The organism is Halosolutus amylolyticus (genome assembly GCF_023566055.1).
In the GTDB taxonomy this organism is placed as follows: Archaea; Halobacteriota; Halobacteria; order Halobacteriales; family Natrialbaceae; genus Halosolutus; species Halosolutus amylolyticus.
The window spans coordinates 108,649-218,576 of sequence record NZ_JALIQP010000004.1 but is presented as its reverse complement, the minus strand read 5'-3'; the positions used below and the strand labels follow the sequence as shown (position 1 = coordinate 218,576).

117 protein-coding genes and 1 tRNA gene (1 of these 118 running past the window's edge) are annotated in these 109,928 nt (G+C 66.2%); 63 read left to right on the top strand and 55 right to left on the bottom strand.

Features of this window, described 5'->3' with window-relative positions; translation table 11 throughout:
- Together MUN73_RS16395 and MUN73_RS16390 are read right to left on the bottom strand one after the other, a co-directional pair.
- On the bottom strand, positions 1-129 hold the 5' portion of the coding sequence (locus tag MUN73_RS16395; protein WP_250141588.1) for a DNA-methyltransferase. Its footprint begins 930 nt before the window's first position; 129 of the gene's 1,059 nt are visible here — the first part of the coding sequence; the start codon lies at positions 127-129; its stop codon lies beyond the left edge, outside the window.
- A gap of 132 nt (positions 130-261) precedes the next feature.
- Positions 262-822 (bottom strand): hypothetical protein, encoded by a 561-nt coding sequence (locus MUN73_RS16390; RefSeq protein WP_250141587.1) that lies wholly within the window; start codon positions 820-822, stop codon positions 262-264.
- Between the two features lie 405 nt (positions 823-1,227).
- On the opposite strand from MUN73_RS16390, the gene MUN73_RS16385 reads away from it, so the two are divergent.
- On the top strand, positions 1,228-1,872 hold the full coding sequence (locus tag MUN73_RS16385) for a hypothetical protein (protein ID WP_250141586.1): 645 nt from the start codon (positions 1,228-1,230) through the stop codon (positions 1,870-1,872).
- Between the two features lie 10 nt (positions 1,873-1,882).
- On the opposite strand, the gene MUN73_RS16380 is transcribed toward MUN73_RS16385, so the two are convergent.
- Positions 1,883-2,470, bottom strand: a complete 588-nt coding sequence (locus tag MUN73_RS16380) for an NADPH-dependent FMN reductase (protein ID WP_250141585.1) — start codon at positions 2,468-2,470, stop codon at positions 1,883-1,885.
- A 161-nt stretch (positions 2,471-2,631) separates the two neighbouring features.
- Between MUN73_RS16380 and MUN73_RS16375 the strand changes: the two genes are divergently transcribed.
- A complete protein-coding gene (locus tag MUN73_RS16375) occupies positions 2,632-3,603 on the top strand; it encodes a nucleoside recognition protein (RefSeq protein ID WP_250141887.1) in 972 nt (323 codons plus the stop codon).
- A gap of 100 nt (positions 3,604-3,703) precedes the next feature.
- On the opposite strand, the gene MUN73_RS16370 is transcribed toward MUN73_RS16375, so the two are convergent.
- The 3 genes from MUN73_RS16370 to MUN73_RS16360 all read right to left on the bottom strand — a co-directional run bounded on the left by MUN73_RS16370 (position 3,704) and on the right by MUN73_RS16360 (position 5,952).
- Entirely contained in the window at positions 3,704-4,612 is a 909-nt protein-coding gene (locus MUN73_RS16370; RefSeq protein ID WP_250141584.1) for an AEC family transporter, read from the bottom strand.
- Positions 4,613-4,690: 78 nt separating this feature from the next.
- Entirely contained in the window at positions 4,691-4,930 is a 240-nt protein-coding gene (locus MUN73_RS16365; RefSeq protein WP_250141583.1) for a glycine zipper domain-containing protein, read from the bottom strand.
- A 65-nt stretch (positions 4,931-4,995) separates the two neighbouring features.
- Positions 4,996-5,952, bottom strand: coding sequence for an HhH-GPD family protein (locus tag MUN73_RS16360; protein WP_250141582.1), 957 nt, complete (start codon positions 5,950-5,952; stop codon positions 4,996-4,998).
- A gap of 193 nt (positions 5,953-6,145) precedes the next feature.
- Between MUN73_RS16360 and MUN73_RS16355 the strand changes: the two genes are divergently transcribed.
- Both MUN73_RS16355 and MUN73_RS16350 read left to right on the top strand, forming a co-directional pair.
- Entirely contained in the window at positions 6,146-6,448 is a 303-nt protein-coding gene (locus MUN73_RS16355; RefSeq protein WP_265339276.1) for a HalOD1 output domain-containing protein, read from the top strand.
- Positions 6,449-6,581: 133 nt separating this feature from the next.
- The gene (locus MUN73_RS16350) at positions 6,582-6,905 is read left to right on the top strand and encodes a ribbon-helix-helix protein (protein ID WP_250141580.1); all 324 of its coding nucleotides are present in this window, start codon (positions 6,582-6,584) and stop codon (positions 6,903-6,905) included.
- Here MUN73_RS16350 and MUN73_RS16345 read toward each other — a convergent pair.
- Together MUN73_RS16345 and han are read right to left on the bottom strand one after the other, a co-directional pair.
- Positions 6,902-7,399: a response regulator gene (locus MUN73_RS16345; protein ID WP_250141579.1), complete on the bottom strand. Its 498-nt coding sequence runs from the start codon at positions 7,397-7,399 to the stop codon at positions 6,902-6,904. The genes MUN73_RS16350 and MUN73_RS16345 overlap by 4 nt on opposite strands.
- A gap of 121 nt (positions 7,400-7,520) precedes the next feature.
- On the bottom strand, positions 7,521-9,425 hold the full coding sequence (han, locus tag MUN73_RS16340; protein ID WP_250141578.1) for a Hef-associated nuclease: 1,905 nt from the start codon (positions 9,423-9,425) through the stop codon (positions 7,521-7,523).
- Positions 9,426-9,593: 168 nt separating this feature from the next.
- Between han and MUN73_RS16335 the strand changes: the two genes are divergently transcribed.
- The 3 genes from MUN73_RS16335 (at position 9,594) to MUN73_RS16325 (ending at position 11,055) form a co-directional block, all read left to right on the top strand.
- Positions 9,594-9,998 (top strand): hotdog family protein, encoded by a 405-nt coding sequence (locus tag MUN73_RS16335; RefSeq protein ID WP_250141577.1) that lies wholly within the window; start codon positions 9,594-9,596, stop codon positions 9,996-9,998.
- Between the two features lie 75 nt (positions 9,999-10,073).
- Complete coding sequence (locus MUN73_RS16330; protein WP_250141576.1) at positions 10,074-10,571, top strand: Mov34/MPN/PAD-1 family protein; 498 nt, start codon at positions 10,074-10,076, stop codon at positions 10,569-10,571.
- A 52-nt stretch (positions 10,572-10,623) separates the two neighbouring features.
- Entirely contained in the window at positions 10,624-11,055 is a 432-nt protein-coding gene (locus MUN73_RS16325) for an FAD synthase family protein (protein WP_250141575.1), read from the top strand.
- A gap of 139 nt (positions 11,056-11,194) precedes the next feature.
- On the opposite strand, the gene MUN73_RS16320 is transcribed toward MUN73_RS16325, so the two are convergent.
- A complete protein-coding gene (locus MUN73_RS16320) occupies positions 11,195-11,896 on the bottom strand; it encodes a cohesin domain-containing protein (RefSeq protein ID WP_250141574.1) in 702 nt (233 codons plus the stop codon).
- A 2-nt stretch (positions 11,897-11,898) separates the two neighbouring features.
- Positions 11,899-13,047 (bottom strand): DUF7350 domain-containing protein, encoded by a 1,149-nt coding sequence (locus MUN73_RS16315; RefSeq protein WP_250141573.1) that lies wholly within the window; start codon positions 13,045-13,047, stop codon positions 11,899-11,901.
- Between the two features lie 140 nt (positions 13,048-13,187).
- Here MUN73_RS16315 and MUN73_RS16310 point away from each other — a divergent pair, with 140 nt between their 5' ends.
- Complete coding sequence (locus MUN73_RS16310) at positions 13,188-14,393, top strand: YncE family protein (RefSeq protein ID WP_250141572.1); 1,206 nt, start codon at positions 13,188-13,190, stop codon at positions 14,391-14,393.
- Between the two features lie 42 nt (positions 14,394-14,435).
- On the opposite strand, the gene MUN73_RS16305 is transcribed toward MUN73_RS16310, so the two are convergent.
- Positions 14,436-14,591, bottom strand: a complete 156-nt coding sequence (locus tag MUN73_RS16305; protein WP_250141571.1) for a hypothetical protein — start codon at positions 14,589-14,591, stop codon at positions 14,436-14,438.
- A gap of 415 nt (positions 14,592-15,006) precedes the next feature.
- On the opposite strand from MUN73_RS16305, the gene ilvD reads away from it, so the two are divergent.
- Complete coding sequence (gene ilvD, locus MUN73_RS16300; protein WP_250141570.1) at positions 15,007-16,743, top strand: dihydroxy-acid dehydratase; 1,737 nt, start codon at positions 15,007-15,009, stop codon at positions 16,741-16,743.
- Positions 16,744-16,851: 108 nt separating this feature from the next.
- On the opposite strand, the gene mobA is transcribed toward ilvD, so the two are convergent.
- Entirely contained in the window at positions 16,852-17,490 is a 639-nt protein-coding gene (mobA, locus tag MUN73_RS16295; protein ID WP_250141569.1) for a molybdenum cofactor guanylyltransferase, read from the bottom strand.
- Positions 17,491-17,562: 72 nt separating this feature from the next.
- A complete protein-coding gene (gene yqeC / locus MUN73_RS16290; RefSeq protein WP_250141568.1) occupies positions 17,563-18,324 on the bottom strand; it encodes a selenium cofactor biosynthesis protein YqeC in 762 nt (253 codons plus the stop codon).
- A 170-nt stretch (positions 18,325-18,494) separates the two neighbouring features.
- Between yqeC and MUN73_RS16285 the strand changes: the two genes are divergently transcribed.
- Positions 18,495-19,655 carry a glutathione-independent formaldehyde dehydrogenase gene (locus MUN73_RS16285; protein WP_250141567.1) on the top strand — a complete coding sequence of 387 codons (1,161 nt, stop codon included), beginning with the start codon at positions 18,495-18,497 and terminating at the stop codon, positions 19,653-19,655.
- 117 nt (positions 19,656-19,772) lie between these two features.
- Positions 19,773-19,925 (top strand): hypothetical protein, encoded by a 153-nt coding sequence (locus MUN73_RS16280; protein WP_250141566.1) that lies wholly within the window; start codon positions 19,773-19,775, stop codon positions 19,923-19,925.
- Between the two features lie 26 nt (positions 19,926-19,951).
- Here the strand turns inward: MUN73_RS16280 and MUN73_RS16275 are convergent, their stop codons facing one another.
- Positions 19,952-20,119 (bottom strand): hypothetical protein, encoded by a 168-nt coding sequence (locus MUN73_RS16275; protein WP_250141565.1) that lies wholly within the window; start codon positions 20,117-20,119, stop codon positions 19,952-19,954.
- A 173-nt stretch (positions 20,120-20,292) separates the two neighbouring features.
- Here MUN73_RS16275 and MUN73_RS16270 point away from each other — a divergent pair, with 173 nt between their 5' ends.
- Positions 20,293-20,448 (top strand): hypothetical protein, encoded by a 156-nt coding sequence (locus MUN73_RS16270; RefSeq protein ID WP_250141564.1) that lies wholly within the window; start codon positions 20,293-20,295, stop codon positions 20,446-20,448.
- Here the strand turns inward: MUN73_RS16270 and MUN73_RS16265 are convergent.
- Both MUN73_RS16265 and MUN73_RS16260 read right to left on the bottom strand, forming a co-directional pair.
- Complete coding sequence (locus tag MUN73_RS16265) at positions 20,443-21,585, bottom strand: CobW family GTP-binding protein (protein WP_250141563.1); 1,143 nt, start codon at positions 21,583-21,585, stop codon at positions 20,443-20,445. The genes MUN73_RS16270 and MUN73_RS16265 overlap by 6 nt on opposite strands.
- A gap of 66 nt (positions 21,586-21,651) precedes the next feature.
- Positions 21,652-22,353 carry a glycosyltransferase gene (locus MUN73_RS16260; protein ID WP_250141562.1) on the bottom strand — a complete coding sequence of 234 codons (702 nt, stop codon included), beginning with the start codon at positions 22,351-22,353 and terminating at the stop codon, positions 21,652-21,654.
- Between the two features lie 158 nt (positions 22,354-22,511).
- On the opposite strand from MUN73_RS16260, the gene MUN73_RS16255 reads away from it, so the two are divergent.
- The 14 genes from MUN73_RS16255 to MUN73_RS16195 all read left to right on the top strand — a co-directional run bounded on the left by MUN73_RS16255 (position 22,512) and on the right by MUN73_RS16195 (position 33,812).
- Positions 22,512-23,501, top strand: a complete 990-nt coding sequence (locus tag MUN73_RS16255; protein WP_250141561.1) for a beta-ribofuranosylaminobenzene 5'-phosphate synthase family protein — start codon at positions 22,512-22,514, stop codon at positions 23,499-23,501.
- A gap of 250 nt (positions 23,502-23,751) precedes the next feature.
- Positions 23,752-24,159, top strand: a complete 408-nt coding sequence (locus tag MUN73_RS16250) for a DUF7475 family protein (protein ID WP_250141560.1) — start codon at positions 23,752-23,754, stop codon at positions 24,157-24,159.
- 297 nt (positions 24,160-24,456) lie between these two features.
- Entirely contained in the window at positions 24,457-25,551 is a 1,095-nt protein-coding gene (locus MUN73_RS16245; RefSeq protein WP_250141559.1) for a GNAT family N-acetyltransferase, read from the top strand.
- A 198-nt stretch (positions 25,552-25,749) separates the two neighbouring features.
- A complete protein-coding gene (locus MUN73_RS22785; RefSeq protein WP_425492734.1) occupies positions 25,750-26,250 on the top strand; it encodes a DUF7344 domain-containing protein in 501 nt (166 codons plus the stop codon).
- Between the two features lie 346 nt (positions 26,251-26,596).
- Positions 26,597-27,256, top strand: a complete 660-nt coding sequence (locus MUN73_RS16240) for a helix-turn-helix domain-containing protein (protein ID WP_250141558.1) — start codon at positions 26,597-26,599, stop codon at positions 27,254-27,256.
- A gap of 67 nt (positions 27,257-27,323) precedes the next feature.
- A complete protein-coding gene (locus tag MUN73_RS16235) occupies positions 27,324-27,683 on the top strand; it encodes a DUF7344 domain-containing protein (RefSeq protein ID WP_250141557.1) in 360 nt (119 codons plus the stop codon).
- 408 nt (positions 27,684-28,091) lie between these two features.
- Complete coding sequence (locus MUN73_RS16230) at positions 28,092-28,370, top strand: hypothetical protein (protein WP_250141556.1); 279 nt, start codon at positions 28,092-28,094, stop codon at positions 28,368-28,370.
- 86 nt (positions 28,371-28,456) lie between these two features.
- Positions 28,457-29,290 carry a phosphoenolpyruvate hydrolase family protein gene (locus MUN73_RS16225; RefSeq protein ID WP_250141555.1) on the top strand — a complete coding sequence of 278 codons (834 nt, stop codon included), beginning with the start codon at positions 28,457-28,459 and terminating at the stop codon, positions 29,288-29,290.
- A 2-nt stretch (positions 29,291-29,292) separates the two neighbouring features.
- A complete protein-coding gene (locus MUN73_RS16220) occupies positions 29,293-29,733 on the top strand; it encodes a cupin domain-containing protein (RefSeq protein WP_250141554.1) in 441 nt (146 codons plus the stop codon).
- Positions 29,730-30,965: a Tm-1-like ATP-binding domain-containing protein gene (locus MUN73_RS16215; protein WP_250141553.1), complete on the top strand. Its 1,236-nt coding sequence runs from the start codon at positions 29,730-29,732 to the stop codon at positions 30,963-30,965. The genes MUN73_RS16220 and MUN73_RS16215 overlap by 4 nt, the downstream gene beginning before the upstream one ends.
- 162 nt (positions 30,966-31,127) lie before the next feature.
- Positions 31,128-31,964, top strand: a complete 837-nt coding sequence (locus MUN73_RS16210) for an RAD55 family ATPase (RefSeq protein WP_250141552.1) — start codon at positions 31,128-31,130, stop codon at positions 31,962-31,964.
- A gap of 111 nt (positions 31,965-32,075) precedes the next feature.
- The gene (locus MUN73_RS16205; RefSeq protein WP_250141551.1) at positions 32,076-32,948 is read left to right on the top strand and encodes a hypothetical protein; all 873 of its coding nucleotides are present in this window, start codon (positions 32,076-32,078) and stop codon (positions 32,946-32,948) included.
- Complete coding sequence (locus MUN73_RS16200) at positions 32,945-33,454, top strand: DUF8135 domain-containing protein (RefSeq protein WP_250141550.1); 510 nt, start codon at positions 32,945-32,947, stop codon at positions 33,452-33,454. Before MUN73_RS16205 ends, MUN73_RS16200 begins: the two co-directional genes overlap by 4 nt.
- Before the next feature lie 34 nt (positions 33,455-33,488).
- Positions 33,489-33,812, top strand: a complete 324-nt coding sequence (locus tag MUN73_RS16195) for a transcription factor S (RefSeq protein ID WP_250141549.1) — start codon at positions 33,489-33,491, stop codon at positions 33,810-33,812.
- A 75-nt stretch (positions 33,813-33,887) separates the two neighbouring features.
- Here MUN73_RS16195 and MUN73_RS16190 read toward each other — a convergent pair whose 3' ends face one another.
- Entirely contained in the window at positions 33,888-34,430 is a 543-nt protein-coding gene (locus tag MUN73_RS16190) for a hypothetical protein (protein ID WP_250141548.1), read from the bottom strand.
- Positions 34,421-35,311: a hypothetical protein gene (locus MUN73_RS16185; RefSeq protein ID WP_250141547.1), complete on the bottom strand. Its 891-nt coding sequence runs from the start codon at positions 35,309-35,311 to the stop codon at positions 34,421-34,423. Before MUN73_RS16185 ends, MUN73_RS16190 begins: the two co-directional genes overlap by 10 nt.
- Before the next feature lie 172 nt (positions 35,312-35,483).
- Here MUN73_RS16185 and MUN73_RS16180 point away from each other — a divergent pair, with 172 nt between their 5' ends.
- Together MUN73_RS16180 and MUN73_RS16175 are read left to right on the top strand one after the other, a co-directional pair.
- Positions 35,484-36,899 (top strand): DNA polymerase Y family protein, encoded by a 1,416-nt coding sequence (locus MUN73_RS16180; protein WP_250141546.1) that lies wholly within the window; start codon positions 35,484-35,486, stop codon positions 36,897-36,899.
- Positions 36,900-37,060: 161 nt separating this feature from the next.
- Complete coding sequence (locus MUN73_RS16175; protein WP_250141545.1) at positions 37,061-38,323, top strand: J domain-containing protein; 1,263 nt, start codon at positions 37,061-37,063, stop codon at positions 38,321-38,323.
- Positions 38,324-38,327: 4 nt separating this feature from the next.
- Here the strand turns inward: MUN73_RS16175 and MUN73_RS16170 are convergent, their stop codons facing one another.
- From MUN73_RS16170 to MUN73_RS16160, 3 genes are all read right to left on the bottom strand, one after another.
- Positions 38,328-38,960 (bottom strand): uracil-DNA glycosylase family protein, encoded by a 633-nt coding sequence (locus MUN73_RS16170; RefSeq protein WP_250141544.1) that lies wholly within the window; start codon positions 38,958-38,960, stop codon positions 38,328-38,330.
- A gap of 120 nt (positions 38,961-39,080) precedes the next feature.
- Positions 39,081-39,785, bottom strand: coding sequence for a helix-turn-helix domain-containing protein (locus MUN73_RS16165; RefSeq protein WP_250141543.1), 705 nt, complete (start codon positions 39,783-39,785; stop codon positions 39,081-39,083).
- Between the two features lie 234 nt (positions 39,786-40,019).
- Complete coding sequence (locus tag MUN73_RS16160) at positions 40,020-40,427, bottom strand: CopG family ribbon-helix-helix protein (RefSeq protein ID WP_250141542.1); 408 nt, start codon at positions 40,425-40,427, stop codon at positions 40,020-40,022.
- A gap of 128 nt (positions 40,428-40,555) precedes the next feature.
- Here MUN73_RS16160 and MUN73_RS16155 point away from each other — a divergent pair, with 128 nt between their 5' ends.
- A complete protein-coding gene (locus tag MUN73_RS16155) occupies positions 40,556-41,047 on the top strand; it encodes a metal-dependent hydrolase (protein ID WP_250141541.1) in 492 nt (163 codons plus the stop codon).
- A gap of 40 nt (positions 41,048-41,087) precedes the next feature.
- Here the strand turns inward: MUN73_RS16155 and MUN73_RS16150 are convergent, their stop codons facing one another.
- On the bottom strand, positions 41,088-41,972 hold the full coding sequence (locus MUN73_RS16150) for a COX15/CtaA family protein (protein ID WP_250141540.1): 885 nt from the start codon (positions 41,970-41,972) through the stop codon (positions 41,088-41,090).
- 222 nt (positions 41,973-42,194) lie between these two features.
- Between MUN73_RS16150 and MUN73_RS16145 the strand changes: the two genes are divergently transcribed.
- Entirely contained in the window at positions 42,195-43,292 is a 1,098-nt protein-coding gene (locus MUN73_RS16145; RefSeq protein ID WP_250141539.1) for a M24 family metallopeptidase, read from the top strand.
- 12 nt (positions 43,293-43,304) lie between these two features.
- Here MUN73_RS16145 and MUN73_RS16140 read toward each other — a convergent pair whose 3' ends face one another.
- Positions 43,305-44,003 carry a helix-turn-helix domain-containing protein gene (locus MUN73_RS16140; RefSeq protein WP_250141538.1) on the bottom strand — a complete coding sequence of 233 codons (699 nt, stop codon included), beginning with the start codon at positions 44,001-44,003 and terminating at the stop codon, positions 43,305-43,307.
- 55 nt (positions 44,004-44,058) lie between these two features.
- On the bottom strand, positions 44,059-45,141 hold the full coding sequence (locus MUN73_RS16135; protein ID WP_250141537.1) for a glutamate--cysteine ligase: 1,083 nt from the start codon (positions 45,139-45,141) through the stop codon (positions 44,059-44,061).
- Between the two features lie 220 nt (positions 45,142-45,361).
- Here MUN73_RS16135 and MUN73_RS16130 point away from each other — a divergent pair, with 220 nt between their 5' ends.
- A complete protein-coding gene (locus tag MUN73_RS16130; RefSeq protein WP_097009945.1) occupies positions 45,362-45,556 on the top strand; it encodes a cold-shock protein in 195 nt (64 codons plus the stop codon).
- Between the two features lie 146 nt (positions 45,557-45,702).
- On the opposite strand, the gene MUN73_RS16125 is transcribed toward MUN73_RS16130, so the two are convergent.
- Complete coding sequence (locus tag MUN73_RS16125) at positions 45,703-47,286, bottom strand: fatty acid--CoA ligase (RefSeq protein ID WP_250141536.1); 1,584 nt, start codon at positions 47,284-47,286, stop codon at positions 45,703-45,705.
- A 131-nt stretch (positions 47,287-47,417) separates the two neighbouring features.
- Here MUN73_RS16125 and MUN73_RS16120 point away from each other — a divergent pair, with 131 nt between their 5' ends.
- The gene (locus MUN73_RS16120; RefSeq protein ID WP_250141535.1) at positions 47,418-47,945 is read left to right on the top strand and encodes a DUF8215 family protein; all 528 of its coding nucleotides are present in this window, start codon (positions 47,418-47,420) and stop codon (positions 47,943-47,945) included.
- Between the two features lie 62 nt (positions 47,946-48,007).
- On the opposite strand, the gene MUN73_RS16115 is transcribed toward MUN73_RS16120, so the two are convergent.
- The 6 genes from MUN73_RS16115 to MUN73_RS22615 form a co-directional block, all read right to left on the bottom strand.
- A complete protein-coding gene (locus MUN73_RS16115) occupies positions 48,008-48,646 on the bottom strand; it encodes a fibrillarin-like rRNA/tRNA 2'-O-methyltransferase (RefSeq protein WP_250141534.1) in 639 nt (212 codons plus the stop codon).
- The gene (locus MUN73_RS16110; protein ID WP_250141533.1) at positions 48,639-49,505 is read right to left on the bottom strand and encodes an NOP5/NOP56 family protein; all 867 of its coding nucleotides are present in this window, start codon (positions 49,503-49,505) and stop codon (positions 48,639-48,641) included. Before MUN73_RS16110 ends, MUN73_RS16115 begins: the two co-directional genes overlap by 8 nt.
- A gap of 81 nt (positions 49,506-49,586) precedes the next feature.
- Positions 49,587-50,672: a DUF63 family protein gene (locus MUN73_RS16105; RefSeq protein WP_250141532.1), complete on the bottom strand. Its 1,086-nt coding sequence runs from the start codon at positions 50,670-50,672 to the stop codon at positions 49,587-49,589.
- A 132-nt stretch (positions 50,673-50,804) separates the two neighbouring features.
- Entirely contained in the window at positions 50,805-51,614 is an 810-nt protein-coding gene (locus MUN73_RS16100; protein WP_250141531.1) for an inositol monophosphatase family protein, read from the bottom strand.
- Between the two features lie 321 nt (positions 51,615-51,935).
- A tRNA-Leu gene (locus MUN73_RS16095) sits at positions 51,936-52,018 on the bottom strand.
- A 109-nt stretch (positions 52,019-52,127) separates the two neighbouring features.
- Positions 52,128-52,256: a hypothetical protein gene (locus tag MUN73_RS22615; protein WP_265339275.1), complete on the bottom strand. Its 129-nt coding sequence runs from the start codon at positions 52,254-52,256 to the stop codon at positions 52,128-52,130.
- Positions 52,257-52,383: 127 nt separating this feature from the next.
- Between MUN73_RS22615 and MUN73_RS16090 the strand changes: the two genes are divergently transcribed.
- Positions 52,384-52,869: a DUF309 domain-containing protein gene (locus tag MUN73_RS16090; protein ID WP_250141530.1), complete on the top strand. Its 486-nt coding sequence runs from the start codon at positions 52,384-52,386 to the stop codon at positions 52,867-52,869.
- On the opposite strand, the gene MUN73_RS16085 is transcribed toward MUN73_RS16090, so the two are convergent.
- Positions 52,870-53,262, bottom strand: a complete 393-nt coding sequence (locus MUN73_RS16085; RefSeq protein ID WP_250141529.1) for an OsmC family protein — start codon at positions 53,260-53,262, stop codon at positions 52,870-52,872.
- Between the two features lie 79 nt (positions 53,263-53,341).
- Entirely contained in the window at positions 53,342-53,656 is a 315-nt protein-coding gene (locus MUN73_RS16080) for a hypothetical protein (RefSeq protein WP_250141528.1), read from the bottom strand.
- A 440-nt stretch (positions 53,657-54,096) separates the two neighbouring features.
- On the opposite strand from MUN73_RS16080, the gene MUN73_RS16075 reads away from it, so the two are divergent.
- The 3 genes from MUN73_RS16075 (at position 54,097) to MUN73_RS16065 (ending at position 56,929) form a co-directional block, all read left to right on the top strand.
- Positions 54,097-55,101 (top strand): arsenic resistance protein, encoded by a 1,005-nt coding sequence (locus MUN73_RS16075; RefSeq protein WP_250141527.1) that lies wholly within the window; start codon positions 54,097-54,099, stop codon positions 55,099-55,101.
- 141 nt (positions 55,102-55,242) lie between these two features.
- Complete coding sequence (locus MUN73_RS16070) at positions 55,243-56,040, top strand: M14 family metallopeptidase (RefSeq protein WP_250141526.1); 798 nt, start codon at positions 55,243-55,245, stop codon at positions 56,038-56,040.
- 205 nt (positions 56,041-56,245) lie between these two features.
- Complete coding sequence (locus MUN73_RS16065; RefSeq protein ID WP_250141525.1) at positions 56,246-56,929, top strand: DUF502 domain-containing protein; 684 nt, start codon at positions 56,246-56,248, stop codon at positions 56,927-56,929.
- A gap of 52 nt (positions 56,930-56,981) precedes the next feature.
- On the opposite strand, the gene MUN73_RS16060 is transcribed toward MUN73_RS16065, so the two are convergent.
- Positions 56,982-57,428, bottom strand: coding sequence for a universal stress protein (locus tag MUN73_RS16060; protein WP_250141524.1), 447 nt, complete (start codon positions 57,426-57,428; stop codon positions 56,982-56,984).
- 142 nt (positions 57,429-57,570) lie between these two features.
- On the opposite strand from MUN73_RS16060, the gene MUN73_RS16055 reads away from it, so the two are divergent.
- From MUN73_RS16055 to MUN73_RS16040, 4 genes are all read left to right on the top strand, one after another.
- On the top strand, positions 57,571-58,872 hold the full coding sequence (locus MUN73_RS16055; RefSeq protein WP_250141523.1) for a PQQ-dependent sugar dehydrogenase: 1,302 nt from the start codon (positions 57,571-57,573) through the stop codon (positions 58,870-58,872).
- Between the two features lie 94 nt (positions 58,873-58,966).
- Complete coding sequence (locus MUN73_RS16050) at positions 58,967-59,314, top strand: glutaredoxin family protein (protein ID WP_250141522.1); 348 nt, start codon at positions 58,967-58,969, stop codon at positions 59,312-59,314.
- Between the two features lie 119 nt (positions 59,315-59,433).
- A complete protein-coding gene (locus tag MUN73_RS16045; protein WP_250141521.1) occupies positions 59,434-60,015 on the top strand; it encodes a DUF7110 family protein in 582 nt (193 codons plus the stop codon).
- 221 nt (positions 60,016-60,236) lie between these two features.
- Positions 60,237-60,551, top strand: a complete 315-nt coding sequence (locus MUN73_RS16040) for a DUF7577 domain-containing protein (protein ID WP_250141520.1) — start codon at positions 60,237-60,239, stop codon at positions 60,549-60,551.
- 55 nt (positions 60,552-60,606) lie between these two features.
- Here MUN73_RS16040 and MUN73_RS16035 read toward each other — a convergent pair whose 3' ends face one another.
- Positions 60,607-61,359 carry a hypothetical protein gene (locus MUN73_RS16035; protein ID WP_250141519.1) on the bottom strand — a complete coding sequence of 251 codons (753 nt, stop codon included), beginning with the start codon at positions 61,357-61,359 and terminating at the stop codon, positions 60,607-60,609.
- 182 nt (positions 61,360-61,541) lie between these two features.
- Here MUN73_RS16035 and MUN73_RS16030 point away from each other — a divergent pair, with 182 nt between their 5' ends.
- Entirely contained in the window at positions 61,542-62,717 is a 1,176-nt protein-coding gene (locus MUN73_RS16030) for an SPFH domain-containing protein (RefSeq protein WP_250141518.1), read from the top strand.
- 137 nt (positions 62,718-62,854) lie between these two features.
- Here the strand turns inward: MUN73_RS16030 and MUN73_RS16025 are convergent, their stop codons facing one another.
- Together MUN73_RS16025 and MUN73_RS16020 are read right to left on the bottom strand one after the other, a co-directional pair.
- Complete coding sequence (locus MUN73_RS16025; RefSeq protein WP_250141517.1) at positions 62,855-63,184, bottom strand: cupin domain-containing protein; 330 nt, start codon at positions 63,182-63,184, stop codon at positions 62,855-62,857.
- Positions 63,185-63,352: 168 nt separating this feature from the next.
- On the bottom strand, positions 63,353-64,012 hold the full coding sequence (locus tag MUN73_RS16020; protein WP_250141516.1) for a phosphate ABC transporter permease: 660 nt from the start codon (positions 64,010-64,012) through the stop codon (positions 63,353-63,355).
- Positions 64,013-64,427: 415 nt separating this feature from the next.
- Here MUN73_RS16020 and wecB point away from each other — a divergent pair, with 415 nt between their 5' ends.
- From wecB to MUN73_RS16000, 4 genes are all read left to right on the top strand, one after another.
- Complete coding sequence (gene wecB / locus MUN73_RS16015) at positions 64,428-65,543, top strand: non-hydrolyzing UDP-N-acetylglucosamine 2-epimerase (protein ID WP_250141515.1); 1,116 nt, start codon at positions 64,428-64,430, stop codon at positions 65,541-65,543.
- Between the two features lie 205 nt (positions 65,544-65,748).
- The gene (locus MUN73_RS16010; protein WP_250141514.1) at positions 65,749-66,720 is read left to right on the top strand and encodes a phosphoadenosine phosphosulfate reductase family protein; all 972 of its coding nucleotides are present in this window, start codon (positions 65,749-65,751) and stop codon (positions 66,718-66,720) included.
- Positions 66,721-66,865: 145 nt separating this feature from the next.
- Positions 66,866-68,083 (top strand): AGE family epimerase/isomerase, encoded by a 1,218-nt coding sequence (locus MUN73_RS16005; RefSeq protein ID WP_250141513.1) that lies wholly within the window; start codon positions 66,866-66,868, stop codon positions 68,081-68,083.
- Positions 68,084-68,414: 331 nt separating this feature from the next.
- The gene (locus tag MUN73_RS16000; RefSeq protein WP_250141512.1) at positions 68,415-70,352 is read left to right on the top strand and encodes an MEDS domain-containing protein; all 1,938 of its coding nucleotides are present in this window, start codon (positions 68,415-68,417) and stop codon (positions 70,350-70,352) included.
- 78 nt (positions 70,353-70,430) lie between these two features.
- Here MUN73_RS16000 and MUN73_RS15995 read toward each other — a convergent pair whose 3' ends face one another.
- The 4 genes from MUN73_RS15995 to MUN73_RS15980 all read right to left on the bottom strand — a co-directional run bounded on the left by MUN73_RS15995 (position 70,431) and on the right by MUN73_RS15980 (position 73,194).
- Positions 70,431-70,622, bottom strand: coding sequence for a DUF7333 family protein (locus tag MUN73_RS15995; RefSeq protein WP_250141511.1), 192 nt, complete (start codon positions 70,620-70,622; stop codon positions 70,431-70,433).
- Positions 70,623-70,712: 90 nt separating this feature from the next.
- Positions 70,713-71,483, bottom strand: a complete 771-nt coding sequence (locus MUN73_RS15990) for a hypothetical protein (protein WP_250141510.1) — start codon at positions 71,481-71,483, stop codon at positions 70,713-70,715.
- 71 nt (positions 71,484-71,554) lie between these two features.
- Positions 71,555-72,385, bottom strand: a complete 831-nt coding sequence (locus MUN73_RS15985) for an aldo/keto reductase (RefSeq protein WP_250141509.1) — start codon at positions 72,383-72,385, stop codon at positions 71,555-71,557.
- A gap of 68 nt (positions 72,386-72,453) precedes the next feature.
- Positions 72,454-73,194, bottom strand: a complete 741-nt coding sequence (locus MUN73_RS15980) for a proteasome assembly chaperone family protein (RefSeq protein ID WP_250141508.1) — start codon at positions 73,192-73,194, stop codon at positions 72,454-72,456.
- 122 nt (positions 73,195-73,316) lie between these two features.
- Between MUN73_RS15980 and MUN73_RS15975 the strand changes: the two genes are divergently transcribed.
- Positions 73,317-74,225 carry an RsmB/NOP family class I SAM-dependent RNA methyltransferase gene (locus MUN73_RS15975; protein WP_250141507.1) on the top strand — a complete coding sequence of 303 codons (909 nt, stop codon included), beginning with the start codon at positions 73,317-73,319 and terminating at the stop codon, positions 74,223-74,225.
- Positions 74,225-74,758, top strand: a complete 534-nt coding sequence (locus MUN73_RS15970) for a DUF7122 family protein (protein WP_250141506.1) — start codon at positions 74,225-74,227, stop codon at positions 74,756-74,758. Before MUN73_RS15975 ends, MUN73_RS15970 begins: the two co-directional genes overlap by 1 nt.
- An 82-nt stretch (positions 74,759-74,840) precedes the next feature.
- On the opposite strand, the gene MUN73_RS15965 is transcribed toward MUN73_RS15970, so the two are convergent.
- Together MUN73_RS15965 and MUN73_RS15960 are read right to left on the bottom strand one after the other, a co-directional pair.
- The gene (locus tag MUN73_RS15965; RefSeq protein WP_250141505.1) at positions 74,841-76,052 is read right to left on the bottom strand and encodes a hypothetical protein; all 1,212 of its coding nucleotides are present in this window, start codon (positions 76,050-76,052) and stop codon (positions 74,841-74,843) included.
- A 147-nt stretch (positions 76,053-76,199) separates the two neighbouring features.
- Positions 76,200-77,720 (bottom strand): DUF790 family protein, encoded by a 1,521-nt coding sequence (locus tag MUN73_RS15960; protein WP_250141504.1) that lies wholly within the window; start codon positions 77,718-77,720, stop codon positions 76,200-76,202.
- Between the two features lie 317 nt (positions 77,721-78,037).
- Here MUN73_RS15960 and MUN73_RS15955 point away from each other — a divergent pair, with 317 nt between their 5' ends.
- Together MUN73_RS15955 and MUN73_RS15950 are read left to right on the top strand one after the other, a co-directional pair.
- Complete coding sequence (locus MUN73_RS15955; RefSeq protein WP_250141503.1) at positions 78,038-80,047, top strand: glycoside hydrolase family 15 protein; 2,010 nt, start codon at positions 78,038-78,040, stop codon at positions 80,045-80,047.
- Positions 80,048-80,255: 208 nt separating this feature from the next.
- Positions 80,256-81,215, top strand: coding sequence for a TIGR03885 family FMN-dependent LLM class oxidoreductase (locus MUN73_RS15950; RefSeq protein WP_250141502.1), 960 nt, complete (start codon positions 80,256-80,258; stop codon positions 81,213-81,215).
- Between the two features lie 295 nt (positions 81,216-81,510).
- Here MUN73_RS15950 and MUN73_RS15945 read toward each other — a convergent pair whose 3' ends face one another.
- On the bottom strand, positions 81,511-83,028 hold the full coding sequence (locus MUN73_RS15945; protein ID WP_250141501.1) for a DEAD/DEAH box helicase: 1,518 nt from the start codon (positions 83,026-83,028) through the stop codon (positions 81,511-81,513).
- Positions 83,029-83,193: 165 nt separating this feature from the next.
- Between MUN73_RS15945 and grpE the strand changes: the two genes are divergently transcribed.
- Complete coding sequence (gene grpE / locus MUN73_RS15940) at positions 83,194-84,348, top strand: nucleotide exchange factor GrpE (RefSeq protein WP_250141500.1); 1,155 nt, start codon at positions 83,194-83,196, stop codon at positions 84,346-84,348.
- A 203-nt stretch (positions 84,349-84,551) separates the two neighbouring features.
- Here grpE and MUN73_RS15935 read toward each other — a convergent pair whose 3' ends face one another.
- Both MUN73_RS15935 and MUN73_RS15930 read right to left on the bottom strand, forming a co-directional pair.
- Entirely contained in the window at positions 84,552-84,878 is a 327-nt protein-coding gene (locus MUN73_RS15935) for an AzlD family protein (RefSeq protein WP_250141499.1), read from the bottom strand.
- Positions 84,871-85,632 carry an AzlC family ABC transporter permease gene (locus MUN73_RS15930; RefSeq protein ID WP_250141498.1) on the bottom strand — a complete coding sequence of 254 codons (762 nt, stop codon included), beginning with the start codon at positions 85,630-85,632 and terminating at the stop codon, positions 84,871-84,873. Before MUN73_RS15930 ends, MUN73_RS15935 begins: the two co-directional genes overlap by 8 nt.
- Before the next feature lie 154 nt (positions 85,633-85,786).
- Between MUN73_RS15930 and dnaK the strand changes: the two genes are divergently transcribed.
- From dnaK to MUN73_RS15905, 5 genes are all read left to right on the top strand, one after another.
- Entirely contained in the window at positions 85,787-87,724 is a 1,938-nt protein-coding gene (gene dnaK, locus MUN73_RS15925) for a molecular chaperone DnaK (protein ID WP_250141497.1), read from the top strand.
- A gap of 298 nt (positions 87,725-88,022) precedes the next feature.
- Positions 88,023-89,180: a molecular chaperone DnaJ gene (gene dnaJ, locus MUN73_RS15920; protein WP_250141496.1), complete on the top strand. Its 1,158-nt coding sequence runs from the start codon at positions 88,023-88,025 to the stop codon at positions 89,178-89,180.
- Positions 89,181-89,329: 149 nt separating this feature from the next.
- A complete protein-coding gene (locus MUN73_RS15915; RefSeq protein ID WP_250141495.1) occupies positions 89,330-90,511 on the top strand; it encodes a sugar-transfer associated ATP-grasp domain-containing protein in 1,182 nt (393 codons plus the stop codon).
- 81 nt (positions 90,512-90,592) lie between these two features.
- Complete coding sequence (locus MUN73_RS15910; RefSeq protein WP_250141494.1) at positions 90,593-91,324, top strand: hypothetical protein; 732 nt, start codon at positions 90,593-90,595, stop codon at positions 91,322-91,324.
- Positions 91,325-91,403: 79 nt separating this feature from the next.
- A complete protein-coding gene (locus MUN73_RS15905) occupies positions 91,404-91,961 on the top strand; it encodes an NAD(P)/FAD-dependent oxidoreductase (protein ID WP_250141493.1) in 558 nt (185 codons plus the stop codon).
- A 305-nt stretch (positions 91,962-92,266) separates the two neighbouring features.
- Here MUN73_RS15905 and MUN73_RS15900 read toward each other — a convergent pair whose 3' ends face one another.
- The gene (locus MUN73_RS15900; RefSeq protein WP_250141492.1) at positions 92,267-93,700 is read right to left on the bottom strand and encodes an FAD-binding oxidoreductase; all 1,434 of its coding nucleotides are present in this window, start codon (positions 93,698-93,700) and stop codon (positions 92,267-92,269) included.
- Between the two features lie 149 nt (positions 93,701-93,849).
- Between MUN73_RS15900 and MUN73_RS15895 the strand changes: the two genes are divergently transcribed.
- Positions 93,850-94,761, top strand: coding sequence for a helix-turn-helix transcriptional regulator (locus tag MUN73_RS15895; RefSeq protein WP_250141491.1), 912 nt, complete (start codon positions 93,850-93,852; stop codon positions 94,759-94,761).
- A 310-nt stretch (positions 94,762-95,071) separates the two neighbouring features.
- On the opposite strand, the gene MUN73_RS15890 is transcribed toward MUN73_RS15895, so the two are convergent.
- Complete coding sequence (locus tag MUN73_RS15890) at positions 95,072-96,427, bottom strand: S8 family peptidase (protein ID WP_250141490.1); 1,356 nt, start codon at positions 96,425-96,427, stop codon at positions 95,072-95,074.
- 191 nt (positions 96,428-96,618) lie between these two features.
- Here MUN73_RS15890 and MUN73_RS15885 point away from each other — a divergent pair, with 191 nt between their 5' ends.
- The 3 genes from MUN73_RS15885 to MUN73_RS15875 all read left to right on the top strand — a co-directional run bounded on the left by MUN73_RS15885 (position 96,619) and on the right by MUN73_RS15875 (position 98,660).
- The gene (locus MUN73_RS15885; RefSeq protein WP_250141489.1) at positions 96,619-96,900 is read left to right on the top strand and encodes a MoaD/ThiS family protein; all 282 of its coding nucleotides are present in this window, start codon (positions 96,619-96,621) and stop codon (positions 96,898-96,900) included.
- Between the two features lie 69 nt (positions 96,901-96,969).
- Positions 96,970-97,629: an HAD family hydrolase gene (locus MUN73_RS15880; RefSeq protein ID WP_250141488.1), complete on the top strand. Its 660-nt coding sequence runs from the start codon at positions 96,970-96,972 to the stop codon at positions 97,627-97,629.
- Between the two features lie 98 nt (positions 97,630-97,727).
- The gene (locus tag MUN73_RS15875) at positions 97,728-98,660 is read left to right on the top strand and encodes a DUF7983 family protein (protein WP_250141487.1); all 933 of its coding nucleotides are present in this window, start codon (positions 97,728-97,730) and stop codon (positions 98,658-98,660) included.
- Positions 98,661-98,770: 110 nt separating this feature from the next.
- On the opposite strand, the gene MUN73_RS15870 is transcribed toward MUN73_RS15875, so the two are convergent.
- Together MUN73_RS15870 and MUN73_RS15865 are read right to left on the bottom strand one after the other, a co-directional pair.
- Positions 98,771-100,435 (bottom strand): aldehyde ferredoxin oxidoreductase C-terminal domain-containing protein, encoded by a 1,665-nt coding sequence (locus tag MUN73_RS15870; RefSeq protein ID WP_250141486.1) that lies wholly within the window; start codon positions 100,433-100,435, stop codon positions 98,771-98,773.
- Positions 100,436-100,568: 133 nt separating this feature from the next.
- Positions 100,569-102,464: a S9 family peptidase gene (locus MUN73_RS15865; protein WP_250141485.1), complete on the bottom strand. Its 1,896-nt coding sequence runs from the start codon at positions 102,462-102,464 to the stop codon at positions 100,569-100,571.
- Between the two features lie 167 nt (positions 102,465-102,631).
- Between MUN73_RS15865 and MUN73_RS15860 the strand changes: the two genes are divergently transcribed.
- Positions 102,632-103,246 carry a GNAT family N-acetyltransferase gene (locus MUN73_RS15860; RefSeq protein ID WP_250141484.1) on the top strand — a complete coding sequence of 205 codons (615 nt, stop codon included), beginning with the start codon at positions 102,632-102,634 and terminating at the stop codon, positions 103,244-103,246.
- An 80-nt stretch (positions 103,247-103,326) separates the two neighbouring features.
- Here the strand turns inward: MUN73_RS15860 and MUN73_RS15855 are convergent, their stop codons facing one another.
- A complete protein-coding gene (locus tag MUN73_RS15855) occupies positions 103,327-103,563 on the bottom strand; it encodes a DUF8142 family protein (RefSeq protein WP_250141483.1) in 237 nt (78 codons plus the stop codon).
- Between the two features lie 171 nt (positions 103,564-103,734).
- Here MUN73_RS15855 and MUN73_RS15850 point away from each other — a divergent pair, with 171 nt between their 5' ends.
- Complete coding sequence (locus MUN73_RS15850; RefSeq protein WP_250141482.1) at positions 103,735-105,417, top strand: acyl-CoA mutase large subunit family protein; 1,683 nt, start codon at positions 103,735-103,737, stop codon at positions 105,415-105,417.
- A 55-nt stretch (positions 105,418-105,472) separates the two neighbouring features.
- On the opposite strand, the gene MUN73_RS15845 is transcribed toward MUN73_RS15850, so the two are convergent.
- Both MUN73_RS15845 and MUN73_RS15840 read right to left on the bottom strand, forming a co-directional pair.
- On the bottom strand, positions 105,473-105,919 hold the full coding sequence (locus tag MUN73_RS15845; RefSeq protein ID WP_250141481.1) for an NUDIX hydrolase: 447 nt from the start codon (positions 105,917-105,919) through the stop codon (positions 105,473-105,475).
- A 64-nt stretch (positions 105,920-105,983) separates the two neighbouring features.
- Positions 105,984-107,066: a Vms1/Ankzf1 family peptidyl-tRNA hydrolase gene (locus MUN73_RS15840; protein ID WP_250141480.1), complete on the bottom strand. Its 1,083-nt coding sequence runs from the start codon at positions 107,064-107,066 to the stop codon at positions 105,984-105,986.
- Positions 107,067-107,378: 312 nt separating this feature from the next.
- On the opposite strand from MUN73_RS15840, the gene MUN73_RS15835 reads away from it, so the two are divergent.
- A complete protein-coding gene (locus MUN73_RS15835; protein WP_250141479.1) occupies positions 107,379-108,215 on the top strand; it encodes an aldo/keto reductase in 837 nt (278 codons plus the stop codon).
- A 78-nt stretch (positions 108,216-108,293) separates the two neighbouring features.
- Positions 108,294-108,677, top strand: coding sequence for a methylmalonyl-CoA epimerase (gene mce, locus MUN73_RS15830; RefSeq protein WP_250141478.1), 384 nt, complete (start codon positions 108,294-108,296; stop codon positions 108,675-108,677).
- A gap of 38 nt (positions 108,678-108,715) precedes the next feature.
- Here mce and MUN73_RS15825 read toward each other — a convergent pair whose 3' ends face one another.
- Complete coding sequence (locus MUN73_RS15825) at positions 108,716-109,090, bottom strand: hypothetical protein (RefSeq protein WP_250141886.1); 375 nt, start codon at positions 109,088-109,090, stop codon at positions 108,716-108,718.
- Between the two features lie 157 nt (positions 109,091-109,247).
- Positions 109,248-109,913 (bottom strand): FAD-dependent oxidoreductase, encoded by a 666-nt coding sequence (locus MUN73_RS15820; RefSeq protein ID WP_250141477.1) that lies wholly within the window; start codon positions 109,911-109,913, stop codon positions 109,248-109,250.
- Between the last annotated feature and the right edge of the window lie 15 nt (positions 109,914-109,928).

Sequence of the window (109,928 nt, the reverse complement as noted above, 5' to 3'; positions counted from 1 at the left end):
GGTAAAGAGGTCGTCCCACATCTCGATCATTGGGTACGGGGGCGAGGTGACGACGAGTTCGACGGCGTCGTCGGCGACTGCCGACAGGTCCCGGGCGTCACCGACGTACACGCGATGAGTCGTCTCCATTGGCACACAGTGTCGGCGTGGCCCTCTTAGTAGTCGTGGTGTCGGCCACGGCCCGATCGGTTCCGACGATGGTCGCGTCAGAAAAAATCGAGAATCGGCGACGCGTACGCGGGATTCGTGTCGCTCGGCAGTTTATTCCTCTTCTTCGTCCTCCTCGTCGGCTGTCTCCTCCCCTTCGTCCGCCTCGGCCGCTTCTTCCTCCTCGTCCACCCCGGCACTGGTCGCCGGTTCGAACTCCTCGATCGGTTCCCACTCCTCTTCCTCGCCGCCCCCGAGGCGACGCCGAAGGAGGACGGCACCGGCGATCACGCCGAGCGTGATGATGATCCGTGGGAGTCGCGAAGGCGATCCCTCGGCCTCGGATTCCCCATCCGCGGCCGAGACGTCCGCTTCCCCGGACTCGCCCGCGACGTCTTCGACGACGTCCTCGATGATCTCCGGCTCCTGGACGTCCTCCAGCGGCGTCTCCTCGAGTTCTGTCGACTGTCGTCCCGCGAGGAAGCCCACGGCCGCCCCCAGGCCGAACAGTGCCCCCGCGAGCGGCAGTCCTCGCCCGCCCGCCGGCCCGCCACCGCCGGATTCTTCGACGCCCTCGAGAATCGAGTCCCGGAGCGGCGTGTCCATCCCTTTTTCGACTGCCTCCTTTACGACGAGTTCGTACAACGTCCTGTCCTGTCCTTTCGTCTCGGGCATAATTCGCCCCGACCACACCGCCGTACATAGTTCTGTCCACCGTTTCGATCGATCGACCCAGCAGGCCGAACGTTACACGTCGGCTACCAGTTCCGTCCGTCGCCGGTCGTGCCGCCGCCGTCTGCCGGTTCGTCGGATCCGTTCACGGAACGGGGGGCTCGCGTACGGTCACCGATCGCCGACACGGGCCCGGTCGAATCCCGGGGGATTTTTTCGGCGACGGATGGGGGAGATCCTGAACGGTCGCCTCGGAGCCGCTACCGACGGATATTCCCCATCCCCTTTCGAGTAAATCCACTATTTCGGCCCGTGAAACACCCGGCAGAGAGCCGTTTCCGTCGTCTCTCGGTCGGGGGAATGGGAAAGCGTCGCATAACGAAACCGGTAGCCCCGAAGTATGCAGGTATGAGCGTCATTCGTCAGCCGGAGGTGCTCGGTCGCACGACCCGACGGCGGGTCGTTGGCGTGACCGCGGCGCTCTCGGCGACGGCGGTCGAGACCCTTGCCGTCGGGCTCTGGTTCGGCCTGGTCATCGGCCCTCGAACGACCTCGACGGCGCTCGCCGGTCTCGGGATTCTCTTCTGTGGCTCGTTGCTCAGGGCCGGCGTCTTCGGAATGACGGTCAGCGACGACGGCGATCTGATCCAGCCACGACGGCTGGGAGCGGCACTGTTGCTGACGACTGGCTGGGTCGTCTGGCTCTGGGTGGCGGAACTGATCGACGGGGTCCCCGGCCTCGTCGTCGCCACGGTCGTCCTCGTCTGGATCCTGGTCGTCCAGTTCAGCGTCGAGCGGCGCGTCTTCCGCTGCCGGATCACCCCGCAGGTCGCCGACGCGCCGATCGGACCCGCGCTGTTACTGGCAGCCGGCGCGGCGACGTTGCTGGTCTCGGCGTGGTTCGTCGAGTGGACGGCGACCTCGCCCGCGCTCTCGCTCGGCGTCACCTCCTTCGTCGTCTGGATCGACGCGCTCCACCTCGGCGTGTTCGTCTTCGTCTTGTTCTCATTTCTGGCCCACCAGCACCGGTTTCAGCGACTGCTGAACCCCTGAGTACCCCGTTTCACTTTCCTTCCGCACCCACGTTCTGATCGCCCTCGAACGACCCTGGATCCGGTTCGATGGTCGCGTACTGGACCGCACGCCGACCGAGCGTCGCGACCCGTTCCTCCAGTTTCGGGTCGACGAACTCAGCGTCCTCGAAGGCCGCGCTCCCGTTCGGGATCGCCGCCTCGTGGGGGATCACCCACGCGTTGAGCGCCCGACAGACCGATCGCATGTGGTCCAGGGCCGTCACGGGGAACGCACCGCCGGACACCGCCAGCAGGCCGACGGTCTTGTCCTCGAACTCGTCGAACCCGCAGTAATCGAGGGCGGACTTCAGCGGCGAGGAGTACGAGCCGTGGTACATCGGCGTCCCGAGCACGATCGCGTCCGCCTCCCGGACCCGTCTGGCGAGGACCTCTGCGTCCCCGGCGTCAGCCCTGTCGACGTCCGCGTCGAACAGCGGCAACTCGAACTCGCGGAGGTCGAGCAATTCCGTGCTGGCACCGGCCCGATCGGCCGCGGTGAGCACCCGTTCGAGGGCCCGTCTGGTGTAACTCGCGTCGCGCAGACTCCCACTGATAGCGACGACGTGGATATCGGACATGGCTGGTGTAACGAACGGGACCGGCAAATATGTACCCGATCTCGTGTCGACGTGACACGTCCGTCACGTCGCCGTTCGTCGGCCGCGAGAGACGATCGGTCGCGGTCGACACGATTGCCCGATCCGACGCCCCTTTGCTGTCGGCCTTCGAAGCGGGCGGTGTGCCGTCGATCGTCTCGATCCTGCTATCGGAGGCTCTCCCGCGGATCGCCACCATCACGCTCCTGATCGGTGCCGGCGTCGGACTCGCGAATCTCGCCGTCGCGTACGGGCTCGTCGACGTCGTCGCTCGCGTGGGCCGATACCTCACCGAACCCGCCAATCTTCCAGAGGAGGTCGGCGCGGCAGTCATCACCAACACCGTCTCGGTCACTGCGGGGTACGGCATGCTCGCCGAGTTTCGCGAGTCGGGCCTGCTGGACGATCGCGCGACGCTGATCGCCGTCGTCGTCAACACGTTCTTCGGCTTCCTCCAGCACATCGTCACCTACTATGGCCCCGTCCTCGTCCCCATTCTCGGCCTCCAGGTCGGGCTCATGTACGTCGGTGCGCGCGCCGGCATCTCGCTCGCGATCACGATCGTCGGCCTGCTCGCCGGGGCCGTCCTCCTGCGTGGCTACGAGTACGACAGCGGTTCGATCGATTCCGACGCTCCGGACGGAGACGGTGACGACGGACCCCGCACCCACCGCGAAACGGTTCGCCACGCCGCCGGCAAGACCGGCGACCGCCTCCGATCGATCGTCCCGCGGCTTGCGATCGTCTACTCGCTGGTCTTCGTCGGCCTCGAGTACGTCGACCTCGAGGCCATGACCGGGATCGCCGAACCGCTCACCGCACTGATCGGCCTCCCTGGCGCCGCGGTGCCCGTGATCCTCGTGTCGACCGTCGACCCGACCAGCGGCGCGATCGCGATCGCACCCCTGATCGGCGACGTCTTCACCCCCGAGGAGGCGGTCGTCACGCTGCTCGTCGGGAGTCTGGTCTCGCTCACTATCGGCACGGTCAAGCGATCGATCCCGTTCCAGTACGGCATCTGGGGCGCGGAGTTCGGGACGAAGGTGATCGCCGTCAACGTCGGCCTGAAAGCCGTCTTCATCGCCGTCTCGATCGTTGGCTTCCTGCTCCTGTAGGGTCCGATCGATCGGGCGACGGGCGGGCCGTTCGAAGATGGGCGAGTCGAGGGGAGTGGAGCCGCGGATTCGACCGCCAGGGGCCCGCCCGCTTACGCTCTCATCCGACGAGTTCGATCAGCACGAACAGCGTCCCGATCGAGGCGACGGTCGTGGCGAAGACGTTCAGCGAGGCGAAGGCCGTGTCGCCGCCGAGTTCGCTCGCGAAGACGTACGTCGAGACGGCGGTTGGCGTCCCGAGCATCACGACGCTGGCGGCGAACGTGGCCGGATCGACGGCGAGCGCGGAGAAGACGACCCACGCGAGCATCGGCATGCAACCGATCTTGAGCGCGACGACGGCCGCGGTCGCGCCGACGTCGATCGACGGGAGGTCGACGCGGAGCGAAGCCCCCACGCAGAGCAACGCGAGCGGGAGCGCGAGCGACCCGACCGCGTCGAGTCCGGCGACGACGGGGCCGGGAACCGCGAGGCCGACCGACCCGATGGAGAGGCCGACGAGCAACGACGCCAGCACGGGATTCGTCAGGAGCGATCGCAGTTCGTCGCCGACGGCGGCCTCGGCCCCGTTGAGGGAGGTCAGTACGAGGATCGTCAGGGGCACCTGCATCAGCGAGACGACGCCGAGGACGACGCTCGCGATCGCCGTCACCGCGCCGTCGAACGTCGCCGCCACGAGCGGCAATCCGAGATAGCCCAGGTTCGAGTGGTACGACTGGACGATCGCGACGCTCCGGCGACCGTTCGATTCCCGACCCCGGTGGACGACCCAGGCCAGCCCCGCCGTCCCGAACAGCACGACGAGAAGCCCCCCGAGCAGCGCCGGCGAGAGGAGGTCGTCGATCGCCCGGTCGTACGTCGAGACGACGATCAGCGCCGGGAGGGCGACGTAGTAGGCGACGGCGTTCAGCCGAGCGGTCCGGCCGGCGGTCAGGACGCCGATCGCCCGCAGTCCCGTGCCGAGCAACAGCACGACCAGCAAGGCGACCAGTCGAACAAGCACCTCCATACGCTTCGCCAGTCGACTGGCGGGTTTGACCGTTCGGATTCGAGTCGCGGACGAAAAGAGCGATATCGCGGCTACGAGTCAGTCCCGGACGTCCGACTCCGATCCGGACCGCAGGCCGCCGTTCAGGTCACCGACTCGCTCGATGGCCGCGTCGACGTCTCCTCGCTTCTCGCCGACCGTCGCGCCGACCAGCGCGCCGATCGCCGCACCCGTGCTGGCGCCGTTTCGACTGATCAATCCACCGACGAAGGCCCCGATCGCAGCACCGGTCGCCGCGTAGCGGGCGCGGTTCAGCGCGTGTGTTACACGTTCGAACATATGTTACTCTTCGTGACAGCCGCTGATAAAGATACGTCATTCGATCCGGCCGACGGCGCTCCCGGTTAGCGCTGGAGTCGGGCGATCGGCTCGTCGCCCGACCGATCGACGTCGACCAGTCCGTCGTCCGCGAGGTCCTCGAGCAGGCCGAGGAGCCACTCCCGACCGTACTCGCCGTCGGGGGCGTAGTCGACCCGGATGCGGTGGCCGAGCGCGTCGATTGCGAGTTCGTCGTACTCCCGCAGGGTGCCGATCACGCGGCCGCGGAACTGGCGACGGCTCCCTTCGAAGCTGGGCTGGGTGGGGACGTCGGGGGCGGTGAAGTCGCCGCTCTGGTAGGCGTGACACCACTCGCGCCACGGACAGCCGACCTCGTCGCAACGCGGCGTCTGCGTGCAGGCCACGCCACCGAGTTCCATGATCGCGTTGTTCCAGACGCGCGACTCGCCCGCGGGCATGAGGTCGTTCGCGGCCGTCTCGAAGGCCGCGTCGTCGTCCGGCACGTCGAAGGCCCGGTACGCGACCCGCTTGACGTTCGTGTCGACGACCGCGTCGCCGGCGTTGAACGCGAAACTCGCCACCGCGTTCGCGGTGTAGGGACCGACACCCATCAGGTCCTGCAGTCCGTCGGGATCGGTCGGAAACGCGCCGTCGTACTCCGTTTCCACCTGGGTAGCGGCCTCGTGGAGGTACTTCGCCCGGTTGTTGTAGCCGAGGCTGTGATCCGTCCAGAAGCCGACGACGTCGGCCCGATCGGCCGCCGCCAGGTCCGCGGTCGTCGGCCATCGATCGAGGAACGCCTCCCAGGCGTCGACGACCCGATCGAGCTGGGTCTGCTGGCTCATCACCTCGCTGACGAGGATCTCGTAGGGGTCGTCGGTCTCGCGCCACGGGAACGCGCGATGGTCGGCCTCGTACCACTCGATCAGCGCCTTCCGGGCCGCGGCGAGGTCGTCGGGAAGCGACCACTCCGGGTCGTCCTCGCCGGCGTCGGCGTCTTCCGCTGACTCGACGTCGCTCATCGATCGCCCTAGCGAGTGGCCCGTCTTACGTCTACTGATCGCGAACGTGAGCGCGGCGTCGATTGACCCCACGCCCGCCACGTACACGCTCCGCAGATCGAGCCGGCGATAACGTACACGTACTGTGACATACATACCTGTGTGGGTGTGCGGTTATATCGGTTCGCATGGTGCCTCGTGCACCGGAAATCACATGAGGACGAGTGACAGGACAGCAGGTCAGAGCGACCCACCGTTCACGGACGATCCGGATCCGAGTATTCGAGTGATCGGAGCCGTCGCGGACGCGCTGGGCATCGATCCGATCGAGTGCCCGCCCCTCTACGAGGTCACCGATCCGTCGGCACTGAACGAACTGTTTCGGGGCAAAGAGGACGCGAACGGGAGGGTTCGCTTCGAGTACGCCGGATACGTGGTCCTGGTGAACAGTGACGGGAGCGTCACGCTCCTCGAACTGGACGATTCCGACGAGTTCGAGCCGGACACGGACGGGTGAGATCACGGCCCGAATCGGGCGTGTACCGACTGCACGCCGTCGCCGGTCCCGGGATCGATCGGGCCGTCCTCCCGAACGCGAGACCCGCCGCGACCACGAAAAGGCTATCCGATCGGCTCGACTCCGCTTCCGTATGAGCCTCGACGATCTCACCGAGGACGTAGAACAGCGATACGCCGACATCGAGGCGGAACAGGCCGTCAGCCTCGATCGGGAGACGCGCAACGAACTCGCTCTCCTCGAAGCCGCGCTCGACCCCGAAGACACCGACGAACTCGTCCGCCGGGCGATCCACCTGCTGTTCCAGACGACCGTCGACAGCGGCAAACTCGACTTCCAGCTGCGATCGACCTACGACGTCACCTACGACGAGTACCTCTCCGGGATGACCTTCGAGGAGATGACCGGCGCGGACCAGTACCCGACGATGGACGACGAGCGACGCTACCAGTTCTAGCGGCGACGATCGTTCCGGTTCGGGAGCCGCGCCGTCGACACCCAGAACCTCGCGATTCGATCCATCACGTCCGCGAACGCGTCGCGATCCGGCGGGACCGGGACGTACGCGTTCGCGTAACGATCGTAGTACTGGCCCACGTCGAGTCCCGTCCCCTCCGGATCCGCGTCCGACGACGGCCGATCCGCTGGCGACTCGCCGAGGACGAGGACGGGAATCCGCCCGAGGGACGGCTCATCGGCGGTCGCCTCGAGAAATCCGATCTCGTCCACGCGTCCCCTGACGTCGAGCAGAACGAGACTCGCGAGCGGGGCGTCGGCGAACGGGTCGCGCCGATCGAGAAACGCGAGAGCTTCGTCGGCGGCGACGACGTGGAGGTCGATCGGACACCCGTCCGCGAGCCCCTCCCGCGTCCGCTGACGCATGTCCGGCGACTCCGAGACGAGGACGACGGTCGCGGGTTCGATACTGTCGCGTCGATCGGTCGGTGTCATCTGTACTATTGGTGTGTTCCGCCGGCCACGAAGCGATCGTTTCGTCCCGGTCCACCGGCTGGCCGTCGATCACGGAGAGGAGACGATGCTTTGCGGGCGGAGCGCGATCGATCGGCGACGATCAGTCGTCGATCGGGGCCGCACTCGAGAGTTCTTCGTCGATCTCGGCGTCCTCCATCTTCTCGACCAGCGCCTCGATGACCTCCTCGCGCTTGCCCTTGACGAACTTGATCGAACCGACGACGAGGTGGCCGCCGCCGGAGACGCCTCCGCCCGGAACCTCCTCCTCGAGTTCCGAGACCATCTGCGGGATGTCGAGTCGGACGCCGTCACTGCGCAGGACGGCGAAGTCCGGCCCGTAGCCGACCGTGATCACCGGGTCGCCGGTCTCCTCGATCTTGCGATCGTGGATCTCGCCGGTGGTCTTGCCCGGCGCGGGATAGGTAAAGCGGTGGGCGAAGTTCTCGACGTCGATCCGGTAGAGGTGCGCGCCGTTGTCGAGATCCTCGTGTTCGAGGTGGGCCATCGCGGCGTCTAGCTGGTCGTCGACTTCCGCGCGGGCGCGATCGGCGAAGAAGGAGACGAGTTCCCGGTGGCGTTCCTCGTCGCCGTTGTCGACGTGGAGCAGGTCCTCGATCAACTGGTCGCCGGAGTTGTATCGCAGCCAGAACGCGGCGTAGTCGAGCGCCTCACTGACGTCCTTCAGTCGCTCCTCGTCGAATCCCTCCTCGGCGGCGAGGTCGAGGTAGTCGTCCATCGCGTCGGCCTTCGACCGGTCCGCGAGGCCGGCGACGGCGGGGACGTGGCGGAGTTCGTCGGTCAGGTCGGGGTAGATCATCCGCGCGAGTTCGACACAGAGCATCCCCGTCGTGATCCGGTAGTCCTCGTCGTGGAGGTACGGGTTGACGTGGGCGTCGAGCAGGTCGCCGACCGCATCGGGGTCGGGATGGTGGTGGTCGACGACGGCGATCGGGATGTCGTAGTGAGCCAGCGTCTCGTAAGCCGGGACGTCCTCGGCGGTCGAGCCGTTGTCGAGCATGAGCAGGAGGGGAAGCTGCTGGCCGTGCTTCTCGCGGTCCTCGAGCGCGAAGTTGAGGTCCCGCGTCGCGTCCTCCATCTCGTAGAACGGCGCCTTCGCGGGCAGGCGCTTGATGAGGTGTCGTGGCGCGTCGTCGTCCTCGTGGACGTCGGCGATGAACCGCTGGAGGGCGATCTGGACCGGGACGGCGGCACACATGCCGTCGCCGTCGGCGTGGTGGCGCACGCGGATCGGGCGGCCCTCGAGCACCGTGCGCCGGAGCAGTTTCGCGACCTCGCGGAGGTTGGGTCGAAGCTTTTCGAACGCCGGCCAGTCGATCAGTGGTTCGACGTCGTGAGGCTCGGCGCGGGACTCGAGGGCCGTCTCTAGCCGTTCGCGGGCCTCCTCGGCGTCCTCGCCGTCGAGTTTCGAGAGGCCGTCGACCTCGACCTGCAGGGAGTTCTCGCGGTGTTCCGGGGTGCCGGTGACGCGGACGATGTCACCGACCTCGACTTTCGGGTAGGCACGGACGCCCGCTTCCTCGAACGCGGCACAGGGGACGACGCCGTACTCGTCGGCGACGTGGAAGATCGTCGGGCCGCCGGTCTGTTTGACCTGGACGACCTCTCCTTCGAGGTGGATCTGCTCGCCGACGTTGGCCTCGAGCCGATCGGTCCCGGTCAGGGAGTAGTCGTGGGCGACGCTCTGGAGCGTGTACTCCTCGACGTCGGCCGGCTGGAACGCCATGTCGCCGTTGTCGCGAACGCTCTCGAGTTCGACGACGAGTTCGTCGCCGACGGCGAAGGTGCCCTCGAGAACGGACTCGTGGACGAGTCCGGAGACGGATTCGGAGAGATCGACGAAGACGCCGTAGTCGACGATACCGTTGATTTCGGCGAGATAGGGTGTGTCCCCTTCGACGTCCTCTGCGGTACACTCTGCCGCGAGATCGTAAACGACGGAATCCCCGTCGTCTGCGCCGGCATTCCCGGCGGGCGTGGGTGTCATCTTGGCCCGTAATTTGAGACGGTCGCGTATAACCCTTGTCAAGAAGCGACGAGCGATCGATCGAGCCGGATTTCCGGGCGGAACCGCGATCGAATCGCGACGGACTGCCCAGATCTTGCGAGTTCCTCGCACGCCAGTTACAAGATCGACCGGCGAAACGCTTCCTGCATGCCCATCTCATCCCCGCCTGCGGAAGGTGACGAGTACATCTACGAGCGGACGTTCGATCGCGAGGACGTCGGCGACTTCGGCGAACTCTCCGGCGATCAACAGGCCATTCATACGGAACCGGACGAGGAGGGCCGGCTGATCGTCCAGGGGTTGCTCACGGCCACGTTACCGACCAAGATCGGCGGCGACATGAGCTACATCGCCCGCAGCATGGAGTTCGAGTTTCGAAGGCCGGTCCGAACGGGCGAGACGATCACCTGTCGAATGGTGGTCGATCGGGTCACCGAGACCGATCGCCACTACGAACTCAAGTGCTCCGCCGTCTGCACCAACGAGGACGACGAGGACGTGCTGTACGGCACGTTCGACGGGATCGTCCGGAAGGACGGCGAGGGGGCCTGACCCGATCGATCGAACCCCCGATCGACGGGGTCCCCTTTCGGAACGTTTAGCAACGGCAAGCCCACAGGTAGGGACATGGGGCTGCTCGACGCGCTGTTTCGCTCGAACGAGATCCTCGGCATCGCCGAGGAAACCCTCGAGTTCGCCCTCGAGTCCTCGGAGGCCACCCATCCCGACGAGTACATGGGGTTTCTCCGGGGAACCGAGGCAGACAGACTGGGACTCGATCGGGACGGCCTCGTCATCACGGATATTCTCGTGGTGCCGGGGACCGAGTCGAACAGCGTGAGCGCGACCGTCAAGACGAGCCAGATTCCGAACGACGTGAAGGCGCTCGGGAGCATTCACTCGCACCCGAACGGGGTCATCCGACCGAGCAGCGCGGACCTCGAGACGTTCGGCCGGGGAAGCGTCCACGTCATCATCGGCGCGCCCTACCGCCGAACCAACTGGAAAGCCTTCGATTCACAGGGTCAGCCGACGACCCTGAACGTCCTCGACGTCGACCTCCCGGACACCGAGGAGTTCTTCGATTTCACACAGGCGGACATCGACGAGGAACTGCGAGGATGACCGTGAGAACCGACGGCCCGAACGGCCACGGGACGGCGAGGTGGACGTCGCCATGACGCGGACGGTGATCGCCCAGGGGACCTTCGACATTCTCCACCCCGGCCACGTCCACTACCTCGAAGAGGCCGCGGCGATGGGCGACGAACTGATCGTCATCGTCGCCCGGAAGGCGAACGTCGACCACAAGGAAGCGCCGATCTGCCCGGCGACACAGCGCCGGGACGTCGTCGGCGCGCTCGAAGCCGTCGACGAGGCCATCCTCGGCCACGAAGAGGACATCTTCGTCCCGATCGAGGAGATCGATCCCGACGTGATCGCGCTGGGGCACGACCAGCACCACGACGCCGACGCGATCGAGGCGGAACTCGATCGCCGCGGCATCGACTGTACCGTCGAGCGCGCGAGCGGCCGCGAACCGGGCGACGAGGACGAACTGCTGTCGACGCGGCTGATCATCGATCGGATTCTCGAGCGGCGCGGATGAGCGGCCGATCGGCATATCCGTTCCGCGAACAGAAAAACACCCCGCGAGCGGCGGCTTCATACGGATTGCTGTAACGATGTACCGGCGCAACCGCCGCCCGGATCGCGGTTGCGCCGGAAATGACTTACAGCAATCCGTATCAGTCCCGCCGGAACGCCGCGATCCCGGCGAGTACGGCGAGTGCCACGAGGGGGGCGACGACGCCGAGGCCGGGGATCGAATCGCTGCCGCCGTCGTCGGTCGATGCCTCGTAATCGAGGGTTCGCTCCGGCGGCGAGGCGTCGACGACGTCGCCGTCGGCCGCGACGGAGACGCTCCCGTTGTGGGTGAACGCGGTCTGGGGCCAGTCGGTGGTCAACTCGGTTTCGACGTCCGTCACGTTCACCGGAGAACTCGCACCGTCGGCGTCCTCCGCGACGGTGAACGTGACCGTCGCCGCGCGATCGTTGCCGGCCGCGCCGCCCGCGACGGGGTCGCGGTACTGCTCGACGACGGCGTAGCCGGCCGCCTCGTCGACGTCGACCTCGGTGACGATCTCCGTCTCGTTGCCCTGTTCGAGCCAGGGGCCGCGAGTGATCGAGTCGATCGTCAGGACGTCGCTATCGTACTCGACCCCGAACGCGACGCGTTCGACGCCGACCCCTCCGTAGCCGCCGTCGTTGTACAGTCGGATCGCGACGTGGATCGTCTCGCCCGGGGGCGCCTGGGCCGTCTCCGGTTCGACCTCCAGGATCGTCGCGCTGTCGCTTGCGCCCCCCATCCCGGCGAACCCGACGGTCGCGACGCTTGTGACTACGACGACGACGAGGGCGATCGACAGGGCGCGCGCCGTACGGCTCACGGTTACGACACCCCCTCCTCGAGTTCGATCGACAGATCGCCCGTCGACCGGAAGGCGGTTTCGTACCCCTGGTGACGGGCGACCTGCGGCGGCGTGTCCACCGAGACGACGAGTTCGTCCCCCGCCCGCGGCTCCGCGACCGGGGCTCCGTAGTGAAACCCCAGTTCGTCGTCGAGGGTCGCCGTGAGGTCTGCCTCCTCGATCGTCTCCCCGTCACGTTCGAGTCGCATCGAGAGGGACTGCTGGGGCAGAACGCAGTCATTGTACGGCGTCCGGGGTGAGACGACGAGGTAGCGCTCGTCGCCGTCGACGAACCGTGAGCCCGCGGGCAGCAGCGTCGTCACGTAGACGCCGTCGTCGTGGGTCGGCTCGCCGAGGAGGGTCCCCGGCAGGTCGTCGGCCGGCGGCAGGGACGAGTACGGCATCGCGTGGCCGTCGTGGCCGTCTCCCATCGGCGACACGGCCTCCCGATCGCCCCAGCGATCCTCGTCGAAGTACGCGCTCCGGTCGACGAGTTCCTGCCGTCGCTCGTCGTCGAGTTCGAACTCGATCGTCGCCGTCGCCCGCTCGTCGAACCGGCCCTCGAACGCGCCGGTCAGGCGGACGTCCGCGATCGGGCCGAGCGAGACGGTCGCCGTGTACGTCCCGTTCCCCTCGATCCGATAGTTGTCGCCGAGGTGGTACCCCATCCCCTGCGAGAGCATCGTCCACGGACGCTTATCCGAGACGACTGCCCCGTCTTTCGAGACCTCGATCGCCGCGCTGGCGTCGACCGGGAGCACCGTCCCGGTTTCGGGATCCCGAACGGACACCATCAGGTGGACGGCGTCGTTCGGCGGGGGATCGACCCGTTCCGGCCCCGGCCAGATCCAGAAGGAGTGGGGGATCGACAACATCGGCGCGATGGCGACGTCGCCGGCCCGCACCGTCTCCAGGCCGATCATCCCGTCGCGGTGGGAGGGCAGGTAGACCGCGTCCGGCGGGTCCTCGACGCGGGCCATCGTCGCGAAGCCGCCATCGGCGTCCTCGCCGCGCTCGCCGCCGGGATCGTTCTCCGCGTCGGATTCCTCCTCGTCGCCGCCGAAACACCCGGCCAGACAGGTGGAGACGCCGATCGCCGCGCCGGTGGACAGCACTCGTCGACGGTTCATTCGTCGTCCGCGTACGTACGGCCCGCGAGCCATTATACCTCCTGATCGCCGTCGGATCTCCTGCAGCCATCACCACCGCGTGTCGCCCGGTCACCGCGGTAGCGAAGGTGTTTTGATCGCCCGGCGGCCACCGATCGGACGTGACGGGACGACTCCCTCGACGGCGCGTTCTGCAGGCCACGGGCGGAGCGATCGCGCTCGCTGGCTGTCTGGGTGACGAGGGTGACGAGCGCGACGAGGGCGACGACGTCCGCAACGACGACGCGACCGCCGAGGACGGTGACCCGGGCACGATGGGGTTCGACAGCGTCGGCCCGATCAGTCACGACTACGTGCAGGACGGTCGGTACGCCTACGTGACGCTCGGTCCCGGCTACGGCGACGCCGGCGTGCTGGTGGTCGACGTCGAAACGTTCGAGATCGAGACCGCGTTCCCGGACGTCCCCGCGAACTACGGGGCGATCGCCCACCCCGAGGAGCCCAAACTGTACCTCAACGGCGGCGTCGCCGATACCGCCGAAACCGAACCCGCGGGCGAGTGGTGGGTGTACGACACGGAGCGCCACGAACGGCTCGCGAGCGGTGACAGCGCCGGCGCGGACGCCCACGGCGTCGCGTTCACGCCGGACGCCGAGGAACTGTGGATGGTCAACCGCGACACCGACGACGCGATCGTGATCGACACCGGGACCGACGAGATCGTCGCGGAGATCGACGCCGTCGCTTCCTCGCCCGACACCGTGACGATCGCGCCGGACGGAGCGTACGCGTACGTGACGACTCGCGGCCCGAATCCGCAATCGGCGACCCACGCCATCGCGGGCGACGAACCCGGCGTCGCGGTCGTCGACGTCGCGGAACGCGAGCCTCTCGGGACGGTCCAGCCGGACGCGGGCAACGACGCCAGCGACTTCCACGGGATCGGTCTCGTCCCCGGCGACGGCGGCGACTACGAGGTGTGGGCGATCGACCAGGGCACGGCGACCCTCTACGTCCTCGAGCCGGCGGGCGAGGGCGATCTCGCGGTCGTGGCCGACCGCTCGCTCGGCGACAGCGAGGAGGATACCCCGCACACGGTCGCGTTCGACTCCGAGTTCCGATACGCCGTGATTCCGAACACCAGCGGCGCCACGACCCGAATCGTATCCGTCGACGATCGCGAGACCGTCTCGGAACTCGATACCGGACCCGGCTCGCACTTCGCCGGCGTCACCCCGGACGACGAGACGATCCACGTCGACGTGATCGGCGGCGAGAGGATCGTCGCGATCGACGCCGACTTCGAGACCGGAACGTTCGAGATCGAGAGAGAGTTCGACCTCTCCGGACTCTCCGGCGACGCGTGATCGCCGCCGTCCCGACGGGCGGCGGTCCTGCCGGCACGATCGTCAGTTTTCCAGGATCGTCGGCGGCGGAAGCCGCAAGGACTCGACCGTGTGCCCCGTCTCGACGAAGTGCTCGATCGCCTCCTTCGACACCTCCCGTTCCGTGTACCCCTCTTCAGAACTGGCCTGCCACCCACAATCGAGACAGTATTTGTACATAGATCTGGGTCCCGTGGTACTCCGTGACCAGTCAGGGAAAGGCTCCTGCAAGATAGCGAAAGGTCTGGGTAACGTGGAATTTTCGCTCTGGATCATACGGACTCCTGTCCGTCAGTTCCGGCGCAACCGGGGCCGTCCTGCAGTTGCTCCGGGGAACTCGATACGGCAGACCGTATAGTGCGGGCGCTGGCGGCCGACGATTCCGACGCGTCGATCGGCGGCCCACCCCGCTCTACTGTCGGGCAGAACTATTGTGAGAATTCGCCGTTCTCGTCCGGCGAATTCTCTCCCTTGACTTCTGTCCGGCAGTATCACACCCCACTGGACGAATCGGCCGAACCTGTTCGGAGGCGGCTTGACGTGGGCGGTCACGGTATCCGGGGCCTTTAAGCGCAGAGGTTCCATCCCTCCGGGTATGAGCCAACGGCCCACGGATCGATCGCCCGCGGAGGGCAAACCCGAGGAACTGCCGAGCAACGAGGTCACGGAAGGGGTCGAACGAGCACCCCACCGTGCTATGTTCCGCGCGATGGGGTACGACGACGATGACCTGTCCTCGCCGATGATCGGCGTCGCCAACCCCGCCGCCGACATCACGCCCTGTAACGTTCACCTGGACGACGTGGCGGGGTCCGCCTACGACGGCATCGACGAGGCCGGCGGGATGCCGATCGAGTTCGGCACCATCACTATCTCCGACGCCATCTCGATGGGGACCGAGGGGATGAAAGCCTCGCTGATCTCGCGGGAGGTCATCGCCGACTCCGTGGAACTCGTCGCGTTCGGCGAGCGCATGGACGGACTGGTGACGATCGGCGGCTGCGACAAGAACATGCCCGGGATGATGATGGCCGCGATCCGGACTGACCTGCCGAGCGTCTTCCTCTACGGCGGGTCGATCATGCCCGGCGAGCACGGGGGCCGCGAGATCACCATCCAGAACGTCTTCGAGGGCGTCGGTGCGGTCGCCGACGGCGAGATGTCCGAGGACGAACTCGACGAGATGGAGCGCAACGCCTGCCCGGGTGCCGGCTCCTGCGGCGGCATGTTCACCGCCAACACGATGGCCTCGATCTCAGAGACGATCGGGTTCGCGCCGCTCGGCTCCTCGTCCCCGCCCGCGGAGGATGAGGACCGGTACGAGGTCGCCCGCGAGAGCGGCGAACTCGCCGTCCAGGCCGTCCAGGACCAGCGCAGTCCCTCGGATTTCCTCTCGCGGAAGTCCTTCGAGAACGCCATCTCCCTGCAGGTCGCGGTCGGCGGGTCGACCAACGCCGTCCTCCACCTGCTGGCGATGGCCGCCGAGGCCGGCGTCGACCTCGACATCCAGGACTTCAACGAGATCAGTCGATCCACGCCGAAGATCGCCGACCTCCAGCCCGGTGGCGAGCGCGTGATGAACGACCTCCACGAGGTCGGCGGCGTCCCGGTCGTCCTGCGCGAACTCCTCGAGGCCGACCTCCTGCACGGCGACGCACTCACCGTCACCGGCGAGACGATGGCCGAGGCGATCGAGCGCGTCGACCCGCCGCGGATCGACGACCTCGACGCGGACTTCCTCGAGACCGTCGACGACCCGATCCACGAGCGGGGTGCCATCCGCATCCTGACGGGCAACCTCGCGCCCGAGGGCGCGGTCATCAAGATCACCGGCGAAGACCACCTCCATCACGAGGGCCCCGTCCGGGTCTTCGAGGAGGAGGAGAAGGCCATGGAGTACGTCCAGGAGGGGCACGTCGAATCCGGCGACGTCATCGCCATCCGTAACGAGGGGCCACAGGGCGGGCCCGGCATGCGGGAGATGCTCGGCGTCACGAGCGCCGTCGCGGGGCAGGGCCACGCCGAGGACGTCGCACTGTTCACCGACGGTCGGTTCTCCGGCGCCACGCGCGGGTTCTCGATCGGCCACGTCGCACCGGAAGCCGCCGTCGGCGGCCCGATCGCCGCGCTCCGGGACGGCGATACCGTCACGATCGACATCGACGCGCTCGAACTCTCAGTCGACCTCTCCGAGGCGGAGATCGAGCGCCGCATCGAGGAGCGCGACGATCCCGAACCCGCCTACACGAGCGGCGTGCTGGCGAAGTACGGGCAGACGTTCGACTCCGCGGCCAACGGTGCCGTGACGAACCCCGGCGCGAAGCAAGACTGAGGTCGCTCTCGTCGGCGGCTTCGCCGCCTCCGTCTCGTTGCTCCTCCGGAGCAACGCTATCCTCGCACGATCGTCGTCGAGCCGCCGCGATCGATCGACGACCGCTCGCTACGCCTCGAACTGCCGTTCGGCGTCCGCGAGCGCCTCCCGGGTGTCGATGCTCTCGAAGGTGGCCGGGTCGATCTCGTCGAGGTCGTCCTCGGGAACGGTGACGACGTCGACGTGATCGAGTGCGGCCAGGATGCGGGTGTCCTCGGAGTCGAGTGCCGCCTCGCAGGCGTCCGCAACCGTGCTAGCCCGGTAGACCGCCTGCGTCGTCTGGTACCAGCCGTCCTCGAGCTGGACGACCGCGCCGTCGTGACCGTCGGCCCGATCGGCAAGCAACGCGAGCAGGTCGGGATCGACGAACGGCATGTCACAGGCCACGACCGCCGCGTACTCCCGGTCGACGGCGTCGAGACCGGTCCTGATTCCGGCGAGCGGACCCCGATCGGGAACGGGATCGGTCGCGTACCGTATCGCGGTGTCACAGCCCGATAGTGCGTCCCGGATCGCATCGACCTGTTCGTCCCGGCAGTTGATGACGACGTCGTCCGCGACCGTTGCGAGTCGATCGACGACCCGCCGGATCATCGGTTCGCCGGCGAGGTCGGCGACGGCCTTGTCGGTCTCGCCGAAACGGGTCGAGTAGCCGCCCGCCAGGACGACGCCCCCGAGTGACCCGCGACCGGTACTGGTGGATCCCATACTCGTCGCTAGGCGGACCCGTCGTATAAGAACCTGGCTCGAGGACGCTCCGGGTGCCGGTTTCCCCCGCAGTCACTCGCGGACCTCGACCAGCGGCTCGTCGGCGATCATGCTCGTCAGGACGACCCGATCGACGCGCCCGTCCGCCCCGTCACTCCGATCGAGGACCCGTCGACTGACCTCGCGAGCGACGGCCAGGTCCGCCTCGTCGTCGACCATGTTCAGGAGCGGGACGTAGGTGGCGTCGTCGGGGACGTCTTTCAGGCCGCCGTCGAGACTCGTCAGAATCGCCGCGACGTCCGCGGGCTCGATCGGCTCGCCCGGCGTTCGACCGGTGACCGCGGCGACGCGATCGGGCCGGTGGACGACTCCCTCGTCGAGCGGTTCACCGACGGCGTGGACGCTGGCGATAGCGATGACCGTATCGACGGTCGCGGGCAGTTGCGGTTCGTGGTCGCCGGGCGCTTTGAGAAACCGCGTCCGGGCCCCGTCGGCCTTGACCAGGACGTGCTCCGGGGCGTCCGCGGCCCCGATTTCGTCGACGGTCGCGGGATCGTAGCCGACGTACCTGTCTCCCTCCCGATCGGCGACGAGTCCGAGCGGCCACTCCTGCGCTCCCCCGCCGCTCCCACGACGTGCCGCCAGCGCGCCTACTGGATCGTCCGTCACCCGTACCGTCGCGACCTGTCGATCGAAGATCGGAATGCGGACGGTCGCCGTGAGGACCGCCCGATCGAGCCGATCGGCGAGCGCGTAGAGGGTCGACTTCTTGCCCCCCGCGCCGACCACGCAGGTCAGTCCGGCGTCCGCGGCAAGGGCTCGCGTGAGTTCCATACGCATTCCTTTCGTGTGACGATCCGTCAGTGTACGTGGTCGGACCACTGTCGCGATCGATCGATCCGCTCGACAGGTACGAGAGTTGTTAGCAACGGCCCGCTGGAGGTTCACAAGAAGGTTTACAGTATCGATCGTGGTGTGACCCAGTGGTGCGATAACTAATGTCAATGAACGCTGTCGTATACAAGGGGCCGCACGACGTGGCGGTCGAAGAAGTGGACGAACCCGAGATCCAGCATCCGAACGACGTCCTCGTCGACATCACGACGACGTGTATCTGTGGGTCGGACCTCCACATGTACGAGGGCCGAACCGCCGCGGACCCGGGCATCGTCTTCGGACACGAGAACATGGGAATCATCAGCGAGGTCGGTGACGCGGTCACCACGCTCGAAGAGGGCGATCGCGTCGTGATGCCGTTCAACGTCGCCTGTGGCTTCTGTCAGAACTGTGAGGACGGCTATACGGGATTCTGTACCAACGTCAACCCCGGCTTCGCCGGCGGCGCGTACGGCTACGTCGCGATGGGGCCGTACAAAGGTGGCCAGGCCGAGAAACTCCGCGTCCCCTACGCCGACTTCAACGCGCTCAAACTCCCCGAGGGCGACGAACACGAGGACGCGTTCTCGCTGCTCGCGGACATCTTCCCGACGGGGTGGCACGGGACGCGGCTGGCGAACCTGAACCCCGGCGAATCGATCGCGATCTACGGGGGCGGGCCGGTCGGGCTGATGGCCGCCTACAGCGCGAAGATCCAGGGAGCCTCGGAGATCTACGTCGTCGATCGGGTCCCGAGCAGGCTCGAACTCGCGGAAGATCACTGCGACGCGCACGCGATCAACTTCGAAGAGGGCGATCCCGTCGACCAGATCGTCGAGGAACACGGCGACGAGGTCGACAAGGGGGTCGACGCGGTCGGCTACCAGGCGATCGATCCCGAGACGGATCCAGGCGACGACGCGTACGATCCCGCTCGCGAGAACCCGGCCGTCGTACTCAACCAGTTGATCCAGACGGTCCGGCCGACCGGCGAGATCGGCGTTCCGGGGCTGTACGTCCCGTCCGACCCGGGTGCTCCCGACGAGATGGCGGCCCAGGGCCGACTCGGCATCGACTTCGGGAAACTCTTCGAGAAGGGCCACAAGTTCGGCACCGGTCAGTGTAACGTCAAGCAGTACAACCGCCAGCTGCGGGACATGATCATCGAGGGTCGCGCCGACCCGAGCTGGGTCGTCTCGCATCGCGTCGACCTCGAGGAGGCACCCGAGATGTACCAGAAGTTCGACGATCGCGAGGAAGGCGTCACCAAAGTCCTGCTCGAACCCTGATCCGCAACAGGATCACTTTTTTCCGCGTCGTCGATCGCCGTCCACAGCGCGGAGAGCCGATGCGTTGAGTAGCGAACCCGCAACGATCGATAACAACTTGCTGAAGAACCGACAGGTGTGAAACGACCCTCTATCGTCCTCTGGTTTCTCGCCGTCGGTATCGGCGTTCTCCACTACCTTCGTCACCCGCCTCTCCTGCTCGTAACCGGATCCCTCGCGCTCGTGGGCTGGTTCTTTCACGTTCTCGTCGCGGACCTCTGGTTCTCGTGAGAAATGCGAGACACCCGTTCCGACTGCTATCGGCGAAGCCAGACTCGCGGGTGGTCTGCTCGAAGGTGGTTCTGGTACCGCTTGATCAGGGCGGGATAGCTATCGTCGACTGCGTGCCAGTCGCAGTGATCACAGGATCGTTCGACGACGTCTGTCGCACTGCCAACGTACGCGCCGTTTCGATTCGTATTCATTGGTCGTTCTCCCGGCGGAAGCCGTCAGATAGCGCCCCTCGATGGCACACGGATATGAGTCTGTTGGATCGCCCGTCGAATCGGCACCCACGATCGATCGTCTCCAGTTCGAGCGGACGGGTTCGGAAGCGAGGACGGAAAAGCGTATGTCGGCGACGGTGCTATCCCGCGCCATGTGCCAGTACTGTAACTACTCGTTCACCGACGGATGGGGGCAGCTGCTCGAGTACGACGACGTCTACCAGAACGCGATCGCGGAAGCGACGACCCAGTCGACCCACGGCTTTCACGAGTCCTGGGACGAACTGAGCGACGAACTCGAGTCATAGCGGGAACGGCTCCGTCCACTCCTCGTCCTCGATCCCCGCCGCCGCGTCGACGACCATCGCCTCGAGTTCTTCTCGGATCCGTTCTTCGTCCATCCCCCTGCCGATGAACACCAGCTGGGTCCGCCGATCGTCGTCGGGTCGCCACTCGCCGATCGGCCCCGCCTGCACCGCCGGACCGGCCTGGCTGAGCCCGATCACCTCGTCGTGACCGGCGACGTGACAGACGCCTTTCGCCCGGACGATCGAGCCGTCCCACTCTTCGAGCCAGTCGGCCAGTTCGTCGGGCCGAAACGGCGCGTCGGCGCGAAAGACGAACGACGAGACGCCGTGGAGATCGGCGGCGCGCTGCTCGTGAGCGTGACCGTCGTGTCCGGCAGCGTCTGTCTCGCCGTGGTCGTGACCGTGCCCCTCACCGCGGAGTTCGCGTTTCCACCCCTGCGATCGTTTCGCCTCCTCGAAGTCGAAGCGGCCGGTCCCCAGCACGAGGTCCGGGTCGACCTCGCAGTAACTCGTGCGGACCCGCTCGGCCCGGGGCTGGAGCCGATCGACGACGGTCTCGATTTCGTCGACGACGTCGTCGGGAACCATGTCGGTCTTGTTCATCAGGAGCACGTCACAGAACTCGATTCCCTCGACGAGAACCTCGCTCAGCGGTCGCCGCTCGTCGGGCTGGGCGTGCTCCGGAAGCGTTTCGCCGGCGTCAAACTCCTTCCAGAACCCGTACGTGTCGAGGACGGTCACCATGGTGTCGAGCCGGAAGCGTTCCGTCGGATCGATGTCGCTCGCGTCGGTTCCCTCGGTGAACACCTGGGCCACGGGGATCGGTTCGCTGATCCCGGAGGATTCGACGAGCAGGTACTCGAACTCCCGTTCCTGCGCGAGTCGTCGGGCTTCCTCGAGTAGATCTCCCTGCAGCCGACAGCAGATACAGCCGTTCGAGAGATCGACGATGCCGTCGTCCTCGTTTTCGCGGGCGATCAGGTCCGCGTCGACGTTTACTTCTCCCATGTCGTTGACGATGACGGCGATCTCGCGTCCACCCGGATTCGACAGGACGTGATTGACGAGGGTGGTCTTTCCGGCACCGAGATACCCGCTGAGCACGGTGACCGGGATTCGATCCGTGTGTTGTGCCATTTGGTACCAGCCCTGACCACCGCAGGGATAGTAAACGATTGGGTCGGACCCCCTCCGCCGATCGGGCTAAAAGTACGGCCGGATCGGGGTCGTTCCGGGGAGCGCGTACCGGAGATAGCCCACCAGGTTCGTGAGGAAGAGGCCGACGTACCCCTCCCGCTCCTGCCGACGGGGTGAGGTCGCCACGGGACAGGTGTGATCGTAGACGACCGTCCCCCGCCGTTTGAGCCGGAGGGAGAGGTCCGTATCCTCGAGGAAGGCGAGGGACTCGTCGAAGCCATCGATCGCCTCGAAGGCCGATCGGCGGACGCTGCAGTTCGGCCCCGGCTGCTGGACGAAGCCGACGGGCCAGCTGAGCCGGTACCACCAGTCCGAGAGGACGCGAAAGGCGAGCGGATGCAGGGGATCGTCCGTGCCGGCCCGGAGCGGCCCGCCGACGCCGACGACGGTCGGGATCGCGTAGTGGCGGTAGTGGCGGCGAACCCAGGTCGACGGAACGATCGTGTCCGCGTCCGTGAAACACAGCACGTCGCCGCTCGCGACGCTCGCGCCGAGGTTCCGGGCCGGGCCGGGCCCGTCGCATCGCTCGTCGACCAGCGCCCGATCGACCCGGGGGTGGTCGCGGGCGACCGCGAGCGTCTCCCGCCCGGTAGCGACCACGATCACCTCGAGTGCCCCGTCGAAGCGCTGGGTCGCGAGCGCGTCCAGGGTCCGATCGAGCCGATCGGCCTCCTCGCAGGCAGGGACGACGACCGAGGCGTCTGCCATTGGTCGAGCGTGTCGCCGCGGGCGATATAATCGCGCCGATCGCTGGTGTCGCGAGCGCCAGCCCCTCACGGCCACCGCGGCTGCACGCCCCGCTCCCGCCAGTGATTGCCAGCGTCGAAACCCCCTTCCGGTGGGCTTGCCTACCCGCCGACACTGACATGGCGACGATCACGGTGAGTGCGGGTGCACGGCTCCACGTCGGCTTCCAGAACCTCTCGCTCGCCCGCGAGCGCCTCTATGGCGGGATCGGGCTCGGCCTCGCGGAGCCGCGGGTGACCGTCACCGCCGAACCCGCGTCCGGCGTCGAGACCGATGACCCGCTGGTCCGGGAGTACGCGGAGCGAGCAGCGGCCGTGCTCGACGTTCCCGGCGTCGCGATCGAACTCGAGGAGCGCCTGCCCCGGCACGTCGGGCTGGGAAGCGGCACCCAGCTCGCCCTGTCGATCCTGACGGCGACCGCACGGGCCCACGGCCGCGATCCGCGGGTTCGCGAACGCGCGCCTGCGATGGGACGCGGCGGCAGGAGCGGCATCGGCGTCGCGACCTTCGAGGACGGCGGCTTCGTCGTCGACGCCGGCCACCCGACGAGCCGGTTCACTACCGACCCGCCCGCGGAGGGCGACTGGACGGTCCCGCCCGTCGTCGCCCGCCACGACCTGCCCCCCGAGTGGCGATTCCTCGTCGTCGTCCCCGACGCCGACCCCGGCCGCAACGGCGAGGAAGAGGACGCCAGCATGCGCGCCGTCGTCGAGCGCGCCGATCCGGCGATCGCCGACGAGATCGCCGGCGTCGTCACCCGGACGCTGCTCCCGGCCGCCGCGGAGGGCCGCCTCGAGGCGTTCGGCGAGGCGATCGCCGAGATTGGCCGCAAGAACGGCGCGTGGTACGCGGACGCCCAGGGCGGCGTCTTCCGGCCGCCGGCAGGCGAACTCGTCGAGGCGCTCGAGGCCTGTCCGGTCCTGACCGGCGTCGGCCAGTCCTCGTGGGGACCGGTGGTCTACGGCGTCACCGACGCGGCACACGCCGACGAGGCTGCGGGCGCGGCCCGGAACGCGATCGCCGATCGAGGACTCGACGGGGACGTGATTCTCGCACGCGCTGGGACCGACGGTGCGCAGATCGGTGGTAGCGATCCGGCAACAGAATAGCGACGGTAGTCGCGATCCCGGCAGCAGTCGGGAGCACGAGTTCGCTATTCGGAACAGTGACTGAAACTGCACCGCTCGATCCGGAAAATCCGACTGCGAACGGAGCGTCGAAGTTTGTGTCAGTTCAGATAATGTTCAGTACCCCGTGCTGAACATATAGCGCAGATGGAACAGTTATGTCCCGAGTTTCACGATGCTGATTCGATGATCACACCAGCATATTTTTGATTGTACTGTGCATATTGCAACTATGGAAACGAACCGTACAACGAACTCGGCTTCGACGTTCACCCGTCCGTCCAACCCAATCGGGTATCTCGCTGTACTCATGGCACTCATAACGGGCGTTCTACATTTGTTGGCATCTACGAACGCTATCGAGTTTAGTGTGCTACTTGCTGTTCTTTTCATTCTCAACGGACTCGGCTTTGTAGGAGGGGCAATTCTGTATCTATCCCGGTTTTGGCGCCGGTGGCTCTTTCTTGTCGCGGCCCTCTACTCGATCGTAACGATTCTCGCGCTCTTCGCGATACAGGGATGGGGTGTAGAAGCGTTCTACGTGGAAGGAACCATCAATCCGATCGCGATTATTACAAAAGCTGCTGAAGCGATACTTGCTGTCTGTGCGATCTATTTATATCTATACAGTGTCAACTAGTGCAGGATCTGCGACCAACCGCACTCAACTTCGCTGCTGTACTCACCCTCTCTATGCAACACGCCGCTCTTGACAGTGATTCAGTGGTTCGATCGAGGTCTGCTGAATAGATAGCGCATATCGGTTACGCGATAATCCCGTTAGTCCCCACCGCCTCGTTTGAACAGCACTCTCGCGGAGTGACCGCTACCGGCTACCAAACTGGTGTTTCAAGTGCTTCCGTACAGTCCTATGGCCCCACGTAAGGCACTGACACACGACCCTAATGCTCAAGGGTGGGCGATCTGACGTGCCTGTATGCATATTCGTCGGGTTCGCACCGAAGCGGACGCCCTCCGGCGCTACAGTGAGATGTGCTGGATTCCCTATCACGAGGAGTTGAGTGAAACGGTGGACTCGCATTCCCTGATCGACGACCTCGATAGACAGGAGGTAGTCGAGTTCCACCTCGACCTGCTCGATTCACCATCGAACCGGTTGTGGGTCGCTCTCGACGCCGGTGACGACCCACCGGTGTCACTGTCGGCAGACGACGCGACGGTCGCCGGGTTCGTGCAGACACGGCTTGAGCCGTCTCCGCAATATTTCGACTGGCCTGACAGGCTCCACGTCAGTGATATCTGGGTGCGGAAATCCTATCGGGGGACAGGTCTCGCCGATGACCTGATGGCACGCGTGAGACAGCAGGCGCGAGAGGACGGGTGTGCAGAGCTGACACTCGACGTCGCGACCGAGAACGAGCGGGCGATGGCCTACTGCGAGAAGCGTGGCTTCGAGGTCCAGGGCTTCGGGATGCGTGTGCCGTTGCAAGATGTCACGCTGGACGTCAGTGCCAGTGAACCGATGACCGGTGCTCACTCGTCAGTCCACCTCCGCCGGGTCCGGGTCGAAGAAGACGTCATGCACCGGTTCGTTGAGGAGTGTTGGTTCCCATTCTGGCGAGATCTCGGTGCCGCCGTCGGTGAGCACCACCTCAGTCAGGACATCGACCGGAACGCACTGGTCGAGGAACTCCTCGAAGAGTACGACGTGCCGGACAGGCGATGTTGGGTTGCTCTCGACGATAGTGAAGACGCGACAGCCTCCCTCGCCGAGACTGACGCCGTGTTCGCCGGTTGGCTGAATGCCGGACTCGAACCGAGTGACCGGTTCCTTGACCCGCCGGAACGGCTCTTCATCGGAAACCTGTACGTCGGCACCACCTACAGAGGATCGGGGCTTGCCGACCATCTCGTTTCCCGGGCGATGCAGTATGCACGTGAGGAAGGCTGTGGCGAACTCTCACTCGGCGTGGAAGCGGATAACGAACGAGCAATGGCGTACTACGAGAAACTCGGGTTCGAACCACATCGACAGCGGATGGCTGTCTCCCTTAATGCTGTCGAGACGTAGCGATTGATAGCTTTACGACCGGACACCATGAGCCCGGATTTTGAGCGCTCGTCGGGGCCGAGAACCGTTCGAGGGGCATCGGGCGTCCGTTCCGAACTGGACTGTTTCGCTACTGCTGACTACATCCTCTGAATCGGTCACGGTGATTCTGACAGCTGTCGAATAGTTCGTTTGGTGAATGCTGAACTCAGGGCGCGAATGTGCCACTCGGGTGAGCGCGATCAGCGTGGCGAGTCGAACGCTCAGTACAGGATGAGTAGTGTTCAGTGCGGGCCAAAACTGTACTGCCTGAATCGAGAAGAAGAGGACTCACATATGATTATTTACATATGCTTTATTGATCCTTGTGTGGTAACTGGCAACATGGATTCCGCGGGATGCTATCCAGATAAGGCACCGATGATAGACCAGCTTATGGATACGCTGGGTGAGAGTGTCCGGCGGGAGACTATCCACTATTTCGAAAATCACAGTAGCGGAAAGACCGCTACGGTCGATGAATTGGTCGCTCACATCGGGGCGCGAGTTCCAAATAAAGACCGTGAAGAACTATCACTCCTGCTCAGACATACCCATCTGCCAAAACTGCAATCAAGAGGGTGGCTGGAGTTTGAGCATCGAAGTAACACCATCCGATATCATGGCCATGAATCAGTCCAACAATGGCTGGAAGATGTATTAGAGGTATTTAGCGAATAGAGACAGTATCTCGAACCCATTGTGCGCGAACCTACCGGTACATAAGCACGTGTAGTGTGCGGATGGTTCACCGATTTCGGCGTGAAACAAACGAAGTCGTCGTGCAGAACTCATTCTCTGTATCTTGCACGCGCTTTCTGACAACTGTTGGAGAGACCGAGTGAGGTATGCGAGATACACAACGCGAATGCTGCACGGGTGGAGAATCGATTTGTGAAGAGGTGATCGCTCAGTACAGGGCAAATACATACCGAGTCGGTGGCCAACATGAAACGCGAATCTGTTCGTGACTCGGTTATATAGCCTCGTGGTGGGTATTTACGCTCAGGGCACCTCCGTTTGGACGATGGCTACAGAGGCTTCCTTTACGGTACCGTCCGAGAAATTCCCGCTAGGGACGGTGTTCGAGAAACTGCCGGATGTGTCGGTCGAACTGGAGCGGATTATCCCTGCCCGAGACGTGGTGATCCCGTACTTCTGGGTTCGGGGAACCGCTGTTGACGATGTCGAAGGGGCGTTCTCGGAGCACCCGGGCGTGAAGGAAATCCAGTTCGTCGACTCCGTCGAAGACGAGCATCTGTTGCGCGTCGAGTGGGCGATGGATTACGACGACGTATTAACCACGCTGACTGAGACGCAGGTCACGCTCATCGAAGCCGTCGGGACGAACAAGCAGTGGACGTTCGATATTCGTGGTGACACCCGTGGTGATATTGCTGATTTCCAACCCCGGTGTCGGGAGGTAGGCATCCCGATCATGATCACGAAACTGCGCGCGCTCACGCCAATCGAGACGGCTACCGAGGCTGCACTGACCGATACCCAGCAAGAAGCGTTGGTGCTCGCCTACGAGCGCGGCTACTTCGAATCCCCGCGTGAAGCAACGATGAAAGAAATCGGCGACGAACTCGGTATCACACAGCAGGCCGTCGCATCCAGACTCCGGCGTGGAATCAAGCACATCCTCGGAAGTACGCTATCCGATGTATCGGCTCCCTCTCGGTAGGGTACTTAAAAGTATGTTGGGTACTAAATAGTGTGAGTAATTCGGGCAGGTTTCTGAAGATGACGCAATGAGCGAGAGACGCATCACATTCGACACGGTTCTCGACCTGTGTAGTGATGAGCACCGTCGCATCATCCTGGCGGTACTCGCAGAAGAGCAGCGTTCATTGACGGTGAATGACCTCAGGAGAACGATTCTTACCTACAATCATCATACGCCAGTTACCAACGCTTCTGAAGCGGTGCTAACGGAAATTCGAGTCTCGATATCCCACACGCACATTCCGAGGTTAGAATCGGCAGGAGTCATCGAATACGATTCGGAACGGAACGTCGTGGAACCAACGGAACAGTTCGACCAGTTACAGCCTCATCTATCCGCGATTCTCGATATCGATCCGAATCTCAACGAGCCAGTTGAGTTGTAAGTTGGTGCAGGTGGCTCGCTATTCACAATATGGCGCTTGGGTTACTTCAGTGGTGTCTGGAATGAAGATGTAGTCAATATGCAGGTCTACTGAACGGCTAGTTCATCGGATTCGGTGTGGAACAAACGAAGCCGACGCACTGAACTTATCCTCTGTATTCAGCACGTGGTTTTTGACAGGTACTGGTGAGATCGGTAACTGCTCGGCCTGTACTGACCGCGAGTTTCGCAATCCAGTCCGAGTAAAAAAGTCGTGTTACTACCTACTGCGAGGTTGATTCGTCCGAACGTGGAGATAACGGGCGTCGGCCAGTTATTCCGGAGAGTCCATCCGATCCCGTTCGTCGACGGGGAAGAACGACCCTGATCACCCCGGCACTAGTAGTTCACGGTGGCCGTATACCAGCATATGGCAACACGCATCCCACTCACCAACTGGGAAACGGTGCGTGACGAACTGCGCCGGTTCGGCGAGACCGGGAACGTGACCGCCGAAGACGATCGGATTCGGATCGACTTCGGATCCGCACGCGTCGAGGTGACGCGAAACGGACGCGTCAGCACGGGGATGCCGCTCCACGAGTTCGAGCAGGACGGAGCGGTTGAACTCGTGGTGGACCACGACGCAGGAGCGCTCACGATCGACGCCGACGACGTGACCTACACGTTCAGGCGACCCGGCGGGTAACGGCACCGCAGCCGTGTCAGCCCTGACGTACCAGCATATTTATAGGAACGTTGAATAGACAGGAGATGGTCGGCATACGTTATCGCATGACATTCACACACGAGGAATCGCTGACGCGGCTACGCGAGACCGTATCGAGCGGGGAGCCGATCGTCGGCGCCGGCGCGGGGACGGGGATGTCGGCGAAGTTCGCCGAGCGCGGCGGCGTCGACCTGCTGATCATCTACAATTCGGGACGGTACCGAATGAACGGCCGGGGCTCGCTGGCCGGCCTGCTTCCGTACGGCGACGCAAACGAGATCGTTCTCGACATGGGCCGGCAGGTGTTGCCGGTGGTGGAGGACACGCCCGTTCTCGCGGGCGTCAACGGAACCGATCCGTTCCGGCAGATGGACGTCTTCATCGAGGACCTCAAACGACGCGGGTTCTCGGGCGTCCAGAACTTCCCGACGGTGGGCCTCATCGACGAGGACAGCCAGTTCCGGCAGAACATCGAAGAGACGGGCATGGGGTACGACAAGGAGGTCGACATGATCCGGGAGGCGTCCGAACAGGGCATGCTGACGTGCCCGTACGTCTTCAGCGAGGACCAGGCCCGCGAGATGACCGAAGCCGGGGCCGACGTGATCGTGTCGCACATGGGGCTGACGACCTCGGGGGACATCGGTGCCGAAACGGCGCTCGACCTGGAAACGGCCGCGGAGCGAGTGCAGGCTCACCACGACGCGGCCACGGACGTCGACGAGGACGTCCTGGTCATCTGTCACGGCGGCCCGATCGCGTGGCCCGACGACGCCGAGTACGTCCTGAACAATACGGAGGGCGTCGTCGGCTTCTTCGGCGCGTCCAGCCTCGAACGTCTTCCGACCGAAGAGGCGATCGAGAACCAGGCCCGCGAATTCAAATCGATCGAGTTCTGACCATGACCGAGATACCGTACTTCGTCGAACCGGACGACGTCGAGAGCCAGGTGTTCGACTGGGGCGTCCTCAAGTGGCTGAGCACGCCCGCGGTCACCGGCGGCGATCGCTTCAGCGCGGGCGTGGTGAAACTCAAACCGGGCAAGGGTCACGAACGACACACCCACCCCGAAAGCGACGAGATACTCTACGTCCTCCGGGGAACGGGCGAGCAGGAGGTCGCGGACGAGACGCGCGAGATCACGGCGGGCGAGATGGTGTTCGTCCCGGAAGGGGTCGAACACGGGACCGTCAACACCGGCTGGGAACCCTTGCTCCTCCTGGCCGTGTACGCACCGCCCGGGCCGGAAGACGTGCTGGCCGACCTTCCGGAGTGTGAGATCGTCCCGGCAGGGGAGTTGCCGACTGCAGAACACGTCGGGGAGGGGGAATCCGATCCATGAGCGTCGTCATCGTCGGCACGCTGGACACGAAAGCCGAGGAGATCGGCTTCGCCAGGGACGTCGTCGAAGCCCAGGGCGTGGACGTCCACGTCGTCGACACCGGCGTCGTGGGCGAACCGGGGTTCGAGGCGGAGACGTCCGCGAGCGACGTCGCCGAGGCGGCAGGGACGACGCTCGAGGAACTGCAGGAAGAGGCCGATCGCGGAGAAGCGATGGAAGCGATGGGCAACGGGGCAGCCGAAATCGCCCAGCGGTTACACGACGAGGGAGTTCTCGACGGCGTCCTCGGTCTCGGCGGGTCGGGCAACACTTCGATCGCGACGACGGCGATGCGGGCGTTGCCGGTCGGCGTTCCGAAACTCATGGTTTCGACGATGGCTTCCGGCGATACGGAGCCCTACGTCGGGTCCCAGGACATCATGATGCTGTACTCGGTCGCCGACATCGAGGGGCTGAATCAACTCTCGCGGCAGGTCATCGCCAACGCCGCCCTCGCGATGGTCGGGATGGTCGCGAACGAACCCGACGTCGAGGTCGAGGACCGACCGACGATCGGCATCACGATGTTCGGCGTCACGACGCCCTGCGTGCAGACGGCCCGCGAGAGACTCGAGGAGAAGGGCTACGAGACGATCGTCTTCCACGCGACCGGTACGGGTGGCCGCGCGATGGAGTCGCTCGTCGAGGAGGGCGTCATCGACGGCGTGCTGGACGTCACGACGACCGAATGGGCCGACGAACTGGTCGGCGGCGTGCTCAACGCCGGCCCGGATCGACTCGAGGCGGCCGGCGACGAGGGCATCCCGCAGGTCGTCTCGACGGGCGCACTCGACATGGTCAACTTCGGTCCGCGCGAGTCGGTGCCCGAGGCGTTCGAGGGGCGGACGTTCCACGTCCACAACCCGCAGGTGACACTCATGCGGACGACGCCCGAAGAGAACGCCGAACTCGGGGAGATCATCGCCGAGAAACTCAACGCCGCGACGGGACCGACGGCGCTCGCGCTCCCGCTCGGCGGTGTCTCGGCGATCGACGTCGAGGGCGAGGACTTCCACGACCCAGAAGCTGACGCAGCATTGTTTGATGCGCTGCGGTCGTCGCTCGACGACGACGTCGAACTCCTCGAGATGGAGACCGACGTCAACGACGAGGCGTTCGCGACGACGCTCGCGGAAACCCTCGACGAGTACATGAGAGATACCGGACACGGACCCGCGAGTGACGGAGTATAGCTGGTGACCGGATACGACCCGATCAGTATGCGTCTCTCGGCCGGCTCCGGAACGAGGGCGTGCCGCGTTCGGGGGACTCGGCGAGATTTCTCGAGAATCCGTCCGCCTGGTGAGACGATCGGCTGCCACAACAGGTAAGCAGGTCTGGACGAACCGAGGCGTATGGAGCGGATGCCGCTGGGCGTGTCGCGACTCGATCGGACGATCGGCGGCGGGGCACCGGCGGGAAGCGTCGTGTTGCTCGCCGGCGAATCGGGTGCCGGCGCCCGCGAATTCTGCTACACGTGCGCGGCGATGAACGGCCTCGCGCGAAGCGATCCGGAGCAGTTCGACCTCTACTACGGGGACCTGGGCGATCGGGCGACCCTGCCGGAGGAGGTCCACTACGTCTCGTTTACCGACGAGCGCGACGCAGTCCACGACGAGATGGGGTTCGTCATGGACGACGAACTCGTCGATTCGGGGCTGGCGGCCGTCGACTTCTTCGAACTGGCGGCCGAGTACTTTCAGCTGACGCCGGTGCCGACGGAGTGGTACGCCGAGCGGACGGCCGACATCACGGCACTGGGCGATCGCAACGATCGGAGCGACGTGCTCGAAGCGCTCGGGACGTACCTCACCGAGAACGCGGCGAACAGCCTCGTCGTGATCGACTCCGTCACCGACCTGATCGCGGCGGCCGACGATCGGCTCGACTGGTCGGACCTGACCGTCTTGCTCAAGGGACTCGCCCGCGCATCCCATCGCTGGGGCGGCGTCATCCTCCTGCTCGTCAATTCCGAGTTGCTCGGGCCGACGGAGCTCGGACGGCTCAAGGAAGCAACCGACGGCACGCTCCTGTTCGAGTGGGAGAGCGGCGGCTCGGAACGCGCCCGGACGCTCGTCGTCGAACAGTTCCGTGGCGTGCTCTCGCGGCTCGAGGACGAGGACATCGTCCGGTTCGAGACCGAGATCCACGACGGCGGGTTCGACATCAGCAACGTCCGGAAGATCAGGTAGCCGGTGGCCGGACCGCGACCGATCGGGGATCCGTGGCTGGCCTGACCGGCACGTGTCGACCGACGTGATCTGCAATAATCCTTAAGAGAGCGTCGTCCGAACTGTGCGTAGATGGCGAGCGAGGATCACGACGATGGCGGAGTCTCGTTCGCGTTGCCGGATGAGGTCGACGACTGGGTGGCCGACACGGCCGATCGACGCGACGAGACGCGCGACGACGTCTGTCGACGCCTCGTGACGGCAGCACACGCGATCGCCACCGACGACGAGGTCGACCCGGTCGATCGGGACGACGTCGACGACCTCCAGGGCCAACTCGACGCCCAGCGCGAGGAGTTCGTCGAACTGCTCGAGGACGTCCGATCGCGAGTCGTCCAGGTCAAGCGAGAAACCGACGCGAAAGCGCCGGCGGCCCACGATCACGACGAATACGCGACTGCGGAGGCGGTGGCCGACCTCGAGGCCGACCTGGGGACGCTCGAGGAGACCGTCACCGGCGGCTTCGACAACTTCGAAGACGTGCTCGAGCACCTGCTCGACCGGACCGACGACCTCGAGGATCGATCGACGGTGCTCGCGACCGCCGTCGTCGACCTCCGGGACCGGCGGGACGCGCTCGCCGAGCGCGAACGGCGGCGGGCCGAAACCGAGCGCCTCAAACTCGCGGCGAACCGCCTCGGAATCCGGACGGCGACCTGTGAGGAGTGCGGGTCCGCGGTCGACCTCGCACTGTTGACCCGACCGGAGTGTCCACACTGCGGTCGGACGATCGCGGAGGTCGCGGCAAAGTCCTCGATCTTCGGCTCGCACACCCTGGAGACGGGCGAGCCGCCGGCGCTCGAGAGCCACGCCCAAACCGCCGTCGGCTCGACGTCGGACGAGGTATTCGAGGCGGTGGAAGCCGACGCCGACGACGGCGGGACGGGCGACGAGAGCGACGCCCCGACGCCGAACCGAACCGGGGACGGAGAGGCGAACCGATGACGGAGCCAGCCGACGACTCCACCCCGTCCGATGCGGGGCCAGACCGCGACGGCGGGACCTCGATCGTCCGGTACGACGAGACCGACGTGAGAGCGCCGGACGAACGCGAGGGCCACACCGGCGAGGCCGATCGCGAGCGCGACCGATCGGGGCCGCTCGGCGACCTCGCGGCGGCGATCGACGCCGAGAACGAACGCTCCGGCGGGGACGCGTTCGACGAGTTGTTCGAGCGGGAAGACGTCGCCGAGATCGACAGCGACCGGCTCTGGGACCGGATCGAATCCGATGGGTCGGCCCCGGATGACCTCCTCGGCGACGATCGCGAGATCCGCGAGATCGAAAAGCAGAGCTACTGCCACCAGTGTGAGCACTTCGCGGCGCCGCCGACGGTCGGCTGCACGCGCGAGGGGACTGCGATCCTCGAGATGCCGACTCGCGAGACGTTCCGCGTCGCGGACTGTCCGATCGTCCTCGAGGACGAGGAACTCGAACGGCGCTACGAGTGATGAATTTTTGCGGACCGAGTGCGTAGGCTCGGCCATGCAGTTTTGCGACGACTGCGGCTCGATGATGAAAGCGGAGGGCGATCGCATGGTCTGTACGAACTGCGGCGAAGCGACGGCGCGGGACCGCGACCTCGAAGACGAGTTCGTCTCGACGGAGTCACAGACCGACGACGACGTGATCGAGTCCTCGGAGGACGCGAACTTCGAGGGGAAGCCGAAGGCGACGGACGTGATCTGCGACGAGTGTGGCACCCAGGAGGCGTGGTACACCCTCAAGCAGACGGCGTCGGCCGACGAACCGCCGACGCGCTTTTTCAAGTGTACCGAGTGCGGTCACCGCTGGCGCGGCTACAATTGATCGCCGGACGCGATCGGTTCCAGTACCACCTCCCGCCCCGCCTCGATCGGTCGCCAACCGCGGAGCGCTGGCCCCTCACTCGTCGATCGCCCGATCGTACCACGTCGGCCGACCGACCGCCGTTTCGTTTATCGCCGCGTAGTCGACCGATCGCTGGACGGTGACCGTCACGTCGTCCACCTCGCCGAGGTAGCGGTTGTGGAAGGACCGAACGATGCCCCGGTCGTCGACGCTCGCGTCGAGCGTGATCGACCGAACGTTCCGGGGTTCGAACTGGCTCCGGAAGTATCGCGCGTCGGAGCGAGGGGTCGATGCGTCGTTGAACAGCCTGTAGCGTGGACGATCGGTTGCCGACGACCGTTCGGCCACCGCGGTCGGGACCCCCTCGAAGACGGCCCTGAAGAAGCGCTTCGCGCTCGCCCCTCTGCCGCCGAACGGCACCGTGTTGGTCCAGTAGAACCAGGAGGCGATGAAGTCGTCCGGCGGGGTGAACGTGTTGTAGGTCGGCTCCCCGTCGGACGAGACCCGCCGCAGATACGTGTCGCCGTCGGACCAGAAACTCGCCCTCGCCGGTCGCTCGCCGAGGAACTCCGGCGCGTGCTCCCCCGCTATCGCCACGTGCACGAGGTAAGTTCGATCGGCGTCCAGTTCGACCGTGATCGACAGCGACGAGCGGAGGGTCCGTTCGGCGTCGCGAACATACCGCGAGACGTCGAGCGTGTAGGCCGCATTTCGAGGGTCGATTCGTGGGCGGTGGCGAGCGCGTCCGGATCGACGACCCCATCCTCGGTCACGCCGGGCACGATCTCAGTCGGGTCGTTCTCGACGCCTGCCAGCGCCTCGGGTCGAGGAGCGATTTCTCCGACCCTCGCGGCGCCCAGTCCGGTGAGAACACCGCCGACAGCGACCAGCAGCGTTCGGCGGTCCACACGCCGCTTCGCCGACACGGTACTACCGGCCCCATCCTCGCTCGCGGGGCCGTCGTCACCGTCGGTCCCGTCGCTCGGGTTCGCCGCAAGGGACGACGTGGAGTCGCCGTTCGTCTCCCGGGTCGTTCCCGACGGCTCGGCATCGGCTCTTGGCGGCGGATTCCCGGGTGGTCTCGGCGGTTCGGACAGCTCTTCCCCGGTACGGTCGATCGCGAGGCCGCCGAAGTAGTCCTCCAGCAGACGTCGCTGCACGTCCCGCTCGAGGGCGTAGCGGACCATCATTCCGAGTTCATCGGCGCCGATCACCCGGACCCGATCGGGGACCTCGTCTCCGGGCGGATCTGCGGCCGTGACGATCGCGTCAACTCCGTCCGGGGGTACAGGATCGCCGCCTTCGGCCACCGCGTACAGCGTTTTCTTCTCCTCGTGGTTCGGGCCGCGCACGACGATCGACTGGCCGTCCCGTCGGGTCTCCCGACCGCGCGCCGCCCAGAGATCCGCGACGAACGCCGCGAACTCCGCTCTCGATAGCTCCGAAAGCAGGTCGCGGATCTCCTCGGCGGAGAGCATCAGTCGTACCTATCGGCCGAGAGCTAGTCAAATCTTCGCACGGGAACGAGATGTTCCGGCCCTCGTACCGCCTTCGCGCCGATATCGTCGCGACGACGCCCCAGGCCGATTCCGCCGTTCCGGCGGTGGGCGCAACGTTCACAACGATTCGGCCGAACCGATCGGACAACGAATGGGCGACGGGCCGCGACTGCCGGGCGTCGAGACGGACGACGACGAGGAGCGGATCGTCTGTCACGTCGATGCGGACTGTTTCTACGCGGCCTGCGAGCGGCTTCGCGAGCCCGAACTGCGGGGCGAACCGGTCGTCGTCGGTATGGGGTACGAACCCGGCGAGACGATCGGGGCGGTCGCGACCGCGAGCTACGAGGCCCGCGAGTTCGGCGTCGAGAGCGCGCAGGCCATCTCGACGGCTCTGGAGCGCCTGCCCCGGCGTGCTGCCATAGAGCCCGACGCCGAGGACCACGATCCTGACCTCACTCGCGAGGAGACCGGCTACTACCGGCCCGTCGACATGGACTACTACGAATCGATCGCGGCCGAGGTCCAGGACATCCTCCACGACTGTGCCGACGTGGTTCGGGAGGTCAGCATCGACGAGGCCTACCTCGACGTCACCGAGCGGACGGCGTGGGAGGTCGCGGACGGCTTCGCCCGCCACGTCAAAGACCGGATCCGCCGAGAGGTCGGCGTCGTCGTCAGCGTCGGCGTCGCACCCACGATGAGCGCGGCCAAGATCGCCAGCGACTTCGACAAGCCGGACGGCCTCACCGTCGTCGAACCGGGCGATCTCCGCGCGTTCCTCGCACCGCTCGAAGTCGACCTGCTCCACGGCGTCGGCCCCGTCACGGCCCGCGAACTCCGCGATATGGGGCTCGAGACGGCTGGCGACGTCGCGGCTGCCGATCCCGATCCGCTCGTCGATCGGTTCGGGGAACGGGGCCGGGTACTCTACGATCGGGCCCGCGGCGAGGACGACCGACGGGTCGAACCGAAGGGCGACCCGAAGAGCTTCTCGCGGGAGTCGGCCTTTGCCGAGCCGGTCTCGGAGCCCGGACCGAAGTACGACCTGATCGAGACGCTCGCGGCGGCCGTCGCCGATCGTGCCCGACGTGAGGGTGCGCTCTACCGAACGATCGGCGTCAAGGCGGTCACGCCACCGTACGACGTCAACACCCGCGAGCGATCGCTTCCCGGCCCGGTCGACGAACCGGACCTGGTCGATCGGATCGCGCGGGACCTCTTCGCCGAGTTCGAGGACGAACCGGTCCGCAAACTGGGCGTCCGGGTGGCGAACCTCGAGTTCACCGGTTCCGATCAGGCCAGTCTCGACGGCTGGGACGGGGCCGCGGCCGACGGAATCGACGAGAGAGATGGAGACGACCCGGTCGAAACCGACCTGGACGGCTCGGTGACGGACGACGAGCCGGGAACAGATGGTGGATCAGTAACGGACGACGAGCCGGGAACAGATGGTGGATCGGTGACGGACGACGGATCGGGAGGGGACGACTCCGATGGGGCCACCGGCTCCGATCGATCTCCGGACCTGCCCGCTGGACAGACGTCGCTGACGGACTTTTCGTGAGACCGTATGGTGTCCGCACCGCTACAGGTCGCAGATCGATCGGACGCCATCGGCCGAAATACCCAATTACCTCCAGTACGCAGTTCAACCGAATCGCATTCCAGCGGACATATAACCCCGCGTGAAGAACGCACGATACGACACCCGCCCCCGACTCTCACATGACTGAGGACTTCTATGACCTTCTCGAGATCCCCTCCGACGCCTCCCAGGACGAGATCAAGGAGGCCTATCGGGAGCAGGTCCGCGTCTACCACCCGGACCTGAACGACGACGACCGCGCACAGGCACAGTTCACGGCGGTCAAGAAGGCCTACGACATTCTCGGCGATCCGGTCGAGCGACAGGCCTACGATCGACTCGGCCACGAGGACTACGTCGCGAAGCGAACGAGCGGCCTGCCCTCGCCCGACGTCTGGCAGAGCGAGACCGACTCGTCCGGGACGTCGTCGATCGACGCCGCAGAGGCGACCGCGACGACGGGTTCCACGACCGGGTCGACGGGATCGAATCGCTCCCGATCGCGGACTGCGAGCGGTGCGAGCGCCAGTACCGCCACGGGTTCCACGACGGGCAGTTCCGGGACGTCGACGGCCGGGTCAACCGGTGACGCGTCCACGTCGGGGGCCACCGGCGAGGCGACGGGGAGCGCGACTGCGACGAACGGCGGGACGGCGACCGGGGGTCGCGGTGTGGGGTCGACCCGCGGAACCGCCGGCGAGACCGGGTCGAATGCAGGCCGCTTCGCGGACAACGCACTCGTCCAGTGGTGGCACCGCCAGAACTTCGCCTGGCCCCTGATCTGGCTCTCCGTGCTCACCTACGTCGTCGGTCTCGGCCACTACGGGCGCGAGAACGCCGACTCGCTTCGCCTGCTGTGGGCCGACCTGACGGCGATCGGTGCCGACCCGGCCGCCCTCTGGGACGCAGTCACGACCCAGCGGTACGGGGTCCAGCCTCCGGTCGAGTTCGTCACGGGGGTCGAACTCGTAGCGCCGCCGCTTCCGCCGACCCAGTGGTACGGCGTGCTCGCCGGGGTCGTCGTCGCCGCCGTCGCGATCGTCGGACTGTACCGGGCGGTCCGGCGACGGGATACGTGGGGTCCGGTCACGATCGACGAGACGATCGTCGTCGCGGTCGCGATCGGCGCGTCGACGACGCTGCTCGGCGGCCCCTTGCTCGCGGGCGCGGCGCTCATGCCGGTACTGTTCGGCGTGATCGTCTACCGGACCCGACAGCTACCCGGCTGGTCGCCGTCGTACGGCTACGTGCTGGCGGTCCTGGCACCGGCGATCGGGTTCGCCCTGGGAACGGCCGGGATCCAGTCGCTGCCGGCGGAGTTCGCCGCGTTCGTGCTCGTCCCGCTGATCGGTGCGCTGGGACTGCCCCTCCGGGCGACGATCAGGAAACGGTTCGGCCGCTGATCGCCTATCCGACCGTCGTCGCGACGCCTTTCGTCTGTCTGTAATCACGTCCGAGGATCGCCTCGAGTCGCGAGACGAGTCGATCGCGATCGGTGTCCACCCAGTCCGTCGGCTCCCGGATCGGGACGACCAGGAACCCGCGACCGCGGATCTCGGTGGCGTGTAGCGAGGGCATGTCCAGTTCCAGTCGGTCGCGTTGCGTGGTGTACTCCCAGAGAACGTGATCGGTCGCCCGCTCGCCGACGGGAAGGAGAACGTGAGCGTTGATCGCCCGTAGTTCGGCGTCGAAGTACGGTTCGCAGTCGGCGTACTCCGTCTCGGTCGGCCGACGGCCGTCAGGCAGGCAGCACATGTGAACGTAGCTCCAGAAGCAGTTCTCCAGTTCGGGGCGCGAAGACGGACCGCTCGCGAAACCCACCTCGCGACAGACGTCCTGGATGGCCCGTCCCGACTCGTTCGCCGTGAACGGCACGCCGGTCGACGCACCGCCGTGGACTCCCGAGTGATCACCGATCACGTGGAAGTCTGCGTTGGCGTCACCGTAGCCGAAGACCGCGGTTCGATCGCCGGGATCGCTCCGATCGAACGGTGGTCGCATGCCGAACGGATTGCTGGTCCTGTCGGTGACGTTTTGCACGGTCGTGGGAACGTCGTCGCGACCTATAATCGCCGCGGTCGCGGTCAACGAGCAGTCACGCTAGCAGTCAGCGGGCGGTCACGCTCGCGGTCAGCGAACGGCAACGGCCACCGGTGGCGGTCACTCCTCGCCGGCGTCGGGATCGGGACCGATGTGGGCGACGTCGTGCGGGGACGACTCCGGATCGACCCGCAGCGTGGAATCGACGAGCGTGGCGAGGCCACGGCGCAGTCGTTGCGAAACCGCGGAATCGGAGATGTCGAACCGATCGGCGAGTTCGACGAGCGTCGTCTTCCGCGGGACCTCGAAGTAGCCCGCCTCGTACGCACGGAGGACAAGTTCGCGCTGCGGAGCGGTGAGCCCGAACCGGCAGTCACTGTTCGGACTGACCGCCTCGTGTAACTGGATCAGTTCGATCGAGATGCCCTGGTCGAGACACCGCGCGTAGAACGCGGAGAGTTCCGCGGAGGACGGAAACCGGAGACGAAAGGTCCAGCTATCGGCGGTGCCGGCGGCGCTGGTCACGAGCGCGTTGCTCTCCCGGATCGACTGGAGCACGCCGTTGACCCGGTCCGTCCACGTCACTTTCACGAGGACGTGCGTGTCTGTCTCGTCGACGACCACCGCGTCGACGACGTTCGGATCGCTCTCGAGCGCCTCGACGAGCGACTCCGTGACGCCGATCGGAACCCAGAAGTAGGGGACCGCGACGTCGCTCGCGGGCACCGTCGTCTCCACCGTCACCGTCGCGTCGCTCGCCACGTCGAACAGCGACCCGAGTGGAAACTCGCCGGACGGAACCTCGATCGTCGCGATAACGCTCATTGCCGATTCTCCCTCTCGATTCCGTTCCCGCGCGGGTGCACAGCCGTTGCGATCGGTACGGCTCCTGGCGGCCGTCGTACTGGTCCACGTCGCACACGACGAAGCATTGGAGGCTAGCGAACTATTCCGTCGTACTTACAAGAATCAGTCGGTTGGATATCGAAGCCATTTATGAACGACGGGCGAGTCGATGAGCCTGCTCGCCTGCGCCGCCCTGCCCGCCGATCGACAGGGTCACCCGTCGGTCGTCACCGTGTCGTCGCGCAGGAGCGTGACCGAAACGCGGCTGACGGCGTCGAAATCCTTCAACCGATAGACCAGCGCCCGGACCTCGGCCGCGGGGCCGTGACAGAAAATCGCCTCGAGACACCACTCGCCGTGGTGGACGTGACAGGTCGTGTCGATCGCTCCCTGGAAGGCGTGCTGGATCTCGTGGAGGTCCTCGATGATCTCGTCGTGCACGTAGTCGAAGACGACGGTCGCCGCGACCGTCCCGCGTGCTCGCTCGAGTCGGTGGTGGGACTCGACGTACTCCTGGATCGCCTCCCTGAGCGCTCGCGATCGCGAGTCCAGCCCTTCCGACTGCCAGGTCCGATCGAACTCGGCCAGCATCTCCTCGGGGACGTTGAGGCTCGTTCGCATAGCCACCCGAACGGACGGCCGGGGAAAATGGGTGTCGGGACCGGTCCGCCGAAACCGCCGGTTGACCCACGGGTCGGTCGGCCACGGGTCGGTAGCTTTATACTTCGGTGCCCGGTTTCGCGTCACGTATGTATCAGGTCGGCCACTACGGTGCTGCCCTGTTCGCCTACGCGCCCGTCGGTGCCGCCGTCGCCGTCGCCGGCTACGAGTCGGCCGCGGTCGTCGGCGCCCTGGTCTGTGTCTCCCTGTCGACGGTTCCCGACCTGGATCACCGAATCCCGCTGATCGACCATCGTGGCCCCACACACACGGTGCTGTTCGCCGTTCTCGTCGGGTTCGGACTGGCCGCCGCGACGTCGGTACTGGTGGCGTCGTCGTCACCGATCGTCGACGCCGGATTCGTCGGCTTCGCGTTCCTCGTCGGGATCCTCTCGATCGGGTCACACCTCCTCGCTGACGCCCTGACGCCGATGGGAATCCGGCCGTTCTGGCCGCTCTCGCGCCGCCGCTACTCCTTCGACGTGGCGGGGGCCGGGAACCCGATCGCGAACTACGCGTTGCTCGGCCTGGGCGTCGGGGCCGCGCTCGTCGCGGCGACGGTCGTCGGTCTCGTCGGGTAACCGAGGCCGGCGAAAAGGCGACGATCGATCGGCGTCGGTGCTACGGCGAGAGGGCGGTCGGCGATCGCTCCCCGACGGCCCGACTGCGCCAGATGCCCACGACGAAGACGGCGGCGAGCGCGAACACGGCGACGAGGTAGAGCCCGTCGAGCGCGGGGCTGAACGTCATCACGGACCGGCGTCCGAGGTAGGCGACGGCGTACGCCAGAACGATCGAGCCACCAAGGAGTCCGATCAGCCGCCCGTCCTCGAGTCGCCACCGGCCGACCATCGTGGCGACGATGACCGACGCGAGCAACGCGAGGGTCACGCCGTACTGTACTAGCTGGATCGTCGGCGTGTACTCCGTCACGAGGCCGAGATCGGTCGGGCTGAGCGCGACGTGGAGCGGCAACGCGACGAGTCCGAGTCCGAGCGCTCCGGTGACGTGCGTCGCGGTCAGCGACGATTTCCAGACGAGGACGGTCGCGACGACGTACGTCGAGAAGATCAGGACGGCCGTCCAGAAATGCAGCGAAAGGATGTCCATCTGGTACTGGAGGACGGTCTCACGGCCGAGGTACACCTGGATCGGCGTCAGCACCATCCCGAGGACGACCAGCGACGCGACGCGGCGGTCGACGGCCGGCGATCGCCACGCGGCGAGGGCCGAGCCGATGATCGCGAAGCCGGCGAACATGGCGACGAAGCGGTGGATCCACTCGTAGAAACTCGGGAGCGTGGCCGGAAGCAGGTTGAACGGGCCGCCGTCACACTGGGGCCAGTTCGCCTCACAGGCCAGTCCCGACCCGGTCGCTTTCGCCGCGATTCCGAGGAGGATCGTCGCCGCGACCAGGACGAGCGTCGTCGCGAGCAGATGGGGAAAGCCGAACCGGGCGATCAGCGATCGAACCGTGGAACGAGAGGTGCGATTATCGGTCGACACGGGCGTTCTGGCGAGTGATTAGGGCCTGCCGTACTTAGGTTCCCCGAGTCGTTCTTATCGCGCAGGAATCGCCCCCTCGATCACCCAGCGACCGGGAGAACCGGGAGCCGAAATCGGGCGAGCGGGTCGCCATCGTCGTCGCGACCACGGCAGCCGAACAGTCACCGCGGCCGACGACTCGGTGTTCGTCGGATTCAAGGGTCGGCCACGCCAGCATCCCGCATGAGCAAACGCGAGCGACTCGCGGCGTCCCTCGACAGCCAGGATCTCGACTCGGTCTGGTTCGCGCGGCCGAACTCGTTTGCGTGGCTGACGGGCGGGAGCAACGTCGTCGATCGGGAGACCGACGCCGGCGTCGCGGCCGTCGGCTACGACGGCGAGGACCTTCGCGTCGTGACGAACAACATCGAGGCCGATCGGATCGCCGCGGAAGAACTGCCGGACCTCGACGATCCGACCGTCGAACGGTTCTCGTGGCACGCCTCGTCGCTCGGCGAGGCGATCGCCGCACGCGTCGGGGCCGACGAGCGAGCGGCGGCGGACGTCGACGTTCCCGGACTCGATCGGGTCGATCCGTCGACGCTTCGCCAGCCGCTGACCGAGCGCGATCGGGACCGGTACCGCGACCTCGGGCGGGAGACGGCCGCCGCCGTCGAGTCGGTCTGCCGGGAACTGCGCGCCGAGGACACCGAACACGAGGTCGCGTCGGCCCTGCGGGTCGCGCTCTCGGCACGGGGCATCGAGGCCCCCGTCGTGCTCGTCGGCGGCGAGGAGCGCGCCCAGCAGTACCGCCACTACACGCCGACCGACGCCGAACTGGGCGGCTACTGTCTCGTCTCCGTCACCGCCGAACGCGCCGGCCTGCACGCCAGCTGCACCCGGACCGTCGCGTTCGATCCGCCGTCGTGGCTGGAAGACCGACACGCGACCGCCGCCCGGGTCGAGGCGACGGCGCTCGCGGCGACACGGGAGGTCGCGACGGCCGGCGGCACCGCTGGCGACGTCTTCGAGGCGATCCAGGACGCCTACGACGCCCTCGGTTACACGGGCGAATGGGAGAACCACCACCAGGGCGGGGCCGCCGGCTTCGCCGGCCGGGAGTGGATCGCGACCCCGGATCACGACGCCGCGGTCGAGACGCCGATGGCGTACGCCTGGAACCCGACGGTCGAGGGTGCGAAAAGCGAGGATACCGCGCTCGTGACCGCCGACGGAATCGACGTGCTGACGACGACGGGCAACTGGCCCACTACGACGGCCCGCGCCGTCGGGCGGGACGTCGAACTCGAACGGCCTGCGGTGCTCGGACTGGACGACTAGGAAGTCGGAGTATCAGTTGTCGCTGTCGGCGTCGGGTTCGTCGGCGGCCGACTCTCCGGAGTCGATGGTCTCCACCTCCTCGGATTCCTCGTCGGCGTCGTACTCGACCGTCTCGACGCCCGCGTCCGACGCGCGGCCGCGATCGGTCCCGTCCTCGTCGCCACTATCGATCGTCGGTGCCGTGTCGTCGACCGTGATCGTCACCGGTTCGACCGACTCCTCGATCGGCGGTTCGGCGTCCTCGTCGCGGTCGATGACCCGATCGAGCGTGAAGATGGTGTTCAGTTCCTGCTGGACCTGGTCGACGACGCCGCCGACGAGGTCGCTGGGCTGGATCGCCGTGTACTCGTAGGGGTTGTTCCCCGCGCCCTCGCTCGCCCGCTTCTCGCGGCGGACCCGTTCCTCGTCGTGCAGTTCCGCGAGCGCTTCGCGGACGGTGCTCGGGTAGAGGCCCGTCCCCTTGGCGACCTCCTCGGACGTACTGCCGGGGTTTGCCAGCAGGTAGACGTAGATCTTGGCCCGCGTCTCGGTGTCCAGGATCCACGATAGCAGGTCGACGATCCGCTGGTCGACCTCTTCGATCGCCTGGGTCCGGACGCCCTCGCCCTCGTCACCGGACTCGTTCGCGTCGATTCCCGCGGCGGACCGATCGTCGAGACCGTCCCCGTCCCCCTCGTCCAGTCGGTCCTCGTCGGTATCGTCTGGAACCATGTGACCTCTCGTGAGGGACAAAGTTTCGTGCGGAGTTAAACCTTTGCGGGGGTGCTCACGACGACTGCAGGAACAGCGATTCGCACAGCGCGTCGGGGCCCTCGTCGGCGAGCAGGCGGCGCTGGCGACTCGCCCCGCTCTCGCGCTCGTAGACGCGCTTGATCCCGTCGATCCCCAGCCGTTCGCACTCGCGATCGACGAGTTCGCCCAGGTCGACGGTCCCCTCGAGGTCCCGATCGACGAACGACGCGTCGTGGCCGTGGCGGATCGCGCGCCACTTGTTCTCGTCGAGCAGTTCCCGTCGGTGGCGGTGGCCGCTCGCGCCGTCCTCGTACGCCTCGGCCAGCGCCTCCACGAGCGCGTGAGCGTACTCGACGAACGCCAGCACGACGTCCGGATCGGCCTGTCCGTCCGGCGTCCGTAGCTCGACCGTCCCGTGGGCCGTGTGCGGGCGGACGTCGTACCAGAGTTCGCCCCGGTCCTCGATCGCGCCGGACTCCAGCATCCGGCGCTCGAACCGATCGAAGGCGTCGAAGTCCTCGAAGTGGGTCGGCATCCCGGTGTTGGGCAGCCCCTCGAAGATCTTCGCGCGGGCCGACTGGAGGCCGGTGTCGAACCCGTCCCAGTACGGCGAGTTCGCCGAGAGGGCGAGCATGATCGGGACGTACCAGCGCAGTTCGTTGGCGATCCAGACCGCCTTGTCCGCGTCGTCGACGCCGACGTGAACGTGGACGCCCGCAGTGGTGTTTCGGTGCTGTGGATACTGGATCCGATCGAGTTGCGATCGGTAGCGGGGCTTCTCGGCGTGTTCGAGTTCTCGCCACTTCGCGAGCGGGTGGAGGCCGGCGGCGGCGATCCGGTAGCCGTGAGTCTCGGCGTGGTCGATCAGCGCCTCGCGGATCTCGCGGAGCGACTCGCGGGCGTCGCCGGGCTTCTCGATCAGGGGGGTCTGGGTCTCGATGACGAACTTGAAGAGTTCGTGGTCGAGCCTCCCGTCCAGAATTTCGGGCGGGTCGTGCTCGTAGACGAGGTCGTCCGTCCCGCTCGTGGGGCGACCGCGCTCGTCGACGACGAAACACTCCTCTTCGATCCCCAGCGTGCCCATCCGCGTGAACGAGTCCCGCGAGCCGCGTTCCATCGTGGGGGGCTTTCGGCCCCGACAGTAAATACGGTTTGGAGTCGGTTCGATCGGCCGGGACCGCCGGAAGCGGCCACGGTGAGTCCGTCGAGACGGCGTGTAAAGGCGATCGACGAATCGGCTGGCGCCGGACGAACGGACCGCGTTCGAACGCGACGACGGTCGTGGTACCACGACCCTCGCAAGGGTTATCCGTGGGTCGGCCGTACGTTTGTTTGTAATGGCGAAAGGTAACGTTGATTTCTTCAACGACACAGGCGGCTACGGTTTCATTTCGACGGACGACGCGGACGATGACGTATTCTTCCACATGGAAGACGTCGGCGGCCCGGACCTCGAAGAAGGCACCGAGATCGAATTCGACATCGAACAGGCCCCCAAGGGTCCACGCGCGACGAACGTCGTCCGCAACTAATATCATCTGCTAACCGTCGCCTCGCGGCGACGCTGACTGCTAGATTTCATTTTTGAGAGGGTCACCCGCCGAGCCACTGCGGTCGGGCGCCGAACACTCCGAGCGACTCCGCGGCGACGGCCGAGTGACACGGACCCCCGTATCGATCAGGACGTGATGGACTCGGCTTCGGGTTCGACGTCCGCCTCGTCCTCGCGGAGTTTGAACTTCTGGATCTTGCCGCTTGGGTTCTTCGGCAGGTCATCGACGAAGTAGTACCGTCGCGGCCGCTTGAAGTCCGCGAGTTGATCGCTCTCGATCGCGAACGCATCCAGTTCGTCCGCAGAGACGGCCTCGTCGGCCACGACGTACGCGACGACTGCCTCGCCCCACTCCTCGTCCGATTCGCCGAGGACCGCGGCCTCTTCGACGCCGTCGTGGGAGAACAGCACGTCCTCGACCTCCGCCGGGTAGACGTTCTCGCCCCCGGAGACGATCATGTCGTCCTTTCGATCGACGACGTAGAGGTAGCCGTCCGCGTCGCGGTAGCCCAGGTCGCCGGTGTAATACCACGTCTTGCCGTCAGTCTCCCGGAGCGATCGATCGGTCGCGTTCGGTCGGTTCCAGTACTCGCGCATCGTACACGGGCCGGCGATCAGGATCTCGCCGATCTCGCCCCGCTCGACCTCCCGATCGGGGTCCGCGTCGGGTTCGACGACGCGGACGGCGTGGTTGAGCGCGGGCAGGCCCGCACAGCCCTGTTTCGAGAGCTGATCCTCCGGACGCTGGAAGACGCCGGCGGGGCCGATCTCGGTCATCCCGTAGGCCTGGAGGTAGTCCTCGCAGAGGTGCTCGCGACAGTTCTCGAGCACCTGCGCCGGCATCGGGGCCGCGCCGTACAGCCCCAGCCGGAGCGAGGAGACGTCGACGTCCATCTCGGCGGCGGTCAGCGACAGTCCGTTCCAGGCCGTCGGCGCGGCGAACAGGAGCGTCACGTCGTGGTCCTCGATCGCCTCGAGGGCCGCCTGCGGGTCGAACTCGTGGTGGATGACGGTCGTCGCGCCGCGGTGAACCCGCGGGAACAGACAGCAGTGCAGTTCCGCGCAGTGGTACAGCGGCATGACCGAGAGGCCGACGTCGTCCCGCGTGACGTTCATCTCGGCGATACACAGCAGGTTGTGATCTACCATATCCCGGTGTTCGTGGACCACGCCCTTCGGGCGGCCCGTGGTTCCGGAGGTGTAGATGAACGCGTAGACGTCGTCCTCGTCGACGACCACCGGCGGCGACTCCGGGCCTCCCGACTCGAGGAGGTCGTCGAACGCGAGCGCGTACTCGGGCGGGTCGTCGAGCGAGACGTACGTCTCGACCGTCTCGAGGGACGGACGGGCACCCTCGACCGCCTCACGCGTCTCCGGTTCGAAGATCAGCAGTTCGGCCCCGGCGTCGTTGACGATGTACTCGATCTCGCCGGCCGGGAGCCGGAAGTTAAGCGGCGTGAACACGGCGCCGATCTTCGCACACGCGTACACCGAGAGCGCCATCTCCGAGCCGTTGTGCAGGACGGTCGCGACCCGATCGCCCTTCTCGATGCCCGCATCCAGCATCGCGTTCGCCAGCCGATTTACCCGCTCGTCGAACTCCGCGTAGGTCCAGCGCTGGTCCCTCCGCGGGTAGACGATCGCGTCCCGGTCGGGGTACCGATCGACCGTCTGTTCCAGCGTGTCCCCCAGAGTGGCATACGTTGACATGCGTCGAGGGAATTCGACGAAGACCTACATATCGTTACTCGATAGTTACAGCCCGATCGATGGTGAAACGGTGCCGGCAGCGGGAACCCAGATCGTCGACAGTTATCACGATCGCCCGCGTAGCGTCCACCGTGAGCCGCGATCGGCACAACCCGGCCCGGCAGACGGAGCCCGCATACAGTGCCACGCGCCGGACCTGGTACGGGTACGGCAGCCTCGCGCGCGTCGAGAAGAGCGGGTTCGGACGCGTGCTCCACGACTGCAGTACCGTGTTCGGCGACGTGTCGATCCCGTCGCTTCCGGTCCTGTTCGCGATCGTGGTCGCACCCGGAACCGGCGCCTACGACGCCACCGCTGCCGGTATCGTCGCGTGGCCGACGATGGTCGCCGTCGGAACGGCGGTCCGCGGCGGCTGGATCCGACCCCTCGCGACGGACACGCTGGGCTGGGTGGCGATCACGCCGTCGTTGATCCTCCTGCGAGTCGTCTACTACAACCTCGTGCTGATCGTCGCCGTCTTCGGCGGCGTGGCCGTCGCGAACGCGGTCGGGATCGCTCCGCTCTCGCTCGTCGTCGCGTTCGTCGTCGCGATCGGCTCGATGCTTTCGTTCCCGCGGCTCGCGGAGCGGTTCTACGGCGTCGTCCGGCGACGGACCTGAGTAGCCAGTCGGTCGTTACTCCACGGTGTCGCGACCGAGATGGGCGAACGCCGGCCCTGCCGTCACCGCGGCCGAGCGACGACGCCGAGGTGATCGGTGTGGTAGTCGTCGAGTCGTCGGTCCTCGAGCAGTTCGTAGCCGTCCGCGAGTTCCGCGCGGACGTCGTCGAAGACGGCCTCGGGGTCGCGGGTGACGTCCTCGCTTCGCGCCTTGACCGCGAGGAGCAGACGCCCGTCGTCCGCGAGGAATCGCGCGTTCTCGAGGGCCACGCGGGCCTGTCCCCGGGTCGCGACGTCCTGGACGACGACGTCGACGTCCGCCTCGACGACGTGGGCGTAGGTTTCGGGTTTCCGGGCGTCCTCGAGCAACGGGAACAGCCACGGACGGCTCTCGGCGGCCTCGAGTAGATCCCGTGCGGGCCGCGCGGCGAACTCGACGGCGTACGTCGGGCCGGCGAAGTCGGCGACGTGGCTCACCGTCGTCCCGCTGGCCGCGCCGAGGTACAGCACCGTCTCGCCGCCCGCGAGGCCGGTGTCCATGCCGAGTTCGAGCATCGCCCCGAGTTTCGATCGGTGCGGGTCCCACGCCCGCCACTCGCCGTCCGTCGGCTCGCCGTAGACCGGTTCCCCGCGGGTCGCGAGTCGAGTCGACCCGTCGAACTCGTGCCGTTCGACGCCGGCCGGGAGCGTCGGTTCAGTCATCGTCCTCCTCCCCCGTCGTCCGGGCCTGGATCGTCTCGATCCGATCGGCCAGTTCGGCCTCGAGTTCGGGATTCACCTCGCCCGAGTAGTGGTCGATCCGGGCCGCGATCGCGAGTTTGCCGGCGACCGCACGGGCGGCCGAGCCCCGGTTCTCCGGGTGGGTTCCACGGACCGCGTCGTGGGTGTAGATGATCCCGTGCTTGGGCGAGGGGGCGTGTCCCCGGAGGTGGGCGAACAGCGCGTCCTCGGCACCCAGGATCTGAACCGTGCCGCTCGGCTTCTTCGCCAGGTCCTCGAGTCCGCCGGCGAGCGAGATCAGCCGGGCCGCGAGCACCGGCCCCGCGAGCGCGGCGAGGTTCGGCGCGACCGTCGGCGTCTGGCGTTCGACGAACTCCCGCAGGTCGTCGGCCTCGTCGGCGAGGCCCGCGACGCGCTCGGCCAGCGATCGAACCTGACCAGGATCGCCCTCCAGGTCGGTCTCCCGATCGGCCAGTTCGCGGGCGTACTCGACCCCGGTGCCTGCGTCGGGATCGATCGTGCCGGCCCACTCGGCGAGTCGCTCGGCGAGTTCGTTCGCCGTCCGCGTACAGTCGTCCATCGCCCGCACGGCATGGACGAGTTGCCGGTCGTCGGCCCGTTCCTCGGCTTCGACGGCCGACCGGGTCGCGGCCATCGTCGCCTCGTGGAGCCGATCGTAGTAGTCGTCCTCGTCCTCGGCGAATCCCGCCTCGACGGCCAGTCCCGGCCACGCCTGCGGTTCTCGAGCCGCTCCCTCGGCGATCGCGTCGCTGGCGGCGTCGAGATCGGCCGCCGCGAGCCCCGCGAACCAGCCCTCGGCCGCGGGTGCGTTGTCACTCATATCCCCTCCTTGTATCCCGCACGGGTATATACTGTCGGACACGCGGATCGATCGAGTGCGGGGATCGATCGGCGCGGCGACCTAGACCCCGAACGTCGCCCGGAGCATGTCGCGGGTACCCGGCCCGAGCCCGACCGCGACGACGATGATCATGAACAGGTAGGCGTAGCGGGGACTCTCCTCGAAGAACTCCTCGTTGAACAGCCAGACGACGAGGACCGCAGCGGCGAGTTTGACGAGCAGGAACGGCCACGCCGCGCCTGCGGTGTCGACGATCGCCGCGTTGATCGGGTGTTTCGGCACCAGGTTCGACGGGAGACCGAAGTAGGTCGCGTAGTCCAGTCCGATCACGTTCGCGACGCCGTCGACCGCGTGGGCCCAGATGACGACGATCCCCATGTAGCGCGTCCCCCGGTTCAGTTCGGGGGCGAACCGATCGATCGCGACCCAGGTGATCGCCGTCGCGACCGTCGCTCCGCCGAGCGTGGCGAGCGCGAGCAACGGATAGAACGTCGCGTACTCGGCCGTCGCCGCCGTGTAGCCCAGGTAGCCGACCGTGGCTGTCAGGAGTCCGGCCCCGATCGCGAACAGCGGGTACTCGTAGCCCGAGACGTAGTCGTTCCGGTCGAGCCAGACGGAGAGGGTCACCGCGACCACCGTGATGGCGAAGACGGTGAAGTAGATCAGCGGGCTGATCAGGAAGCCGTTCCACGGGAGATCGACCGGGAGTTCGCCGGTCGCCCGATAGGCCGCGACGTTCGCGTCCTCGACGACCCGGAGCGCGCCGCCGAACAGGAAGAACGGGAAGAGTCCGTAGAAGCCCGCCCGGTAGCGCTCGATCTCGAGGCGCTGGATCAGGAAGATGACCCCGATCGACATGAGGATCAGCGTCGGGACGTAGCCGGCGTAGGAGACGAACGTGTAGCCGGGTGCGGCGGTCGGCCCGGTCGTCTCCGGACCACACTCGACCGGCGTGCCGTCGTTCCACGCGACGCAACTCCAGCCGTGGGCGTCGGCGACGACTGGCCCCCAGTAGTACTGCCAGATGAGATCGACGTAGACGCGCTGGGGGAACACTGCCGCGGCGAGTGCCACCCCGGCGGCGAGGAGTACGACGGTCGCGGCCCAGACTCTCTCGGCCCCGTACCGCTCGATATACTCGTCCATGGACGATATCCCGAACGGGGCCCGCTTACCGTTTCCGATTTCTGACGCGCGGGACGGCGGTCGGGTGGTCGCGGCGACGCCGTTCCGGAGCGCACCGAGCCGTCCGTCCGCCCCACGGTTCGCCCGGTCGGGTTACTCGAGGGCCGCGGCCTCACGGGCGACCGCCAGCACGTCGTCGTGGATCTCGCCGTTCGAGGCCACGAGGCCCGTGCTGTCGTGTCGCCAGCGATCGCCCTCGAGGTCGGTGACGGTGCCGCCCGCCTCGCGGATCAGCTGGACGCCGGCGACGGAGTCCCACGGGTTCATCACGAGGTTCGTGACGGCGCCGTCGAGCGCGCCGGCGGCGACCATCGCGAGTTCGAGTTGTGCACAGCCGAACCGGCGCAGGTCAGCAAACCGCTCGACGATCGCCCCCGTCGCGGCGGCGTACTGGTCGCGTTCGTCGTAGTCCCACCAGAACGTCGGACAGACGGTGGCGGTCTCAGGATCCGCCCGGTCGGTGACCGACAGCGGGTCGTCGTTGCGGAACGCGCCCTCGGGTCCGACGCGGTACGTGTCCCCGAGTTCGGGGAAGACGGACGCCCCGGCGATCGGTTCGCCGTCGACGACCGTCGCAACCGCGGTTCCGAACGCCCGGATGCCGTCGACGTAGTTGTTCGTCCCGTCGATCGGATCGACGATCCACGCCGGCCCCGTTTCGGGCACCGCTTTCAGCGTGTCCGCCTCTTCGCCGACGATCGGGTCGTCCGGATACGTCTCCCGGAGGACCTCGACGACGGTCGTCTGGGCGTCCCGGTCGGCCTGCGTGACGACGTCGGTCTTCCCGTCTTTCGTCTCGACGGCGATCCCCGATCGGAAGGCGTCCGAAGCGACCTCTGCACCCGCCCTGGCTGCGCGGACGGCGACCTCGGCCCGCCGGCGCGCGTCGTCAGCATCGTTCATTGTGCACTGTGCGTGGACGAGTGAAAAGGATGTGACGATTCGAACCCCCTAGTGGGCGCTTCGGGGACGATCGGACCAGGGTGAGTCGAATCGACACGGGTCGGACCGGTCACTCGTCGTCTCGATTCGGGGTCGTCAGAAGTTGCGAGGGAAGATCGCTCCGTGTTGATCTTCCGCATCTTTACGGGTGCTTTCGCACCGCGTGCGATGCGAGGGGAGGGAATCGAACCACCTCCGAGAACCTGCGCCTGTGGCGCAGAACCTCGGCGTAATTCGATCCCTCCTGCATCTCACTCAGCGCGTCTTTGCGCTTCGTTGCGATGCGAGGGGAGGGAATCGAACCCACGAACGTCTACACGAGCGGATCTTGAGTCCGCCGCCGTTGACCGCTTGGCTACCCTCGCACGCGGCCGATAGTAAGGTGGTGCCGTATGAATACGCTGCGATTTCCGCGACGATCGATCGACGTCGATCGATGGGAGTCGACGCGGGGACCGAGACCGAGACAGGCGCTCAGGCCGTCGCCCCGTCGAGTTCGTCCTCTGGATACCGCTGGTGACAGTTGTGACACTGGTACCCTCCGTCGACGTGTGCGTAGAGTCGCTCCCCGCAGTGCTGGCAGTTCCCGTACGGGTACTTCATCTAGTCGGAGCGTAGCACTGGATCAGAATAAGCCTACGGGCCGAAGGTTCGATCGCGATCCGACTGGCGAACGGGTCGGACCCGATCGGACCGACGGAGTTACGCGTCCTCTGACCCAAGATGTCCCATGGACGACCACACCCGCGACCCGACCGTCCGCGCGCCGGCCGGGAACCCGACCGGCTGGGACGCCGACGCGGGTCGCTGGGAGCACGACACCCTCCGGCGGGCGGTGGTCCACGGCGTTCGACTGTTCAATTCCGGCGCGTACCACGAATCACATGACTGTTTCGAGGACGAGTGGTACAACTACGGCCGCGGAACCACCGAGAGCGCCTTCGCTCACGGAATGGTACAGGTCGCCGCGGGGACGTACAAACGGGTCGATTTCGAGAACGACGACGGGATGCGATCGCTCTTCCGGACCGCCCTCCAGTACTTTCAGGGCGTTCCGAACGACTACTACGGTGTCGACGTCCTCGAGATCCGGACGACGACGACGAACGCCCTCGAAAATCCCTCGCGGATCGACGAGTGGCGGATTCCGCTCGACGGCGATCGGCCGACCGCGCGTCAGATCGATCGCGAGTACGTTCGGGCACTCGAGGAGTGATCAGTACGCGTCGTCGACGACTGTTACGTCGGCGTGGAGGCCGTCCCGTAGTGTTGTATGGATATGGCAATGCTGCTCGCCGATGGTGGCGAGTTCGTCGGGGTCGTCGAGCGCGGCCTCGACGTACAGCGTGAACCGGATCGCTTCGAGGTTGTCGTGGTCGTCGAGGTCCGCTTCGGCGGCGATCTCCATCTTGCCGAGATCGTCGATCCCGTTCTTGCGGGCACCCAACCGAACCGCAGGGAGGAAACACGACGCGTAGTCGGCGACGAGTAGTTCGTTCGGGTTCGGTCCCGTTTCGTTCATGGGGTCGACGGCGACCGTGAAATCACCGATGGCGCTTCTCGTGTCGAACCCGTCCTCGTTGGTGGTCGTGAGGTCGATGTCTGTCATTCTGTATTGTATATTTTCCACTATTCTATGAAATACCTTGTGACTCGCCGGTGCGGAAATAGGGGGGTCGAATGCCGGGTCACAGGACGGAAAAGGGTGCGATCGAAATCGTCGTTTCAGAGCCGGTGAGGATCGTCGTTTCAGGGTCAGTGCGGTACCCGTACCGCGAGTGAATCCGCGACTGCCCGGTGCGGGTCGAATGCGTGTGACCCGTCTCGGCGAGCGTCGAGGTCGCCGCGATCGCGCCCTCGTCGCTCGCTTTGTCAGCCAGCATCGGGTCGCCGGCGACGAGCGCGCCGTCCTCGACCACGTCTCCCCATCCGACCTGGTAGCTGACCAGCAGTCCGTCGTCGACGACGGTCCCGAGTTCCGGAACCGCGAATTCGTACGTCATCACGCTCCCAGTGTTGGCTACCCAGTATTGCTTAGTTCACACAATATGTGTCCCTCGTGTCCAGACGTTTCTGAATTGCGGAGCAGGATACCTGGAACCGGTTTCTGGTCACATATTCCGATCAACGGATTTCGCTCGTTCGGAACCATCCGTCCAGATGCCGGATATGTGCCCCCCATATGCCGGTTTTGACGAAACAGTTCGATCGAAGAACAGATTTTCGATTGCCCAGAAAACGGTCATTTCTCGAATCCGTCCCCCGTCCCGACGGCTGACTCGCCCGTTGCAGTGTCGGAAGTATTTTGTAGTATAGTAATAATCATACAATACATGGCGACTCCGACGAGGGGCTGGTCGGTCACCGGATCGACCCTCGAACCGCACGGCCGAACCGTCACGTCGACGAACGCGCGGTCGCAGGTCGCACGGACGGTGGACCCATGATCAGGCGCGCGCTCCTGGGGATCAAGCAAAACCTGCTCTACGTGGTCGTCGCGTCGCTCGCGCTCGGACTCCTCGCCGGACAGGTGTTCGACGCGGGGACCAAGCACCTCCTCCAGGGGGCGATCACCCCGGTGCTGTTCCTGATGGTCTATCCGATGATGATCAACATCGACCTCAAGGAGGTGCTCAACGTTCGCGACCACCTCGCTCCGGTCGCGCTCAGTCTGGCGATCAACTTCGCGGTGGCGCCCGCGATCGCTGTCGTCCTTGCACGGCTGTTTTTCGCCGGCAACCCGGCCTACGCCGTCGGTCTCTATCTCATCGCCCTCATCCCGACGTCCGGGATGACGGCCGCCTGGACGGGACTGGCCGACGGCGACCTGGAGGCCGCGCTGGTGGCGATGGCCGCGAATCTGCTCACCGCGGTCGTCGTTCTCCCGGCGTACCTCTCCCTGCTCGTGGGCGACGGCGTCGCCTTCGAACCCGGTGCGCTCTATCGACAGATGGCCCTGTTCGTCGTCGTCCCGATGGTCGCGGGCAACGTCACGCGGCGACTCGTCTTGCGGACGCAGGGCCCGAGCGGCTTCGAGCGGTTGAAACCGCTGTTCGGCGGCGCGAGTTCCCTCGGCGTGATGGCGATCGTGTTCATCGCCATGACGATGCGAAGCGAGGCGATCCTCTCGGATCCGATCGGATCGGCGATCACGATCGTTCCGCTCGTCCTCTTCTATGCCGTCCTGCTCGTCGTCGGCGTGGCCGTCGGCCGGACGCTGGTGGCGCCCGCACAGGGGATCGCACTGATCTACGCGACGAGCATGCGCAACCTCTCGATCGCCGTCGCCATCGCCGTGGCGTCGGAGACGCTCCCGACCGAGGCGATCCTGCCGATCGCGCTCGCGTACCTGCTCCAGCCGCCGCTCGGAGTCGTCTACATGCACTACCGTCGCGACGTGGTCGCCGAGGGGCGCGCCGTCGACGAGGTCGTGCGGTCGCTGGTGTGACCGTCGAACGCGCCGCTCTGACGCCGGATTCGTCGAGAGACGTGTCTCCACCCTCGTTCTCACCCTCGAACCCGCTCCCGGCCCTGCGCCGTCGAGTCCGAACCGTGTCACATTTGGGTTCGCGGACCGTTCTATACACTGATGAGAGTCGCCCAGCTCGGGTCGGGGACGCCGGAACTCGCGGTCGTCGCGGGCGTGCACGGGGACGAGCCCTGCGGCGTCCGCGCCGTCGAGCGACTGCTTGACGAGCGCCCGACCGTCGAACGACCCGTCAAACTCGTCGTCGCCAACGAGGCGGCGCTCGAGCGACGGGTTCGCTTCGTCGACGAGGACCTGAACCGCGCGTTCCCCGGCGATCCGGACGCGAAGACCCACGAGGGACAGCTCGCCCACCGGCTGGTCGAGGAACTCGAGGACTGTCTCACCTTCTCGATGCACTCGACACAGAGCCACGCCGAGCCGTTCGCGATCGTCAACGAGATCAGCGAGACGGCGACTGAGATCTGTCCACAGCTTCCCGTGGCCGCGATGGTCGAGACGAGCAACTTCGCGGAGGGGCGGCTCTTCTCCGAGATCGACACGGTCGAGGTCGAGTGTGGGCTGCAGGGCTCGGAGACGGCCGCCGAGAACGCCGATCGGCTGACGCGGGCGTTCCTGACGGCCGTCGACGCGTTGCCGGGTGACACCGTCTCCCGCGATCTCCCGGTGTTCCGGCTCACGGACGTCATCCGCAAGGAGCAGGCGGACACCTACGAGGTGTTCGTCGATAATTTCACGGAGGTCGAGCCGGGGAACCCGTTCGCGGCCGCCGACGGCGAGACGCAGGTCGCCGAGGAGCCGTTCTACCCGGTTCTCATGTCGCCCAACGGCTACCAGGACGTCTTCGGGTACGCCGCCGAGAAGGTCGACGTCCTGCAGACACAGACGGCGGCCGACTGAGTCGGCCGATCGTCGGGGGTCGATCGTTCTCGCCGAAACTCCCGTCTTCGAACTGTGACGCCGTTGGTCTGGTACGGTAGACCGTCGCCCCAGCGCGTGACGGTGGCCTTCCGCTGACGGGGGCGACGTTATCCTCCGGCGAACGGTCCGGCTGCTTTACATCGCAAACCCAACGGGCACGTGGAACGAGAGTGAATTTCCGGCGATGTCGCCGACGTTTTCCGTCAAGCGGTGGCTGATCAAGGGAGTCGCCATCACGGTCCCGCTCGTGGTCACGCTCGTCGTCCTCAGCGTCGTGTTGAATTTCGTGCTGAACGTCCTCTCGCCGGTCGTGGTCGCGATCCTCTACGTCTGGCCGACCGATCCGCCGACCGTCGTCGTCCAGGCGACGACGCTCCTGTCGCTGTTCGCGACGGTGCTACTGATCGGGATCGTGGCCGACCACACCGACGGCCGGCGAATCTCACAGAACGTCCACGCGGCGATCGAGTCGATCCCCGGGGTGAGCACGGTCTACGCCAGCGTCCGGCGGGCGAGCGACCTCCTCCTGGACGACGACACCGACCAGTTCCAGGACGTCAAACTCGTCGAGTTCCCCCACGAGAACGCGCACATGCTCGGGTTTCTCACCGCGGACACGCCGCCGGCGATCGAGCGCTGTCTCGACGAGGACGACCTGCGGACGATCATGATCCCGCTCGGCCCGAATCCGACGACGAACGGGTTCGTCCTCCACGTCCCCGCCGATCGCGTCTACGACGTCGACGTCTCGGTCGAAGCGGCGGTCAGGTCGATCGCGACCCTCGGGGTTGCGACGGGATCGGTCGACGACACCGAACGCGAGGCATCCGATCGCTCCCGGCAGGCCGCCCCCGTGAACGATCCGTGACCGGTTCCAGCCCGGGTCTGGACGACGCGGCGTCGCCGCGGGATCGAGGTTCTCAGGCAGTGAACACGGGGACGTCGAGCGAGCCGACCACCCGGTTCGTGATCGAGCCGATGAGCGGCTTGTCGGGGTCGGAGCGCCCTCGTTTGCCCATCACCACGAGATCGATGTCGTTCTCGTCGACGTACTCGCGGATGGCCTCGACGGGCGTATTCGACACGACCGTCGTAACGCAGGGCACGTCGGCGTCCGTGGCGAGGTCTTCGATCTCGGCGACGAACGTCTGGCCTTTCTTCTCGAGGCGGTTCCGGGTCTGTGCGATATCGCTCGGAACGGCGACGTAGTCGGCGTCACCCATGTCCATCGCGTAGAGCACGTGCAGGGTCGCCCCGTTGCGCTTGGCGAACCTGATAGCCTGTTTCGCCCCCTCCCGTGCCGATTTGCTGCCGTCGGTCGGGACGAGGATGTCGTCGAAGTCGGTCGCGTCGATTGCGTCGTCCATGCGGTCTACTACCACCCCGAAGGGCATAATTCTCGCCCAGGATCCGCTCGCGTGAGACTGTCGCCGCATGGGCGACGGGCACGACACTGCCGATCGGTCCCCGTCGGGAGCCTTGTTGGGCCCTCGACCCGTAGCACCCGGTATGCAATCGCCACCCCGCCGGCAGTACCTCCTCGCGATCGGGGCGAGCGTCGCGACCGCTGGCTGTCTCGGCCGACTGCTGGGCGACGACCTCGAACTGGCGACGCCCGAGAACGTCCCCCCGGACGACTGGGAACAACCCGACTGGGAACCGCCGCGGGAGGCCCCGGTCGAAGGGGACGTCTCGGCGACGACCGTCGTCTCCGACCTCGAAATCCCGTGGGACCTCGCGTTCGCCGGGGACGACGCGTTCGTCACCGAACGCGACGGCGGTGTGACCCGGTTCGCGACCGACGCCCTGAGCGGCGAGGCTGACCTCACGCCGGCCGACGGAGAGACGGTCCTCGACGGTGACGACCTCCCCGATCGGGCCGCACCCGGCGAAGGCGGGACGCTCGGCGTCGCGGTACATCCCGATTATCCCGACCCGGCCGACCTGTTCGTCTACTACACTGCCGAGACCGGCGACCTCTCGAATCACGTCGTCCGCTACGATCGGGACGGCGACGACCTCGAGCCGATCGTCGAGGGAATCCCCGGCGCATCGATCCACAACGGCGGGCGGATCGCGTTCGGCCCCGAGGGAGACCTGTGGGTGCTCACGGGCGACGCGGAGGACCCTGCGGCGACACAGGATCCCGGGTCGCTCGCGGGTGCCGTGCTCCGGACGACGCCCGACGGGGAATCGGTGGCGGCGACCCCCGACTGGGGCGCGGACGGCGATTCACGGACGTACACGCTCGGGCACCGGAACCCGCAGGGGATCGACTTCACGCCCGAGGGAACGCCGATCGTGGCCGAACACGGCCCGCAGGCTCGCGACGAGATTTCGGTCCTCCGTCCGGGCGGGAACTACGGCTGGGACGTCGTCCGCGGCGGTCCGGACGACCCCGAGTACGGCAACTACGACGAGTACGACGCGGCGTCTCCGCCGATCGTCAACACCGGCGAGACGACGTGGGCACCGTCGGGGCTTTCGTTCTACGCCGACGACGCGATCGGGAACTGGCAGTACAGGCTCTTCGCCGCCGGGCTCGGGTCGAACGCGCTGTACGCCGTCTCGCTGTTCGCGGACGATCCCCCGGCGATCGAGTCGGGAGTCACGTTCGACGCGTCGTGGCTCGACGATCGGTTCACGGCGATCGCACACTCGCTCTTCGACGGTACGTACGGACGACTGCGCCACGTCGAACCGGGGCCCGACGGATCGCTGTTCCTGCTCACCTCGAACCGGGACGGCCGGGCGAGCGGGGCGTTTCCACGCCCCGGCGACGATCGGATCGTGAGACTCGAACCGGCCTGATCCTGCCGTCCGTCGAGCGACTCCCGGTGTGGGTGCGCCGTCGATCGCGGTGAACGACGCAAGGCCTATCCCGGTCACCCCCATACGAACGGGCATGGACTTCCCACCGAACCAGGGACTCGATCAGGACGAGGTCGACGAACACGTCGAAGAAACGATCGCCGACAACGAGGTCGTCCTCTTCATGAAGGGGACCGAACTCATGCCCCAGTGTGGGTACTCCCGTCGCGCGCTCGGACTGATCGACCAGTACCGCGACGAGTACGAGACGGTCGACGTCCTCGAGTCGCTCGACGAGTACCGCGCCGCGCTCGAGGACCACAGCGGGTGGGAGACGATCCCACAGACGTTCGTCGACGGGGAGTTCGTGGGCGGATCGGACGTCCTCGCCGAACTCGATGAACGTGGTGAACTGGCCGATACACTCGGTGTCGAGCAATAACACCTCAGAGACCGGAGTTAAATTTATCCATACTGATCCCTGACGCATTTAATAGCAGATCATATAAGTCACCCACCCGTACTAGAAACCCAGCGACTGTCGCCGCACACCTTCCCACTATGTCAACAGAGGAATCCAGACACGTATATCGGCTGCACTCGACCCTCGAACTGCCACTCGAAGACCTTCGCGAGCACGTCGAGGGCGCCCAGTTCCCGGAGGGGATCACCGACGTAGAGATCACGCGGCGAAACAACACGCTCATTCTCAAGGCCGTCGCGGAAGACGATTCCGTCAGCAAGTACACGCCGACGGCCCAGCTCAAGGCGAGCGTCACCGAGAACCGGGTCTACGAGGAAGACCCGGACGAGCGCCGCAACTCCTTCCGCTGGGACGAAGAAGAGGAAGAGGAGATCGAGTCGGAACTCGTCGAGTTCGCCGCGTTCAAGGGCGATCGCGAGACCGTCCTGCAGAACTCCTTGCTCCAGTACGAAATGTTCCTCGTCCTCTGTGGGATCGCGGAGGCGGCCGAGAAAGGCACGCTGACGGCAATCTCCGAGCGCGGCGGCGACCTGGAGGCGACGCGGATCGTCGAGGGCGAACCCCGACCGGCGGACATCGAAGTCGTGGAAGGGCCACGAGACTCGGGCTCCGGGCAGGGCGGCGTCAACTGGCGGGACAACAAGTTCATTTCGGACTGACCCCCTCGCAGTGATCTTCGGGCCGTTCGCACCGCTGGCGGGAGAGCCGTCCACGACGACCTGTTACGTCATAGCTACGTCGGGGTCCGTGGCCGTGGCCAGCCCGTCGGCCAGCGGGTGGTGAACTGACCGTTCGAGGACGAACCGACTGTGTGGATCCGAAGAGCTATCATCGCGCTGATCGACGGGAGACGTATCTGTATCGGCGTCGTAGCGGTCCTATGGACGATCCGGGGACCTACTCGATCGCGGGCCGGCTCGCCATGGCCGGGTTCGTCATGATCGCACCGACGCTTCTCTTTCTGGGTCTGGTCCGCGGACTGGAACGGCTCCGGGACGACGCGTTCCTCGCGGAGTGGGCACGCAAACAGGGTCGGAATCCCGACGACATCGCGAACGACGACGTACTGGCCGCGCTCGCACGCGGTGCCGGAATCGAAGCGGACGAGTCGAACGCGGGCCGCTGTCCCGCCTGTGGCAGTTCGAATCGATCGGACGTAACCTACTGTGGGGAGTGTCTCGCCCGCCTGTCGTGACGAGAGCGGTGTGGCCGTCGTTCGTCGATCGCGGAGCACCAGCGATCCAGCGCGGTCACTCCGCCGGTGATTCGGGAACAGGGTGACCGACGGTCGGAGCGGAGTCGCGATAGACCGCCGTGCTGAGCGTCCGATCCACGTCGGTATCGGCCTCGACGGCGAGGTCGATGGTCCGGCCGTCGACGGTCGTGACGGTAAGGAGGGTTTCCCGGTGACGGCGGAGTCCGATACCGTTGAACTGGTCCCGGTGACGCCGTGCGTACCGGACGAGCACCAGTCCGGCGAGCGTCGCGACCACGAACAGCGGTGCGACGAGGACCGGCGAGAAGAGCCCGGCGCTTGCGAGGACGACGACGGAGAGGATTCCGGTGCCGACGAACAGTTGCTCGCGTGGCGCGACGCCATCGTCGCGCCGACACACGTGACCGATCGCGCTCGTGATCGCGACGGTCGCGAGGGCGAACCCCACCGTCACCGCGTCCCGAACGATCCCGCCGGCCGAAAGCCGGCCGAACCCGACGAGGAGGGCACCGATCACCAGTACGCCGCCCACGAGCCCCAGCGTGCGCTGTCCGTCGGGGCCGGTGGTGAAGCGGACCCTGGAGCGCTCCCGGCTCTCGATCGAACTGACGTAGTCGTACCGGACGTCCGTGAACGCCCCGCTGTCCGAGACACACAGCAACCGCCGATCGGTGAGGCCCACCGCTAGCCGGTCCCCCGGCCTCTCGAGACGGTGCCCCGACGTGAGACGCTGCAAAGCTTCGTCCTCGACCAGGTGACTCGAGAGGCGATCTTCGGCGTCCGTCATCATCGCTCGGTACCGTTTCGGGACCCATAGTAAGCCACTCCTTTCGAACGGGACGTCCCGTCGATCGCACCGATCGGGACGCGGCCACCTGCGTCGGTGTGCCCGGCGTCCGAACCGTCCTCCCGACGTCGGGACCAGGTGTTGGGCCAAGCGTTATTCCGCTCCGGCCCCTTCATTCAGTAATGGTAACACCTGTCACATCACCCCTGCAAGTCGGCGATCCCACGCTGGCCGTCGGCGGCCTCGTGCTGGCCGTCGCGATCGTCACCGTCTGGTCGATGGTCGAGATCGTCGACGCGTACAACAGGGGCGCGCTCACGGTCTTCGGGGAGTATCGGAAGCTGCTGGAGCCGGGACTCAACATCGTCCCGCCGTTCGTCTCGCGCGTGTACACGTTCGACATGCGCACGCAGACGATCGACGTCCCGTCCCAGGAAGCGATCACGCGGGACAACTCGCCGGTCACCGCGGACGCGGTCGTCTACATCAGGGTCATGAACGCCAAACGGGCGTTCCTGGAGGTCGACGACTACGAGCGCGCCGTGTCGAACCTCGCCCAGACGACCCTCCGGGCCGTGATCGGCGACATGGAACTCGACGACACGCTGAGTCGGCGCGAGATGATTAACGAACGCATTCGAACGGAACTCGACGAACCCACCGACGAGTGGGGGATCCGCGTCGAGTCGGTCGAGGTCCGCGAGGTGACGCCGTCCCGCGACGTCAAGGGAGCGATGGAACAGCAGACCTCCGCGGAACGGCGCCGCCGTGCGATGATCCTCGAGGCGCAGGGTGAACGCCGCAGCGCGATCGAGAAGGCAGAGGGCGACAAGCAGTCGAACATCATCCGCGCCCAGGGGGAGAAGCAAAGCGAGATCCTCGAGGCGCAGGGTGACGCCATCTCGACCGTCCTCAGGGCCCGATCGGCCGAATCGATGGGCGAGCGGGCGGTCATCGACAAGGGGATGGACGCCCTGACCGAGATCGGTGGGAGCGAGTCGACGACGTTCGTGCTTCCCCAGGAACTGTCCTCGATGATCGGCCGCTACGGCAAACACCTCTCGGGAAGCGACGTCGCCGAACGGGATGGTCAACTCGAGAGCCTCGAGTTCGACGAGGAAACCCGCGAGCTGATCGGCCTGGACGATATCAGCGAGATCATCGGCGAGATCGAGGCGGAGTCGACCGTCGACGTCGAGGCGATGGAACAGGAGGCCAAGGCGATCAAGGAGGGCGACGTCTCGAGCCAGCCCGGCGAGATCGAGAGCGTCTCGGAGACGTCGAGCGGCACCCGGGCCGATCGGGAGACTGACGGCGGGAGCGACGGCGACGGCGGAGCGGACAATAGTAGCCACTGAAACGATTTACACACTGATCGCAACGCCGTCCTGCGATCAGGTATGCATTGACTTTCAGTGGCTACTATAGCGCCGAGAAGCGAAACCGCAGGTAGTCGGCCCGGTTTTTCGTGATCCCGATCGACGCGTGGTGGGACCTACGACGGCAACGGACACAGACTGGCAGTGAGGATCACGGTCTCGTCAGTCTCGTTCCGTGCACCGTGGACGACCCCCCGTTCGTGGAGGACGACGCCGGGCGCGTCGACCCGCTCGCTCTCCCCGTCCTGGAGGACGGTGGCCGACCCCTCGAGGACGTGAAAGACGTTCGTGCTCTCGGCGTGTTCGTGCGGATCGAGTTCCGCGTCCGGGCCGAGTGCGAATACTTTCACGAGTACGTCGTCCGTGACGACCAGTTCGCCGGTCTCGACGTCGCCTTCTGCGGGATCGAGATCCGAGACGACCTCCGCGTAGCGATCGATCGACATACGCGTTGGGTTCGACGGCCCGACTGATACGGATTGCTGTACCGATGTACCGGCGCAACCGCGATCCGGGCGGCGGTTGCGCCGGAAATGACGTACAGTAAACCGTATGAAATACTGTCGGCCCGGTCGCCTACGTCGCGGCGGTCGGGCCGGCGGACTGTCCCCCGGCTACGTCGGTTCGGACTCGTCCCGCCGCCGATCGGGAAGCGCCTTGAATCCGGGCATCAGCCGGGCGATTCGCGTCACGTAGCCGAACTTGAACAGGCCGATCTGCGAGAGGAGACCGAGCGTGACGAGCGCGAGGAACAGCGGGGCGGTGACGTCGAACAGCAACGGCTCCGGATGCAGCGCCTCGCGCGCGGCGACGAACTGGTCGACGGTGAGCGATCGGGAGGCGAACGCGGCCCCGACGAACGCCGTGATGGCCCCCATCGTCCACTTCGTCAGGATCATTCCGAGAACGGCCGCGGCGACGCCGATCGCGATCGCGGCCCCCCACTCGAGGTACCACTGACCGTCGACGAGGAGCGGCGCCAGTGCGGTCGCTCCGACGAAGGTTCCGACGACGAAACTCATCGCGGCGACCGCGATCGACAAGAGGAGGTAGCCGGCGAGGCCGCCGCCGATGGCCCCGAGGACGACCGGGGCGACGGTGGCCGCGACGCCGTCGACGCCAGCAGCCGCGGCGACGGACGGGCCGACGAGGTAGCCGCCGCTGCCGCCCAGGACCGTCCCGAGGAGCACGACGCCGTACACCGAGAGCGCGGCACCGGCGAACAGGAGGACGATACCGCCGAGTACGAGTCCGATACTGGCGAGGTCGAGCATACGGTCGACGTAGGTATCAGATCGGGATAAACAATTGGGTTCGTGACTGTCACGAGAATTAATAGATGTGTACGAGAGCGGTCCGTCGACGGTGCTTCCGGGCGGTTTCGAGGGAGCGCGTTCACCGCGCCCCCGTCACCGTGGTCCGGCGATCGGAGCACAGGGGACGACTACCGGAACAGTCAGTTCGCAACTACTATCGTGTATCCCACTACTAACTATACCGAACCTACTGGAAGGAGCGGCTACAAGGTGTTTCTGACCGAATGACAGGCCGACTCTCCAGCACCCTCCCGATCACGTATCAACTCGATATAACGTCACTCGTGGCGGATACCGGCTGGAAGCGGCTCACTGGGGTATCGAACGGTGGGCGTCCAGTACCGATCGGCCGGACCGCCGTGGAGGTGCAGTGATGCAGGTCTGTTCGATCGTCGGCGCGCGCCCGCAGTTCGTCAAGGCTGCGGTCGTCTCGCGGAAGCTCCGAACGATCGGGGACGAGATCCTCGTCCACACCGGCCAGCACTACGACGAGGAGCTGTCGGACGTCTTCTTCGATGAACTCGCCATTCCGGACCCGGACTACAATCTCGGCGTCAGGTCGGGTCCACACGGCGAACAGACGGCGAACATGATCGCGGCGATCGAACCCGTCGTCGAGAATCACGACCCCGACGTCCTGTTGCTCTACGGCGATACGAACTCGACCCTCGCGGGGGCGATCGTCGGGTCGAAGTGCGACGTCACCGTGGCCCACGTCGAGGCCGGGCTTCGAAGCGACAACCGGGACATGCCCGAGGAGATCAACCGGATCCTCACCGATCACGCCGCCGATTGCTGTTTCGCGCCGAGCAAGCGCGCCGTCGCGAACCTCGCCGCCGAGGGAGTCACGGAGGACGTCTACTGGACCGGCGACGTGATGTACGACGCGATCCTCGAGGCCCGCGATCGCGCGATCGAGAACGCGACGATTCTCGACGACCTCGGCATCGACCCCGGCGAGTTCGTCCTCGCGACCGTCCACCGGGAGGGGAACACCGACGTTCGATCGAACCTCGCGGCGATCCTCGACGGCTTCGCCGACGCGCCACACCCGGTCGTCTTCCCGGCGCACCCGCGAACGGTGGACCGTCTCGAGGAGTACGGACTCCGCGAGCGCGCCGAACGCGAGTTCGAACTGCTCGAACCGCTCGGCTACCTCGATTTCGTTCGCCTGCTGGACGCGGCCGAGCGCGTCGCGACGGACTCCGGCGGCGTCCAGAAGGAAGCGTTCTTCGTCGAGACGCCCTGTGTCACCCTGCGGAACGAAACGGAGTGGACCGAGACGGTCGACAGCGGCTGGAACGTTCTCGTGGGGCCGAACGCCGATCGGATTCGCACGGCGCTTACGGCCGATCGGGACCCCGACTCGAACGTCCAGCCCTACGGAGACGGGCTGGCCAGCCGCCGCATCGTCAGCGCACTCGCACAGCGAGTCGACGACGTCGACCCGGAAACGGACGTCGAACCGGAACTGTCTCCGGTGACGTGAACGGACGGGCGATCCGCGGTCGCCGGTCGAACCACGCCGGCCCGACTCGATCGGCCCGGATTTCGGCCGGGAGCGCCCCCGAAGCGGCGGAGACAGCGAACGATCCCCGGCCGCGGAGCCGTCGGTCCGAGTCGACCGCGACCCCTGCAGAGGTTTCCGCTCCCACAAACGGTTTAACCCAGGTAATTATATCTAATTACACTCCATGACAGCGAACTTCCCCGAGTACATCGACGTCGACTACGACGACGGCGACGGTGAGGATCCCGCTGACTATCCCCACATCCAGGACAAGATCGAGAAGGCGATCGAGGTCACCCGCGAGGGTCTCGAGTCCTACGAGAACCCGGCGGTCATGTGGACCGGCGGCAAGGACTCGACGCTCACGCTGTACTTCATCAAGGAGGTCGCCGATCGGTTCGACCTCGAGGTACCCCCCGCGGTCTTCATCGACCACTACCAGCACTTCGACGAGATCCACGACTTCGTCGACCACTGGGCCGAGGAGTGGGACCTCGAGGTCATCTACGCACGCAACGAGGACGTCGGCGAGTACGTCGACGAGCACGACCTCGAACCGGGCGACGAGATCGACATCTCGGACCTCTCCGAGCACAACCAGCACCACGTCCGAGAGATCTTAGAGTACGAGGAGGACACGTTCCCGTTCCTGCTCGACACCTACGTCGGCAACCACCTGCTGAAGACGGTCGCGCTCAACGACGCCCTGGAGGAGTACGACATCGACGGCGTCATCTCCGGCGTCCGCTGGGACGAGCAGGAGGCCCGCGCCGACGAGACGTTCTTCTCGCCGCGCCACGATCCGGACATCTACCCGCCACACGATCGCATCCAGCCCATCCTGCAGTTCGACGAGGCCGCAGTGTGGGAGGCGTTCTGGAACTTCGTCGTTCCGGACACCGTCGAGGCGTTCCCCGAGGAGGGTTACGTCCCCGAAAGCGACGACGACCTCCCGGAGGGCGTCGAACAGGACGACGTCCCGATCTCGCCGAAGTACTTCGCCGGCTTCCGATCGCTCGGCAGCGAAGTCAGCACCGAAAAGAGCGACCAGGAACCAGCCTGGCTGCAGGACCTCGAGGGAACCACCGAGCGCGCGGGCCGCGCCCAGGACAAAGAGGACCTGATGGAGCGCCTGCGCGACCTCGGCTACATGTAACGGAGGCGTTCGCCTCGACGACGATCGCCGTTTCGAGCCCGTTCCACGCGTTTTGCACTCGTTTCGACCTGTTAGACCCCCGCGAGCGGTCCGCTCGTTCCATCCCGAATTACTATGTCGGTTCGAGTAAACGATCGACGTATCTGTGACCATCTATCGCTCGCGAGACGGCCTCCGTCACCAGTTCAGGGACGTACTGAACTTCTACTATCCGGCCTGTCTCGACACCGCGACCGGCGGCTACGTCGCACAGCTCGACGAACGCGATGGCCACGTCTACGACGCCCGGACGAAGCACCTCGTTGCCACGGCCCGGGGCGTCCACAACTTCAGCCTGGGCGTCCTCGCGGACGGCCCCCACTGGTGTGAGTACGCCGCCGAACACGGCCTGCAGTTTCTCTCCAACGCCCACTGGGACGACGAACGGAGAGGATACGACTGGCTCCTCGACGGCCGGACCGCGACCGATCGGACGCGGTACTGCTACGGCCACGCCTTCGTCCTCCTCGCGGGGGCGCGAGCGTACCAGGCCGGCATTCCGGACGCTCGAGCGGTACTCGAGCGCGCGTTCGACGTCCTCGAAGAGCGGTTCTGGGAGCCCGACCACGACCTGTACGCCGATCGGGCGACCCCAGAATGGAGAACCGTCTCGTCGTACCGCGGGGCGAACGCGAACATGCACGCCTGCGAGGCGCTCCTCGCGGCCTACGAGGCCACCGGCGACGACCGGTATCTCGACCGGGCGTACACCGTCGCCGATCGCTTCACCCGCGAGGTGACGAGTGCGACCGACGGCCTGCTGTGGGAACACTACACCGAGGAGTGGGAGCCCGACCTCTCGTACAACGAGGACCAGCCGCGCCACCAGTTCCGCCCGCCGGGGTACCAGCCCGGCCACCACGTCGAGTGGGCGAAACTGCTCGCGCTCCTTTCTGACTACCGACCGGCGGGGTGGCTCCGGGAGCGCGCTCGCGACCTCTTCGATACCGCGATCGATCTCGGCTGGGACGACGACCACGGCGGCCTCTACTACACCGTCGAGGACGACGGCGAACCGATCGTTCCCGACAAGTACGGCTGGGTCCACGCGGAGGCGATCGGCGCGAGCGCACTCCTGAGCCGGGACGACGAGTCGTACGTCGACTGGTACGATCGGCTCTGGGAGTACGCGCAGGAGCACCTGATCAACCGCCGGTTCGGGAACTGGTACGAGCGACTGACTCGTGAGCACGACCGGGACGGCCCCAACCACGGCCCCGAAGTGGAACCCGGCTATCACCCCCTGGCGAACTGCTGGCTCGCAGCGCGGGCGCTCGAGGACGATCCCGATCTGTTCGAGACCGATCGAGAGCGGCGCGACTGACCGGCCCCGTCGACGGCCCGTTCGGCGGCCCGATACGGTCTGCTGTCACGGTGCAACCGGATCGATCCGCGATTGCACCGGAACCGACGGACGGTAGCCCGTACGAACGGGCGGGTCACGGCGGGACGAACTGTTCGCGGATGAATAGCAGGACACCGAAAGCGCGGATTTTTCGTATTCAGCCACTGTCACGAGTATCGAACGCTATATAACCGGGTCCTTTATTCCTGTACGCATTATAAGCGTGTTACCCGACTGCTGACGCGGACGCGGACCCCGGCGAGCGCGCGGCCCTGCTCGATCGATACGCGGTGCTGAACCTCCCCACACCATGAGCCAACCAATATCCACCCCGAGAGATGAGTTTCTTGGACTCGAAACCGGTCTCGAAGCGCTCCAGGATAGTGCAGAGTTCGACGGGCCAGTCGAACCGGTCGCCGAACACGAGTCCTACGACCACCTCGCGTTCATTTACGAATCGCAGGCCGAGCAGTTCGCAACGGCGATTCCGTACATCAAGCACGGTCTCGATCGCGGAGAGCGATGCGTCTACATCGCCGACGAGAACGACACCGCGGAGGTACGTGCGGCCCTCCGTGACGGCGGCGTCGACGTCGACGCCGCGCTCGACTCGGGGGCGCTGGTCATGTATACGGCACAGGATTCGTACCTTCGGAACGGTTCGTTCGACCCCGACGAAATGATCGCGTTCATCTCGGAGACGATCGAGGACGGAACCGAAGCGTTCGAGGGAGTCCGGATCACCGGCGAAATGACGTGGGTCTTCGGCGACGATCCGCCCCTCGAAGAACTCGTCGAGTACGAGGGCAAACTCAACACCCTCCTGCCGGACGCGAACGGGATCGCGCTCTGTCAGTACAACCGCGAGCAGTTCTCCGCCGAGATCATCCGCGATATCATCAAGACCCACCCGCACCTGATTTACGATAACACGGTCTGTCAGAACTTCTACTACACGCCGCCCGAGGAGTTCTTCGGTCCCGATCAACCCGAACGCGAAATCGATCGAATGATGGGCACGTTGCTGGACCGAACGAAGGCCCGTCTCGAACTGCGGGACCACCAACAACATCTCGAACGACAGATCGAAATAGCCGCCGATTCTGCTCAATCGTTCGACGAGAAACTACAGGATCTCTTCGAGCTAGGCCGGAACCGATTCGACCTCGAAGTGGGCGGACTCGCGACGGTCGACCCGGCGAGCAACACCTTCGAGATCGAAGCGGTCAGCGGCGACCACGATCACCTGACGCCGGGAGCGGAGGTGCCGCTGTCCGAGACGTACTGTCGGATGACTGTCGCGACCGACGAGACGGCCGCGGTTACCGATCCCGAGACCTACGGTTTCGAAGACACGATCGCGTACGACGAATTCGGCTTCGAGACGTATCTCGGAACGCGGATTCCGCTCGAGAACGCGCCGGATCGAACGTTCTTCTTCGTCTCCTCCGAGCCGCGTCGACGGGAGTTCTCGGACGCCGATCGGACGTTCCAGCATCTGATGGGTCAGTGGCTGAAGTACGAACTCGAACAGAGGCGACACGAGCGGAAACTCGAGGAGTCGAACGAGCGACTCGAGGGGTTCGCCTACGCCGCCAGCCACGACCTCCAGGAACCGCTCCGGATGGTAACGAGCTACCTCCAGTTACTCGAAAATCGGTACGGCGATACCTTCGACGACGAGGGCGAGGAGTTCCTCGAGTTCGCCGTCGACGGCGCCGATCGAATGAGAAAAATGATCGACGCATTACTCGAATACTCCCGCGTCGATACGAACGGCGATCCGTTCGAACCGGTAGAACTGGACCTCACCCTCGGAAACGTGCTCAACGACCTGCAGATACAGATCGAAGAGACCGATGCGACGATCACGACCGAACAACTCCCTCGCGTGGCGGGCGACGCCAGTCAACTCCGGCAGGTTCTCCAGAACCTGATCACCAACGCGATCACCTACAGCGGCGACGATCCGCCGCAGATTCACGTCGACGCCGAACGGCAGGGAGACGACTGGGTAGTCTCGGTCCACGACAGCGGAATCGGCATCGATCCGGACGATCAGGACCGCGTGTTCGACGTCTTCGATCGACTGCACAGCCGCGAGGAGTACGAGGGGACGGGCATCGGACTCGCGCTCTGTGAGCGGATCGTCGAACGTCACGGCGGGGAGATCTGGGTCGAGTCGGAGCCGGGCGAGGGATCGACGTTTTCGATGACGCTTCCAGCGGTCGACGGGTGCGATCGGTAGCGCCGCCGGTGGCGACTACCGACGTGTTTCGGTCGCGCCGTCTCCAGTACTGACCGCCGAGAACGCGATCGAAGCCGATCAGTGCAGCGCGCGGTACTCGCCGTGTTTGACGCCGATGGCGAGCATGAGCAGTCCGAAGACGATCATCGACGGGGCGACCATCGTCAGGACGGTGCCCGTGGTCATCATGGGTGCGGCGATCAGTCCGCCGACCCCGAGGCCGATCACGACGAGGAACACGATCGCGGTCTTTGGAAGGTCGAATTCCATACGAGACCGTTGGGAAGGGGGAACCTAATGATCCCGGGAATCGGCAGTCCGCTCACGTCGGGCGATCGAGCGCGAAAATCAGGTGGGTGGCTACTCCGAGGGGCGAACGAGGTTCGCCAGCGCGACGACGATTCCGAGGAACCAGCCCAGCGGGATCGAGATGCCGAACCACATCGCCGCGTAGGCGGCCCCCTCGAGCTGGAAGTTCGCCCGGAGGTACTCGTTGACGCCGCCGACGAACAGGACGTTGTCGAGCGCCCAGGCGGCGAACTCGTAGCTGGGATCGAGGACGTACGGATGCAGCGACGGCGTCACGAGCGCCGCCACGACGGGCGGGAGGAACAGTGCCGTCATCGCGGACGGGTACGCGAGGGCGACCGTCACGCCGCGCCCGCCGACCTTCGAAAACGTCGCGGCGAGCGCGGTCGAAAGCGTCGCGACGCCGCTGGCCGCCGCCACGGCGAGGACCGCGTCCAGGGGGATGTCGACCTGTTCCATGTACGACATCGCGCCCCAGATGACCGTCAGCAGGCCCCAACCGAGCAGGGCGATGCCGGTGACGCCGACGATTCCCAGTCGAGTCCGGGTCGAGTCGAGTTTCGCCGCGTAGTAGCGGGTCGCGAGACCGACGACAGTGAGCGGGTAGAGAAGCACCAGGCCGATCGTCCCGAGGACGCTCCAGCCGTGATAGCCGATCTTCTGTGGGAGGGTTTCGGGCTTCCACTTCCCCATGACGGAGTGGCCGCGGCCGCGCTGGCGTGGGAAGACGAGTTCCATCCAGGCACCGTGTAACCGCTGGAGGTCGGCCCTGATCGCGCCGACCACGCCACCACCGCCACCGCGTCGTGAACGGGTGGACATACGCGAGCCAAAAAGCCGACGTACCGTAAACGTTCCTGATTGTTCTTCGCGAGCGATAGGTTACTGGACCGTCAGTTCCACGGTCCGAAGTCCGGGTCGACCTTCCGACTCCGCTCCTCGATCGAATCGATCGCGTCGACGTCCTCGGCGTCTAGCTCGACCGCCAGTGACTCCCAGTTGTCACGAATGTGGGCCTCGCCGGTGGCTTTCGGGATCGCGGTGACGCCTTTCTCGCGGAGCCAGGCGAGGCTGATCTGGGCTTCGCTCGCGTCGTGTTTGTCGGCGACCTCCTGAATGGTGGGCTGGTCGAAGACCGCACCGCGGGCCAGCGGCGAGTAGGCGACGACGTCGACGTCGTGACGGTCGCAGGCCTCGCGAAGGTCGGGCTGAGGGAGCATCGGATGCAGTTCGACCTGGTTCGCCACGATCGGCGCGTCACAGATCTCGATCGCCGCCTCAAGTTGCTCCGGCAGGAAGTTGCTGACGCCGACGTTCTCGATCAACCCCTCGTCGTACAGTTTCGAGAAGGCCGAGAGGGTTTCGTCGGGCTCGTACGTCCGGGCGGGCCAGTGGACGTACAGCAGGTCGAGGGAATCGACGCCGAGGCGATCGAGGCTCTCCCGGGCCGTCTCGAGGACGTCGTCGTGGGCGAGGTTCGAGATCCAGATCTTCGTCGCGAGGAAGACGTCCTCCCGATCGACGTCGGCGCGTGCGAGGCCCTCGCCGACGTCGCCCTCGTTCTCGTAGGCCTGGGCAGTGTCGACGTGACGATACCCCATCTCGAGGGCCGTCCGGACGCTCTCGGCGCACTGGTCGGGGTCGGTGTTTTGCCACGTGCCGAGACCGAGCATCGGCATTCCGTTGGTGGTCGGACAGGTCTCCGGAGAACGGTCCTGGCTCATGTCCGGAGGGTGGGCCACGACGCGAAAAGGGGTTGCGAAAGCGGAAGGGCACTTCCGGCGAATGCGCGCTACTGGTACATCCGGAGCGGCTGTGCCTGCGAACTCTCGTCCTGCCCGATCTGTTGCATCTGTCGGGCGAGTTGCTCCCGTTTCTGCCTGATCTCCTCGGCCCGATCGATCAGGTCCTGGACGTCGATCGAGAGGTCGGCGATCGGGGCGACCCCGTCCTCGAGCAGGACGCTTGCGGCCTCCGGGTCGGGAAACTGCGGATTCGACTGAACGACGAGCCCGAAACTATCGGTGCCGCGCTGTGCGGTGCGGTTGATGAGCGCCCCCGTCGGCCCGGTGACGACCCCGTCCTCCGGCGGAACGTCGATGTCCAGCCGATCGAGCGTCTCGCCGGCGTCGCCGGTCGCGATGCCGTAGACGTCGGGCCGGTCGTCCCGCTCCGCGGGCAGGCCGCTGAGGTAGACCGGCGTCGCATCCTGTGAGTCGATCCACCCCGTCACGCAGTCCGCGACCGTCCGAATCGCCTGTGCGCTGATCGGCGTGTCGCTCTGGAGCGCGAGCAGGTCGTGGTCCTCGCTAGCGTAGATCCGGACGGGCGGCCGGACCGTTCGATCGCCCCCGCGGTAGACGCCGACCTCCGGCAGCCCCTCGCAGTCGACGTTCGCGTAGTGGCGCATGTCGAGTTCGCTGACGAGGTGGTCGGTCGCGATCTTGCCGACGAGGCCGAGGCCCGGAAACCCCTCGACGAGGATCGGATCGTCGAGGTCAGCTTCCGGCCCCTGTCGCTGGATGCGTGCCATATCGACACGATCGGGTGTCAGTGTAATAAAGACTGAGGCGGCGTGTTCGTGATCGACGGCCGTGTTCGCCGAACGACCGCGGTTCGAAACCCACAAACGCCGGCCGGTCGAAGCCGACGGTAATGGAGCCACTCGAGCGGTATCGACCCATCGTCGACGACTTCGAGGCGTTTCTCGCAGCTTGCGAGCGGCCGCTGGGCAACGCCGTTCGCGTGAACACGATCAAGGTCCCGGTCGATCGCACGCTCGAGGCGCTGGACGAGGACGGCGTCGCCTACGAGCAGGCCGACTGGAACCCGCGCGTGTTGCGACTCGAGACCGACTCCCCCGGGTCGACGTGGACCTCCTTCCACGGCTTTACCCACGGCCAGGAGGAGGTCTCGGCCGTCCCGCCGGTCGTCCTCGACCCCCAGCCCGGCGAGCGCGTCTGGGACTGCTGTGCCGCGCCCGGCGGCAAGGCGACCCAGATCGCGGCCCTGATGGACGATCGGGGCACCGTCGTCGCCAACGACAGCAACCTCGGCCGGATTTCGGCCCTGCGGTTCAACGCGGAACGACTCGGCGCGACGAGCCTCGCCGTCACGAACGCCGACGCCCGCAACTACTCGCTCTCCCGGTTCGACTTCGATGTGTTCGATCGGGCGCTCGTCGACGCACCCTGTTCCTGCGAGGGGACGATCCGGAAGAACCCCGACGCGCTCGACGACTGGTCTCCGGACCACATCGCCTCCGTCACGGGGATCCAGAAGGGCATTCTCCGGCGGGCGATCCAGGCGACCCGCGAGGGCGGGACGGTCGTCTACTCCACCTGTACCTTCGCCCCCGAGGAGAACGAGGCCGTCGTCCAGCACGCCCTGGACGAGGAGGACTGCCGCGTCGTCGACTTCGCCCTCGGACTCGATCACTCGCCGGGACTCACCGGGTGGGACGGCGAGACGTTCGACGACAGCCTCTCGCGGGCCGCCCGGATCTACCCGCACCAGAACGACACCGGCGGCTTCTTCGTCGCGAAACTGGAGGTGACCGCCTGATGGGGGACGACTCGACGACCGGCGACGACCTCGCGCAAAACGACGGCCAGCGGTTCGATCGCCTCCCCGCCACGGACGCGGATCGAACCGTCGAGGGCCGGGTCAGCCGCGAGGCCGTCCTCGACTACTTCGCCGATCGGTTCGGGATCCCGCCCGAAACGTTCGACGACCACACCTTCTGGGAGAAGGGCGCGGGCAAGATCTGGATCTACGCCGGCACGGCCCCGACGCCGATCGAGATCGAGGCACTCGGGATGACCTGTCTGCGGACGCGACAGGAGCACTGGAAGCCGACGACGGACTTCGCCCAGCGGTTCGGCCGCCACGCGACCGAGTGCGTGATCGACCTCGATCGGGACGCGGCGCGGCGCTTCGCCGCCGGCGAGGATCAGGAGCGCGACTGGGACGGCGACTGGGGGTACCTGATCGCCGCCCACGAGGTCGCTGGTGAGCGCGAACCCCTCGGGATCGGCCTGTTCGTTCACGGCGAACTCCGATCGATGGTGCCGAAGGGGAGACAGCGAGAACTGTAGCGCCCGGTCGATCTCGGTACCGTCGTGGGCTTGGGAGAGCGGAAACGGCTGGCCCGAACGGGTGCAAAATCGATCGGCGTCGCTACCCGCACGTCGGCGGCGGTGCGGTCTCGGACGGCTCGTCACCGCTCACGAACGCCGTCTCGTACGTCGGCTCGTGCACGACGAAATAGTAGCCGTCGCGATCGATCGAGGCCGTCGCGGTGTTCGTCGCCGGATCGACGTCGCCGATCGTCGTGAAACTCCCGGAACGGGCGTCGTAGTGGGTGAGCGCGAGGCCGTCCTCGTCGCCACCGGGAACGTGTTCGTCCGCGTACTCCAGAGTCAGTTCCGCGCGATCGTACGACTCGGGGAGATAGACCTGGACGAGACAGGAGACCTGCGCGGCCGCGAGTTCGTCGGCCGAGAACGTGCCGGCCGGGTCGAACGTCGGATGGGGCCCGTAGTCGCTGGCGACGTCGCCCGCCTCCCCGGTGACCGCGAGCGTCGCGTTCGACTCCGGAATCTCGAGCGTCTCCGTGACCGTCTCGTGTGGGAGCGGGTCCGTCTCGGCGAGGGCCTCTTCGTACCAGTCCGGCCGGGTCACGTCGGTCTCGCCCACGTTCGCGTACCGGACCGATCGAGACTGCTCGACCCGAGTGTCGCCGTCGACGAACACGAACGACTCGGTCGCGCTGACGACGGTGCCGTCGCTGCGAAGGACGAGCGTCGCGGACGCGTTCTCGACCGTCTCCGAATCGTCCTCGAACGCGCCTTCGAAGGCCGGATCGATACCGGTCGCACGGTATCGATAGTGCGGACCCCCGTCGCGATCGATTTCCGTCGGCCCGTCGAACGCGAGGAAATCGATCGTGTCCGGATCGAGACCGTCGACGAGGTCGATCGAGCCGGTCGTCCGCGAGTAGCCGCCGAACGACCGTTTCGTCAGGTTCCGTTCCGGGCCGAGCCACCGTTCCGTGCCGTCACCGTCGACCACCAGCCGTCGCGGCGGCGACGTCGTGTAATCGAGTTCGGCCGTCCGGTTCGTTCGCTCGATCCGTTCGTCGTCCGGTCCGATGACCCGGAACTGCGACTCGACGTCGATCGTCACCGACCCGGCCGATCGAAGCCGGTCCCGATGGCGCTCGACGACCGTCTCGCCGTCCGGAAGCGCGTCGTACGGCGCGGTCGGATCGCCTGCGATCGACCCGGTTTCGTTCCCAGGATCGTCCGCGTCCGACGGGGCGAACCCGGCACATCCCGCGAGGACGAGACACAGACAGAGCCCGATCGTTCTCCAGCATCCCGCACACATAGGTACGCGTTCGAACAGGTCGTACTAATTATGCGCGGTTCGGTGGCGTACGCGGCCGCCGGTCGGGGATCGATCGGCCCCGATCGATCGAAACCGGGCGAGATGGCCCGAGAGGGGTCGATCCGTCGGTCACGGGTCGCTCCGGATTCATCGTTCGGCGATCGTCCCGCCGGCCAGCCCCTCCCACTCGACGCGGTAGCCGAGTCGCGAGAGCACCGCGCTCGCGTCCTCGAGGCCGTGGTTCTGGAAGACGGTCTCCGCGTCGGAGAGGGACATTCCGGCCTTGATCTCGTCCGCAACCGTCTCGAGCACAGCGGGCCGAACGAGCGTTCGGCCCACCCGCTCGTGGGCCGGAAACGCGACCTCCGCGAGCGCGTCCTCGCTGACGCCGTGGCTCGCGGCCACCGATTCGATCGTGACGACGTCGTCGTCCGGGCGGAGTTCGGCCGGCAGGTCGGCGGCGCTCTCGGCGACCAGCTGGCGCTCGTACTCCCCGAGCACGTCGACCACGTCCTTCACCCGGACGGTACCGGAGTAGGGGATCGCCCGGAAGTCGCGGGCGGCGATCTCTTCGCCGACGCCGAGCGATTCGTCGACGGCGACGAGCAGTTCGACGTCCTCCAGGTCCTCGAGCTGAGAAAGCTTCTTCGCCACGTACTCGGGCGTCCAGAACCCCATGATCTCGAGGTAGACCCGGAAGTCGGCGTGGGCGTACTCGAACGCGAAGTCGGGGATCATCACCCGCGTGCCCGTCGCGAGCGGTTCGGGTTCCCGGACCAGCGTCCAGTCGAGGTCCAGGTTCGAGATCCGGCCGGCGAAGTCCGCCTCGACGCTGCTGTCGAACGAGACGTCCGCCACGGCTTCGGCGTCGGGTACCCGGACCGGGTCCGCGTCGGAGAGTTCGAGCGTCCGCTCGGTCCCCCGATCGTCGATCGTCGCCTCGAGCGTCCAGGTCTCGCTCTTCGCGATCGTCCGCAGGAGTCGCGCGAACCGGGTGCCGTACCGCCGCGTGGCCCGGAAGAGGTGGGTCGGTCCGGTGACGACGACCTCGCGTTCGGTCGGGCCGGCTTGCTCGGCGGCCAGCCTGTGGATCTCGTACATCAGTCGCAGCCGCTTGATCGCCGAGACGAGCGCCTTCGGATCGCTCGATCGGACCCGGAGTTCGGTCGCGTCGAACAGGGCCGTCTGGGCGATCGAAAGGTTGTACTGGGCGAGCAGGCCGTCCGGATCCCATCGCGGATCTACCGCCGCGAGGACCTGTCGCTCCTCGAGATCGGCGTACAGCGATCGCTCGACGGCCGCCGCGTTGGACCCGAGTGCGTCGCCCGCTCGATCGAGCGCGGCCGATCGCTCGTCTTCGGTGACGACGCCGACGGCCTCGGCCGCCTCGAACGCCGTCGTTCGGGCGCGTACGGGATCGATCGGGGCGTCGGTCTCGAACGTCGCGTCTCGATCGACGAGGGCCGCGAACCCGCGGACGAGTTTGAAGTCGTCCGCCTCGCGCTCCAGGTTCGTGAGCGCGGTCTCGAGGGCCCCGCGCGTCTCGCCGACGTGTCCCTGATACGTACCGATGATGCGGGCGGCGAGCGGGCGGTGCTCGCGCGTCGCGAACTGGGGGTGGTAGCCGCCCCCGGCCCGCGAGACGCGGAGCAAGTCCTTCGTCAGCATCTACGTCGGCCTCCGTCCGGGGAGGCCAAAAGTGCCCCGCACGCGACACACTCGAGGACGACGCCGACGATCGCCGCGATGCAGAGCGGCCAGACGAGGACGGCGGTGTCCGCATCACCTGCAAGCCGAACGATCGACTGTGTGTACGACGAATCGTCATTCACGATCCACCGCGTGAATAAGATGCACTGCAGTTGGTCAGTACCCCCAGAGAAACGGTCCGCCTATCGTACGAATTACGCTTTTACCGGCCCGCGCACGAGTAGCACCATCGCGCCATCGTACCCGTGGGGAGTCGAATAACGGGATACGCCACTATGGACGACGACTATCTCCCGATCGACGCGTACGGCGTCATCGGGAACGACGATCGCTGCGCCCTCGTCGGTCGGAACGGCTCGATCGACTGGTGTTGTTTTCCTCACCTCGAGTCGCCGAGCGTCTTCGCCGCGATTCTCGATTCCGAGGACGGCGGCCGGTTCGCCGTTCGACCCGTCGAGGCCTACGAGTCGAGCCACGAGTACGTCGATCGAACGAACGTGCTCGAGACGACCTTCGAGACGGACGGCGGAACGGTGACGGTGACGGATTTCATGCCGGTCGCGGGAGCCGGGGCGGTACGCGACGCGGAGCGCGATGACGATCGGAACGAGGGCGAATCGAGAGACGAACGGTTCCAGCAGGCGCTCTTCCGGAAGATCGAGGGCGTATCTGGAGCGGTCGAACTATCGGTCGTCTTCGAACCGCGATTCGACTACGCACGAGCGCCGACCGCGCTCGAACGAGACGACGCCGGCGACGTCGTAGCGAGGGAGCAGCGCCGAGACGCCGGCGACGCGACGGAAGACGGAACCCGGCCGGAAGCACCCGAGGACGATCGGCTGCGCGATCACGAACCGGGGAGTCTCCATCTCCACAGCGGCGTCGACCTCGCCGTCGACGAGGCTGCCGCGGTCGCGACGACGACGATAACCGTCGAAGAGGGCGAGACGCGCTGGTTCAACCTCCAGTACGGGGCGCCGAATCGGCGGCCCGCGGACGAATATCATGCGCTCCTCGACGAGACGATCGACTACTGGCGGGCGTGGCTCGACAGTTGCGAGGAGTCGGCGACCGACCTGTTCGAGTTCGACGAGGTGTGGCGGGACGTCCTCGTGCGCTCGGCGCTCGTGCTCAAACTGCTCATTCACGACGAAACCGGCTCGATTCCGGCCGCGCCGACCACGTCGCTTCCCGAGGAGATCGGCGGCGAACTCAACTGGGACTACCGCTACAACTGGATTCGCGACGCGAAGTTCACTATCCAGGCACTCCACAGCGTCGGACAGTCGACCGAGGCCCGCCGGTACTTCGAGTGGTTCCGCGAGATCGGTCACGAGACGCCCAGGGATCTCAAGCCGCTGTACGGACTTCACGGCGAAACGGATCTCGAGGAGGAGTATCTCGACCACCTGTCGGGTTACCGCGGGTCGACCCCGATCCGGATCGGGAACGCCGCCGCGGCCCAGGAGCAACTGGACATCTACGGCACGATCGTCCAGGGGATCTACGAGACCATCCGCTACGAGAACGGGCTCTCGGACCAGGACTGGGATTCCATTCACGCGCTCGCCGACTACGTCTGCGAGCACTGGGACGAGCGGGACAAGAGCATCTGGGAGTTTCGTGACCTCCACGAACACTTCGTGCACTCGAAGCTACTGTGTTGGGTCGCGCTCGATCGCGCGATCCGGGTAGCCGAGGAGTACGATCGCGACGGGCCGCTCGATCGCTGGGAGCGAGAGCGCGAGGCCGTTCGGGAGGCGATCGAGGAACGCGGATACAGCGACGAACGGGAAAGTTTCGTGCAGTTCTTCGGTGCTGACGAGGCCCTCGACGCGACGGCCCTGCTGATCCCGATCTACGACTTCCTGCCGGCCGACGACGAGCGCGTCCAGAACACGATCGACACGATCCTCGAGGAGTTGACGACCGACGACGGCCTGGTCTACCGGTTCGCCGACAGCCCCGCACGGCCGCGAGAGCCCGGCGGGTTCGTCCTCTGTTCGTGCTGGCTCGTCGACGCACTCGTGCTCTCGGGACGACTCGATGAGGCCAATGACCTGTTCGAGCAACTGCTGGATCACACGTCGTCGCTCGGCCTGCTCTCGGAGATGATCCACGCCGTGGACGGCACCTTCCTTGGGAACTTCCCGCAGGCGTTCAGCCACATCGGCCTCCTCAACAGCGCGACCTATCTCGCCAGCGCGAGCGACACCGACGACTTTCCTCCCGAGGAACTCTCGACCGGGGTGGCCGCGCCGCTGTTCCGACGGCACGGTTCCTGACGGGCCCGTTGGCGACGACTCGGGCAAATGCACGCCGTAGAACTAAGCCGCGATTCGTTCAGATGGGAACCGTGCCGACGCGAAACACCGGAACACGGAACGCACGCACAGATCGCCGCGCGACATCGCCGCGAGCGCACGGAATAGAAGCGCGATCGCGATCCGACCCCGCGAGCGCGCGACCGACGCCGATCGGCGGGGAGTTCCGATGACCGTCCTCGGCTACCACGCCTCGCACGAACAGTTCGCGCCGAGTGACCTCCTCGAGTGGGTGAAACTCGCCGACGAACAGGGTTTCGATCACGCCCTCGCCTCGGATCACTTCCACCCCTGGAGCGAACAGCAGGGCGAATCGGGCTTCGTCTGGTCCTGGCTCGGGTCGGCGCTGGAGGCGACTGACCTCACGTTCGGCACCGTCAACGCGCCGGGCTACCGCTACCACCCCGCGATCGTCGCCCAGGGAGCGGCGACGCTGCGCGAGATGTACCCCGAACGGTTCTGGCTGGCCGTCGGGAGCGGTCAACTGCTGAACGAGGGCATCACGGGCACCGACTGGCCCGTCAAACGCGAGCGCAACGCCCGCCTCGAGGAGTGTGCCGACGTCATGCGGCGGCTCTGGGACGGCGAAGAGGTGACCCACCACGGCCGCGTCGACGTCGAACAGGCGACACTCTACTCCCGACCCGAGACGCCGCCGCCGCTGATCGGGGCCGCGCTGTCGGAGGAGACAGCCGCGTGGCTCGCCGACTGGGCTGACGGCATGATCACGATCGCGACGCCCGACCACGAGGACGACGCCGCGCGCGTCGAGGCGTTCCGGGAGCGGGCACCGGACAAGCCGATCTACCTCAAGGCCCAGCACTCCTACGCCGACGACTACGACGCTTCGCTCGAGGGCGCCCGAGAGCAGTGGGGGACGAACTGCATTCCCGGCCCGGTGACCCAGGAACTCCGCACCCCCGAGCAGTACGACGAACTAGGTGCCCAGATCACCGCCGAAGAGGTCGAGGAGAACGTACGCGTCTCGGCCGACCTCGACGACCACGTCGCCTGGCTCGAGTCCGACGTCGACCTCGACGTGGATCGGGTGTTCGTCCACAACGTGAACACGAACCAGGCGGCGTTCGTCGAGACGTTCGGCGAGGACGTTCTCCCCTCGTTTCAGTAACTGATCGATCGCCGGGCGTAGACCGACGCTCCGCCGTCGATCGCGGGTAACGATCGGCCGACGATTGCCGGTGACGATCGGCCGACGGTCACGATTGCCGGTGACGATTGGCCGACAGTAGCGAGTGACGAGTTACGCCGGCACTCCGACGTTTCTACTGTGGGGTTGCCAACGACGGGGAAGCGGGCGGCGGGTGGCGGTCGACCGCCGCCGGAGGGAATCGGCCTCTAGTAGCCACTGAAAGTCAATGCACACCCGATCGCAGGACGGCTTTACGATCGGTGTGTAAACCGTTTCAGTGGCTATCATACAGCGCGTCCTCCCGCCGTCGCTCGGCGACCCGTTCCTCGCTGGTGTCGCTGGCGACGACCTCGTACAGGATCGCCCGGCCGCCGTCAGCATTCGGACGGAGGATCCGGCCGAGTCGCTGGACGAACTCGCGCTCGCTGCCGCTACCCGAGAGGACGACTGCCACGGAGGCGTCCGGCACGTCGACACCCTCGTCGAGCACGTTCGAGGTGGCGATCCGAGTGTAGGTCCCCTGCCGGAACCGCTCCAGAACCTCTCGGCGTTCTGCTGTTCCCGTCTGATGGGTGATCGTCGGGATCAGGAACCGCTCGCTGACGTCGTACGCGAGGTCGTTGTGCGCCGTGAAGACGATCGTACGATCGCCGCGGTGATCCGCGAGGATTCTCCCGAGGGCGTCGATCTTGGCCTCGCTCCCGTACACGATCGCGCGGGCCCGCTGGCGTGCGAGCAGGGCCTCGCGCGCCGCGGGGTCGGAGCCCGATCGCTTCACGAGTTCCTGGTAGTCCGACCCGCTTCGCATGTCGATGTTCGAGCGGGCGAGGTAGTTCGTGAACACCTCCTGTTTGCGCTCGTACTCCTCGCGCTCGTCGGGCGTGAGCGAGACCTCGAGGCGCTTGATGTCGTACGGTGCCAGGTGGGTCCCGGCCAGGTCGTCGGGATCGACCCGGTGGACGAGCGGCCCGACAATGTCCTCGATCACGTCGTGGGCACCGTCGGGCCGTTCGAACGTGGCGGTGAGTCCGAGTCGGGCGGGTGCGGCGAGCAGGCGAGCGATCTCGCGGTAGCCCTCGCCGCCGAGGTGGTGGACCTCGTCGAAGACGACCAGGCCGAACCGATCGCCGATCGAGTCGGCCTTGAGGTACGCCGAGTCGTACGTCGAGACGGTGAGCGGTCCGAGTCGCTGCTCCCCGCCGCCGAAGCGGCCGATCTCGACGCTGTCGGACGACTCCCGACGAACGCCAGAATCGGCGTTCGAGTGGGGAACGCCGAACTCCCGCTCGAGTTCGCGCTCCCACTGCTCGAGCAGGTCGATCGTCGGGACCACGACGAGCGTCGGGACGGAGAGGCGTTCGATGGCCGCGATCGCGATCACGGTCTTGCCGCTGCCCGTCGGCAACTCGAGGACGCCCGCGGGTGCGCGAGCCGGATCGCCGGTGGGTTCCGACGTCGTTCCAGCAGTGCTGTTCCACCGATCGGTCTCGAGCCACGCGGACAGCGCCGTCTCCTGGTACGAGCGAAGTTCGTACGCCGACCGGAGGGTCGGGACGGGAGCGAGATCGAGCACGTGATCGACGACCGCGGCGTCGATCGCCTCCAGCGTCGATCGGAGGGCGGCGTAGCGGAACGCAGGCACCCGCCAGCCGTCCGTTCGTGGGTCCGTCTCGAGGGCCGGAACGCGCTCGCGGATCGCCGATTCGAGCGCCGGATCCAGTCCGTCGACGCGGACCGTCCCGTCTTCGTACCGGAGTTCGATCGTCGGGTCGTCGTCTCGTCCCGTCGTCACGGCCGGGGGTTGGGGACCGGGCGCCCAAATAGTGTCGGTCCGGCGCCCGATCGAGGGCCGACGTCGACGGCCCGTGCGATCGGTGTGAGTGAACGGTTCGATCGGTGGCGGGTCGCGAACGGGCGTACCTCAACCCTTTTATTACCGCTGTTCCTTGACTGGCACATGAGCGAAGACGAGGGCACGAACGCTTCCGCCCAGGGTGTCCCGTCCGAGGAGGAATCCGACGACGGCGAGACGCAGGTCGCCGACCGGGAGGAGGCACCGGAGGAATCGGCCGCGGAGGTGGACGCCGAGATCGAGGGGGCCGGGTCGAACGGCTCGACCGGAGATGCGACCCCAGAGCCGGATTCGGACTCGGAACCCGACTCGGCCGAGGACCGTCCCCGTGCGCCCGAAACGAGCGAAGACGTCCAGCAGATCCTGGACCGCGTGACCGAGTACGACGACGAACTCGCCCACCGGGTCAACTCGATCGTCGAGGAGGCACGGGACCTGAACGGGACCGTCAAACACCAGCGCGCGGAACTCGACGACCTCACCGAGCGCGTCGAGGCCCAGGCCGAGACGATCGGCGAACTCCAGGACGAACTCGAAGCACACAGGGAGGCCCTCGCGGACCGGGACGAGCAACTCGAGGAGTACGAGGAGCAAGTCGAGGACCTGAAGAGTCGCCTGAAGCGCAAGCAGGCCGACTTCCAGAACTACAAGAAGCGCGCGAAAAAGCGCCAGCAACAGATCAAGGATCGCGCTACGGAGGACCTCGTCGAGCGACTCATCGGCGTCCGCGACAACCTGAAACGCGCCCTAGAAGAGGAGAGCGGCGACGTCGAGGGGCTCCGGGACGGCATCGAGATGACCCTCCGGGAGTTCGATCGGATTCTCGAAGACGAGAACGTCTCCGAGATCGATCCCGACCCCGGGACGGACACGGATCCACAGCGCCACGAGGTCATGATGCGCGTCGACAGCGCCGAACCGGAAGGGACGATCGCCGACGTCTACACACCCGGCTACGAGATGGGCGAGAAGGTCATCCAGAACGCCCAGGTGACGGTATCGAACGGCGAACTCGACGAGCCAGCGGAGTCGGACGACGGCGAGGAAGCCGAGGGGGCCGACGAGGCGGGAGACGACGGTGCCGGAGACGCCGACGACGAGGCGACCGGAACGGACGACGACACCGACGCCGAGGAAACGACCGACGACGCCGACGGTGCCGAGGCCGACGAGGAAGCCGGCGACGCGATCGAACTCGGCGGCGAAATCGCCGACGACTCCGACGCGGCGGACGACGAGTCGACCGATCAGGACCAGTAACGCTGTCAAGCCTGGTCACCGGCGAGCGACGGGACCGCCGCGTGGAGTGAGGGGCTCCCGGATTCGATCGGGCGGATCCGGGGTCCATCGAGTGCGACGAAGCGACTCTTTTCGTTCGGGAGCACGATCAGACGGGCAGACGCGATCGACAGCAGATCCGGCATCCGATCGACGACAGGACTCTCGGCCCGGCCCGTGCGGGTTCAGACCGGGAGGAGCGAGCGAAGCAGAACGAGCGTCGCGAGTCCGCCACAGAGGGCCGCCAGGATGCTTCCCGTCCGCCACATGACCAGCGCAGTCGCGCCCGCCGCGCTCCACTCTACGGGGCCGCCGGCGGCGAGTTCGGGGCCGAGGATCGCGATCACGATCGCGCCCGGAAGTACCGCGATCCCCGCCTCGAGACGATCGCTCACCTCGATCTGGCTCAGTAACCAGAGTCCGCCGACCTTCGCGACGACGGTCACGATCGCCATGCCGACGACGACGCCGACGACGAGCGGATCGAGTGATCCGAACGCGCCGTCACTCATACCGGAGCACCTCGCTAACGCCGGCGGCGACGCCGCCGAGGAGAATGTACCACTGCCCGGGGAGGAATCGGGCGGCGAGCAGGGCGGTCACGAGAGCGACGCTCCAGGGGACGAGCGACGAGTCACCGTCCCAGAGTTCCACCGCGAGCGCGACGAACACCGCCGCGAGGACGAAGTCGATCCCGTACGCGGTCGGGTCGCCGATCGCGCCGCCGGCGAGCGTCCCGACGACGGTCGAGAGGACCCACGCCGACCAGACCGCGAGTCCGCTGCCGAGCAGAAACGCGCCCCGGCCGTTCCCTGCCTCGAGGTCCCGGAGCGTCAGCGCCCAGTTTTCGTCGGCCATGAAGAACAGGCTTCCGTAGGCCTGCGGCGGGGAGAGGTGTCGAAACCACGGCTGCAACGCCGCTCCCATCAACGAGTACCGGAGGTTGACCGCGAACGTCGTGAGAAGGATCGTCGAGACCGGGATCGGGTTCGTCCACAGTTCGACGGCGATTATCTGTGAGGCGCCCGCGACGACGGTCGCACTCATCAACGTCGCTTCCGCGACGCTGAGACCGGCTTGGGTCGCCAGAATCCCGAACGCGATGCCGTAGCCCCCGACGCCGAGCGCGATCGGGAGCGCGATAACGAATCCGGCCCGGACCCCGTGGTACCCGAACGTGAGGGTCGATCCGTCGGATCGAGCGTCGCCAGCGGACGACCCGAGCGCGGCTCGGTCTTCCGACCCGGGCGGAGCGGAGTTCGACATAGTGCTGGTCGCTCCTCTCGAAGTCGCCGACGGTGAAAACCGTCACGAACCGATCGGACCCTTCCCCGCGATCGGCCGGCGAGATCTATAATACCAAGTGCAATCGGGTTTCGGTGGCAAGCTTTAAACCAAAGTGACCGCAAGGAATTTCGTGATGGCGAGCAACAAGATTCTCGGAATCGACCTGGGCACGACGAACAGCGCGTTCGCGGTGATGGAGGGTGGAGACCCGGAGATCATCGTCAACGCGGAAGGTGAGCGAACGACGCCCTCCGTCGTCGCCTTTACCGACGACGAGGAGCGACTCGTCGGCAAACCGGCGAAGAACCAGGCGGTCCAGAACCCCGAGAAGACGATCCAGTCGATCAAGCGCCACATCGGTGAAGAGGACTACACCGTCGAGATCGAGGACGAGGAGTACACGCCCGAGCAGATCTCGGCGATGATCCTCCAGAAGATCAAGCGCGACGCCGAGGACTACCTCGGCGACGAGGTCGAGAAGGCCGTCATCACGGTCCCGGCGTACTTCTCGGACCGACAGCGCCAGGCGACCAAGGACGCCGGCGAGATCGCCGGCTTCGAGGTCGAGCGCATCATCAACGAGCCGACGGCCGCCTCCATGGCCTACGGTCTCGACGACGACGAGGACCAGACGGTGCTCGTCTACGACCTCGGTGGCGGGACGTTCGACGTCTCGATCCTCGATCTGGGCGGCGGGGTCTACGAGGTCGTCGCGACCAACGGCGACAACGACCTCGGTGGCGACGACTGGGACCAGGCGATCATCGACTGGCTCGCGGACAACTTCGCGGAGGAACACGACATCGACCTCCGCGACGATCGCCAGGCCCTCCAGCGACTCAAGGACGCCGCCGAGGAGGCCAAGATCGAACTCTCCTCGCGCAAGGAGACCGAGATCAACCTCCCGTTCATCACCGCGACCGACGACGGCCCGATCCACCTCGAAGAGAGCCTGACCCGTGCGAAGTTCGAGTCGCTCACATCGGACCTGATCGATCGCACGGTCGAACCGACCGAACAGGCCCTCGAAGACGCCGGATACGAGAAAGACGACATCGACGAGGTGCTTCTGGTCGGCGGTTCGACCCGGATGCCACAGGTCGGCGAGAAGGTCGAGGAACTCACCGGCAAGGAGCCCCAGAAGAACGTCAACCCGGACGAGGCCGTCGCGCTCGGCGCGGCGATCCAGGGCGGCGTGCTGGGCGGCGAGGTCGACGACATCGTCCTGCTGGACGTCACCCCGCTCTCGCTCGGGATCGAGGTCAAGGGCGGCCTCTTCGAGCGACTCATCGAGAAGAACACGACGATCCCGACCGAGGAGTCGAAGATCTTCACCACCGCGGCGGACAACCAGACCTCCGTGCAGGTTCGGGTCTTCCAGGGCGAGCGCGAACTCGCCGAGAAGAACGAACTGCTCGGCGAGTTCCACCTGACCGGCATCCCGCCGGCACCCGCGGGAACGCCCCAGATCGAGGTCACGTTCAGCATCGACGAGAACGGCATCGTCAACGTCTCGGCCGAGGACAAGGGCACCGGCACCAGCGAGGAGATCACCATCGAGGGCGGCGCCGGCCTCTCCGACTCCGAGATCGAGCGCATGCAGCGCGAGGCCGAGAAACACGCCGAGGAGGACAAGCAAAAGCGCGAGCGGATCGAAGCCCGCAACACTGCCGAGGCGACGATCCAGCGCGCCGAGACGCTCCTCGAAGAGAACGAGCAGGTCGACGACGACCTCCGGGCCGATATCGAGGCCGCGATCGAGGACGTCGAGGAGACGATCGACGACGACGATGCGGAGGCCGAGGACATCGAGGCCGCGACCGAGGACCTGAGCCAGGAACTCCAGGAGATCGGCAAACAGGTCTACCAGCAGGCCGGCGCCGCCGACGCCGGTGCCGCAGGCGGCGCCGGAGGCGCTGCAGGTGGCGCTGCCGGTGCCGGTATGGGCGGCGGCCCGAACCCCGGCCCGGGCGGCGCTGCCGGCGGTGCCGCGGGCGGCGCTGCCGCCGACGAGGGTGAAGAGTTCGTCGACGCCGACTTCGAGGACGTCGAAGAAGACGACGACGAGTAACTCCGAGAGTCGTCTTCCTCGACCTCGATGGACTCGCTGCGCTCGTCCATCGTAGTTTCGAAAACCGAAGGGGAGCGCTGCCGCTATGAGCGAGTAACTGTACCCGCGAGCGACCAGCGGGAGCGAGCGGCCTCCTCGCGAGCAGAGCGAGCGAGGGCTCGAGGGACCTGCGGTCCCTCGGTGTTTTTCATCGAAGTTTTTGTGCCGAGAGGTGAGCGAGCGTAGCGAGCGAACCCGAGGCACAAAAAGTTCGGAACGTTCGTTTCAAGTGGTTCAACCGAGTACCGTGGGGCAACGAATGAGCGAGGATTTCTACGACGTTCTCGGCGTGAGTCCCGACGCCTCGACCGAGGACATCAAACAGGCCTATCGGAAGAAGGCCACCGAGTACCATCCGGACGTCAGCGACGATCCGGACGCCGAGGAGAAGTTCAAGAAGATCCAGAAGGCGAAACAGGTGTTGACCGACGAGGAGAAACGCCAGGCCTACGATCGGATGGGACACGATCGGTACGAACAGGCCGAGAAGCACGGGTTCGACGCTAGCGAAGGCGGTGCCGGCGGCATGGGCGGCGACCCGTTCGGCGGCATGGGCGGTGACGGCATGGGCGGCGGCCTCGGCGACATCTTCGAGCAGGTCTTCGGCGGCGGCCGCGGCCGCGGTCGCAGCCGTCCGCGGAAGGGCCGCGACCTCCGTACGGGTCTCGAGATCGACCTCGAGAAGGCCTACGAGGGCGTCGAGAAGCAGTTTACCGTCGAGCGGCCGGAAACCTGCGACGTCTGTGACGGCGAGGGCCACCCCCCGGATGCGGACGCCCGGACCTGTCCCGAGTGCCAGGGTCGCGGGCAGGTGACCCAGGTCCAGCAGACGCCGCTCGGGCGCGTCCAGCAGACGACGGCCTGTCCCCGGTGTGAGGGCGAGGGGACGCTCTACTCCGAGACCTGCAGCGAGTGCCGCGGCGAGGGCTACGTCCGCAACGAGGCCACGCTGACGGTCGAGGTACCGGCGGGAATCCAGGACGGCCAGACGCTCCGGATGGAGCGAGAGGGTGCGCCGAGCCCCGAGGGCGGCCCGCACGGCGACCTCCTGATCGACGTGACGATCGCCGAGCACGAGGAGTTCGAGCGCGAGGGCGACGACCTCCGCTACCGGCTGCCGATCTCGTTCCCGCAGGCGACGTTCGGCGACACCGTCGAGGTGCCGACGCTGTCCGGGAGCGTCGAGTTCGAAATTCCCCAGGGCACCCAGAGCGGCGAAACCTTCCGCCTCGAGGGGAAGGGGATGCCCCGGCTTCGGGGCCGCGGCCACGGGGACCTCTACGTCAAGGTGCAGGTCGTCACCCCCGAGTCGCTCAACGAAGACCAGCGGGAGGCCCTCGAGGCGTTCGCCGAGGCCGGCGGCGACGAGATCGAAGTGAAGGAAGGCTTCTTCGAGAAGATCAAGCGGGCGTTCTGACTGCGGGTTTTCGAGTCGACTGGAGATTCGATACGCGACGAAAAACGGGTCCCGGGGGCTGCAACGATCGGCGACGGGACCGTTGTACGCTCGCGGACGATCGTTACATCGAGTATAAGTATCGGGCTCGCGGCCGCCAGTCGTGATCGATGGACGTCAAACGAGCGTACCAGACGGTCGCGCAAGTACGAAAACTCGTTCGGGCGGAGCGACGGTCGGGTTCGTCGTTCGACCCGTCGCTTCGCCAGCGGTGCTGGTGTTATCGCCGCGGCTTCCTGAGCAAGTCCCACGCGATCTACGACTTCGAAGCTCACGATCCCGGTGCGTACCTCTCCGACTACCAGCGGTTTCTCGGAACGAAACGAATCAACGGTCACTGGAACGCCCTGATCGACAACAAACTCGCCTTTCACCGGGTTCTCGGCGAGTACCCCGCACACAGACCGACCGTGTACGGGATGCTCGTCGACGGTCGGTTCCACGCGTTCGATCCCGACGGCGAGGCGCCCGGCGACGAGGAGACTGACGACGGGGCGCCTGCCGAGGGAGTCGACGGCCACGGAGCGGTGTTGAACGACGGCGGGGTCGAACTCGAGCACCCGTCCCCGTCGTCGAAGCCGACTGCCGACCCCCTCGACTGGGTTGACGACCACCTCTCGAACAGGGACCGGCTCGTCCTGAAGTGGTTCAGCGGTGGCGGCGGGAACAACGTCCACTTCCTCGAGCGACGGGACGACGAATACTACTACGACGGCAGCCCGACGAGCGAGGCCGAACTCGCCGAGACGCTCGCCTCCCTCGAAAACTACCTGGTTTGCGAGTTCGTCGAGCAGGCCGACTATGCGAACGACCTGTTCCCGGACGCGGCGAACACGATCCGCGTCCTCACGATGTTCGACGAGCGAAACCGGGGGGCGTTCGTTCCGATCGCGATCCACCGGCTGGGAACGCGAGAGTCCGTCCCCGTGGACAACTTCTCGAACGGCGGGTTGAGCGCCGAGATCGATCGCGAGACCGGCCGTCTCGGTACGGCCGCCGCGTATCCGACGGGCGGCAGCGTCGACTGGCACGAGACCCATCCCGACACAGGCACCCGAATCGAGGGGACCGAAGTGCCCGGCTGGCCGGTCGTGCGCGATCGACTGCTCGAGATCGCGGAGACCCTCTCGCACGTGCCCTACGTCGGCTGGGACGTGGTCGTCACCGGCGAGGGGGAGTTCTCGATCATCGAAGCCAACAGCTACCCCGGCGTGGCGTCGCTGCAGGTTCATCGACCGTTGCTCGCCGAGGAACGAACCCGACGGTTCTACCGGAATCACGGGGTCATCTGAGGAGGGTGCCGGTGAGCGGACACGGCCGCGAGGTGACGCCGAACACGGCGGACTTTTCATGCAGTACCCGAAATGTCGTGTATGGAAACCGTCGACGCCCTGCTCACGCGTGACCGGCGCGACGATCGGCCGGCGCTCGTCGACGCGACCGGACGCGAGTTCGACGTCCACTGGCTGTGTACGACCGCCTGGAAGTCGGGCAACTTCCTGCGACACGCGGGGATTCGCGAAGGAGTCACCGTCGGCGTCGTCGGCGACGGACCGCTCGCACTCGAGGCGTTTTTCGGTACGACGCTGCTCGAAGGCCGGACGCAGTTCGAGCCGCCGACGGACCTCGCTACCCGAGTCGAGGTCCGGGCGCTCGTCGCCCCGGTCGACGCCCTCGAACGGTACGAACTCCCGAGGGGTGCCCAGCGGGTCGGCTACGGCGACAAGCCCGACGAGCCCGACGTCCACCACTTCGACGCGGGCCTCTGGAGCGAGAACCCGTCGTTTCCGCCGCTTTCCGTCTCCCCGGAGACCGACATCCTGACCGACGGGAACCGGATCTACACCCACGAGGACGTCCTCGCGACGGCGCGCGACGTGATCGACGAGCACGGCTTCGAATCCGGCGAACGCGTGGTCGTTCGGGCACCGCTGTCCGAGCCACGGACGGTCGTCGCGGGCGTGATCGCCCCGCTACTCGCGGAGGCTGTCATCGTTCTCACCGGCGACGCGGACGCGGCGACCGATCGGGGCGACTACGCCGTCTCGACCGACGAGGCCCCGGAACCACGGCGGATCGATCCCGCCTCGGTGTCGCTCCACTGAGCGGCCCTCACGTCAGGAGGTAGATACTGTCAGTCGGGCTGTAAAATCGTTTATTCCGCTGTTCGTGGTCACGCTGGATATGCCAGACGTTATCATCGTCGGCGGCGGCCCCGCCGGACTGAGTGCCGGCCTGTTCACCGCGAAGAACGGCCTCGAGACGATCGTCTTCGACACTGACGAGACGTGGATGCACAAGGCCCACCTGTTCAACTATCCGGGCATCCGGAGCATCGGCGGCGACGAGTTCATGACGCTCACCCGTGGCCAGGTTCGCGATCGCGGTGCCGACCTGCATACCGACGAGCAGGTGACCGACGTCGAACGGGCGGACGACGGGTTCCGGGTCGAGACCGACGACGACGCGTACGAGGCCGACTACGTCGTGCTCGCGACGGGCGCGGACCGATCGATCGCCGAGAACGTCGGCTGCGACTTCGACGACGAGGACACCGTCGACGTGAATCTCAGCATGGAGACCAGCATCGACGGCCTGTACGCGACGGGCGCGATGGTCCGGGCCGAGGAGTGGCAGGCCGTGATCGCCGCCGGCGACGGCGCTGCCGCGGCGCTCGACGTCCTCAGTGCGGAGAAGGGCGAACACTACCACGACTTCGACGTTCCCGACGACGTCGCCTGATCCGAGTCCAAGTGAGGCGATCGGTGTCGAAACGGGCGGTTTTCCGACAAACGTCGGAGCAGTGAGTCGTTCACCGCACGTGATCCCGGGTATCTCGGACGGCCAGGCCAGCGATCCGCGTCGGCTCCCCTGGCCGACGCGTAGCACCATCGCTTCCGCCAGGACGAGGCCACCCAACAGGTGTCCGTTTGGACCCGCCGGGTGTCGGCGCAACCAGCAGGAAGGGCAGCGCCACCGGACGACTCGCGAGTGCGATCGTGAACGCTACCGACCGCCGCGAACCGGTCCCCGATTCGTCGTCGTGATCACTCGTGGCTCGCGCCACCGTCCGGCTGCACACTTCCGGACGGTGCGATGTTCTGATTGAGGCTGAAGAGATTCGTCGGATCGTACTCGTCTTTCAGGGCGACCAATCGGTCGTACGTCCGCCCGAACGTGGTCCGAATCACGTCGTCACCCCCTTCGAGGAATCCCGGGAAGTTCAGGTACACCGAACCGTCGGAGAACTGTCGCATGTCGTCCAGGCAGTCACGCACCCAGACGACGTTCGCATCGTCGTTCTCCGGGCGTTCCCAGTTCGCTTCGACGCCGAGCAGGAAGGGTGCGTGTCTCCCCGCGAACGCGCTCTCCTCGACGTCGGCCCGTTCGATCGCACCGCCTAACTGCCAGACGTCGACCGTCGAGAGCGGAGAGGGCGCGACGTCGGTCCAGTAGGCGAGTCGCTCGATGGCGGACTCCGAGAGGCCGTCGAGGTACAGCGACTTCCAGTGGTAGCGCATCCCGTCGGGGTAGTCCTCGTCGAAGAGTTGCTGCAATTCCACGTACGGCATCGCCCCGCTGAAATCGGCGATCGGGTCGTCGATCTCCCGGAGCGGTCTCAGCACGCGCTCGCCTTCCTCGATCGACCCCGCGTAACAGCCCAGGACGCCGATCTTGGGCTCGTTCACCGCGTCCGCCGGGAACAGTTCCTCGTCGGGCATCACGCCCGCCGTCGTGAGCGTGCTGACTTCGGCGGGAGCCGACGCCACGTACTCGCGGTAGGCGCGGAGACACTCGGCCAGCCGGTCACCTGGATAGAACACCAGGCAGGTCGCTACCTCGGGTCCGACCGGGTGGAGGTCGAACTCGAAGCCGGTGACTACTCCGAAGTTGCCGCCACCGCCACGGAGGCCCCAGAACAATTCCTCGTGCTCGTCCGCGCTGGCGGTCAGGTAGTCGCCGTCCGCGGTGACCAGGTCGATCGAGGCGAGGTTGTCACACGACAGGCCGTACTTGCAGCGGAGGTGGCCGAGTCCGCCACCCAGCGTCAGTCCCGCGACGCCCGTCTCCGAGACGAGACCGCCGGGCGTTGCCAACCCGAACGCCTGGGTTTCGTGGTCCACGTCCGCCCACGTGGCCCCGCCCTGGACCCACGCCGTCCGCGCGTCAGGATCTACCCAGACGCCCCTCATCTCCGAGAGATCGATGACGAGTCCGTCGTCGCAGACGGCACTCCCGGCGACGTTGTGTCCGCCACCCCGAACCGCCACGAGAAGATCGCGGTCGCGGGCGAAATTCACCGCGTTGATGACGTCGGCGACGCCCCGACAGCGGGCGATCACGGCCGGGTATTTGTCGATCATCCCGTTCCACACCGCGCGCGTATGATCGTAATTTTCGTCGGAAGGTCGAATTACGGGTCCGTGAAGCGCCGCCTCGAACGGTTCGATCTCGTCGACGCCGATCGGATCGTGTGCCATGCCAACGCATACGTCGTGGCGGACGTTGGCCTCACCTATCGAACAGCGTTCGGCGGAGAGAGTACCGTTTCAGGGAGTGAGACGTCTTTCGGGGGATGTACAGGATAGAGTTACTACCATTGCCATCGCATCCCTAGCCAGAAAGTCACATGGTTCTCGATCGAGACGAACGGACCGCCGAGGATCGGCAGCCACCACCGGGGTCGCCGGTCTTCGAGGCCATCCTGGAAAACGAGCGGAATCGTCGGTATCTCGGCCAGCGCCTGGAGGACGCGGACAGTCGCGTCGACACGGATCTGCTCGGCGACATCGTCCGGCACGGCCCGGTCCTCGAAACACTGTTGGAGGAACCGCTCGATCGCAGAGAGATCGAAGCACGACTCGACGTCTCGCAGGCGACGAGCCACCGCTACACGCAGTGGCTCGACGAGCAGGGATTCGTCGAGAAAGTCGATGGCCGATTCGAGTTGACGTGGCGCGGCGAGGTCATCGCAGAGGAGGTACTCCGGTTCGAGACAAACGTACGGACCGCGCACAGACTAACCCCGCTTCTCGACGTCATCTGCGACGATCACCGGGAATTCGTCGTCGAACCGTTCGCGGATGCGACGATCACCGTTGCGGAACGGGATACTCCGTACAGTCCGGTCGAACGGTTCGTCTCGCTCGTCGACGAGTCGGAGTCGTTCCGGGGGTTCAACACGACGCATATGGCGCCGCTCGTTCTCGGCGAGTTCCACCGGCAGATATTCGAAGAAACCGACACCGAAATCATCTACCTGCCACACACCGTCGAGAAACTCCTCGAGTCGTATCCGGAGCGCGCCCGGGAAGCGATCGATCGCGGACACCTGGCCCTCAGGACGCGTGACGAACTGCCGTACGGCCTCGCTATCTTCGACGAATGCGTCGGAATCGGGGGGTACGACGAGAGCACTGGACTCATGCAGGTGATCGTCGATACGGATGCACCGATCGCGTGTGAGTGGGCGACCCGGGTCTATGCCTCGGTCAGGGCGGATTCCGAGCCACTCGACGAGCGGACGGATTCGATCCGGTGACGCGTTCTCGATGGACTAACTCGCCTGTTGGGGGGGCCTCCCGAGTCAGCAGCCGACGAGCGACAGTGATCGAGTACATCGTCGCTCGTCGCGGTCCATCGGCCGCTCGAGCGAACCGCTGACGGCGTCGCCAGTGCTTCGAGCAGGGACCGACGAACCAGGGCGATTGCCGCATCCCACGTCTGATCGGGTCGCCGGACGCTCTCGACGGCGTCCGAGATGAAGTCGCTATGGGACCGGCTGACGCCGTCCTGAGGCGTTCGAGGATCGTTCGACGCGACCGTGCGATCGTTTCTCGATCGGTGAGTCGCTACTCGACGTCCAGCGCGTCTTTCGCGTTGAGACGGCCAGCGCCCAGGTCGGGATCGCTGTTGCCGCTCACGAGGTCGGCACCCTGTTTGATGTACTTCTCGACCTGTTTCGCGGTCGTATCGGGGTACCGCTCCCGGACGAGGCCCACAGTGCCGGTGACCTGCGGCGCGGCCATCGACGTCCCGGCTTTCCAATCGTAGCCGTCTCCCGGGACTGTCGAGAGCACGAGGTTCGTCGGGAAGGGCCACTCCACCTCGTCCTCGTCTTCCGAGACGGTCTTCTCGAACGTCTCGTACCCACCGCCGGGAGCACCGACGTCGATCTCGTTGGTGCCGTAGTTGGAGTAGAACGTCCGCTCGTCGTTCGGGCCGGTCGCGCTGATGCTCGTCACGCCCGAGAGGCTGTTCGGGAGCGTGAAAGAGCCGCCCTGCTGGAGGTTCGCGTCGCTGTTTCCGGCGCTCCCGACGAGCAAGGTGCCCCGCGAGGTGACAGCCTGCGCGACGGGTTCCATCACGCGCCGGTACTGCTCGGCGTTGCCCTGCGGCGGGATCGGCGGCGTCCCGAGACTCATGTTCGCCGCGTCCGCGCCGACGTCTGCGGCGTACTCCATCGCGATGAGGATATCACCGAACGTCGCGCCGCCTTCCTCCCCGAAGACCCGTATGGAAACGAGCTCGGCGTCCGGTGCCGTACCGATCACGCCGACCTCGCCGGTCGCCGCCGTGATCCCGGCGACGTGGGTCCCGTGGTCGCCCGAGTCGCCGGTGTGGTCGCCGATCTCGCCCCCGATGATGGAGACGCTCGCGTCGGTGTTTACGTTCCCGAGGTCCTGGTGAGTGTGGTCGATGCCGGTGTCGATGATCGCCAGCCGTCGACCGTCTCCGGTGGCCCATCCCTGGGCCTCGTCGGCGGCCGTGACGCGTTTGTCCCACTGCTGGTCGAACAGCGCCGGCCAGTCGTCTTCGTCCGTGTCGTCCGAGCCGTCGTCGTGGCCCTTCGCCTTGCCCTTCCCTGGCCCGCTATCGTCGTCACCCACGTCGACGTCGGCCGACGCGGACAGTTCCGGTTCCTCGAGTTCGAACTCGAAGTCCGGAACTGCAGTCGAAACGTCGTCGATTCCCTCGAGGTCGTCACTGGCCTCCGGTTCACCGACGACGACGAGCACCTTCCCGTCGGCGAGGCTGTGTTCGACGGAATACCCGCGACGGCGAACCTGCCGCACGATACCGGTACTTCCCCGGACGAGATACTGCTGCTCGCCGTCCGCGGATACGAGGCCCGCGAACGTGAGCGTGAGCCCACCTGCACCGATCCCTTTCAGTAGCGTTCGTCGAGTCCGCGTGTTCTCCAGCATGAATTACACCCCGAGTGATGTTATAGGAGGTAATAACTGTTTTTGTGATTTGTAACTGGTTTGTGAGAAAAAGGCGGCCACTGATCCGTGCGATTCGTGAACGGAAGCAACAGTCCACGTCGGGTTCGAGTACCCGGGCGAGGCGAACCTGAACCGTCGGTTACAAGACGTATTGCGCGCTATTCCGACGTGTGCAAGTCGAATGCGTCTTTTTCGGCCCGTTCCGCGAGGCCGTCGGTGAGAAGACGGTCCAGTTCGGGACCGACGCCGAAACCGTCGGGGAACTGCTGACCGACCTCGAGACGGCGTACCCGTCGCTCGACGGGCGACTGGTCGCACCCGACGGCGAGGGACTGGTCGGGGAGACCGTCGTGACCAGGGACAAGAAAAACGTCACCCACCTGAATGGAGTCGAGACGCCCATCGAGAGCGAGTCCGTCATTCGGCTGGTTCCGTCCGTGTACGGCGGCTAGCCGGCCACCGTAGTCGCCGAGAGCGAATCGCCTATTCTTAAGAGTGTTGGCCGACGAGAACGAACCAGCATGCAGTACGACGCGGTCCTGTTCGACTTCGATGGGGTCGTCGTCGAGACCCCCTCGCGAGAGCGGCTCTCCGACGCGGTCGGACGCACCTACGACGCACTCGGCGCGTCGGGCCCGTCCCGCGAGACCCTGCTCGCGCTCGTCGCCGGTGACTTCGACTCGCTCACCGAACGGTGTCGCAGCCTCGGCATCGACACCGACGCGTTCTGTTCGCGGGCGGCGCGGGAACTCGTCCGAACGCAACGGGAGGCGATCGAGCGCGGCCTGCGATCGGTGTACGACGACGTCTCGACCGTGCGATCGCTCGACCACCCGCTCGGGATCGTCAGCGACAACCACCCGGGCGTCGTCTCGACGGTCCTCGATCGATTCGGACTCCGATCGCTGTTCGAGACCGTCCACGGCTGTCCCCTGACGCCGGACGGCCTCGCTCGCCGCAAACCCGATCCCCGGAACATCCACGCCGCGATGGACTCGCTGGACGCCGACGACGCGCTGTACGTCGGCGATCGGGCGGTCGACGTGCGGGCGGCCCACAACGCGGGGATCGATTCGGCACTGCTCGTGCGGGAGGACGAGGCCGGCGCGGGCGGTGCGGAGGCGACGTATCGACTCGACTCGCTCGCCGAACTGCCGCCGGTCGTCGCGGCGGACGAGTAACGTCCCGTCCGGAGAGTGGTGTCGTACCGTGGGAATCACCGGGAGGGCGTGGCAGGTTCGTGGGGCTGCTTTTTGACGACGCCCGGCGAAGGGTCGGTATGGACCAGGAATTCTGGACCGACCTGCGATCGACCGTCGAAGATCTCGATCCGGGGGCGGAACTGGTCACGCCGGTCTCCGAGCGCCGGTTCGAGGTCGACGCAGTCGACGCGGACCGGCTTACCGTTCGATTCACCGACAGCGGCGAGCGACAGCCCCTCTGGCGGGAGCAGTTCGGTGTCCTGGTCGATCGCCTCCCCGACGAGGCGATTCCCGTGGCCGACCTGCCGCCCCGGGTCGAGCCGTACGCTGCCGTCCTGACTCTCTCGGGAGCGTACACCGTGGTCGACGACGCGATCGTTCGCGATCCGGAGCGGGCCGTCGGCGGCGAGAGCCCGTACCTGCTCTCGGCGATCGAGGCGCGAACTGCGCCCGAGCGGGTCCACGACGACGCGCTGTTGCTGGCCGACTTCGTCGAGCGTCTCGAGGCCGACGCGGAGGACCCGGAGTCGCTCGACACCGACTCGCTGACCGACCTCTACGTGTTGCTCTCGGACGTCCAGCGGGGTACCGACCGGATGCGAACGACGGCGCGCGACGCGTTGCTCGATCGACTCGGGCCCGACCAGCGACTCGCGGGCCGGTTCGGTGCCGTTCGACGAACCACTCGCGAACGCCGCCGCCCGAAGGACGAGGAGACCGTCCTCGACGCGCTCGACGAACACGGCATCCCCCGCGAGTGGGTCCTCGGGATCGATCGCGACAAACTGGACGTCGTCCTGACCGTCACCGGCCTCTCGACCGCGGACGTCTACGACGTCACGGAGGACGTCTACGTCCAGAAGGTCGAGAGCGACGAGACCGAGAAGGGGACCCGACTGGAAGGGCTCGCGACGCGGATCGACGACCTCCAGGACGAGGCGAGCGACGAACTGTACGCGGAACTGTCGGCGATCGAGGATCGGCTCGAGGAGGCGCTCTCGGCGGGCTAGCGACGCCGGACCGGCCGGTCCGATCGCGTCATACGGATTGCTGTAACTACTTACCGCCGATCACCAGAACGGGGTCGGTGATCGACGGTAATTGACTACAGCAGTCCGTATCAGTCGGCCGACGGCACGGCCGTCTCGATCGTTTCGTCGGGCACGATCCCGTCGTCCCAGCCCCGGGCGTCGTAGTACTCCTCGATCGCGTCCTCGAGATCTGGAATCTCGTAGGGGAGTCGATCGTCGGCGCGATCGAACCCGCGCTGGTTGTTGAAGTGGCGCTCGAGGCGGACGGTCGCCGCGCCGACGGCCATGAGGTCGTCGTAGTCGGCGTCGAAGAGCGTCTCGAGGCGCTCGTCGGTGACGTAGTCGCTCCCGAACGCACAGACGATACCGGTGTCCCGGAACGCGGAGGCGTTCTCCTCCTCGACGAGGGTCTCGGCCTTCCCGAGGGTGCCCTCCGGGTCGAGTTCGCCGCTGTACTCGAGGCTCAACATTCCGGCGTACATGTGATCTCCGCCGCGGTTCGCCACTGCATAGGACAGGCCCTGGCCGTGGAGGACGCGGCCGTCGTGGGCCGCGAACTCCATCCCCTTGACGGTGTAGTTGTCGACGCCGAGGTCGTCGTGGCACCGATCGACGCCCGCCGCGAGCACGTCGCCGATCCCCTCTCGATAGGCGATCTTCTCGGTCACCTCCTGGGCGAGGGCCGCGTTGCCGAACTCGTCCTCGCTGTCGAGGTAGGCCGCGACGGTGACGCCGGCCGAGATTGTGTCCATCCCGAGCGTGTCGCAGAGTTCGTTCCCTCTCATCACGTCGACGATGTCCCCCACACCCTGGCAGGAGCCGAACGAATAGACGGTCTCGAACTCGGGCCCTTCGGTCTCGACGCCCGTCTCCTCGTCCCGCGTCGGCAGTTTGCAGGCGTACGCGCAGGCCGAGCACGCCCCTTTCTTGTACTTTTTCTCCTCGACGGCGTCGCCGCCGATGTCCGCGACGTGTTCGAACTCGTACTCCCGGAAGTAGCGGGTGGGCAGCGAGAAGTTGTCGTTGATGAACTCCGTGCCGCCCGTCGTTCCCTGCCGGCGCATCAGGTCGTCCGACTGGGCCGCTTCCCGGTGGATGTCCATCTCCGGCGGGTCCGGAATCTCGACCGGCGGCGCCGCGTCGCCCTCGAATGTGACGCACTTGACGTTCTTCGCGCCCAGCACCGCACCCAGGCCGCCGCGGCCGAACGCACGCGAGTCGAACGTCATCACCGAGGCGAAGCGGACGCGGTTCTCCCCCGCGGGCCCGATCGCGATGCAGTGTTCGGGCCCGAGGCCGTGCCGGTCGTCCATGTAGTCGGACGTTTCGGGCACCGTTGCCCCCTCGAGTTCCGGTACTTCCTCGAACGACACTCCGTCGTCTCGGACGTGCACCGCGAGCAACTCGTCGCTCTCGCCGACCAGTTCGAGGACGCTGATCCCGGTGCCGACGAAGTTCCGCGAGAGGTAGCCCCCGGCGTTGGTCGAGACGAGGCCGTCGGTCAGCGGCGACAGCCCCGTCATGTTCATCCGACCGGTGAAGGACATCTGGGACTGCTGGAGCGGGCCCGTCGACAGGTACGCCCGGTTGTCCGGGTCGAACGGGTCGGCGTCGAACGGGATCCGCTCGTGTGCGAGCGCCGTCGCGGCCGCTCGCCCGCCGACGTAGGTTTCGAGCAACTCGTCGATCGTCGTCTCGGTCGCGGTCCGCTCACCGACGTCGACGGTGAGCAGTGGTCCCTTCGCGTGACGCATTTCGTCCCACAGATGGGTCTCCCGTCTCTTAGCTCTGTGCGTCGGCGACGGTGGCGTGACCGATCGCGACCCGTCTCGCGGGCCGATCGCGATCCGGACACTGCGTGAACGGAGTGAGCCCGGACGGTCGCGCTTACTCGCCTTCGGGACGATCCGGCACGCGCCGATCGAGGAATTCACCGAGTTGCCGGAACATGCGAAGCTTCTGGTCCTGGTCGGTCGAGGCGTGTCCTTCCTCGCCGAGTTCCCGGTACTCGAAGTCGCCGTTCGGACCCCGCTCGTAGCCGGCGTCCTCGAGCGCGTCGCGGAAGCGCCGGGCCTGCGAGATCGGGACGCGCCGATCGGAGACGCCGTGGACGATCAGCAGCGGGGCCGAGAGGTTCTCGACGTGTGTAATCGGCGATCGCTCCGCGTAGAGATCGGGGTTCTCGTCGGGCGTCCCGAGGTACTTCTCCATGAGTTCGGTACGGAAGTGGGGCATCGTGTTCTCGTACATGTCCTCGAGGTCGGTGACGCCGATCCAGGCGATCCCCGCGTCGTAGAGGTCCGGGTACTGCACGAGTTGCCAGTACGCCGAGTAGCCGCCGTAGGAGCCGCCGAAGACGACCACGCGATCGTCGTCGAGCCAGTCGCGGGTCTCGAGGACGTGTTCGACGGCAGTCGCCACGTCGCCCTGTTCCGCACCACCCCAGTCGTCGATCAGCCGTTCGACGAACTCGCGGCCGCGCCCCGTCGAGCCGCGGTAGTTGACCTGCAGGACCGAGAAGCCCTGCGAGACCAGCACCTGCGTGTAGAGGTCGAACGACTTGTCGTCACGAGCACGCGGCCCGCCGTGGGGATTCACGACGAGCGGCGAGGGTCGCTCGCCAGAGTCGTACAGGAGCGCGCCGATCTCGAGTTCTTCGGAGGGGGCGTGGTCGACGGCCCTGGCCGGCGTCTCCGGGACGCCGTCGGATCGGAACCGGACGAACTCCGCGTCGGCGAAGTCCGCGGGTTCGAACGGGCCGTACTCGGCTTCGAGCAGCGTCTCGTACTCGTCCGTCTCGAGGTCGTAGAGGAGCAGTTCCGGTCGACGCGTCGGCGTCGTGTGCTGCAGGAGCAGCCGATCGCCGGCGACGGCGTACTCGGACGGCCCCATCGGGGGCAGCGACGTGACCCCCTCGGGGAGGTCCAGTTCGCGTTCCTCGCCGGTCGCCACGTCGTAGACGATCGGCACTGCGAGGGGGCCGCGGGTTCGGACCGCGAGAATCTCCTCGCCGCCCGAGAGAAACGAAACCGGCCGTTCCTCGTACTCGCCGACGCCGTACCAGGTGATCGCCCCGGAATCGTCGGTCGCAGTGTCGTACACGCCGACTCGCCCGAGGTCCTCGGTGTTGTCCGCGACCAGCAATCGCGACCCGTTGGGGCCCCAGTCGACGGGGACTGCCTCGGCACCGACCGCGCCGATCTCGAGGTTCCGGGGGTCGGAGCCGTCCGCGTTCGCGACGTAGACGTCGCGGTTGTCGAAGTCGTCGGTCTCGTTGGTCGCGTAGGCGATCCGATCGCCCGTCGGGGCCTCGATCGCTCCCCAGACGGCCCGATCGTAGTCGGTGAGCTTCGTCGCCCCGCCGCCGAAGACCTGACGATACACGTTCATCTGGCCGTCGCGGGTCGAACCGAACAGGAGCGACTCGCCGTCGGGAGCGACGTCGGACACGACGTTCTGGCCGCCCATCTCGACGATCGGTTCGACCGCGCCGTCGCGGGAGAGCGCGTAGATGTCGTTCTGTTCGTCGCCGGCCTCGTCGCGGTGGAAGAACACGCGGTCCCCGTCGTGGTCCCACTGGACGAACCAGCGGGCGTTTCGCGGCACCTCGCCGTCGGACCACCGCGTCCGCTCGCCGGTCTCGACGTCGATCACGTGCAGTTCGTTTCGCCCGGTGACGTCGTAGTAGCAGGCGACTTCTTCGCCGGCCGGCGAGACGGTCGGGTGTGCGATCGTCGGGAGATTCGCCAGCGCTTCGAGCGGATCGTCGATCGATCGTGACATAGGGTCCCTCTCTGCGTAGAGACATGTAAATTTTCTACCACCGGAAATCGATCGGGAGAAGACCCCGGGCTCGGGACCCCCGTCGTGAGCCCCTGCCTCGCGATCGAGACGGCTCGATCGGTGGACCCCCACAAATGCTTTTGGCCACAGGTCCCCTACGTCGAATCATGTACGTGCGGGACGCGAAAAACAGAGAAGAAGTGTGGCTTCTCGATCACATCGAGTCGATGGAGCTCGACGACACGGCGTTCCGCTCGCGAGACTACGTCATCGCCGTCGACGAGACCTCCGGAGAGAAAGCCGGGTTCGGCCGCATCCGCATCCACAAACTCGACGACTCGTCGGCGGACCACGATCGAGAGGACCGTCAGGACGCGGTCTGTGAACTGACCAGCATTGGCGTCCTCGAAGGCTGGCGAAACCAGGGCGTCGGCGCCCACGTCGTCGAGCGCCTCCTCGAGTACGCGGGCGACGAGGGGTTCGAGCGGGTCTACGCGCTGACCGGCGAGAGCGCCTACCTCGCCCAGTTCGGCTTCCGGCGGATCGAGGAGTCGCAGTTACCTGCCGCGCTCAGGGATCGCCTGTCGGCCAAACGCGATCGGACGGATCCCGAAGCGGTTCCGCTCGCGATCGAGATCGATCGGTTCCGGATGCCCGATCGACTGCGCGAGGCGTTCAAACGCGCCCCCGAGCAACGCGAGGAGGGGTCGGACGAGGAGTCCGCCGAGGACTTCGGGATCGATCCGGAGAGTGCGACGTACAAGTACGATACGGGCCGGTAGCTGACGAGACGGGTCGGTGACCGGCGACGAGAGACGACACTCGCCCGGACGAGGATCGGGACGACGAGCGGATCGCGGGCTCAGGTGTTCGGCCCCGGCGGCCCCTCGTGGAAGCCGTACCGGACGGCGACCCAGCCGATCGCCGTGATAGCCAGGATCGGGGGCAGGATCATGAACGCCCAGAGGGGATCGAGCCCCCACCACAGGAGCACCAGGACGTTCGCCAGTCCGAGCGCCAGGAACGGGGCGACGGAGGCGGCGGCCCGACGGCGGTCTCCCCCGTCGCGATCGCCGGGCCGCGGCACGGACGACTCCATGGGCGACCATCGACGGGTCGGGACAAAAACGCCAGTATCGATCGCAGTGAGTGTCCGGTGTGAGCGGCTTTCGGCCGCAGACGACGGTCACCGATCGACGACGGACAACGGTGCGACCGACCCACACGAGTTCATCAAGCTTGAAGCCCCACCCGAGCCTCGATAATCATAATGTTCGATTCCGACGAACTCGAGGAGATCCGTGCCAGCAAGGCGGAGTGGCACGAGGAGGAGGTCCAGCCGGTGCTCGATCGGTTCGGCGAGCGCCAGGAGACGTTTACCACGGACACGGGGGGACAGGAGGTCGATCGGCTCTACACGCCGGCCGACGTCGCCGACCTCGATTACGAGGAGGACCTGGGCAATCCGGGCGAGCCGCCGTACACGCGCGGGGTCTACTCGACTGGCTACCGCGGCCGGCTGTGGACGATGCGTCAGTACGCCGGATTCTCGACGCCGGAGGACACCAACGAGCGGTACCACTACCTGCTCGACCAGGGCCAGACCGGGCTCTCGATGGCGTTCGACCTGCCGACCCAGATGGGGTACGATTCGGACGACGACATGGCCGCCGGGGAGATCGGCAAGGCCGGCGTCGCGATCGACTCCCTGGACGACATGGAAACCGTCTTCGACGGTATCCCGCTCGACGAGGTCTCGACCTCGATGACGATCAACGCGCCCGCCTCCGTCCTGCTGGCGATGTACATCGCCGTCGGCGACCAGCAGGGCGTCGATCGCGAGGAACTCCGCGGGACGATCCAGAACGACCTCCTGAAGGAGTACATCGCCCGCAACACCTACATCTACCCGCCGGAGCCGTCGATGCGGATCATCACGGACATCTTCGAGTTCTGCGCGGAGGAGACGCCGAAGTTCAACACGATCTCGATCTCCGGCTACCACATCCGCGAGGCCGGGTCGACGGCCGCACAGGAACTCGCGTTCACGCTGGGTAACGGCATCGAGTACGTCCAGGCGGCGATCGACGCCGGCCTCGACGTCGACGAGTTCGCGCCGCAGCTCTCCTTCTTCTTCAACGGCCACAACAACATCTTCGAGGAGGTCGCCAAGTTCCGCGCCGCCCGGCGGATGTGGCACGACATCATGGAGGAGCGCTTCGACGCCCAGAACCCGAAGTCCAAGCAACTCAAGTTCCACACCCAGACCGCGGGCTCGATGCTCACCGCCCAGCAGATCGAGAACAACGTCGTCCGCGTCGCCTACCAGGCGCTGGCGGCGGTGCTCGGCGGCACTCAGAGCCTCCACACCAACGGCAAGGACGAGGCCCTCGCACTCCCGACCGAGGAGTCCGTCCGGACCGCGCTCCGCACCCAGCAGATCCTGGCTCACGAGTCCGGTGCGGCCGACACGATCGATCCCCTCGCGGGGAGTTACTACGTCGAGTCGCTCACCGACGAGGTCGAGGCCGAGGCCTACGACATTCTCGACGAGGTCGAGGAGCGCGGCGGGATGCTCGACGCCGTCGAACAGCAGTGGGTCCAGCGCCAGATCCAGGACACGGCCTTCGATCGCCAGCGGGAGATCGAGGAGAAAGAACGAATCATCGTCGGCGTCAACGAGTTCGAGGTGGACGAGGATCCCGAGATGGACGTCGAAGAAGTGACCGAGGAGGACCAAAAGCGCCAGATCGACAGCCTCGAGTCGACCCGCGAGGAGCGCGACGACGAGGCCGTCGACGCGACACTCGAGGCCCTGCGCGAGGCCGCCCGCAGCGAGGAGAACCTGATGCCGTACATCATCGACGCGGTGAAGGTCTACGCCACCGTCGGCGAGATCTGCAACGTCCTGCGCGACGAGTTCGGCGAGTACCAGCCCGGCAGCGCAGTGTAGAGACGGTCCGGTTTCCGCTCGGACGCTCTCGGCAGATCGATCGGTTCCGGATCGATCACACCGGTGACGCCGATCGTTCGACGAGATGGAGATAGTCGTCGAGTGCCAGCGCGAACTCGCGGCTCGACCGCAGATCGATCCACGAGTACTCGAACGTCGATCCCCGTTCCTCGCCGTCGCCGGTGACGAGGTGGGTCCAGCCGTCCCGATCGTCGTCCACCGTCGCGTGGAAGAAGTGCCGGTTGTATCTCTTCGGCGGCCGATGCCGGCGGGTCCAGACGTCGCTCGTGACGTGGCGAATCGATCGAAGCGTGCTGAGTCCGCTCTCCTCCTCGACCTCACGTTCCAGTGCCGCCCGCGGGACCTCGTCGGTCTCGATCGTGCCTTTCGGAACCTGCAGATCGTCGTGTCCGGGGCCGTCGAACACGAGCAACTCGTCCCGGCCACGAGTGATGTACGCACAGACTTTGTCGACGTACGTGACGTCGGATTCGCTTCTCATACTCACTAGCCGCCGTTCGGTTGGAAAACACTTGGCCCAAATCAGGAGGGGGAGCCGATCGTCCTCACTCGATCGGGAACCGCAACAGCGCCCCGACGCCGTCGAACGCGTCGGCGAACCTGTCGCCATCGGCGAAGTCGTCCGGAACGACGACCGTTTCGCCGCCCTGTTCGTCGGCGCGATCGCCGAGTTCGCGGAACGACCGCCCGTCCAGCGTAGTCGAGAGCAAGAGCGTCTCGACGGCGTCGTACTCGAGCGCGTCGTCGACCTCCTCGCGGCCGTAGGCGATCGGTTCTTCGTCGTCGCGAATCCCCGCGAAGAACCGATCGAGGTGCTCGCGTGGTTCGTCGCGTTCGCGATCGTCGAGGTGTTCCCGGCCCTTTTCGGCGAGTTCTCGCAGCCCCTGTTCGGTCGCGTACTCGATCGCGAATTCGGTATCGACGAGTCGGTCTGCGAGACGATGATCGAGGTCGGCTTCGTCGCGGAACGCCTCGATCGTGCCGATGGTCCCGCCGAGCAGGACGCTGTCGACGGGGTCGTCGCCGAGGAACGACTGCGCGGCGCGCTCGGCGACGGTGTCGAAGAAGTCGCGTTTCTGCCGTTCGCGATCGCGCTCGAACCGCTCGGCCGACTGGCCGCCGGCGCTCGATTTCCCGGGGACGTCGCTGTCGAAGCTGTCGATCACCTCGACGCCCTCGTCGTCCAGTCGGCCGAGCGCCGCCCCGCCGCGCTCGACGACGAGCAGGCCGTGCGTCGAGGACGGTTCCGTCACCTCGGCCAGCGGGTCGAGGTCGAACTCGTTCGCGTGCTCGTAGGTCGACTGGGCGATCGGCGCCGGCGGATCGTCGAAGACGGCCGTCACGAGGTCGTCGTCGGGGACGCCGGCGTAGATCGCGAGCCCGTTCTCGGGGAGTTCGTCGTACTCGTTGAGTTCGCTGCGGACGGTTTCGAGGGCGTCGACGAGCTGTCTGGGGTCGGACCGCTCGTCGAGCTGGGTCGCCTCGGCGTAGTCGGTTTCGACCGGCTGGCGCGCCTCGCCGATCGATGCCTCGGGCGTGACGGCCCTGCTGACGAGGACGTCGCGGTCGGCCGTGACGTCGGCCAATCGATCGATTCGATCGTAGAGTTCGTAGTCGTCGGTTGCCATTGTCTGAGAGATGCGTCGCGGGAGGTGGGAACCCGCAAGAACGGCGGTCAGAGGGACCGAATCCCGCCAGTTCGATCGGACGGTGTGACTCGATCGTAATGGCGTCGCGGTGTTGAGTACCGTGCCGGCGCGAGCAAGGCAGTCGGTGACCGGATCGTGGGGACCGGATTCGGATCCGGCCTCATACGGATTGCTGTAACGAGTTACCGGCGCAACCGCCGCCCGGATCGCGGTTGCGCCGGAAATGACTCACAGTAAACCGTATCACAATGCGGGCCTGACGTTGAATATCGCCTTCGACGAATGGTCGGTATGGAGTCCGATCGCGACGTCTCGACAGCCACGATCGACGCGGGAGGGGCGACGATTCCGGCGCTCGGGTTCGGGACTGCACGGATGACGGGTGCGGAGTGCCAGCGAGCCGTCGAAATCGCGCTCGAGGTCGGCTATCGCCACGTCGATACCGCCCAGATGTACGACAACGAGGAGGCCGTCGGCCGCGCGATAGCGGCGAGCGGCGTCGATCGGGACGACGTCTTCGTCACGACGAAGGTGGACACCGGCAACCTCGGGTTCGAGGACGTCCACCGGTCGACGCGGGCGAGTCTCGATCGGCTCGGACTCGAGACGATCGATCTCCTCCTGATTCACGCGCCGCGGTCCCACGTGCCCCTCGAAGAGACGCTTCAGGCGATGAACGAACTCAAGGACGAGGGCCTCGTCGACCATATCGGAGTGAGCAACTTTTCCGTGGATCAACTCGAGACGGCTCGACAGCTCTCGGAGACGCCGATCGTCACGAACCAGGTGAAGTACCACCCCTACCACCACCAGGACGATCTGCTCGAGTACTGCGTCGACCACGAGATCTGCCTGACGGCCTACAGCCCGCTCGCCGAGGGCGCGGTGCCGGGCGACGATCGGCTCGCGGCGATCGGGGAGCGGGACGGCAAGTCTGCATCCCAGGTGGCGCTCCGGTGGCTCCTCCAGCAGCCGTTCGTCGCGCCGATTCCGAAGGCGTCGAGCCGCGAGCACATCGCGGCGAACGCCGACGTCTTCGACTTCGAACTGACCGACGAGGAGATGCGGACCGTCGCGGAGATGGGCGGCGTCTGGGATCGGCTGGCCGCCGCGATCGGCCTGCGCTGAGCGCGCCCTCGACGCCGGAACCGGATACCGCACGAAAAATCCCAACAGTAACACGTACCCCGCGTCGAGTACGACACGATGCACTTCGATCACGCCGGTATCGCGACCGACGACGCACAGGGTCTCGCGGAACTGTACGCCGACCTCTTCGGCCTCGAGGTCGCCCACGAGGAGGAGTTCGACGGCATGCGCGTCGTCTTCCTCGACTGCGACGACGGCTACCTCGAACTGCTCGAACCGATCGAGGACGGCACCATCGCGAGCTATCTCGAGACCAACGGCCCGGGAATCCACCACCTGGCGCTCGCGACGGACGACGTCGAGGGCGCGCTCGAGACCGCGCGCGAGCACGACGTGCGACTGATCGACGAGGAACCCCGCCCCGGCGCGTGGGGCCACGAGGTCGCGTTTCTGCATCCCAAGGATACGGGCGGGATCCTGATAGAGTTCGTCGAACACTGAGTCAGGAGGTCGATCGAGACTCGAGTCGAGTCGCTGGCTCAGCCCTCGTCGTCGCCCTCCCGTTCGACGTCGATCCGGTGCGGTTCGACGGGTTCGCGATCGTCACTTCCGCCACCGACCGGGATCTTCGTCCCGAGTTCGCTGGCGAACGACTGGACCCGATCGATCAGCGTCTCGACTTCCTCTTCGAACTGTTCGACGGATCGCTCGACGTAGTGGACCCGCCGCGAGGGGATCCGTCGGACGATGTCGTGGCCTTCCTCGTCCTCGTCGGTCTTGATGATCCAGTGGTCCTGGAAGTAGGCGATGTGTTCGTTCGGGACCGTCTTCCGGACGGTCCCCTCATCCGGTTCCTCGTAGACGATCGTCGCTTCGCCCAGATCGCGCTGGATTTCGAGGTCGTCGTCGACGATGTCGTCCATGACTGGACCCACCACGCGAGGGGGCGTAGAGACTGTGCTTGCGACGGAACAGTGACACGTCTTGCGACGGACAGTGACCGCGCCACGAGCCAGTACCTGACGACCGACGCTCGCTCCGACTGTATCGCGACGAGGGTGGTCTCGGAGCCTAGCCGAAGTTCTCGATCAGCGCGTCGTCCGGATCGCCGCCCGCGTCGTCGATCGCGTCCGCGGCGGCCCGCACGAAGTCTTCGAAGCCGAAGGCGTAGACCTGCCCTTCGTCGTGGGAGGTTGCGATCGCGTCCGCGAGTTCGTCGGGGGCGTCCTCCTCGACGAACCGGACGTCGACGCCCTCCGCTTCGATCGCCTCGAGGCGATCGACGTGGGCGGGGTCGTCGTCCTGGTAGATGACGGCCGCGCCGTGACTAGACTCGTGGGCCGCTTCGGCGATCGCGACCGCGGGACCCACGCCCGGGCCGCCCGCGATCGCGACGACATCGCAGTCGCGCTCGTAGGTGATCGTCCCGAACGGGCCCTCGACGTGTACCGTCTCGCCGCCGTCCAGATCGGCGAGCCACGGCGAGAGGTCGCCGTCCGGATCGATCCCGACGGTGATCTCGAACGTGTCCCCGACCGACGGCGACGAGAGCGTGTAGTGGCGCATGACGACGTCGTCCTCGTCGACGTCCTGCTGGTCGTCGCTCCCGGGGACCGCACGGAGCAACACGAACTGCCCGGGCACGGCGTCGAACCCGGCGGGCGTCTCGAGTTCGAGTGCGACGGTATCCGGGCCGACCTCGCGGACCGATTCGACGGAAACTGGCGTCCCCTTCATGTCGAACCAGTTCGC

Coding starts and splice junctions, on each gene's coding strand:
- MUN73_RS16390 (WP_250141587.1), bottom strand. CDS start 822: ATGCCCGAGACGAAAGGACAGGACAGGACGTTGTACGAACTCGTCGTA.
- MUN73_RS16385 (WP_250141586.1), top strand. CDS start 1,228: ATGAGCGTCATTCGTCAGCCGGAGGTGCTCGGTCGCACGACCCGACGG.
- MUN73_RS16380 (WP_250141585.1), bottom strand. CDS start 2,470: ATGTCCGATATCCACGTCGTCGCTATCAGTGGGAGTCTGCGCGACGCG.
- MUN73_RS16370 (WP_250141584.1), bottom strand. CDS start 4,612: ATGGAGGTGCTTGTTCGACTGGTCGCCTTGCTGGTCGTGCTGTTGCTC.
- MUN73_RS16365 (WP_250141583.1), bottom strand. CDS start 4,930: ATGTTCGAACGTGTAACACACGCGCTGAACCGCGCCCGCTACGCGGCG.
- MUN73_RS16360 (WP_250141582.1), bottom strand. CDS start 5,952: ATGAGCGACGTCGAGTCAGCGGAAGACGCCGACGCCGGCGAGGACGAC.
- MUN73_RS16355 (WP_265339276.1), top strand. CDS start 6,146: ATGAGGACGAGTGACAGGACAGCAGGTCAGAGCGACCCACCGTTCACG.
- MUN73_RS16350 (WP_250141580.1), top strand. CDS start 6,582: ATGAGCCTCGACGATCTCACCGAGGACGTAGAACAGCGATACGCCGAC.
- MUN73_RS16345 (WP_250141579.1), bottom strand. CDS start 7,399: ATGACACCGACCGATCGACGCGACAGTATCGAACCCGCGACCGTCGTC.
- han (WP_250141578.1), bottom strand. CDS start 9,425: ATGACACCCACGCCCGCCGGGAATGCCGGCGCAGACGACGGGGATTCC.
- MUN73_RS16335 (WP_250141577.1), top strand. CDS start 9,594: ATGCCCATCTCATCCCCGCCTGCGGAAGGTGACGAGTACATCTACGAG.
- MUN73_RS16330 (WP_250141576.1), top strand. CDS start 10,074: ATGGGGCTGCTCGACGCGCTGTTTCGCTCGAACGAGATCCTCGGCATC.
- MUN73_RS16325 (WP_250141575.1), top strand. CDS start 10,624: ATGACGCGGACGGTGATCGCCCAGGGGACCTTCGACATTCTCCACCCC.
- MUN73_RS16315 (WP_250141573.1), bottom strand. CDS start 13,047: ATGAACCGTCGACGAGTGCTGTCCACCGGCGCGGCGATCGGCGTCTCC.
- MUN73_RS16305 (WP_250141571.1), bottom strand. CDS start 14,591: ATGTACAAATACTGTCTCGATTGTGGGTGGCAGGCCAGTTCTGAAGAG.
- ilvD (WP_250141570.1), top strand. CDS start 15,007: ATGAGCCAACGGCCCACGGATCGATCGCCCGCGGAGGGCAAACCCGAG.
- mobA (WP_250141569.1), bottom strand. CDS start 17,490: ATGGGATCCACCAGTACCGGTCGCGGGTCACTCGGGGGCGTCGTCCTG.
- yqeC (WP_250141568.1), bottom strand. CDS start 18,324: ATGGAACTCACGCGAGCCCTTGCCGCGGACGCCGGACTGACCTGCGTG.
- MUN73_RS16285 (WP_250141567.1), top strand. CDS start 18,495: ATGAACGCTGTCGTATACAAGGGGCCGCACGACGTGGCGGTCGAAGAA.
- MUN73_RS16275 (WP_250141565.1), bottom strand. CDS start 20,119: ATGAATACGAATCGAAACGGCGCGTACGTTGGCAGTGCGACAGACGTC.
- MUN73_RS16270 (WP_250141564.1), top strand. CDS start 20,293: ATGTGCCAGTACTGTAACTACTCGTTCACCGACGGATGGGGGCAGCTG.
- MUN73_RS16265 (WP_250141563.1), bottom strand. CDS start 21,585: ATGGCACAACACACGGATCGAATCCCGGTCACCGTGCTCAGCGGGTAT.
- MUN73_RS16260 (WP_250141562.1), bottom strand. CDS start 22,353: ATGGCAGACGCCTCGGTCGTCGTCCCTGCCTGCGAGGAGGCCGATCGG.
- MUN73_RS16255 (WP_250141561.1), top strand. CDS start 22,512: ATGGCGACGATCACGGTGAGTGCGGGTGCACGGCTCCACGTCGGCTTC.
- MUN73_RS16250 (WP_250141560.1), top strand. CDS start 23,752: ATGGAAACGAACCGTACAACGAACTCGGCTTCGACGTTCACCCGTCCG.
- MUN73_RS16245 (WP_250141559.1), top strand. CDS start 24,457: ATGCATATTCGTCGGGTTCGCACCGAAGCGGACGCCCTCCGGCGCTAC.
- MUN73_RS22785 (WP_425492734.1), top strand. CDS start 25,750: ATGTGCCACTCGGGTGAGCGCGATCAGCGTGGCGAGTCGAACGCTCAG.
- MUN73_RS16240 (WP_250141558.1), top strand. CDS start 26,597: ATGGCTACAGAGGCTTCCTTTACGGTACCGTCCGAGAAATTCCCGCTA.
- MUN73_RS16235 (WP_250141557.1), top strand. CDS start 27,324: ATGAGCGAGAGACGCATCACATTCGACACGGTTCTCGACCTGTGTAGT.
- MUN73_RS16230 (WP_250141556.1), top strand. CDS start 28,092: ATGGCAACACGCATCCCACTCACCAACTGGGAAACGGTGCGTGACGAA.
- MUN73_RS16225 (WP_250141555.1), top strand. CDS start 28,457: ATGACATTCACACACGAGGAATCGCTGACGCGGCTACGCGAGACCGTA.
- MUN73_RS16220 (WP_250141554.1), top strand. CDS start 29,293: ATGACCGAGATACCGTACTTCGTCGAACCGGACGACGTCGAGAGCCAG.
- MUN73_RS16215 (WP_250141553.1), top strand. CDS start 29,730: ATGAGCGTCGTCATCGTCGGCACGCTGGACACGAAAGCCGAGGAGATC.
- MUN73_RS16210 (WP_250141552.1), top strand. CDS start 31,128: ATGGAGCGGATGCCGCTGGGCGTGTCGCGACTCGATCGGACGATCGGC.
- MUN73_RS16205 (WP_250141551.1), top strand. CDS start 32,076: ATGGCGAGCGAGGATCACGACGATGGCGGAGTCTCGTTCGCGTTGCCG.
- MUN73_RS16200 (WP_250141550.1), top strand. CDS start 32,945: ATGACGGAGCCAGCCGACGACTCCACCCCGTCCGATGCGGGGCCAGAC.
- MUN73_RS16195 (WP_250141549.1), top strand. CDS start 33,489: ATGCAGTTTTGCGACGACTGCGGCTCGATGATGAAAGCGGAGGGCGAT.
- MUN73_RS16185 (WP_250141547.1), bottom strand. CDS start 35,311: ATGCTCTCCGCCGAGGAGATCCGCGACCTGCTTTCGGAGCTATCGAGA.
- MUN73_RS16180 (WP_250141546.1), top strand. CDS start 35,484: ATGGGCGACGGGCCGCGACTGCCGGGCGTCGAGACGGACGACGACGAG.
- MUN73_RS16175 (WP_250141545.1), top strand. CDS start 37,061: ATGACTGAGGACTTCTATGACCTTCTCGAGATCCCCTCCGACGCCTCC.
- MUN73_RS16165 (WP_250141543.1), bottom strand. CDS start 39,785: ATGAGCGTTATCGCGACGATCGAGGTTCCGTCCGGCGAGTTTCCACTC.
- MUN73_RS16160 (WP_250141542.1), bottom strand. CDS start 40,427: ATGCGAACGAGCCTCAACGTCCCCGAGGAGATGCTGGCCGAGTTCGAT.
- MUN73_RS16155 (WP_250141541.1), top strand. CDS start 40,556: ATGTATCAGGTCGGCCACTACGGTGCTGCCCTGTTCGCCTACGCGCCC.
- MUN73_RS16145 (WP_250141539.1), top strand. CDS start 42,195: ATGAGCAAACGCGAGCGACTCGCGGCGTCCCTCGACAGCCAGGATCTC.
- MUN73_RS16140 (WP_250141538.1), bottom strand. CDS start 44,003: ATGGTTCCAGACGATACCGACGAGGACCGACTGGACGAGGGGGACGGG.
- MUN73_RS16135 (WP_250141537.1), bottom strand. CDS start 45,141: ATGGAACGCGGCTCGCGGGACTCGTTCACGCGGATGGGCACGCTGGGG.
- MUN73_RS16130 (WP_097009945.1), top strand. CDS start 45,362: ATGGCGAAAGGTAACGTTGATTTCTTCAACGACACAGGCGGCTACGGT.
- MUN73_RS16125 (WP_250141536.1), bottom strand. CDS start 47,286: ATGTCAACGTATGCCACTCTGGGGGACACGCTGGAACAGACGGTCGAT.
- MUN73_RS16115 (WP_250141534.1), bottom strand. CDS start 48,646: ATGACTGAACCGACGCTCCCGGCCGGCGTCGAACGGCACGAGTTCGAC.
- MUN73_RS16110 (WP_250141533.1), bottom strand. CDS start 49,505: ATGAGTGACAACGCACCCGCGGCCGAGGGCTGGTTCGCGGGGCTCGCG.
- MUN73_RS16105 (WP_250141532.1), bottom strand. CDS start 50,672: ATGGACGAGTATATCGAGCGGTACGGGGCCGAGAGAGTCTGGGCCGCG.
- MUN73_RS16100 (WP_250141531.1), bottom strand. CDS start 51,614: ATGAACGATGCTGACGACGCGCGCCGGCGGGCCGAGGTCGCCGTCCGC.
- MUN73_RS22615 (WP_265339275.1), bottom strand. CDS start 52,256: ATGAAGTACCCGTACGGGAACTGCCAGCACTGCGGGGAGCGACTCTAC.
- MUN73_RS16090 (WP_250141530.1), top strand. CDS start 52,384: ATGGACGACCACACCCGCGACCCGACCGTCCGCGCGCCGGCCGGGAAC.
- MUN73_RS16085 (WP_250141529.1), bottom strand. CDS start 53,262: ATGACAGACATCGACCTCACGACCACCAACGAGGACGGGTTCGACACG.
- MUN73_RS16080 (WP_250141528.1), bottom strand. CDS start 53,656: ATGACGTACGAATTCGCGGTTCCGGAACTCGGGACCGTCGTCGACGAC.
- MUN73_RS16075 (WP_250141527.1), top strand. CDS start 54,097: ATGATCAGGCGCGCGCTCCTGGGGATCAAGCAAAACCTGCTCTACGTG.
- MUN73_RS16070 (WP_250141526.1), top strand. CDS start 55,243: ATGAGAGTCGCCCAGCTCGGGTCGGGGACGCCGGAACTCGCGGTCGTC.
- MUN73_RS16065 (WP_250141525.1), top strand. CDS start 56,246: ATGTCGCCGACGTTTTCCGTCAAGCGGTGGCTGATCAAGGGAGTCGCC.
- MUN73_RS16060 (WP_250141524.1), bottom strand. CDS start 57,428: ATGGACGACGCAATCGACGCGACCGACTTCGACGACATCCTCGTCCCG.
- MUN73_RS16055 (WP_250141523.1), top strand. CDS start 57,571: ATGCAATCGCCACCCCGCCGGCAGTACCTCCTCGCGATCGGGGCGAGC.
- MUN73_RS16050 (WP_250141522.1), top strand. CDS start 58,967: ATGGACTTCCCACCGAACCAGGGACTCGATCAGGACGAGGTCGACGAA.
- MUN73_RS16045 (WP_250141521.1), top strand. CDS start 59,434: ATGTCAACAGAGGAATCCAGACACGTATATCGGCTGCACTCGACCCTC.
- MUN73_RS16040 (WP_250141520.1), top strand. CDS start 60,237: ATGGACGATCCGGGGACCTACTCGATCGCGGGCCGGCTCGCCATGGCC.
- MUN73_RS16035 (WP_250141519.1), bottom strand. CDS start 61,359: ATGACGGACGCCGAAGATCGCCTCTCGAGTCACCTGGTCGAGGACGAA.
- MUN73_RS16030 (WP_250141518.1), top strand. CDS start 61,542: ATGGTAACACCTGTCACATCACCCCTGCAAGTCGGCGATCCCACGCTG.
- MUN73_RS16025 (WP_250141517.1), bottom strand. CDS start 63,184: ATGTCGATCGATCGCTACGCGGAGGTCGTCTCGGATCTCGATCCCGCA.
- MUN73_RS16020 (WP_250141516.1), bottom strand. CDS start 64,012: ATGCTCGACCTCGCCAGTATCGGACTCGTACTCGGCGGTATCGTCCTC.
- wecB (WP_250141515.1), top strand. CDS start 64,428: ATGCAGGTCTGTTCGATCGTCGGCGCGCGCCCGCAGTTCGTCAAGGCT.
- MUN73_RS16010 (WP_250141514.1), top strand. CDS start 65,749: ATGACAGCGAACTTCCCCGAGTACATCGACGTCGACTACGACGACGGC.
- MUN73_RS16000 (WP_250141512.1), top strand. CDS start 68,415: ATGAGCCAACCAATATCCACCCCGAGAGATGAGTTTCTTGGACTCGAA.
- MUN73_RS15995 (WP_250141511.1), bottom strand. CDS start 70,622: ATGGAATTCGACCTTCCAAAGACCGCGATCGTGTTCCTCGTCGTGATC.
- MUN73_RS15990 (WP_250141510.1), bottom strand. CDS start 71,483: ATGTCCACCCGTTCACGACGCGGTGGCGGTGGTGGCGTGGTCGGCGCG.
- MUN73_RS15985 (WP_250141509.1), bottom strand. CDS start 72,385: ATGAGCCAGGACCGTTCTCCGGAGACCTGTCCGACCACCAACGGAATG.
- MUN73_RS15980 (WP_250141508.1), bottom strand. CDS start 73,194: ATGGCACGCATCCAGCGACAGGGGCCGGAAGCTGACCTCGACGATCCG.
- MUN73_RS15975 (WP_250141507.1), top strand. CDS start 73,317: ATGGAGCCACTCGAGCGGTATCGACCCATCGTCGACGACTTCGAGGCG.
- MUN73_RS15970 (WP_250141506.1), top strand. CDS start 74,225: ATGGGGGACGACTCGACGACCGGCGACGACCTCGCGCAAAACGACGGC.
- MUN73_RS15965 (WP_250141505.1), bottom strand. CDS start 76,052: ATGTGTGCGGGATGCTGGAGAACGATCGGGCTCTGTCTGTGTCTCGTC.
- MUN73_RS15960 (WP_250141504.1), bottom strand. CDS start 77,720: ATGCTGACGAAGGACTTGCTCCGCGTCTCGCGGGCCGGGGGCGGCTAC.
- MUN73_RS15955 (WP_250141503.1), top strand. CDS start 78,038: ATGGACGACGACTATCTCCCGATCGACGCGTACGGCGTCATCGGGAAC.
- MUN73_RS15950 (WP_250141502.1), top strand. CDS start 80,256: ATGACCGTCCTCGGCTACCACGCCTCGCACGAACAGTTCGCGCCGAGT.
- grpE (WP_250141500.1), top strand. CDS start 83,194: ATGAGCGAAGACGAGGGCACGAACGCTTCCGCCCAGGGTGTCCCGTCC.
- MUN73_RS15935 (WP_250141499.1), bottom strand. CDS start 84,878: ATGAGTGACGGCGCGTTCGGATCACTCGATCCGCTCGTCGTCGGCGTC.
- MUN73_RS15930 (WP_250141498.1), bottom strand. CDS start 85,632: ATGTCGAACTCCGCTCCGCCCGGGTCGGAAGACCGAGCCGCGCTCGGG.
- dnaK (WP_250141497.1), top strand. CDS start 85,787: ATGGCGAGCAACAAGATTCTCGGAATCGACCTGGGCACGACGAACAGC.
- dnaJ (WP_250141496.1), top strand. CDS start 88,023: ATGAGCGAGGATTTCTACGACGTTCTCGGCGTGAGTCCCGACGCCTCG.
- MUN73_RS15915 (WP_250141495.1), top strand. CDS start 89,330: ATGGACGTCAAACGAGCGTACCAGACGGTCGCGCAAGTACGAAAACTC.
- MUN73_RS15910 (WP_250141494.1), top strand. CDS start 90,593: ATGGAAACCGTCGACGCCCTGCTCACGCGTGACCGGCGCGACGATCGG.
- MUN73_RS15905 (WP_250141493.1), top strand. CDS start 91,404: ATGCCAGACGTTATCATCGTCGGCGGCGGCCCCGCCGGACTGAGTGCC.
- MUN73_RS15900 (WP_250141492.1), bottom strand. CDS start 93,700: ATGGCACACGATCCGATCGGCGTCGACGAGATCGAACCGTTCGAGGCG.
- MUN73_RS15895 (WP_250141491.1), top strand. CDS start 93,850: ATGGTTCTCGATCGAGACGAACGGACCGCCGAGGATCGGCAGCCACCA.
- MUN73_RS15890 (WP_250141490.1), bottom strand. CDS start 96,427: ATGCTGGAGAACACGCGGACTCGACGAACGCTACTGAAAGGGATCGGT.
- MUN73_RS15880 (WP_250141488.1), top strand. CDS start 96,970: ATGCAGTACGACGCGGTCCTGTTCGACTTCGATGGGGTCGTCGTCGAG.
- MUN73_RS15875 (WP_250141487.1), top strand. CDS start 97,728: ATGGACCAGGAATTCTGGACCGACCTGCGATCGACCGTCGAAGATCTC.
- MUN73_RS15870 (WP_250141486.1), bottom strand. CDS start 100,435: ATGCGTCACGCGAAGGGACCACTGCTCACCGTCGACGTCGGTGAGCGG.
- MUN73_RS15865 (WP_250141485.1), bottom strand. CDS start 102,464: ATGTCACGATCGATCGACGATCCGCTCGAAGCGCTGGCGAATCTCCCG.
- MUN73_RS15860 (WP_250141484.1), top strand. CDS start 102,632: ATGTACGTGCGGGACGCGAAAAACAGAGAAGAAGTGTGGCTTCTCGAT.
- MUN73_RS15855 (WP_250141483.1), bottom strand. CDS start 103,563: ATGGAGTCGTCCGTGCCGCGGCCCGGCGATCGCGACGGGGGAGACCGC.
- MUN73_RS15850 (WP_250141482.1), top strand. CDS start 103,735: ATGTTCGATTCCGACGAACTCGAGGAGATCCGTGCCAGCAAGGCGGAG.
- MUN73_RS15845 (WP_250141481.1), bottom strand. CDS start 105,919: ATGAGAAGCGAATCCGACGTCACGTACGTCGACAAAGTCTGTGCGTAC.
- MUN73_RS15840 (WP_250141480.1), bottom strand. CDS start 107,066: ATGGCAACCGACGACTACGAACTCTACGATCGAATCGATCGATTGGCC.
- MUN73_RS15835 (WP_250141479.1), top strand. CDS start 107,379: ATGGAGTCCGATCGCGACGTCTCGACAGCCACGATCGACGCGGGAGGG.
- mce (WP_250141478.1), top strand. CDS start 108,294: ATGCACTTCGATCACGCCGGTATCGCGACCGACGACGCACAGGGTCTC.
- MUN73_RS15820 (WP_250141477.1), bottom strand. CDS start 109,913: ATGAAGGGGACGCCAGTTTCCGTCGAATCGGTCCGCGAGGTCGGCCCG.